Annotated in this window: 108 protein-coding genes, 6 tRNA genes and 1 pseudogene (2 of these 115 running past the window's edge); 49 read left to right on the top strand and 66 right to left on the bottom strand. The window is 56.8% G+C overall.

Annotated features, from left to right (window positions below; all coding sequences use genetic code 11):
- Positions 1 to 194, bottom strand: partial view of a hypothetical protein gene (locus tag L350_RS24445; protein WP_050595067.1) — the beginning only. 295 nt of this gene lie to the left of the window's left edge; only the first 194 of its 489 coding nucleotides appear in the window; its start codon is at positions 192 to 194; the stop codon falls past the left edge of the window.
- Positions 195 to 610: 416 nt separating this feature from the next.
- On the opposite strand from L350_RS24445, the gene L350_RS23225 reads away from it, so the two are divergent.
- The gene (locus L350_RS23225) at positions 611 to 763 is read left to right on the top strand and encodes a DUF3927 family protein (RefSeq protein ID WP_032624714.1); all 153 of its coding nucleotides are present in this window, start codon (positions 611 to 613) and stop codon (positions 761 to 763) included.
- 98 nt (positions 764 to 861) lie between these two features.
- On the top strand, positions 862 to 1,110 hold the full coding sequence (locus L350_RS12085) for a phage holin family protein (RefSeq protein ID WP_032624713.1): 249 nt from the start codon (positions 862 to 864) through the stop codon (positions 1,108 to 1,110).
- 33 nt (positions 1,111 to 1,143) lie between these two features.
- Here L350_RS12085 and L350_RS12090 read toward each other — a convergent pair whose 3' ends face one another.
- The gene (locus L350_RS12090) at positions 1,144 to 1,434 is read right to left on the bottom strand and encodes a hypothetical protein (protein ID WP_022647314.1); all 291 of its coding nucleotides are present in this window, start codon (positions 1,432 to 1,434) and stop codon (positions 1,144 to 1,146) included.
- A gap of 308 nt (positions 1,435 to 1,742) precedes the next feature.
- Here L350_RS12090 and L350_RS12095 point away from each other — a divergent pair, with 308 nt between their 5' ends.
- The 6 genes and pseudogenes from L350_RS12095 to pheP all read left to right on the top strand — a co-directional run bounded on the left by L350_RS12095 (position 1,743) and on the right by pheP (position 9,301).
- Positions 1,743 to 2,171 carry a glycine zipper 2TM domain-containing protein gene (locus L350_RS12095; protein WP_032624712.1) on the top strand — a complete coding sequence of 143 codons (429 nt, stop codon included), beginning with the start codon at positions 1,743 to 1,745 and terminating at the stop codon, positions 2,169 to 2,171.
- A gap of 10 nt (positions 2,172 to 2,181) precedes the next feature.
- A complete protein-coding gene (locus tag L350_RS12100) occupies positions 2,182 to 2,901 on the top strand; it encodes a lipopolysaccharide core heptose(II) kinase RfaY (RefSeq protein WP_023305620.1) in 720 nt (239 codons plus the stop codon).
- 149 nt (positions 2,902 to 3,050) lie between these two features.
- Positions 3,051 to 3,326, top strand: a complete 276-nt coding sequence (gene yahO / locus L350_RS12105) for a DUF1471 family periplasmic protein YahO (protein WP_022647318.1) — start codon at positions 3,051 to 3,053, stop codon at positions 3,324 to 3,326.
- Between the two features lie 199 nt (positions 3,327 to 3,525).
- A pseudogene (locus L350_RS0122365) lies at positions 3,526 to 5,709 on the top strand (TonB-dependent receptor).
- 127 nt (positions 5,710 to 5,836) lie between these two features.
- Complete coding sequence (locus tag L350_RS12110) at positions 5,837 to 7,810, top strand: PhoX family protein (RefSeq protein ID WP_032624711.1); 1,974 nt, start codon at positions 5,837 to 5,839, stop codon at positions 7,808 to 7,810.
- A 102-nt stretch (positions 7,811 to 7,912) separates the two neighbouring features.
- A complete protein-coding gene (gene pheP / locus L350_RS12115; protein WP_032624710.1) occupies positions 7,913 to 9,301 on the top strand; it encodes a phenylalanine transporter in 1,389 nt (462 codons plus the stop codon).
- Positions 9,302 to 9,610: 309 nt separating this feature from the next.
- On the opposite strand, the gene betA is transcribed toward pheP, so the two are convergent.
- From betA to betI, 3 genes are read right to left on the bottom strand one after another with little or no spacing between them, the layout of a single operon-like run.
- Positions 9,611 to 11,275 carry a choline dehydrogenase gene (gene betA / locus L350_RS12120; RefSeq protein WP_032624708.1) on the bottom strand — a complete coding sequence of 555 codons (1,665 nt, stop codon included), beginning with the start codon at positions 11,273 to 11,275 and terminating at the stop codon, positions 9,611 to 9,613.
- 13 nt (positions 11,276 to 11,288) lie between these two features.
- Positions 11,289 to 12,761, bottom strand: coding sequence for a betaine-aldehyde dehydrogenase (gene betB / locus L350_RS12125; protein ID WP_032624707.1), 1,473 nt, complete (start codon positions 12,759 to 12,761; stop codon positions 11,289 to 11,291).
- A gap of 13 nt (positions 12,762 to 12,774) precedes the next feature.
- The gene (betI, locus tag L350_RS12130; RefSeq protein WP_022647364.1) at positions 12,775 to 13,362 is read right to left on the bottom strand and encodes a transcriptional regulator BetI; all 588 of its coding nucleotides are present in this window, start codon (positions 13,360 to 13,362) and stop codon (positions 12,775 to 12,777) included.
- 128 nt (positions 13,363 to 13,490) lie between these two features.
- Between betI and betT the strand changes: the two genes are divergently transcribed.
- The 7 genes from betT (at position 13,491) to L350_RS12165 (ending at position 19,949) form a co-directional block, all read left to right on the top strand.
- Positions 13,491 to 15,524 carry a choline BCCT transporter BetT gene (betT, locus tag L350_RS12135; protein ID WP_032624706.1) on the top strand — a complete coding sequence of 678 codons (2,034 nt, stop codon included), beginning with the start codon at positions 13,491 to 13,493 and terminating at the stop codon, positions 15,522 to 15,524.
- A gap of 138 nt (positions 15,525 to 15,662) precedes the next feature.
- Positions 15,663 to 16,049, top strand: coding sequence for a type II toxin-antitoxin system RelE/ParE family toxin (locus L350_RS12140; protein ID WP_032610190.1), 387 nt, complete (start codon positions 15,663 to 15,665; stop codon positions 16,047 to 16,049).
- Positions 16,050 to 16,051: 2 nt separating this feature from the next.
- Positions 16,052 to 16,336 (top strand): NadS family protein, encoded by a 285-nt coding sequence (gene nadS / locus L350_RS12145; RefSeq protein WP_003858821.1) that lies wholly within the window; start codon positions 16,052 to 16,054, stop codon positions 16,334 to 16,336.
- Between the two features lie 211 nt (positions 16,337 to 16,547).
- Positions 16,548 to 17,459: an iron/manganese ABC transporter substrate-binding protein SitA gene (gene sitA, locus L350_RS12150; RefSeq protein WP_032624705.1), complete on the top strand. Its 912-nt coding sequence runs from the start codon at positions 16,548 to 16,550 to the stop codon at positions 17,457 to 17,459.
- A gap of 2 nt (positions 17,460 to 17,461) precedes the next feature.
- Positions 17,462 to 18,268, top strand: a complete 807-nt coding sequence (gene sitB / locus L350_RS12155) for an iron/manganese ABC transporter ATP-binding protein SitB (protein ID WP_023299548.1) — start codon at positions 17,462 to 17,464, stop codon at positions 18,266 to 18,268.
- The gene (sitC, locus tag L350_RS12160) at positions 18,265 to 19,113 is read left to right on the top strand and encodes an iron/manganese ABC transporter permease subunit SitC (RefSeq protein WP_032624704.1); all 849 of its coding nucleotides are present in this window, start codon (positions 18,265 to 18,267) and stop codon (positions 19,111 to 19,113) included. The genes sitB and sitC overlap by 4 nt, the downstream gene beginning before the upstream one ends.
- Positions 19,110 to 19,949 (top strand): metal ABC transporter permease, encoded by an 840-nt coding sequence (locus L350_RS12165; RefSeq protein ID WP_032624703.1) that lies wholly within the window; start codon positions 19,110 to 19,112, stop codon positions 19,947 to 19,949. Before sitC ends, L350_RS12165 begins: the two co-directional genes overlap by 4 nt.
- On the opposite strand, the gene entD is transcribed toward L350_RS12165, so the two are convergent.
- A complete protein-coding gene (gene entD / locus L350_RS12170; protein WP_032624702.1) occupies positions 19,885 to 20,574 on the bottom strand; it encodes an enterobactin synthase subunit EntD in 690 nt (229 codons plus the stop codon). The two genes, L350_RS12165 and entD, sit on opposite strands and share 65 nt — an antisense overlap.
- 519 nt (positions 20,575 to 21,093) lie before the next feature.
- Positions 21,094 to 23,334: a TonB-dependent siderophore receptor gene (locus L350_RS12175; RefSeq protein ID WP_023299551.1), complete on the bottom strand. Its 2,241-nt coding sequence runs from the start codon at positions 23,332 to 23,334 to the stop codon at positions 21,094 to 21,096.
- A 145-nt stretch (positions 23,335 to 23,479) separates the two neighbouring features.
- Between L350_RS12175 and fes the strand changes: the two genes are divergently transcribed.
- Genes fes through entF form a run of 3 tightly spaced genes read left to right on the top strand, consistent with a single transcriptional unit; the run spans position 23,480 to position 28,756 of the window.
- On the top strand, positions 23,480 to 24,679 hold the full coding sequence (gene fes, locus L350_RS12180; RefSeq protein WP_032624701.1) for an enterochelin esterase: 1,200 nt from the start codon (positions 23,480 to 23,482) through the stop codon (positions 24,677 to 24,679).
- 10 nt (positions 24,680 to 24,689) lie between these two features.
- The gene (locus L350_RS12185; RefSeq protein WP_032624700.1) at positions 24,690 to 24,902 is read left to right on the top strand and encodes an MbtH family protein; all 213 of its coding nucleotides are present in this window, start codon (positions 24,690 to 24,692) and stop codon (positions 24,900 to 24,902) included.
- Positions 24,899 to 28,756, top strand: coding sequence for an enterobactin non-ribosomal peptide synthetase EntF (entF, locus tag L350_RS12190; RefSeq protein ID WP_032624699.1), 3,858 nt, complete (start codon positions 24,899 to 24,901; stop codon positions 28,754 to 28,756). The genes L350_RS12185 and entF overlap by 4 nt, the downstream gene beginning before the upstream one ends.
- Before the next feature lie 88 nt (positions 28,757 to 28,844).
- Here the strand turns inward: entF and fepC are convergent, their stop codons facing one another.
- From fepC to fepD, 3 genes are read right to left on the bottom strand one after another with little or no spacing between them, the layout of a single operon-like run.
- On the bottom strand, positions 28,845 to 29,645 hold the full coding sequence (gene fepC / locus L350_RS12195; protein WP_023299555.1) for an iron-enterobactin ABC transporter ATP-binding protein: 801 nt from the start codon (positions 29,643 to 29,645) through the stop codon (positions 28,845 to 28,847).
- The gene (gene fepG, locus L350_RS12200) at positions 29,642 to 30,631 is read right to left on the bottom strand and encodes an iron-enterobactin ABC transporter permease (RefSeq protein ID WP_072200994.1); all 990 of its coding nucleotides are present in this window, start codon (positions 30,629 to 30,631) and stop codon (positions 29,642 to 29,644) included. The genes fepC and fepG overlap by 4 nt, the downstream gene beginning before the upstream one ends.
- Positions 30,631 to 31,635, bottom strand: a complete 1,005-nt coding sequence (gene fepD / locus L350_RS12205) for a Fe(3+)-siderophore ABC transporter permease (RefSeq protein WP_032624697.1) — start codon at positions 31,633 to 31,635, stop codon at positions 30,631 to 30,633. Before fepD ends, fepG begins: the two co-directional genes overlap by 1 nt.
- Before the next feature lie 108 nt (positions 31,636 to 31,743).
- Between fepD and entS the strand changes: the two genes are divergently transcribed.
- On the top strand, positions 31,744 to 32,970 hold the full coding sequence (gene entS, locus L350_RS12210; protein ID WP_032624696.1) for an enterobactin transporter EntS: 1,227 nt from the start codon (positions 31,744 to 31,746) through the stop codon (positions 32,968 to 32,970).
- Between the two features lie 77 nt (positions 32,971 to 33,047).
- Here entS and fepB read toward each other — a convergent pair whose 3' ends face one another.
- Positions 33,048 to 34,007 carry a Fe2+-enterobactin ABC transporter substrate-binding protein gene (gene fepB, locus L350_RS12215; RefSeq protein ID WP_032624694.1) on the bottom strand — a complete coding sequence of 320 codons (960 nt, stop codon included), beginning with the start codon at positions 34,005 to 34,007 and terminating at the stop codon, positions 33,048 to 33,050.
- Between the two features lie 188 nt (positions 34,008 to 34,195).
- Here fepB and entC point away from each other — a divergent pair, with 188 nt between their 5' ends.
- Genes entC through entH form a run of 5 tightly spaced genes read left to right on the top strand, consistent with a single transcriptional unit; the run spans position 34,196 to position 39,021 of the window.
- Positions 34,196 to 35,371, top strand: coding sequence for an isochorismate synthase EntC (gene entC / locus L350_RS12220; protein WP_023299559.1), 1,176 nt, complete (start codon positions 34,196 to 34,198; stop codon positions 35,369 to 35,371).
- Positions 35,372 to 35,380: 9 nt separating this feature from the next.
- Entirely contained in the window at positions 35,381 to 36,991 is a 1,611-nt protein-coding gene (gene entE, locus L350_RS12225; protein ID WP_032624693.1) for a (2,3-dihydroxybenzoyl)adenylate synthase EntE, read from the top strand.
- A 10-nt stretch (positions 36,992 to 37,001) separates the two neighbouring features.
- Positions 37,002 to 37,856, top strand: coding sequence for an isochorismatase (locus L350_RS12230; protein ID WP_022647383.1), 855 nt, complete (start codon positions 37,002 to 37,004; stop codon positions 37,854 to 37,856).
- Positions 37,856 to 38,608, top strand: coding sequence for a 2,3-dihydro-2,3-dihydroxybenzoate dehydrogenase EntA (entA, locus tag L350_RS12235; RefSeq protein WP_015571174.1), 753 nt, complete (start codon positions 37,856 to 37,858; stop codon positions 38,606 to 38,608). Before L350_RS12230 ends, entA begins: the two co-directional genes overlap by 1 nt.
- On the top strand, positions 38,608 to 39,021 hold the full coding sequence (gene entH, locus L350_RS12240; RefSeq protein WP_022647384.1) for a proofreading thioesterase EntH: 414 nt from the start codon (positions 38,608 to 38,610) through the stop codon (positions 39,019 to 39,021). The genes entA and entH overlap by 1 nt, the downstream gene beginning before the upstream one ends.
- A gap of 90 nt (positions 39,022 to 39,111) precedes the next feature.
- On the opposite strand, the gene L350_RS12245 is transcribed toward entH, so the two are convergent.
- The 3 genes from L350_RS12245 to L350_RS12255 are packed head-to-tail and all read right to left on the bottom strand — an operon-like array spanning position 39,112 to position 41,394.
- Positions 39,112 to 40,224 carry a M20 family metallopeptidase gene (locus L350_RS12245; protein WP_032624692.1) on the bottom strand — a complete coding sequence of 371 codons (1,113 nt, stop codon included), beginning with the start codon at positions 40,222 to 40,224 and terminating at the stop codon, positions 39,112 to 39,114.
- A gap of 13 nt (positions 40,225 to 40,237) precedes the next feature.
- The gene (locus L350_RS12250) at positions 40,238 to 40,702 is read right to left on the bottom strand and encodes a YjiG family protein (RefSeq protein WP_023305665.1); all 465 of its coding nucleotides are present in this window, start codon (positions 40,700 to 40,702) and stop codon (positions 40,238 to 40,240) included.
- Positions 40,699 to 41,394, bottom strand: a complete 696-nt coding sequence (locus tag L350_RS12255) for a nucleoside recognition domain-containing protein (protein ID WP_032624691.1) — start codon at positions 41,392 to 41,394, stop codon at positions 40,699 to 40,701. The genes L350_RS12250 and L350_RS12255 overlap by 4 nt, the downstream gene beginning before the upstream one ends.
- Positions 41,395 to 41,662: 268 nt before the next feature.
- On the opposite strand from L350_RS12255, the gene cstA reads away from it, so the two are divergent.
- On the top strand, positions 41,663 to 43,768 hold the full coding sequence (gene cstA, locus L350_RS12260; protein ID WP_022647390.1) for a pyruvate/proton symporter CstA: 2,106 nt from the start codon (positions 41,663 to 41,665) through the stop codon (positions 43,766 to 43,768).
- Between the two features lie 60 nt (positions 43,769 to 43,828).
- Positions 43,829 to 44,026, top strand: coding sequence for a YbdD/YjiX family protein (locus tag L350_RS12265; protein ID WP_006809671.1), 198 nt, complete (start codon positions 43,829 to 43,831; stop codon positions 44,024 to 44,026).
- Here L350_RS12265 and L350_RS12270 read toward each other — a convergent pair.
- The 4 genes from L350_RS12270 to L350_RS12285 all read right to left on the bottom strand — a co-directional run bounded on the left by L350_RS12270 (position 44,023) and on the right by L350_RS12285 (position 46,777).
- On the bottom strand, positions 44,023 to 44,427 hold the full coding sequence (locus L350_RS12270; protein WP_032624690.1) for a helix-turn-helix domain-containing protein: 405 nt from the start codon (positions 44,425 to 44,427) through the stop codon (positions 44,023 to 44,025). The two genes, L350_RS12265 and L350_RS12270, sit on opposite strands and share 4 nt — an antisense overlap.
- Positions 44,402 to 44,704, bottom strand: a complete 303-nt coding sequence (locus tag L350_RS12275) for a type II toxin-antitoxin system RelE family toxin (protein ID WP_032624689.1) — start codon at positions 44,702 to 44,704, stop codon at positions 44,402 to 44,404. Before L350_RS12275 ends, L350_RS12270 begins: the two co-directional genes overlap by 26 nt.
- Positions 44,705 to 44,887: 183 nt before the next feature.
- A complete protein-coding gene (locus L350_RS12280; protein ID WP_006809669.1) occupies positions 44,888 to 45,631 on the bottom strand; it encodes an SDR family NAD(P)-dependent oxidoreductase in 744 nt (247 codons plus the stop codon).
- A 57-nt stretch (positions 45,632 to 45,688) separates the two neighbouring features.
- Entirely contained in the window at positions 45,689 to 46,777 is a 1,089-nt protein-coding gene (locus tag L350_RS12285; RefSeq protein ID WP_032624688.1) for an oxidoreductase, read from the bottom strand.
- Positions 46,778 to 46,936: 159 nt separating this feature from the next.
- Here L350_RS12285 and L350_RS12290 point away from each other — a divergent pair, with 159 nt between their 5' ends.
- From L350_RS12290 to L350_RS12305, 4 genes are all read left to right on the top strand, one after another.
- Positions 46,937 to 48,439, top strand: a complete 1,503-nt coding sequence (locus tag L350_RS12290) for a sugar ABC transporter ATP-binding protein (RefSeq protein ID WP_032624687.1) — start codon at positions 46,937 to 46,939, stop codon at positions 48,437 to 48,439.
- Positions 48,436 to 49,431: an ABC transporter permease gene (locus tag L350_RS12295; protein ID WP_032624686.1), complete on the top strand. Its 996-nt coding sequence runs from the start codon at positions 48,436 to 48,438 to the stop codon at positions 49,429 to 49,431. The genes L350_RS12290 and L350_RS12295 overlap by 4 nt, the downstream gene beginning before the upstream one ends.
- A gap of 19 nt (positions 49,432 to 49,450) precedes the next feature.
- Positions 49,451 to 50,515 (top strand): sugar ABC transporter substrate-binding protein, encoded by a 1,065-nt coding sequence (locus L350_RS12300; RefSeq protein ID WP_023299568.1) that lies wholly within the window; start codon positions 49,451 to 49,453, stop codon positions 50,513 to 50,515.
- Positions 50,516 to 50,598: 83 nt separating this feature from the next.
- Positions 50,599 to 51,840, top strand: coding sequence for an LVIVD repeat-containing protein (locus L350_RS12305; protein ID WP_023299569.1), 1,242 nt, complete (start codon positions 50,599 to 50,601; stop codon positions 51,838 to 51,840).
- Between the two features lie 87 nt (positions 51,841 to 51,927).
- On the opposite strand, the gene mtnK is transcribed toward L350_RS12305, so the two are convergent.
- Positions 51,928 to 53,127, bottom strand: a complete 1,200-nt coding sequence (gene mtnK, locus L350_RS12310; RefSeq protein ID WP_032624685.1) for an S-methyl-5-thioribose kinase — start codon at positions 53,125 to 53,127, stop codon at positions 51,928 to 51,930.
- Between the two features lie 102 nt (positions 53,128 to 53,229).
- Between mtnK and mtnA the strand changes: the two genes are divergently transcribed.
- On the top strand, positions 53,230 to 54,246 hold the full coding sequence (gene mtnA, locus L350_RS12315; protein WP_032624684.1) for an S-methyl-5-thioribose-1-phosphate isomerase: 1,017 nt from the start codon (positions 53,230 to 53,232) through the stop codon (positions 54,244 to 54,246).
- A gap of 43 nt (positions 54,247 to 54,289) precedes the next feature.
- Positions 54,290 to 54,760, top strand: coding sequence for an SRPBCC family protein (locus L350_RS12320; RefSeq protein ID WP_032624683.1), 471 nt, complete (start codon positions 54,290 to 54,292; stop codon positions 54,758 to 54,760).
- Positions 54,761 to 54,821: 61 nt separating this feature from the next.
- On the opposite strand, the gene L350_RS12325 is transcribed toward L350_RS12320, so the two are convergent.
- Positions 54,822 to 55,094, bottom strand: a complete 273-nt coding sequence (locus L350_RS12325) for a helix-turn-helix domain-containing protein (protein WP_032624682.1) — start codon at positions 55,092 to 55,094, stop codon at positions 54,822 to 54,824.
- 106 nt (positions 55,095 to 55,200) lie between these two features.
- Here L350_RS12325 and L350_RS12330 point away from each other — a divergent pair, with 106 nt between their 5' ends.
- Entirely contained in the window at positions 55,201 to 55,425 is a 225-nt protein-coding gene (locus tag L350_RS12330) for a helix-turn-helix transcriptional regulator (protein ID WP_023299573.1), read from the top strand.
- Positions 55,426 to 55,546: 121 nt separating this feature from the next.
- On the opposite strand, the gene L350_RS12335 is transcribed toward L350_RS12330, so the two are convergent.
- Genes L350_RS12335 through L350_RS12345 form a run of 3 tightly spaced genes read right to left on the bottom strand, consistent with a single transcriptional unit; the run spans position 55,547 to position 57,389 of the window.
- Positions 55,547 to 56,089: a 1,2-dihydroxy-3-keto-5-methylthiopentene dioxygenase gene (locus tag L350_RS12335; protein ID WP_032624681.1), complete on the bottom strand. Its 543-nt coding sequence runs from the start codon at positions 56,087 to 56,089 to the stop codon at positions 55,547 to 55,549.
- On the bottom strand, positions 56,086 to 56,778 hold the full coding sequence (gene mtnC, locus L350_RS12340; protein ID WP_032624680.1) for an acireductone synthase: 693 nt from the start codon (positions 56,776 to 56,778) through the stop codon (positions 56,086 to 56,088). Before mtnC ends, L350_RS12335 begins: the two co-directional genes overlap by 4 nt.
- Positions 56,775 to 57,389 carry a methylthioribulose 1-phosphate dehydratase gene (locus L350_RS12345; protein ID WP_022647407.1) on the bottom strand — a complete coding sequence of 205 codons (615 nt, stop codon included), beginning with the start codon at positions 57,387 to 57,389 and terminating at the stop codon, positions 56,775 to 56,777. Before L350_RS12345 ends, mtnC begins: the two co-directional genes overlap by 4 nt.
- A 122-nt stretch (positions 57,390 to 57,511) precedes the next feature.
- Between L350_RS12345 and L350_RS12350 the strand changes: the two genes are divergently transcribed.
- Entirely contained in the window at positions 57,512 to 58,672 is a 1,161-nt protein-coding gene (locus L350_RS12350; RefSeq protein WP_032624679.1) for a pyridoxal phosphate-dependent aminotransferase, read from the top strand.
- Here L350_RS12350 and L350_RS12355 read toward each other — a convergent pair whose 3' ends face one another.
- The 3 genes from L350_RS12355 to citR form a co-directional block, all read right to left on the bottom strand.
- Positions 58,673 to 59,299: an IbrB-like domain-containing protein gene (locus tag L350_RS12355; RefSeq protein WP_032624678.1), complete on the bottom strand. Its 627-nt coding sequence runs from the start codon at positions 59,297 to 59,299 to the stop codon at positions 58,673 to 58,675.
- A complete protein-coding gene (locus L350_RS12360) occupies positions 59,284 to 60,507 on the bottom strand; it encodes a phosphoadenosine phosphosulfate reductase (protein ID WP_032624677.1) in 1,224 nt (407 codons plus the stop codon). Before L350_RS12360 ends, L350_RS12355 begins: the two co-directional genes overlap by 16 nt.
- A 128-nt stretch (positions 60,508 to 60,635) precedes the next feature.
- Positions 60,636 to 61,556, bottom strand: coding sequence for a DNA-binding transcriptional repressor CitR (citR, locus tag L350_RS12365; protein ID WP_022647411.1), 921 nt, complete (start codon positions 61,554 to 61,556; stop codon positions 60,636 to 60,638).
- Positions 61,557 to 62,177: 621 nt separating this feature from the next.
- Here citR and ahpC point away from each other — a divergent pair.
- Positions 62,178 to 62,741: an alkyl hydroperoxide reductase subunit C gene (gene ahpC, locus L350_RS12370; protein WP_014882974.1), complete on the top strand. Its 564-nt coding sequence runs from the start codon at positions 62,178 to 62,180 to the stop codon at positions 62,739 to 62,741.
- Between the two features lie 241 nt (positions 62,742 to 62,982).
- Positions 62,983 to 64,548, top strand: coding sequence for an alkyl hydroperoxide reductase subunit F (gene ahpF / locus L350_RS12375; protein ID WP_032624676.1), 1,566 nt, complete (start codon positions 62,983 to 62,985; stop codon positions 64,546 to 64,548).
- A 59-nt stretch (positions 64,549 to 64,607) separates the two neighbouring features.
- Here the strand turns inward: ahpF and uspG are convergent, their stop codons facing one another.
- Positions 64,608 to 65,036, bottom strand: a complete 429-nt coding sequence (uspG, locus tag L350_RS12380; protein WP_006809652.1) for a universal stress protein UspG — start codon at positions 65,034 to 65,036, stop codon at positions 64,608 to 64,610.
- Positions 65,037 to 65,217: 181 nt separating this feature from the next.
- Here uspG and L350_RS12385 point away from each other — a divergent pair, with 181 nt between their 5' ends.
- Positions 65,218 to 66,456, top strand: a complete 1,239-nt coding sequence (locus tag L350_RS12385) for a zinc-dependent alcohol dehydrogenase (protein ID WP_015571156.1) — start codon at positions 65,218 to 65,220, stop codon at positions 66,454 to 66,456.
- 139 nt (positions 66,457 to 66,595) lie between these two features.
- Here L350_RS12385 and rnk read toward each other — a convergent pair whose 3' ends face one another.
- Positions 66,596 to 67,006 (bottom strand): nucleoside diphosphate kinase regulator, encoded by a 411-nt coding sequence (gene rnk, locus L350_RS12390; protein WP_022647414.1) that lies wholly within the window; start codon positions 67,004 to 67,006, stop codon positions 66,596 to 66,598.
- Between the two features lie 262 nt (positions 67,007 to 67,268).
- Between rnk and L350_RS12395 the strand changes: the two genes are divergently transcribed.
- Positions 67,269 to 67,895, top strand: coding sequence for a flavin reductase family protein (locus L350_RS12395; protein WP_023299579.1), 627 nt, complete (start codon positions 67,269 to 67,271; stop codon positions 67,893 to 67,895).
- On the opposite strand, the gene rna is transcribed toward L350_RS12395, so the two are convergent.
- Both rna and dcuC read right to left on the bottom strand, forming a co-directional pair.
- Complete coding sequence (gene rna / locus L350_RS12400; RefSeq protein WP_032624674.1) at positions 67,889 to 68,698, bottom strand: ribonuclease I; 810 nt, start codon at positions 68,696 to 68,698, stop codon at positions 67,889 to 67,891. The genes L350_RS12395 and rna overlap by 7 nt on opposite strands.
- Positions 68,699 to 68,792: 94 nt before the next feature.
- Positions 68,793 to 70,160, bottom strand: coding sequence for an anaerobic C4-dicarboxylate transporter DcuC (gene dcuC / locus L350_RS12405; RefSeq protein WP_017382481.1), 1,368 nt, complete (start codon positions 70,158 to 70,160; stop codon positions 68,793 to 68,795).
- A gap of 342 nt (positions 70,161 to 70,502) precedes the next feature.
- Between dcuC and L350_RS12410 the strand changes: the two genes are divergently transcribed.
- The 7 genes from L350_RS12410 to cspE all read left to right on the top strand — a co-directional run bounded on the left by L350_RS12410 (position 70,503) and on the right by cspE (position 77,965).
- Entirely contained in the window at positions 70,503 to 70,904 is a 402-nt protein-coding gene (locus L350_RS12410) for a hypothetical protein (RefSeq protein WP_032624673.1), read from the top strand.
- Positions 70,905 to 70,957: 53 nt separating this feature from the next.
- The gene (locus L350_RS12415; RefSeq protein ID WP_022647418.1) at positions 70,958 to 71,251 is read left to right on the top strand and encodes a copper-binding protein; all 294 of its coding nucleotides are present in this window, start codon (positions 70,958 to 70,960) and stop codon (positions 71,249 to 71,251) included.
- An 11-nt stretch (positions 71,252 to 71,262) separates the two neighbouring features.
- Positions 71,263 to 72,519 carry a TolC family protein gene (locus L350_RS12420; RefSeq protein WP_032624672.1) on the top strand — a complete coding sequence of 419 codons (1,257 nt, stop codon included), beginning with the start codon at positions 71,263 to 71,265 and terminating at the stop codon, positions 72,517 to 72,519.
- The gene (locus tag L350_RS12425; RefSeq protein ID WP_032624671.1) at positions 72,516 to 73,715 is read left to right on the top strand and encodes an efflux RND transporter periplasmic adaptor subunit; all 1,200 of its coding nucleotides are present in this window, start codon (positions 72,516 to 72,518) and stop codon (positions 73,713 to 73,715) included. Before L350_RS12420 ends, L350_RS12425 begins: the two co-directional genes overlap by 4 nt.
- Positions 73,712 to 76,828 (top strand): efflux RND transporter permease subunit, encoded by a 3,117-nt coding sequence (locus tag L350_RS12430; protein ID WP_032624670.1) that lies wholly within the window; start codon positions 73,712 to 73,714, stop codon positions 76,826 to 76,828. Before L350_RS12425 ends, L350_RS12430 begins: the two co-directional genes overlap by 4 nt.
- A 161-nt stretch (positions 76,829 to 76,989) precedes the next feature.
- Positions 76,990 to 77,565, top strand: a complete 576-nt coding sequence (pagP, locus tag L350_RS12435; protein ID WP_032621658.1) for a lipid IV(A) palmitoyltransferase PagP — start codon at positions 76,990 to 76,992, stop codon at positions 77,563 to 77,565.
- Between the two features lie 190 nt (positions 77,566 to 77,755).
- Positions 77,756 to 77,965: a transcription antiterminator/RNA stability regulator CspE gene (cspE, locus tag L350_RS12440; protein WP_002439184.1), complete on the top strand. Its 210-nt coding sequence runs from the start codon at positions 77,756 to 77,758 to the stop codon at positions 77,963 to 77,965.
- A 219-nt stretch (positions 77,966 to 78,184) separates the two neighbouring features.
- On the opposite strand, the gene crcB is transcribed toward cspE, so the two are convergent.
- Positions 78,185 to 78,568, bottom strand: coding sequence for a fluoride efflux transporter CrcB (gene crcB, locus L350_RS12445; RefSeq protein WP_017382474.1), 384 nt, complete (start codon positions 78,566 to 78,568; stop codon positions 78,185 to 78,187).
- 67 nt (positions 78,569 to 78,635) lie between these two features.
- Here crcB and L350_RS12450 point away from each other — a divergent pair, with 67 nt between their 5' ends.
- Both L350_RS12450 and tatE read left to right on the top strand, forming a co-directional pair.
- On the top strand, positions 78,636 to 79,424 hold the full coding sequence (locus tag L350_RS12450) for a deaminated glutathione amidase (protein ID WP_032624668.1): 789 nt from the start codon (positions 78,636 to 78,638) through the stop codon (positions 79,422 to 79,424).
- 128 nt (positions 79,425 to 79,552) lie between these two features.
- On the top strand, positions 79,553 to 79,756 hold the full coding sequence (gene tatE, locus L350_RS12455; RefSeq protein ID WP_022647424.1) for a twin-arginine translocase subunit TatE: 204 nt from the start codon (positions 79,553 to 79,555) through the stop codon (positions 79,754 to 79,756).
- Between the two features lie 80 nt (positions 79,757 to 79,836).
- On the opposite strand, the gene lipA is transcribed toward tatE, so the two are convergent.
- From lipA to leuS, 14 genes are all read right to left on the bottom strand, one after another.
- Positions 79,837 to 80,802, bottom strand: coding sequence for a lipoyl synthase (lipA, locus tag L350_RS12460; RefSeq protein ID WP_006809637.1), 966 nt, complete (start codon positions 80,800 to 80,802; stop codon positions 79,837 to 79,839).
- Between the two features lie 206 nt (positions 80,803 to 81,008).
- Complete coding sequence (locus tag L350_RS12465; RefSeq protein WP_022647425.1) at positions 81,009 to 81,962, bottom strand: YbeF family transcriptional regulator; 954 nt, start codon at positions 81,960 to 81,962, stop codon at positions 81,009 to 81,011.
- Between the two features lie 291 nt (positions 81,963 to 82,253).
- Complete coding sequence (lipB, locus tag L350_RS12470) at positions 82,254 to 82,895, bottom strand: lipoyl(octanoyl) transferase LipB (RefSeq protein ID WP_032624667.1); 642 nt, start codon at positions 82,893 to 82,895, stop codon at positions 82,254 to 82,256.
- Between the two features lie 94 nt (positions 82,896 to 82,989).
- Positions 82,990 to 83,253: a DUF493 family protein YbeD gene (ybeD, locus tag L350_RS12475; RefSeq protein ID WP_003858718.1), complete on the bottom strand. Its 264-nt coding sequence runs from the start codon at positions 83,251 to 83,253 to the stop codon at positions 82,990 to 82,992.
- Between the two features lie 107 nt (positions 83,254 to 83,360).
- Entirely contained in the window at positions 83,361 to 84,572 is a 1,212-nt protein-coding gene (gene dacA, locus L350_RS12480; RefSeq protein WP_032624666.1) for a D-alanyl-D-alanine carboxypeptidase DacA, read from the bottom strand.
- Positions 84,573 to 84,711: 139 nt separating this feature from the next.
- A complete protein-coding gene (gene rlpA / locus L350_RS12485) occupies positions 84,712 to 85,818 on the bottom strand; it encodes an endolytic peptidoglycan transglycosylase RlpA (RefSeq protein WP_023305687.1) in 1,107 nt (368 codons plus the stop codon).
- A gap of 16 nt (positions 85,819 to 85,834) precedes the next feature.
- Positions 85,835 to 86,947 (bottom strand): peptidoglycan glycosyltransferase MrdB, encoded by a 1,113-nt coding sequence (gene mrdB / locus L350_RS12490; RefSeq protein WP_022647428.1) that lies wholly within the window; start codon positions 86,945 to 86,947, stop codon positions 85,835 to 85,837.
- Between the two features lie 2 nt (positions 86,948 to 86,949).
- Complete coding sequence (gene mrdA / locus L350_RS12495) at positions 86,950 to 88,851, bottom strand: peptidoglycan DD-transpeptidase MrdA (RefSeq protein WP_015571138.1); 1,902 nt, start codon at positions 88,849 to 88,851, stop codon at positions 86,950 to 86,952.
- A gap of 28 nt (positions 88,852 to 88,879) precedes the next feature.
- Positions 88,880 to 89,347 (bottom strand): 23S rRNA (pseudouridine(1915)-N(3))-methyltransferase RlmH, encoded by a 468-nt coding sequence (gene rlmH, locus L350_RS12500; protein WP_003858701.1) that lies wholly within the window; start codon positions 89,345 to 89,347, stop codon positions 88,880 to 88,882.
- A gap of 3 nt (positions 89,348 to 89,350) precedes the next feature.
- Positions 89,351 to 89,668 carry a ribosome silencing factor gene (gene rsfS / locus L350_RS12505; RefSeq protein WP_003858696.1) on the bottom strand — a complete coding sequence of 106 codons (318 nt, stop codon included), beginning with the start codon at positions 89,666 to 89,668 and terminating at the stop codon, positions 89,351 to 89,353.
- A 268-nt stretch (positions 89,669 to 89,936) separates the two neighbouring features.
- Positions 89,937 to 90,602 carry a nicotinate-nucleotide adenylyltransferase gene (nadD, locus tag L350_RS12510; RefSeq protein WP_032624665.1) on the bottom strand — a complete coding sequence of 222 codons (666 nt, stop codon included), beginning with the start codon at positions 90,600 to 90,602 and terminating at the stop codon, positions 89,937 to 89,939.
- Positions 90,595 to 91,626 carry a DNA polymerase III subunit delta gene (holA, locus tag L350_RS12515; RefSeq protein WP_032624664.1) on the bottom strand — a complete coding sequence of 344 codons (1,032 nt, stop codon included), beginning with the start codon at positions 91,624 to 91,626 and terminating at the stop codon, positions 90,595 to 90,597. Before holA ends, nadD begins: the two co-directional genes overlap by 8 nt.
- On the bottom strand, positions 91,626 to 92,195 hold the full coding sequence (gene lptE, locus L350_RS12520; protein WP_022647432.1) for an LPS assembly lipoprotein LptE: 570 nt from the start codon (positions 92,193 to 92,195) through the stop codon (positions 91,626 to 91,628). Before lptE ends, holA begins: the two co-directional genes overlap by 1 nt.
- Before the next feature lie 14 nt (positions 92,196 to 92,209).
- The gene (gene leuS, locus L350_RS12525) at positions 92,210 to 94,792 is read right to left on the bottom strand and encodes a leucine--tRNA ligase (protein ID WP_015571136.1); all 2,583 of its coding nucleotides are present in this window, start codon (positions 94,790 to 94,792) and stop codon (positions 92,210 to 92,212) included.
- Positions 94,793 to 95,006: 214 nt separating this feature from the next.
- Here leuS and L350_RS12530 point away from each other — a divergent pair, with 214 nt between their 5' ends.
- On the top strand, positions 95,007 to 95,489 hold the full coding sequence (locus L350_RS12530; RefSeq protein ID WP_032621827.1) for a zinc ribbon-containing protein: 483 nt from the start codon (positions 95,007 to 95,009) through the stop codon (positions 95,487 to 95,489).
- A 67-nt stretch (positions 95,490 to 95,556) separates the two neighbouring features.
- Here the strand turns inward: L350_RS12530 and rihA are convergent, their stop codons facing one another.
- From rihA to miaB, 10 genes are all read right to left on the bottom strand, one after another.
- Positions 95,557 to 96,498 carry a pyrimidine-specific ribonucleoside hydrolase RihA gene (rihA, locus tag L350_RS12535; RefSeq protein WP_032624662.1) on the bottom strand — a complete coding sequence of 314 codons (942 nt, stop codon included), beginning with the start codon at positions 96,496 to 96,498 and terminating at the stop codon, positions 95,557 to 95,559.
- 119 nt (positions 96,499 to 96,617) lie between these two features.
- The gene (locus tag L350_RS12540; RefSeq protein WP_006809622.1) at positions 96,618 to 97,343 is read right to left on the bottom strand and encodes an amino acid ABC transporter ATP-binding protein; all 726 of its coding nucleotides are present in this window, start codon (positions 97,341 to 97,343) and stop codon (positions 96,618 to 96,620) included.
- On the bottom strand, positions 97,343 to 98,017 hold the full coding sequence (gene gltK / locus L350_RS12545; protein WP_022647437.1) for a glutamate/aspartate ABC transporter permease GltK: 675 nt from the start codon (positions 98,015 to 98,017) through the stop codon (positions 97,343 to 97,345). The genes L350_RS12540 and gltK overlap by 1 nt, the downstream gene beginning before the upstream one ends.
- A complete protein-coding gene (gene gltJ, locus L350_RS12550; protein ID WP_015571133.1) occupies positions 98,017 to 98,757 on the bottom strand; it encodes a glutamate/aspartate ABC transporter permease GltJ in 741 nt (246 codons plus the stop codon). Before gltJ ends, gltK begins: the two co-directional genes overlap by 1 nt.
- A gap of 155 nt (positions 98,758 to 98,912) precedes the next feature.
- Entirely contained in the window at positions 98,913 to 99,818 is a 906-nt protein-coding gene (locus L350_RS12555) for an amino acid ABC transporter substrate-binding protein (RefSeq protein WP_032624661.1), read from the bottom strand.
- A 383-nt stretch (positions 99,819 to 100,201) separates the two neighbouring features.
- Positions 100,202 to 101,740 carry an apolipoprotein N-acyltransferase gene (gene lnt, locus L350_RS12560; RefSeq protein WP_032624660.1) on the bottom strand — a complete coding sequence of 513 codons (1,539 nt, stop codon included), beginning with the start codon at positions 101,738 to 101,740 and terminating at the stop codon, positions 100,202 to 100,204.
- A 5-nt stretch (positions 101,741 to 101,745) separates the two neighbouring features.
- The gene (gene corC, locus L350_RS12565) at positions 101,746 to 102,624 is read right to left on the bottom strand and encodes a CNNM family magnesium/cobalt transport protein CorC (RefSeq protein WP_003858679.1); all 879 of its coding nucleotides are present in this window, start codon (positions 102,622 to 102,624) and stop codon (positions 101,746 to 101,748) included.
- A gap of 84 nt (positions 102,625 to 102,708) precedes the next feature.
- Positions 102,709 to 103,176 carry an rRNA maturation RNase YbeY gene (gene ybeY / locus L350_RS12570; RefSeq protein WP_003858677.1) on the bottom strand — a complete coding sequence of 156 codons (468 nt, stop codon included), beginning with the start codon at positions 103,174 to 103,176 and terminating at the stop codon, positions 102,709 to 102,711.
- Entirely contained in the window at positions 103,173 to 104,219 is a 1,047-nt protein-coding gene (locus tag L350_RS12575; RefSeq protein ID WP_003858674.1) for a PhoH family protein, read from the bottom strand. Before L350_RS12575 ends, ybeY begins: the two co-directional genes overlap by 4 nt.
- A 163-nt stretch (positions 104,220 to 104,382) precedes the next feature.
- Positions 104,383 to 105,807: a tRNA (N6-isopentenyl adenosine(37)-C2)-methylthiotransferase MiaB gene (gene miaB, locus L350_RS12580; RefSeq protein ID WP_003858672.1), complete on the bottom strand. Its 1,425-nt coding sequence runs from the start codon at positions 105,805 to 105,807 to the stop codon at positions 104,383 to 104,385.
- Positions 105,808 to 105,942: 135 nt separating this feature from the next.
- Between miaB and ubiF the strand changes: the two genes are divergently transcribed.
- A complete protein-coding gene (gene ubiF / locus L350_RS12585) occupies positions 105,943 to 107,118 on the top strand; it encodes a 3-demethoxyubiquinol 3-hydroxylase (RefSeq protein WP_032624659.1) in 1,176 nt (391 codons plus the stop codon).
- Between the two features lie 545 nt (positions 107,119 to 107,663).
- Here ubiF and L350_RS12590 read toward each other — a convergent pair.
- From L350_RS12590 to nagB, 11 genes are all read right to left on the bottom strand, one after another.
- Positions 107,664 to 107,738 (bottom strand) — tRNA-Gln (locus tag L350_RS12590).
- Between the two features lie 34 nt (positions 107,739 to 107,772).
- Positions 107,773 to 107,847, bottom strand: a tRNA-Gln gene (locus tag L350_RS12595).
- Positions 107,848 to 107,888: 41 nt separating this feature from the next.
- Positions 107,889 to 107,965, bottom strand: a tRNA-Met gene (locus L350_RS12600).
- 17 nt (positions 107,966 to 107,982) lie between these two features.
- A tRNA-Gln gene (locus L350_RS12605) sits at positions 107,983 to 108,057 on the bottom strand.
- 23 nt (positions 108,058 to 108,080) lie between these two features.
- Positions 108,081 to 108,165 (bottom strand) — tRNA-Leu (locus L350_RS12610).
- Between the two features lie 8 nt (positions 108,166 to 108,173).
- Positions 108,174 to 108,250, bottom strand: a tRNA-Met gene (locus L350_RS12615).
- A gap of 225 nt (positions 108,251 to 108,475) precedes the next feature.
- Positions 108,476 to 110,140, bottom strand: coding sequence for an asparagine synthase B (gene asnB, locus L350_RS12620; protein WP_015571128.1), 1,665 nt, complete (start codon positions 110,138 to 110,140; stop codon positions 108,476 to 108,478).
- Positions 110,141 to 110,390: 250 nt separating this feature from the next.
- Complete coding sequence (nagD, locus tag L350_RS12625) at positions 110,391 to 111,143, bottom strand: ribonucleotide monophosphatase NagD (RefSeq protein WP_003858667.1); 753 nt, start codon at positions 111,141 to 111,143, stop codon at positions 110,391 to 110,393.
- A 45-nt stretch (positions 111,144 to 111,188) separates the two neighbouring features.
- Positions 111,189 to 112,409 carry a DNA-binding transcriptional regulator NagC gene (locus L350_RS12630; RefSeq protein WP_022647442.1) on the bottom strand — a complete coding sequence of 407 codons (1,221 nt, stop codon included), beginning with the start codon at positions 112,407 to 112,409 and terminating at the stop codon, positions 111,189 to 111,191.
- 8 nt (positions 112,410 to 112,417) lie between these two features.
- A complete protein-coding gene (gene nagA / locus L350_RS12635; RefSeq protein ID WP_023299598.1) occupies positions 112,418 to 113,566 on the bottom strand; it encodes an N-acetylglucosamine-6-phosphate deacetylase in 1,149 nt (382 codons plus the stop codon).
- 54 nt (positions 113,567 to 113,620) lie between these two features.
- Positions 113,621 to 113,854: the 3' end of a glucosamine-6-phosphate deaminase gene (nagB, locus tag L350_RS12640; RefSeq protein WP_003858663.1), read on the bottom strand. The gene runs 567 nt beyond the window's last position; only the last 234 of its 801 coding nucleotides appear in the window; the start codon falls outside the window, past its right edge — the gene reads right to left on this strand; the stop codon is at positions 113,621 to 113,623.

The following is a 113,854-nucleotide window of genomic DNA, read 5'->3' as shown; positions in this document are numbered from 1 at the left end:
GCGCGGGCTGATGCGTTTTTTTCGGCTACGTACTCAGCGGATGGAAGATTAAACCAATTTCCGGCTCCGTCCTGAATTTCGCGAAAGTAATTTCTGGACTCCATTGCTTCATGAAGGCGATCGTAGTCATCGGATGATGCACCGCCAGGTCGGCGATCTTTTCCGTTTACGTGCCATATGGCTTGCTTTTTCAATATTGTGTTTCTCAGTCGGTTAGAATGAGTATTTTGCATTTAAAGAAAATGACTCGTTAATTTGGGTTTTTGCAAAAAAGAATTTTATTCATATTGTTTGTATCGTGCAGGATGCAGAAGTAATGTCACGGTATCAATTAGCTTTAGGATTCATTTCTTTTCTAATAATCGGTGTTATTAGTGTCCGGAGCTAAATGACAGCTGTTAAACATAAAGCTTCGGTTTTTTACCGGAGCTTTTTTATATCTGCTTAATGTGCACCGGTTCTAGGTAGCGATGAATCGATATCAACTTAAGAGCATGAGCGCAGCCACATCCTTAGATGTGGCAAAGAATTTACAGAGCCTTACATGCATGGGGCTTTTTTCCTCAAATTCCTGAGCGCAGGCTCTTCAGCTCTCTCTGGATCAGTACCTGTGAAAAATGCACGTCTTGCGCTGGCTGCCGCCCCGCTTTTCCTGGTCATGGCGGTAGATTTTACCGGGCGGATGATGTCGTTCCTGGCTGATGATGTGCTGGTGGTCTGCTTTATTGCCGTCGCACTGCCGCTTATCCGCCAGAAAGAATAGCGCCCTTATCATGCGTCCTGCGGGGCGCATTATTAAGCACATTGATCCCCGTCACCCGACGGAATAATTCCTTCTTTTATTAATATCAGGAGATTCCCATGTTTGAAAAAGCCCCCGACGTATGGGGATGGTTTTCTTTGTCTGTTACCTGGGTGAAGTCCAACTCCTATCTGTACTGGGGGAGCTTCACGGCCTGCCTGGCGGCACTGTGGTCAGGGCTCTGCGACAAACATGGCTGGTGCTCCTCGTTGTTTGGTGGGCTACTGGCGACCATCATCACCCTGAGTATTCTGGCGGTAATGAAAAAGACCGGGTTACACGAAGAGTGGATGCCCAGGTTGGGCTGATACCCCCAGCTTCCTTGCCGGGGGAGAGCGCCATTAGTGCCCTGTAACGGCCGCGGCGGCGACCGGATGGTCAGCGTTAGCGACCACAGTTGCGCGGGCGACGGGATGATAACTACCGTCTGTTGCGGCTGCGACGGCGACAGGGTGATCGGCAGAAACCACCGCCGTGGTGCGGGCGACAGGATGGTTACCTTCACCGGTGGCCGCCGCAACGGCAACAGGATGATCGGCGGAGGCGACGGCAGTCGCACGGGCTACCGGATGATTTGCAAATGCAGAAAATGATGCCGCAGTGAAAGCCAGAGCGAGAATGACTTTTTTCATAATATAACTCCTGATGTTTTCCCTGTATGGACAGGGACCATTATTTTAATAACGATGATTGGTAATTATTGAGAATTGTGCAATGGATATTGCTTCGTCTGAATCAAATACTCTGACAATGTATCTGGAAAACACGTTATTGATAATTGAAGTCAATATACCTTTCCAGTTTTAAATTGTTTATTTTTAAATTTATGGTCGTTTTGTGTAAAAATAAATTATTTGCCTGGTAAAGCATATTTAGCTAAAGGAGAGGGTTTTTCGCCGGGCAGAATAGTGTCACCTTCAATGTATAAGAAAGGCTTAAAATGAAAAAATATTTACTCATCGCGTTGAGCTTTCTGGCTATCACCAGTCCGGCGAGTTACGCTGGCATCCGATCGCTGGTGGAGGATGGCACGGTTCTGCAGAGCCAAATTATTACGCATACCCGAGAAGGGTATCATCCGCTGCGTACCTTAACCGCGGGCACGATTGGTGGCGTAGTGGGTCACCAGTTCGGTAACGGCAAAGGGAAAACCGCCATGACGGTAGCCGGTGCAACAGTTGGGGCGGCGGCTTCTCATAACCGGCAGTCTAACGAATTGGCAGCACAGGAAGTGAAGTTACTTATCAAGACCCAATCCGGGCAGACTATTCAGGTGGTGCAGCACAATAATGGTTTGACATTTAACCCTGGCGACAAAGTTCGTATCATCACAACGGGTTCTAATACCACCGTGGAAAAATCATACTAAGCACATTATTATGATTACAAAAATGAAATACCGTGGTTTTCACGTCTGTTATAAAAATAACGATACACGATACCTGGAAATACTGGACGATATATTGTCCTGTAATGTAAAACGACTCAGCGTTCAGATGGTATTTAAAAGCCTTCCGCATACCCACGTCTCTTTACTGAATACCCCCTACGGACAGTTTGTATTAAAGATTTACTCCCCCAGGAAAAAAAGGATAGAAAAATTTTTCAAATCGTTTTTTACGCCCAACCCCAACGAAAATTTGATTGAGCGGATCGACTATGCTGGCAGGCAAGGTCATACCTTCCCGAATGATTTTTATCTCCTGGCTGAACGCCGGATTTTCAGATTCGCAAAAATCTCGCTCATGTTGTTTGAGTATGTCCCCGGTCCGGAGTTACGCGTTCTTCCCGCGATCACGCCGGACATAAAGCGTGAAATCCGACACAGTATGCAGAAAATGCACAATCTGAAAATCATTTCCGGCGATGCGCACGGCGGGAACTTCATCCTGAGTGAAAAAGGAATAAGGATCATCGATCTGTCCGGAAAGCGTTGTAACGCGAAAAGGATTGTTGAAGACAACGTGACGGCCAGCCTGCGCATTGGTATTCCCATTGAATCCCACCGGCGTTGGGAAAAACGCCTGATCGCAAAAAAAATCAGACGACACCATAAAATCGTCCAGAGGAAGTATCTGGCGCGTTCAAATACCGCTTAAACCCTTTATTCATGCAGGACAACAGCCTGTTATAAAAGAATTTTCCCTGGTATATGGCATTTTCGCCAATCCTCTACCATGCTCATTACACCTCACCGTTTCGCGTGGGGGCTTTTCGTAGTTGCTCATTAATCTTAAGGAAAAAGTTTATGAAAAAAACGACTGCTATTTTGTTGGGCACCGCGTTTCTGTTTACCACCAACGCCTTTGCGGCTGAAATGATGACAAAAAACGAATTCGAAAAAGTTGAGTCTCAGTACGAAAAAATCGGTACCGTGAGCACGGCTAACGAAGTCTCTGTCGACGATGCGAAAAAAGAGCTGGTCGAAAAGGCTGATAAAGAAGGTGCTGATGTACTGGTGCTGACTTCCGGTAATACAAACAACAAAATTCACGGCACCGCCGATATTTACAAGAAAAAATAATGCTTTAGCAACCACCCCTGTCTGGGGTGGTTGTACGCCGTACTTCTCCCCCACATCGTTTTTAACCTCTTCTCGCGCAGTGCTCCTCGTTGACGCTTGATTACGTATATATAATGCGTATAGTTCTCATTTGCATTTCATTTGATAAACACTAAGGCCCGACAACGGGCCATTTTTGCGCGCACGTTAAGAGCTCATTATGAACAACACCACAATGCACAAAACGCTGCTGGCGATTGCCATCGGCGCGGTTACACACTCCGCCTTTGCGGCGGAAGAGAAAAAAGAGGACACCATCGTGGTCCAGTCCACGGCGGGGAGTGATTTCAAACCCGGCGGTGACCAGCTGCTTCCGGCCTTTCTCGACGGCCAGGTGGCTAACGGCGGACGTATGGGGATGCTCGGGCAGCAGAACGCCATGGACGTGCCGTTCAACATCATTAGCTACACCTCGAAGCTGGTGGAAGATCAGCAGGCGAAAACCATTGCTGACGTGGTCGCTAACGACGCGGGCGTGCAGTTCGTTCAGGGGTACGGCAACAGCGCGGAAACCTTCCGTATCCGCGGCCTGAAGTTTGACGGCGACGATATGACCTTTGGCGGATTGTCTGGCGTACTGCCGCGCCAGGTGGTGGATGCCCAGATGGTTGACCGCATCGAGATCTTTAAAGGGGCCAATTCCCTGATGAACGGCGCGGCCAGCTCGGGCGTGGGCGGGATGATCAACCTTGAGCCAAAACACGCGGGCGACATCCCGCAGGCGAAAGTGGGCGTCGACTACACCTCGGATTCCCAGATTGGCACCACGCTGGATGCGGGGCGTCGCTTTGGCGATAACGACCAGTTCGGCGCGCGGGTGAACCTTGTGCATCGTGAAGGCGAAACCGGCGTGCCGAACGACCGCCGCCGCACCACGCTGCTCTCCACCGGTCTGGATTACAAAGGTGACCGTTTCCGCACCTCGCTGGACCTGGGCTATCAGAAAAAAAACTTCCACGGCAGCCCGACCAGCGTCAACATCTCGGCGGTGGACTTCGTGCCTGAACCACCGAAGAACGATCGCAACTTCTCGCAGAAGTGGGCCTACAGCGATATCGAAAACGAATTCGGCATGTGGCGCAGCGAGTACGACATCACCGATAGCTGGACGGCCTATACCGGCCTCGGCGCACAGCACGCGCACGAAGAGGGGATCTACAGCGCCCCGAAGTTGATGGATAAAAGCGGTAATGCGACGGTCAGCCGCCTTGATACCAACCGCATCAGTGATTCCGTCAGCGGCATGGCGGGCATTCGCGGTAACTTCATGACCGGCTTCGTCTCGCACAAGGTGAATGTCGGGTATTCGGCGATGACCAAAAACGAAAAAATCGCGTGGAAAATGTCTGCCGCGGCGGATAACCCGACCACCAACATCTACCACAACACCGGCGTTGCTATGCCGGACAGCAGCAACTTCAGCGGCTAAGGCGGCAAATACAGCGATCCGCTGACCAGTGGGCGCACCCGCACGCAGGGCTGGCTGTTGAGCGATACCCTGGGCGTGCTGGACGACAAACTGCTGTTTACCGCAGGCGCACGCCATCAGAAAGTGGTGATTCGCGGGTACAACAAAATTACCGGTGCGGAAAACGACGCGGACGGTTTTGACGGTAGCCGCTGGATGCCAACCTACGGCGTGGTCTATAAGCCGTGGGAGGAAATTTCCCTCTACGCCAACCACACCGAGGCGTTACAGCCCGGTGAAACTGCGCCTCGCTCAGCAAACAACTACGGCCAGAGCACCGGTATCGTGCACTCTAAGCAGAACGAAGTGGGTGTAAAGGCGGACTTTGGCCGCGTGGGCGGCTCCCTGGCACTGTTTGAGATCAAAATGCCGTCGGCCATCCTCGACGACAGCGGCCACTACGGCCTGGACGCTGAACAGCGTAACCGTGGCGTGGAGCTGAACGTTTTCGGCGAGCCAATGCTTGGGATGCGTCTGAACGCCAGCGCCACCTGGCTTCAGGCCGAGCTGACCAAAACTAAAAACGGCGTGAACCAGGGGAACGACGCGATCGGTATTCCAAGCTTCTACGCCGTGCTGGGCGCAGAATACGATATCAAGCCGATTGAGGGTCTGACGGCGACCGCGCGCGTTAACCACTCCGGCACGCAGTATGCTGACCTGGCGAATACCAAAAAGCTGGACAGCTACACCACGCTGGATCTGGGCATGCGCTATCGCTTCGCGGTGAACCACAATGAAAACCAGATGACCGTGCGCGCAGGCATCGACAACGTGACCAACGAGAACTACTGGTCAAGCGTGGATGATTCCGGTACTTACATCACTCAGGGCGAGCCGCGTACCTTTAAGGTCTCGGTTGGCTACGAGTTCTAAGCGTTCCACCTCGTTATCCGGGGCAGGGACGCCCTAATCCCTTCGTTGTTGTGTTATAAAATTGTAATAAAAGCTTCTTACACTGGTCGCCACATCCTTACCTCTTGGCCAATGACAGGAAGCCGCTATGGGCAGACCCCTCAAATCCGTATTTAAAAAAGAACATCGCGACGATATCAGTAACCGCAGCGCTAACCCGGTATTCTCCGAGGTGGCAGAGGTGTTCCTCTCCCGCCGCCGTTTTCTCCAGATGGGGGCCGTAGCGGGGGCCGCCGTATCATTCCCGTATCTGATCACACCCGAAAATGCGATTGCCGCGGTCTCAAAACCGTCCGCGCTGGCAAAAGCGGTTTCCCTGGGCTTTACCAGCATCGACGTCTCCACGGAAGATACGGTCAGGGTGCCGGAAGGTTATATTGCCCGCCCGTTCTATCGCTGGGGCGATCCGACAGGCATCAAAAACAACATGCCGGCGTTTAAACCGGACGCCAGCAATACCACAGACGAACAGGCCGTGCAGGCGGGCATGCACCACGACGGCATGGCGTGGTTTAGCCTGCCGCAGGGGGGGCAAAGCCCGGAGCATGGCCTGCTGGCGCTGAACCATGAATACATCGACAACGGAATGCTGTTTACGGACGGTACGGCGAACTGGAGCCTCGACAAAGCCCGCAAGGGGCAGAACGCGATGGGCGTGTCGGTGGTGGAAGTGAAAAAAACGGGCAGCGGCTGGGAGGTGGTGCGTCCGTCTTCGTTCGCCCGCCGTATTACCGTCAATACGCCGATGCAGCTTACCGGCCCGGCGCGGCATCAGGACTTAATGAAAACCGCCGCCGATCCGCAGGGGGAACGCGTTCTGGGCACCATGCAGAACTGCGCCAACGGCCACACGCCGTGGGGGACCTATCTCACCTGCGAGGAGAACTGGTCGGACATATTTGTGAAAAAAGCCGATCTCAACCCGCTGGAAAAACGCTACGGCATTAGCGACAGCGATGAATCGTACCGCTGGAACGAGGTGGATGAGCGGTTCAGCGTCGATAAAACCCCTAACGAACCCAACCGTTTTGGCTGGGTCGTGGAAATCGATCCCTACAACCCGACCTCCACCCCGCGCAAGCACACCGCGCTGGGCCGCTTCAAGCATGAGGGGGCAGCCGTCACGCTCGCCGCCGATAATCGCGTGGTGGTTTATATGGGTGACGACCAAAAGTTTGAGTACATCTATAAATTTGTTTCGGATAAAAAATACGATCCCGCGAACCGCGAAGCCAATATGCAGCTGCTGACGTCCGGCACGCTGTACGTCGCCAGGTTCAACGAAAACGGCAGCGGCGACTGGCTGCCGCTTGTCTTCGGGCAAAATGGCCTGGATAAAAGCAACGGTTTTGCAAGCCAGGGCGATCTGCTGATTAAAACCCGTCTGGCGGCCGACGTGGTGGGGGCAACGAAGATGGATCGCCCCGAGTGGATAGCCGTCGATCCGCACGCCAGCGGCAGCGTCTACTGTACGCTCACCAACAACAGCGATCGCGGGAAAGAGGGCAAGGCACCGGTCGATGCTGCTAACCCGCGCGCCAACAACGTGTACGGGCATATTATGCACTGGCTCGAAGAGGGGGCCGATCCTGCCGCCTCACGCTTTAAGTGGGATATTCTGGTCATGGCCGGGCGCACCGACGGCGACGATCCGAAGGCCAAAGGCTCGATGCAGGGCGCGGAATTTGGCAGCCCGGACGGCCTGTCGTTTGACCACCAGGGCGTCCTGTGGATCCAGACCGATGTCTCCTCCAGCACCATCAATAAGAAAGCGTACGAGGGGATGGGCAATAACCAGATGGTGGCTACCATTCCAGGCACCAACGAGTATCGCCGATTCCTGACCGGGCCGCGCGGGTGCGAAATCACCGGCATTGCATTTACGCCAGACAACCGGACGCTGTTTATCAACATTCAGCATCCGGGGGAGGGTGGGGATGATATTACCGACCCGGCCAACCCTCGCGCTGTTTCCAGCTGGCCAGACGCGAGCCCGAACGGGCGTCCGCGATCGTCAACGGTGGTGATAGTCAAAGCAGACGGCGGGATCATCGGGTCGTGACGTTTATCCGCCGGGCGCATGCGCTGGCCCGGCGTTAAGCTTGCTACCACCAGCATGAAGTGTTAAAACGTGCCCCTTCTAAAAAAGAGACAGGGGTAGGGCGTGAAAGACGCGTCATCCGCTTCAGGCCATGGTAGCGCTGAAGCTTCGTCGGATCAGAGTCCGACGCTGCAACGTGGTTTGCAAAATCGACATATTCAGTTAATTGCCCTTGGCGGCGCGATCGGTACCGGGCTGTTTCTCGGCATCGGCCCCGCCATTCAAATGGCGGGCCCGGCGGTTCTGCTGGGTTACGCTCTCGCGGGGATTATCGCCTTCCTGATCATGCGCCAGCTCGGCGAGATGGTTGTTGAAGAGCCGGTGTCCGGCTCCTTCGCGCATTTTGCCTATAAATACTGGGGTCCGTTCGCAGGCTTCCTCTCCGGCTGGAACTACTGGGTGATGTTTGTGCTGGTGGGCATGGCGGAGCTGACCGCCGCAGGCATCTATATGCAGTACTGGCTGCCGGATGTCCCGACGTGGATCTGGGCGGCGGCCTTCTTCATCATCATTAACGCCGTTAACCTTGTGAACGTGCGCCTGTATGGTGAGACCGAGTTCTGGTTTGCGCTGATCAAGGTGCTGGCGATTATCGGCATGATCGGCTTTGGCCTGTGGCTGCTGTTCTCCGGCCACGGCGGCGAGCGTGCATCGATCGACAACCTGTGGCAGCACGGCGGCTTCCTGGCGACTGGCTGGAAAGGGCTGATCCTCTCGCTGGCGGTCATTATGTTCTCCTTCGGCGGTCTGGAGCTGATTGGCATCACCGCTGCTGAAGCGCGCGATCCGCACAAAAGCATTCCGAAAGCGGTCAACCAGGTGGTGTACCGTATCCTGCTGTTCTATATCGGCTCGCTGGTGGTGCTGCTGGCGCTCTATCCGTGGGTGGAAGTAAAATCTGACAGCAGCCCGTTCGTGATGATCTTCCATGACCTGAACAGCAACGTGGTGGCTTCCGCGCTGAACTTCGTCATTCTGGTGGCGTCTTTGTCGGTGTACAACAGCGGGGTTTACTCCAACAGCCGCATGCTGTTTGGCCTCTCCGTACAGGGCAACGCGCCGAAGTTCCTCACCCGCGTCAGCCGTCGCGGCGTGCCGATCAATTCGCTGTTCCTTTCCGGCGCTATCACCTCGCTGGTGGTGCTGATCAACTATCTGCTGCCGAAAGAGGCGTTTGGCCTGCTGATGGCGATGGTTGTCGCCACGCTGCTGCTGAACTGGATCATGATCTGCCTGGCGCACCTGCGCTTTCGCGCCGCGATGCGCCGCAAGGGGCGCGAGACGCAGTTCAAGGCGCTGCTCTATCCGGCGGGGAACTACATCTGTATCGCCTTCCTCGGCCTGATTCTGATGCTGATGTGCACCATGGATGAGATGCGCCTGTCAGCGATGCTGCTGCCGGTGTGGGTGGTGTTCCTGTTTGTTGCCTTTAAACTCTCACGTAAAAAGTAGCGCGCTTTTCTCCCTCTCCCTGTGGGCTGAGGGATCCCCAGTAATTTTTTTATGCAGAAGCAATAAAGTTGCTTTCTAAATGACTGAGGGCTGTCAGCGATGCCCTGAGCCACCCTGGCACGTTCACCGGTCATGTCGTTACAGAGTAGCAAGGAACATAAAGTGAACGGAATGACCACCACCGCCGTATGTTCCCCTCACCCTAACCCTCTCCCCGGAGGGGCGAGGGGATTGCTCAGTGCTCGCATTAATTTGTGGGGAACCCTCAGCCCAAAGGGAGAGGGCCGGGGTGAGAGGAGAAGTTCGCACTCAGCGGCGAACCGGCGCCCCATCCGCCACATAATACGCCGCCGTGCTCTTCGCCAGCGGCTCGCGCCCGCGAATGGCGTCGGCAATCTTCTCACCAATCATGATGGTGGTGGCGTTCAGGTTGCCAGTGATAATTTGCGGCATAATCGACGCATCTACCACGCGTAACCCTTCCAGCCCGTGAACGCGGCCTTCGCCATCGACCACCGCCATGTCGTCGTAGCCCATCTTGCAGGTGCCGCACGGATGGAAGGCGGTTTCGGCGTGGTTACGCACGAACTCGTCCAGCTGTTCGTCGGTCTGGCATTCGACGCTCGGGCTGATTTCGCGCCCACGGTATTTGTCCAGCGCCGGCTGGTGCATGATCTCACGGGTGATGCGGATCGCGTCGCGGAACTCCTGCCAGTCCTGCTCGTGGGACATATAGTTGAACAGGATCGCCGGATGCTGGTGCGGATCGCGCGACTGAATGCGCACGTGTCCACGGCTCGGGGAGCGCATGGAGCCGACGTGGCACTGGAAGCCGTGTTCTTTCACCGCGTTCGAGCCGTTGTAGTTAATCGCTACCGGCAGGAAGTGATACTGAATATTCGGCCACTCGAACTCCTCGCGGCTGCGGATAAACCCGCCCGCTTCGAAGTGGTTGCTCGCACCCACGCCGGTGCCGCCAAACAGCCACTCCGCGCCAATCTTCGGCTGATTCCACCACTGCAGGGCAGGGTAGAGGGAAACGGGCTCTTTGCATTCATACTGAAGGTACATCTCCAGGTGATCCTGCAAGTTTTCCCCCACGCCGGGTAAATCATGTACCAGCGGGATATCAAACTGCTTCAGCAGTTCAGCGTTGCCCACGCCGGAGCGCTGGAGGATCTGCGGTGACGCAATAGCGCCCGCGCACAGCAGTACCTCTTTCTTCGCTGTCGCTTTTGACGGAATGGTGCTTTCGCCTTCCAGCCACTCGACGCCCACCGCGCGCTTGCCGTCAAAGATAATGTGATCGGTCATGGCGTGGGTGCGGATGGTCAGATTCGGGCGCGGTTTGGCCTGATCCAGATAGCCGCGCGCGGTGCTGGCGCGTCGGCCCTGCGGCGTGACCGTGCGATCCATCGGGCCAAAGCCTTCCTGCTGATAGCCGTTGAGATCGTCGGTGCGCGGGTAGCCCGCCTGCACGCCTGCCTCCACCATCGCTTCAAACAGCGGGTTCACGCCCGGCTTAGAGGTGGTGACGCTCACCGGACCGTCGCCGCCGTGGTAGTCGTTCGGCCCCACGTCGCGGGTCTCTGCCTTGCGGTAGTAGGGCAGGCAGTTGAGATAGCTCCAGTGCTCCAGACCCGGTTCTTTCGCCCAGTTGTCCAGATCCATTGCGTTGCCGCGCACGTAGCACATGCCGTTGATCAGCGACGAGCCGCCCAGCCCTTTTCCGCGTCCGCACTCCATGCGGCGGTTGTTCATGAAAGGCTCTGGCTCGGTTTCATACGCCCAGTTGTAGCGCTTGCCCTGCAACGGGAAGGCCAGCGCGGCAGGCATCTGGGTGCGGAAGTCAAAGCGGTAGTCCGGCCCGCCCGCCTCAAGCAGCAGGACGGTGGTGTTCGGATCTTCAGTCAGTCGTGTTGCCAGAACGTTGCCGGCAGAGCCGGCCCCGATAATGATGTAGTCAAATTGCAAATAAACCTCCCGGTTAAAATATGGACTGGAATTTACCCATCTCAACCTGGATGGACTTCACCTGGGTGTAACTCTGAAGCGTCATGACGCCGTTCTCGCGGCCAATGCCGGAGTGTTTGTATCCGCCCACCGGCATCTCCGCGGCGGATTCGCCCCAGGTGTTGATCCAGCAGATGCCCGCTTCGAGCTGATGAATAGCGCCGTGGGCGCGGTTCAGATCGGCGGTGACAATGCCCGCCGCCAGACCGTAGTCGGTGTCATTGGCGCGACGAATGGCCTCTTCGTCAGTGTCATAGGAAAGAATGGACATCACCGGGCCGAAGATCTCTTCGCGCACGATGGTCATTTCGTCGGTGCAGTCGGTGAACACGGTCGGGGCAACCCACGCGCCGTTATCAAAGCCGTCACCCTTCAGCACGTCACCGCCGCACAGCACGCGCGCGCCTTCCTCTTTGCCTTTGGCGATGTAGCGCATCACGCTGTCGCGGTGCGGGAAGCTGACCATCGGGCCGAAGTTAGTGTTTTCATCGAACAGGTCGCCCGCGCGGATGCGGCCCACGCGCTCAACGATTTTTTGCTCAAACGCGGCTTTAAACTTCGCGGGCACGAACACGCGGGTGCCGTTGGTGCACACCTGACCGGAGCTGAAGAAGTTGGCCATCATGGCGATATCTGCCGCGAGATCCAGATCCGCATCGTCAAACACTATCAGCGGGGATTTACCGCCCAGCTCCATCGTCACCTCTTTCAGGGACGAGGCCGCCGAGTTTGCCATCACCTTTTTGCCGCTGGCGACGCCGCCGGTAAAGGAGACTTTGGCGATGCCCGGATGCTCGGTCAGGTACTGGCCGGTTTCCGCGCCCACACCCGGCAGAACGTTAAACACGCCGTCCGGCACGCCCGCTTCGGTGTAGATTTCCGCCAGTTTCAGGGCGGTAAGCGGCGTTACTTCGCTCGGCTTGAAGATCATCGCGTTGCCCGCCGCCAGCGCCGGGGCGGATTTCCACAGGGCGATCTGGATCGGATAGTTCCACGCGCCGATGCCCGCCACCACGCCCAGCGGCTCGCGGCGGGTGTAGACGAAGGAGGTCTCGCGCAGCGGGATCTGGCTGCCTTCCAGTGCCGGGATCAGCCCCGCGTAGTACTCCAGCACGTCCGCGCCGGTGACGATGTCGACGGTCGAGGTTTCAGAAAACGCTTTACCGGTGTCGAGGGTTTCCAGCTTTGCCAGCTCGTCGTTGCGCTCGCGCAGGATATCGACGGCGCGACGCAGGATGCGCGAGCGCTCCATGGCGGTCATCGCCGCCCAGATTTTTTGCCCGCGCTTTGCGCTCTCTACGGCGCGGTCCACGTCTTCGCGCCCGGCGGCCTGCACGGTTGCCAGAACTTCACCGTTCGCCGGGTTGATGGTCTCGAAGGTGCGACCGCTGGTGGCCGATGTGTAACCACCATTGATATAAAGCTGCTGTTCTGCCATTCGGGACATGCTTCCTCCTCGGTTATTCGGTCGGTAAATGCTGGCTGATAAAGTGGCTGGTGAGCGACTGGGCCAGGGTTTTATCCAGCGGTTTGCCGCTGAGCGCGGCGCGCAGCCACAGCCCGTCAATCAGTGCGGCGAGCCCGTAGCCCGCCTCTTCAGCCTGTTCACGCGGCAGTTCGCGGCGGAATTCGTACACCAGATTTGAGAGCAACCGGCGGCTGCTGACCTGCTGCAAACGATAGAGCATCGGCTGATGCATGCTGCTGGCCCAGAAGGCCAGCCAGGCCTTCATCGCCGCGCCGCTGACCTGGGTTTCATCAAAATTGCCGCCGACAATCGCCTGCAAACGCTGCTCTGCACTGCCGTCCGGCAGGGCGCGTAAACGGCTTAATACCGCATCGCGTAACTGACCGGTGATGTCGCGCATGGTTGCTTCCAGCAGACCGTTTTTATCTTTGAAATAGTGGCTGATGATACCCGTGGACACGCCCGCCCGACGGGCGATTTGCGCGATGGTTGCGTCATGCATTCCCACTTCATTAATTGCTTCCAGCGTGGCATTGATGAGCTGCCTGCGCCGGATCGGCTGCATCCCCACTTTGGGCATTTTTGCCACTCCATTCATCAGCGTTGGTACTCTATTAAAGCGGTTTTTGATTGGACGTTCAATATAAAATGTGTCTTAATTGTTGCGATTTTGGATTTTAATAGTTACAAAAACAGTGGGGATACTGGATGACAGACCTTTCACAAGACAGAGAAAAAGACAAAATCAACCCGGTCGTTTTTTTTACGTCCGCCGGGCTGATTTTGTTGTTTTCCCTGACGACCATCTTCTTTCGTGATTTTTCTGCCGAGTGGATTGGGCGCACCCTGAACTGGGTGTCGAAGACCTTCGGCTGGTACTACCTTCTGGCGGCGACGCTCTATATCGTCTTCGTCGTCTGCATTGCCTGCTCGCGCTTCGGTTCGGTGAAGCTTGGGCCGGAGCAGTCCAAGCCCGAGTTCAGCCTGCTGAGTTGGGCCGCGATGCTGTTTGCCGCGGGCATTGGCATCGACCTGATGTTCTTCTCCGTGGCGGAACCGGTCACGCAATATATGCAGCCGCCGGAAGGGGCAGGGCAGACGATGGAGGCCGCGCGTCAGGCGATGGTCTGGACGCTGTTCCACTACGGCCTGACGGGCTGGTCAATGTATGCCCTGATGGGCATGGCGCTCGGATACTTTAGCTATCGTTATAATTTGCCCCTTACCATCCGCTCCGCGCTGTACCCGATTTTCGGGAAAAAGATCAACGGCCCGATTGGCCACAGCGTCGATATCGCGGCGGTGATCGGCACCATCTTCGGCATCGCCACCACGCTCGGGATTGGCGTAGTGCAGCTTAACTACGGGCTGAGCGTGCTGTTTGACATCCCGGATTCGATGGCGGCGAAGGCGGTGCTAATTGCGCTGTCGGTGATCATCGCTACCATCTCGGTGACCTCCGGCGTGGATAAAGGTATTCGCGTGCTCTCCGAGCTGAACGTCGCGCTGGCGCTGGGGCTGATCCTGTTCGTGCTGTTTATGGGCGACACCTCATTCCTGCTCAACGCCTTAGTGCTCAACGTAGGTGATTACGTGAACCGCTTTATGGGCATGACGCTGAACAGCTTCGCCTTTGACCGCCCGGTGGAGTGGATGAACAACTGGACCCTGTTCTTCTGGGCGTGGTGGGTGGCCTGGTCGCCGTTTGTCGGCCTGTTCCTGGCGCGCATTTCGCGTGGCCGCACCATCCGTCAGTTCGTGATGGGCACGCTGATCATCCCGTTCACCTTCACCCTGCTGTGGCTGTCGATTTTCGGCAACAGCGCGCTGCACGAAATTATCCACGGCAATGCGACCTTCGCGCAGGAAGCGATGGTGCACCCGGAGCGCGGCTTCTACAGCCTGCTGGCGCAGTATCCGGCGTTTACCTTTAGCGCGTCCGTAGCAACCATTACCGGCCTGCTGTTCTACGTCACCTCGGCGGACTCCGGCGCGCTGGTGCTGGGCAACTTCACTTCGAAGCTCAAAGACATCAACAGCGATGCGCCGAACTGGCTGCGCATCTTCTGGTCCGTCGCCATCGGCCTGCTGACGCTCGGCATGCTGATGACCAACGGCATTTCGGCGTTGCAGAACACCACGGTGATCATGGGCCTGCCGTTCAGCTTCGTGATCTTCTTCGTGATGGCCGGGCTGTATAAATCGCTTAAGGTGGAAGACTACCGCCGCGTCAGCGCCAGCCGCGACACCGCGCCGCGGCCGATGGGCGCGCAGGACAGGTTGAGCTGGAAGAAACGCCTGTCGCGCCTGATGAACTACCCGGGCACGCGCTACACCAGCCAGATGATGGAGACGGTCTGCTTCCCGGCGATGGAAGAGGTGGCGCAGGAGCTGAAGCTGCGTGGCGCCTACGTGGAACTGAAAAACCTGCCGCCGGAAGAGGGCGAAACCCTGGGGCACCTGGATCTGCTGGTGCACATGGGCGACGAGCAGAACTTTGTTTATCAGATCTGGCCGCAGCAGTATTCGGTTCCCGGCTTTACCTACCGGGCGCGCAGCGGGAAATCGACCTACTACCGGCTGGAGACCTTCCTGCTGGAAGGGAGCCAAGGGAATGATTTGATGGATTACAGCAAGGAGCAGGTAATTACGGATATTCTGGACCAGTATGAACGGCACCTGAACTTTATCCATCTCCACAGGGAAGCGCCGGGGAATAGCGTGATGTTCCCGGATGTCTAAACGGATTCTTAAAATACCTTCAGACTGTATATAAATACAGTTATTTGGCGCAGCATTACTCAAGGAAGAGTAACCATGCAGCAAGAGCCTGATGCTGAAGCATTCGGGCTTTTGCTGCGTTTAGGGAAGGAACTATGGATGAGTCATGCGATAGAGTTTATCGAAACATCACTCTTTACCCGACAGATTAAAAGCATTGCTACGGATGATGAATTAAAGGATCTGCAAAAGGAACTTATTGCCTGGCCTGATAAAGGTGACCTGATCCAGCAGACGGGGGGTTTACGTAAAATAAGGATGGCGGCAGGCTCAAAGGGAAAGAGAGGGGGGATCAGAGTGATTTACTTTCTTGCCACAGAGGAGGTGATCTATTTCATTATGGCCTATCCAAAATGCATAAAGGACAGCCTGACAGAGACAGAGAAAGCAGAACTTAAAAAGCTGACTTCCATTCTGAAAAATACTGCTTCCAGTGCCGTAAATTTGAGGTGTACTATGTACCCTAATCAGGCAGGTGGAGGCTGATAATGAGTATTTTCAATGAATTAAAATCTTCGCTTGAAGAGGCCGTTGAGATCCATAACGGAAGAAAAGCCGCTTCCCGGGTAACCCGCTATGAAGTTGCTGATGTGCGCGCCATCAGAGAGCAGCTCAATATCACGCAAAGCGAAATGGCGAAGGCGCTTGGCACGAGCGTCGATACGATAAAGAGCTGGGAGTCTAAACGTCGCAACCCAACCGGGCTGGCGGCGAAGGTACTTAATGTGATTCGGGAGAATCCTGCATTTTATAAGGCACTTGCCGGGCAGTGAGTCGCCCTTATGCCGGGTGGCGCTGCGCTTACCCGGCCTACAAAACTCCAAAACTGCTTTACCGTAGGCCTGATAAGCGAAGCGCCATCAGGCTCTCCCTCCGTTGACATAACTTTAATGATAACTATTTTCATTTAAATATAGCCTGTGCTATACCTTATAGCACGGGCTAATTTTGCTTTTAATTTAATCACCTCAGGAGACTTCTGCGATGCATCCACGGCAAGGATTGAAGCGTCTGTTGCTCGGCGCGCTGCTTATGACCGCGACCACAACCGGCGCGCTGGCGGCTGAAAAGTTCCAGGTCATCACCACTTTTACCGTTATCGCTGATATGGCGAAAAACGTAGCGGGGGATGCCGCAGAGGTCACCTCCATCACCAAACCGGGCGCGGAAATTCATGAGTATCAACCCACCCCGGGCGATATCAAACGCGCGCAGAAGGCGCAGCTGATCCTGGCGAACGGCATGAATCTGGAGCTGTGGTTCCAGCGCTTTTATCAGCATCTGAACGGCGTGCCGGAGGTGATTGTTACCAAAGGCATCACCCCGATGGGCATCAGCGAAGGGCCCTATAACGGCAAGCCCAACCCGCACGCGTGGATGTCGCCGGACAACGCCCTGATTTACGTCGATAACATCCGCGACGCGCTGGTGAAGTACGATCCGGCCAACGCGCAGACCTATCAGCGTAACGCCGACGCCTACAAGCAGAAGATCACCGCCACTCTCGAACCGCTGCGTAAGCAGGTCACGGCGATCCCGGAAGACAAGCGATGGATGGTGACCAGCGAAGGGGCGTTCTCCTATCTGGCGCGGGATTTGGGCCTGAAAGAGCTGTACCTGTGGCCGATCAACGCCGATCAGCAGGGCACGCCGCAGCAGGTGCGCAAGGTTATCGATCTGGTGAAAAAACATCACATTCCGGCGGTGTTCAGCGAAAGCACCGTCTCGGATAAGCCCGCTCGTCAGGTGGCGCGGGAAACCGGCGCCCATTACGGCGGCGTGCTGTACGTTGACTCCCTGAGTGCAGAAAACGGCCCGGTGCCGACCTATATCGATCTGCTGAACGTCACCACCCGCACGCTGGTGCAGGGCATCCGCGACGGGATGAAGGAGTAACCATGCAGAAGGGGATTGTTGTAACCGACGTGACCGTGACCTACCGCAACGGCCACACGGCGCTGCGCGACGCGTCGTTCAGCGTGCCGGGCGGATCGATTGCCGCCCTGGTGGGGGTGAACGGTTCCGGCAAGTCCACGCTGTTTAAGGCGGTGATGGGCTTTGTGCGGGCGGCGAGCGGCACTATCTCCATTCTCGGGCTTCCGCCTCACCGGGCGCTGCGCCTGAACCTGGTCGCCTACGTGCCGCAGTCGGAAGAGGTCGACTGGTCATTTCCGGTGCTGGTCGAGGACGTGGTGATGATGGGCCGCTACGGGCATATGGGGTTTCTGCGTCGGCCTAAAGAGCGCGACAGGCAGATTGTAACCGACGCCCTGAAGCGCGTGGATATGCTTGAGCTGCGTCATCGGCAGATTGGCGAGCTCTCCGGCGGCCAAAAGAAGCGCGTGTTTCTGGCGCGGGCGATTGCCCAGCAGGGCGAGGTGATCCTGCTCGACGAGCCGTTTACCGGCGTGGACGTCAAAACCGAAGCCAGGATCATCAGCCTGCTGCGGGAGCTGCGCGACGAGGGTAAAACGATGCTGGTCTCGACCCACAATCTGGGCTCGGTCACGGAATTCTGCGATTACACGGTGATGGTCAAAGGCACCGTGCTGGCGAGCGGCCCGACGGATATCACCTTTACCGCTGAGAATCTTGAGCGCGCCTTCAGCGGCGTGCTGCGCCACGTGGTGCTCAGCGGCTCGGAAGATCGCATTATTACCGACGACGAACGCCCCTTCGTCACGCACCGACAGGAGGCCAAATGAACGTGCTTCTCGAACCCTTCGGCTACGAGTACATGCTCAACGCGATGTGGGTCTCGGCGATGGTGGGCGGGCTGTGCGCGTTTCTCTCCTGCTATCTGATGCTCAAAGGCTGGTCGCTGATCGGCGATGCGCTGTCGCACTCCATCGTGCCGGGCGTAGCGGGCGCTTACATGCTCGGGCTGCCGTTCTCGCTGGGGGCGTTTTTATCGGGCGGGCTGGCGGCGGGCAGCATGCTGTTTCTCAACCAGCGCAGCCGCCTGAAGGAGGACGCCATTATCGGGCTGATCTTCTCCTCGTTTTTCGGGCTGGGGCTGTTTATGGTCTCACTCAACCCGACCTCGGTGAACATTCAGACCATCGTCCTCGGCAATATTCTGGCTATCGCCCCGGAAGATATCGTCCAGCTGGCGATTATCGGCGTGGTGTCGATAGTTATCCTGCTGTTCAAATGGAAAGATCTGATGGTGACCTTTTTTGATGAGAACCACGCCCGCGCCATCGGTCTGCGCCCGGAACGTCTGAAAATTCTCTTCTTTACGCTACTGGCGGTCTCTACCGTGGCGGCGCTGCAAACCGTCGGCGCATTTCTGGTGATCTGTCTGGTGGTTACGCCCGGTGCGACCGCCTGGCTGCTGACCGATCGCTTCCCGCGCCTGTTGATGATTGCCGTCGCCATTGGCAGCATCACCAGCTTCCTCGGTGCGTGGGCCAGCTATTACCTGGACGGCGCCACCGGCGGCATTATCGTGGTCGCCCAGACGCTGCTGTTCCTGCTGGCGTTCGTCTTTGCGCCGAAGCACGGGCTGCTTGCCAGCCGCCGTCGGGCGCGGGAGGCACATCCATGATGACGCTGATCCTCGAACCGTTCCAGTTTGCGTTTATGAACAACGCGCTGCTGATTTCACTCCTGGTGGCCGTGCCCTGCGCGCTGCTGTCGGTTTTTCTGGTGCTGAAAGGCTGGGCGCTGATGGGCGACGCCATGAGCCACGCGGTGTTTCCCGGCGTCGTGCTGGCCTGGATGATGGGCCTGCCGCTGGCGCTGGGCGCATTCGTGGCCGGTCTGTTCTGCGCGGTCGCCACCGGATACCTGAAGGATAACAGCCGAATCAAGCAAGATACGGTTATGGGGATCGTCTTTTCCGGCATGTTCGGCGCCGGGCTGATCCTCTATATCGCCGTCAAACCTGAGGTGCATCTCGACCACATTCTGTTCGGCGATATGCTGGGCATTAACGGGATGGACATTTTGCAAAGCGGTCTCGTCGCGGGGTTGATTGCGCTGGTGATTGGCCTGAAGTGGCGCGATTTTCTGCTGTTCTGCTTTGACTATCAGCAGGCGCAGGCGAGCGGCCTGCGCACCCGCTGGCTGCACTACGGCTTACTGTGCATGGTTTCGCTGACCATCGTGGCGACGCTGAAAGCGGTGGGTATAATTCTGTCGATTTCGCTGCTGATTGCCCCCGGCGCGGTGGCGGTGCTGATTACCCGACGCTTTCACATGGCGCTGCTGGTGGCGGTCGCCGTTTCAGCGCTGGTGTCGGTAAGCGGCGTGTATGCCTCGTTTTATCTCGACAGCGCGCCCGCGCCGACCATTGTGGTCCTGTTCGCGATGGTGTTTATCGTGACGTTTGTGTTGACCAGCGTGAAGGCACGTCGGCAGGAGCGTGTGACAGCAGGGTGATGACCTGTTCGCCGTGCTGCTGCCAGTGAAGGGTGAAGGCAGTGCCTTCCTCAAAGCCTGCAAGTTGACGGGTCAATGCCAGCGTAAGCGTCCTGTCGTCGAGCAGGGTAATGCGGGCGCTGTCAAAACCCATCCAGGCCTGCACCTGCGGAAAGAGGGCCTTGAACAGGCTCTCTTTGGCGCTGAACGCCAGCGTCAGGGCAAGGGCGAACGGGTATCCCGAGCGGGAAAGCACAGGTTCTTCCTGCGTATCAATAATGCCGTCTTTGATTTCCCAAGCTTCGTTTTCGGAAAGGATCGTTTCACAATCGATGCCGATAAGCGCAGGGTATTGCGTGACGACGGCCATCGCCTGCGTGCCGCTGTGGGTGATGCTGCCGGAAATACCTTGCGGCCAGAGCGGTTCGCCGCTGGGTCCGATGCCGGGGATTACGCGCTCGTTTAGCGCATGCGCCGCGGCGATGCGGCCTGCCAGGTGGTCGGATTTGCGCTTGCGTCCGGCGTCAGCCAGCTGTGCGTGATGGGGCAGCCAGAGGAGATCGGCGTCGGTGAAGGTGGTGGGGTCGAAAGTGATGCGGTGAAGGGTGTGGCCGGCGAGAGAAAATGTGCTGTGGGTTGTGTGCATGGTTTTCCCTTCAGTATTGTGCGGCCTGATGCCCTCACCCCGGCCCTCTCCCAAAGGGCTGAGGGTTCCCCACAAATTAATGCGAGCACTGAGCAATCCCCTCGCCCCTCCGGGGAGAGGGTTAGGGTGAGGGGAATATACGGCGGTGGTGGTCATTCCGTTCACTTTATGTTCCTTGCTACTCTGTAACGACATGACCGGTGAACGTGCCAGGATGGCTCAGTCGCCACCACCCTGGCGACCCGGGCTCCCGGCGGTAAATCGCCGTTTCGCGGTGCCCTTGGCTTATTCCTTCCGGCTTATCGGGTACGGGCGGAGGCAACGTCCCTGTAAAGCCGCCCTCTCGGCGCATCCCTGCGCCTCGCCCCGGCCGGAAGGCAAACGCCTCAGCGATTTACAGCCGGACCAGGGCATCGCTGACAGCCCTCAGTCATTTAGAAAGCAACTTTATTGCTTCTGCATAAAAAAATTACTGGGGATCCCTCAGCCCACAGGGAGAGGGGGAAGTCACTGCCTGTATCAGAACCTTGTATTCACGCTCATGTACCAGGTGCGACCCGGTTCATTATACGTATACGCACCCGCACCGTACATATACGCACCCGTCGTGGTATTACCCGTGGTCTGGGCGTTACCGGCGCGCCACTGGCGCTTGTCGAAGACGTTGTCCACGCCGCCGGTCAGGCTGACGTTTTTGGTCACGTCCCAGGTCGCGCTCAGGCCAACGATGCTGTACGGGCTGACTTCGTCTTTCTCAGACCCGGTCACCGGCTGACCTTTGTAGTTGTACTTCTTCGGCTGCTGCTTGCCGTACCAGGTGAAGGTCGACTGCAATGAGACATCCTGACGTACCTGCCAGCTCAGGGTAGAGTTCAGCGTATACTCCGGGATGATCGACAGACGATCGCCGGTCTCCTTGTTCTTGCTTTGCAGCATGTAAGTGATGTTGTTGGTCCAGTTGATGGTGTCGCTGACCGGCACGTTCAGGGAGCCTTCCAGACCTTCTACTACCGCCTTCGGCACGTTTTCCCACTGGTAGATATCGGTGGTGACTTTGCCGGTGGACGTCTGGCCAATCGGCGCATAGCCCGCTTCAATCTTGTTGCGGTAGTCGTTGCGGAACCAGGTCACGCCCGCCAGCCAGCCGTCGCGTTTCCACTCCAGGCCAATCTCTTTGTTGATGCTGGTTTCCGCTTTCAGATCGTCGTTACCCATCATGTAGCAGCCCACGCCGTCGGAACTGGCGTAGCAGCCCTGGCCTTTACTGTACAGCAGGTAGTTCGGGTTGGTCTGATACAGGCTTGGCGCTTTATAGGCGCGCGCGATGCCCATCTTCAGGGTGAAGTCATCCCCCAGACCTTGCGACAGGTTCAGGGACGGGCTCCAGTTATTGCCGACAATAGTGTGGTGATCGAAGCGCAGGGCAGGGGTCAGCATGGTGCTGTCGGTCAGCTCCATGTTGTTTTCGGCGAACAGGGAGAAGATCTCCGCTGACGTGTAGGGGCTACGGTCTTCGCTCATGCCCGGGATGGTGCCGCCCTGCTGGGTTTGCGTGAAGGAGGTAGAGTCCTTCATGCGCTGCTGGTTCCACTCGGTGCCGAGCGTCAGGTTCTGGTTCACAATGAAATCAATCGGCAGGTTGATTTCGCTGTGCAGCATCACGTCGGACAGATCGGTGTCGGTGAATTTATTGCTGTTGAACAGACCTTCAGTACCGCCCGCCAGTCCTTCACCCAGACGGGAGTTGCGGGTGTGCTCGTACTGCGCCCAGTTGCTGGTGGTAATGCCGTTATCCCAGCCGCCGTTCCAGGTCACGGCGAAGTTCTGGCGATAAATACGGTTCGTCTCTTTACCGTAGTTCTTCTTCACCAGCGCGTTGTCGTTGTTGGTGTTCTGCGTGTCGCCCGCATACAGGTTGTTCTGGCGGCTGTAGCCCGCTTCAAACTCCAGCGACTGCATCGGTGCGAAGTCCCAGCGCACCACGCCGTTGATGTCTTTGTTTTCCACACCTTCACGGCCTGCGGGCAGGGTGTTGGCGTAGGCACCGGTACGTTCAGACTGGTGACCCTGGTTGATGTCCCACGCATCGGCCTGGGTTTTGTCCAGGTTACCGAACATGCGGAAGCTGAAGTCGCCGCCCAGCGGGCCGCTCAGGCTGAAGTTGGTGCGTTTAGTCGAACCTTCGTCCTTATGTTCTGGCGCGTTCAGGTAGGTGTTCCAGGAGCCGTGCCACTGGTCGTCGAATTTTTTGGTGATGATGTTCACCACGCCGCCCGCCGCGCCGTTACCGTAGCGTGCAGCGGCCGGGCCACGGATCACTTCGATGCGCTCGATCATCTCTGGCGGTACCCAGCCGGTATCGCCGCGGGTGTCACGCTCGCCGCGCCAGCCCAGACGGATGGAGTTGCGGCTGGTGACCGGCTTGCCGTCAATCAGGATCAGGGTGTTTTCCGGGCCCATGCCGCGAATGTCAATCTGACGGTTGTTCCCGCGCTGGCCGCTGGTGGAGTTGCCGGTCAGGTTAACGCCCGGCATGGTGCGGATGATTTCCGCCACGTCGCGCGCGGGCGGGTTTTTGCGGATCTCGTCGGCGGTGATGGTCGACACGCCCGGCGCCTGCAAATTCTGCTCGGCGGCGGTGATCACCATGGTGTCTTCGTGCTGCGCGGAGGCGGTGTTGTCGTCTGCCATGGCGGGCAGCGCGACACCATAAATCCCTAAATTGACCAGCAAGGCCAGAGAGTGAATCTTCTTATTCATTGTACGTCCCGCTTTTATGGTTATTTAATGAGCGCGCTCCCACAGCGCGGGCATTACGCTATTGCAAATGCAAATAGTTATCAATAATATTATCAATAAAATTTGCTCTGAAACAAAAAAGACTGTTAAACATGGGGTTATAAGGGTGACGGCGTTAACAACCGGAAGTGAAGCGTGGTGGCAGGCGAAAAACGGGCCGGAACGGGAACGTCATCAGGAAAACTATCGCGTGACATTCTGGTGGCGGGACCCGGCGGGAACGCAGAAAACGTCGACGATTAAACGCGTCTGGCTCTACGTCACCGGCGTGACCGATCACCATCAAAATGCCCGTCCGCAGTCCCTTGAACGTATCCCGGATACCGACGTCTGGCAGTGGCAGGGCGAGTTCAGCCCCGAATGGCGCGGCAGCTACTGTTTTATCCCCTCCGACAATGAAGATGATTTTGCCAGCGCAGTGTTTGAAGGCGAGCAGCCGGACCGCATGGCGCTGCGCGAAGGCTGGCGCAAACTACTGCCGCACGCGGTTTCCGATCCGCTGAATGCGCAGAGCTGGCGCGGCGGACGCGGGCACGCCATCTCGGCGCTGGAGATGCCGGAGGCGCCCGTACAGCCCGGCTGGAATCATCCCGATACGCCCTATAAAAAGCCAGTCTGCATTGAGTGGCACAGCGCGCGTCTGAGGAACCATCGCCGCGTGTGGATTTTTACCACCGGGGATGAAAGCCCCGAGCGCCCGCTGGCGGTACTGCTTGACGGGCAGTTCTGGGCCGAAAGCATGCCCGTCTGGCCTGCGCTGGCGTCGCTCACCCATGAAGGCAAACTGCCGCCTGCGGTTTATGTCTTAATCGACGTCATTGACACCGCACACCGCAGCCGCGAGCTGCCGTGCAACCCTGATTTCTGGCTGGCGGTGCAGGACGAACTCCTCCCGCAGGTGAAAAGCATGGCCCCGTTCAGCGACCGCGCCGACCATACCGTGGTGGCGGGCCAAAGCTTCGGCGGGCTCTCTTCCCTCTATGCGGGCCTCAGCTGGCCGCAGCGTTTTGGCTGCATCCTCAGCCAGTCCGGATCCTACTGGTGGCCGCACCGCGGCGCGCAGCAGGACGGGCTGCTCATTGAACAACTCAAAGCGGGTGAAAAAACCGCTCGCGGGCTGCGCATCGTCCTTGAGGCCGGGCGCAACGAGCCGCTTATCTTACGCGCAAACCAGGCGATCCTCGCCGAACTACACACTCAGCAACCGGTTTTCTGGCGTCAGGTTGACGGCGGACACGATGCGCTTTGCTGGCGCGGTGGGCTGACACAGGGGCTGATGACCCTCTGGCAGCCGCTTATTCAATAACGGAGTCTGTATGGAATTCAGCAATCCTTTCGATAATCCGCAGGGACAGTTCGCCATTTTGCAAAATGACCAGGGGCAGTACAGCCTGTGGCCGCAGGAGTGCGAGTTGCCCGCGGGCTGGCGCGTGGTGTGCGAACCGCAATCTCAGGAGGCGTGCCAGCAGTGGCTGGCGGAACAGTGGCAGACGCTTGAGCCGTCTTATTTTGCGGGGGAGCGCGCATGAACCGTCTCCCTCTTGTCGCCGCCCAGCCGGGGATCTGGATGGCAGAGCAGCTTTCCTCCCTGCCAAACGCCTGGAGCGTGGCGCACTACACCGAACTGAAAGGCGCTATCGACGCGCCGTTGCTGGCAAAAGCCATCGCTGAAGGCATGATGCAGGCCGACACCCTGCGGATGCGTTTCACCGAGGATAACGGCGAGGTGTGGCAGTGGGTCGATGAGGCCATGATCCTGCCGGAGCCGTCCATTGTGCGCGTTAACTCCCACGACGACGCCGTGGCGCTGATGGAGGCCGATCTCAACCAGAACCTGCGCGTCGACAGCGGTCAGCCGCTGGCGTTTCACCAGCTGATTCAGGTGGGAGAAAACCACTGGTACTGGTATCAGCGGTATCATCATCTGGTGGTAGATGGCTTCAGTTTCCCGGCCATTACCCGTCAAATCGCCGCCATTTACGCTGCGTGGCAGAAAGGTGAACCTGCGCCCGCCTCCCCGTTTACTCCGTTCGCCGAGGTGGTGGAGGAGTATCAGCGCTATCGCGACAGCGAGGCGTATCAGCGCGACGGTGCTTTCTGGGCCGAACAGCGCCAACAGCTTCCTTCTCCGGTCTCGCTCTCTTCCGCGCCCCTGCCGGGACGTGCCGCCACCACCGACATCCTGCGCCTGAAAATGGCGATGGACGGCCGTGCGTTCAGCCAGCTTGCACAGGCGGCCGGACAAACGCAGCGAACCGATCTGGCGCTTGCGCTGGTGGCGCTGTGGCTGGGCCGCCTGACCGGACGGCTGGACTACGCCGCCGGGTTTATCTTTATGCGCCGTATGGGCTCCGCCGCGCTGACCGCGACCGGCCCGGTGCTCAACGTCCTGCCGCTGGCGGTGAATATTCGCCCGCACGAGAGCTTGCCAGCGCTGGCGCTGCGCCTGGCGAACCAGCTGAAAAAGATGCGCCGCCATCAGCGCTACGATGCCGAGCAGATCGTGCGCGACAGCGGGCAGGCAGCAGGGGACGAACCCTTGTTTGGTCCGGTGCTGAACGTCAAGGTGTTCGATTATCAGCTGGATATCGACGGCGTGGAGGCCATTACCCACACGCTGGCGACCGGCCCGGTGAACGATCTGGAGCTGGCGCTATTTCCGGACGAGCAGGGCGGACTAAGCATTGAGATCCTCGCCAACAGGCAGCGTTACGACGAGGCGACGCTGAAGGGGCACGCGGCGCGGCTGAACGCAATGCTGACGCAGTTTGCCGCCAACCCGGACCTGCGCTGTGGCGACGTGGAAACCGTATCAGAGCAGGAATACGCCCGGCTGGCGCGAATCAACGATACCGGGCTGGCGCTGCCGTCCACCACGCTGGCGGATCTGGTCGCGGAGCAGGCGAGCAAAACGCCGGACGCCCCGGCGCTGGCGGATGCCCATACTGAGCTGAACTACCGCCAGATGCGCGAGCAGGTGGTCGCGCTGGCAAATCTGCTGCGCGCGCGCGGCGTGAAGCCGGGCGACAGCGTGGCGGTGGCGCTCCCGCGCTCGGTGTTCCTGACCCTGGCGCTGCACGGGATTGTTGAAGCTGGCGCCGCCTGGCTGCCGCTGGATACCGGTTACCCGGACGACCGTCTGCGGATGATGCTGGAGGACGCGAAGCCGTCGCTGCTCATTACCACCGACGAGCAGCTCCCGCGCTTTAACGATCTGCCGATCGCCACCTTTAGTTACAACACACTATTACCGGCCACCGATGCTGAACCTCTGCGCCTGGCGAAGCCGGAGCAGACCGCGTACATCATCTTTACCTCCGGTTCGACGGGACGACCAAAAGGCGTGATGGTGGGCCATACCGCCATCGTTAACCGCCTGAAGTGGATGCAGGATCATTATCCACTGGCGGCGCATGACGTGGTGGCGCAGAAAACGCCGTGCAGCTTTGACGTGTCGGTGTGGGAGTTCTGGTGGCCGTTTATTGCCGGGGCGAAGCTGGTGATAGCCGAGCCGGACGCGCACCGCGATCCGCAGGCGATGCAGAGCTTCTTCGCACAATATGGCGTAACCACCACCCACTTCGTGCCGTCGATGCTGGCGGCGTTCGTCGCCTCGCTGACGCCGGAAAACGTCGACTGTTGCAGGACGCTGAAGCAGGTGTTCTGTAGCGGCGAGGCGTTGCCGACTGCGCTGTGCCGCGAGTGGGAACAGCTCACCCATGCGCCGCTGCACAACCTCTATGGCCCGACCGAAGCGGCGGTGGACGTCAGCTGGTATCCGGCGTACGGCCCCGAGCTGGCGGCGGTGGAAGGGAACAGCGTGCCGATCGGCTTCCCGGTGTGGAATACGGGGCTGCGCATTCTGGACGCGATGATGCGCCCGGTGCCGTTCGGCGTGGCGGGGGATCTGTATCTCACCGGCATCCAGCTGGCGCAGGGGTATCTGGGACGCCCCGATCTTACCGCCAGCCGCTTTATCGCCGATCCGTTTGCCCCCGGCGAGCGGATGTACCGCACCGGGGACGTTGCCCGCTGGCTGGACAACGGCGCGGTAGAATATCTGGGCCGCAGCGATGACCAGTTAAAAATCCGCGGACAGCGCATTGAGCTGGGCGAAATCGACCGGGCGATGCTCGCGCTGCCGGATGTGGCCCAGGCCGTGGCGCACGCCTGCGTGTTCAACCAGGCAGCGGCGACAGGTGGCGATGCCCGCCAGCTGGTGGGGTACGTTGTCTCCGAATCCGGCTTACCGCTGGATCGCGACGCGCTGCTAGCATCACTCAAAGCCCAGCTGCCGCCACATATGGTGCCGGTGGTGCTGCTGCAAATCAGCGCGCTGCCGTTAAGCGCCAACGGCAAGCTGGATCGCAAGGCGTTGCCGCTGCCGGAGCTGACCAGCAAAACCTCTGGTCGCGCCCCTGAGACACAAACCGAAGTCGCCGTGGCGCAGGCGTTTTCTGCCCTGCTGGGCTGCGCAGTGAACGATATCGAAGCCGATTTCTTTGCCCTCGGCGGCCACTCGCTGCTGGCGATGCGCCTCGCGGCTCAGCTCAGCCGTGCGTTCAGCCGTAAGGTTACGCCGGGCCAGATTATGGTCGCCTCGACGGTGAGTAAGCTTAGCGGCCTGCTGGACTCGCAGATGAGCGACGAGCAGGCGCAGCGTCTGGGGTATGAAACTGTTCTCCCGCTGCGTGAAAGCAACGGCCCGACGCTGTTCTGCTTCCATCCGGCATCCGGCTTTGCCTGGCAGTTTAGCGTCCTGGCGCGCTACCTCAGCCCGCGCTGGTCAATCGTCGGCATTCAGTCTCCCCGACCTGACGGACCGATGCAGCAGTGTGCGGATCTCGATGCGGTGATCGAACATCATCTGAACACGTTGCGTAAGCAGCAGCCGCAGGGGCCGTATTATCTGTTCGGCTATTCCCTCGGCGGCACGCTGGCGCAGGGCATTGCGGCGCGTCTGCGCGAGCAGGGTGAAGCGGTGGCGTTCCTCGGCCTGCTGGATACCTGGCCGCCGGAAACCCAGAACTGGGCGGAGAAAGAGGCTAATGGCCTCGATCCGGAGGTGCTGGCGGAAATTGAGCGCGAGCGTCAGGCGTTTATCGCCGCCCAGCAGGGGCAAGGTTCCAGCGAGCTGTTTAACGCTATTGAAGGCAACTACGCCGATGCGGTGCGGCTGCTCACCACCGCGCATAGTTCACGGTTCGACGGTAAAGCGACGCTGTTTGTCGCCGAACGCACGCGAACCATGGATCCGCAGGCCGCATGGGCGCCGTGGGTGAGTGCGCTGGAGGTGTACAGCCAGGACTGCGCCCACGTGGATATTATTTCACCGCAGGCGTTTGAAAAGATTGGGCCGGTACTGAAGGAAATTTTAGGATAGTGCAAATGCCCCTCACCCTAACCCTCTCCCACGGGGAGAGGGGATGGTTTGCTCCCTCTCCCTGTGGGAGAGGGCCGGGGTGAGGGCATCAGACCGCACGCTTGCCCAACGGCACCACCAGCGGCGTACCCGCCACCGGGTCGTCAATAATCATACAGCGCATGCCGTAGATCCGCGCGATCAGATCCGGCGTCACAATCTCCTTCGGCGCGCCCTGCGCCACAATCTCGCCGTCGCGCAGCGCAATCAGATGCGTCGCGTAGCGGCACGCCTGATTTAAGTCGTGCAGCACTGCCGCCAGGGTGTACCCCTGCGTGCGGTTCAGTTCGCTCAGCAGCTCCAGCAGATCAATCTGATGGCTGATATCGAGCCAGGTTGTCGGCTCGTCCAGCAGCATAATCGAGGTTTCCTGCGCCAGTACCATTGCAATCCAGGCGCGCTGGCGCTGTCCGCCGGAGAGAGTATCGACGCTTTGCTGGGCCAGATTGGTGATGCCCGTAGCCTGCATCGCGCGCTTCACCGCCTCGTCGTCCTCCTTGCGCCAGCGGGTAAACAGCGGCTGGTGCGGGTAGCGCCCGCGGGAGACCAGCTCCTGCACGGTGATATCCCCCGGCGTGGTGGCGTTTTGCGCCAGCAGGCCAATTCGGCGCGCCACCTCTTTGCTGGCGAAGCGCTGGATCTGCTCCCCGTCGAGGAACACGCTACCCTCAACCGGCGACATCAGGCGGCTCAGCGTGCGCAGCAGGGTCGATTTGCCGCAACCGTTCGGGCCGATAATGGCGGTGAAGTGGCCGTCCGGAATGGACACGGATAAATCCCGGGCAATGATTTTTTTGCCGTAGCCGAGGGTCAAGTTTTCGCCGCGCAAGCGGAATGTTGAATCTGTCATTTCTTGCGTGACTCCTGAACGAGCAAGACGATGAGGTAAATCCCGCCGAGGCTGACGGTCACCACGCCCACCGGCAGTTGATAAGGCATAAACAGCTGCTGAGCGCAGAGATCGGCGGCCAGCAGTAACAATGCGCCGCACAGCGCCGCCTGGGTTAATCCCCAGCGCGCGGTACCGCTAAGACGCCGCGCGATATGCGGGGCTACGAGGGCAATAAACGAGATCGGCCCGGCGATGGCGGTAGACGCTGCGGTCAGCAAGACCGCCACCAGCATCAGCATCAGGCGCGAGCGCTCTACGCTCACGCCCAGCGCGCAGGCGCTGTCGTCGCCCATCTCCAGCAGCCGCATGCGCCTGACCAGCAGCAACGCGCCAATAAACATCAGCAAAATCAGCGGCGCGGCGGGCCAGGTTTTTCCCCACGTCAGACCGTTGAGGGAGCCGGCGTACCACAGCCCGGCGGAGAGCGCGGTTTCCAGCGATGCCTGTAGCAGAAGCCAGGTGTTGAACGCCATCAGCATCGCACGGATGCCGATCCCGATGATGATCAGACGGAAGGTGTCGATGCCGTTGCGCCAGGCCAGGGCCCAGATAAGCAGGGAGGTGAGAATGCCGCCCGCCATCGCCGTAAAGGTAATGGCCGTAAGATGCTGCCCGAACAGCACCATCGCCACCAGCACGCCGCTCCACGCGCCGGTATTCAGGCCCATCACGTCCGGGCTCCCGAGGGGGTTACGCATCAGCGACTGGAATATCGCGCCGCTGACGCCAAGCGCCGCGCCCACCAGGATCGCCATCGCCACGCGCGGCAGTCGCCATTCGGTGACCACCATGGTGATGTTACGCGGCGCGCTGCCGGTGAGAGCGTGAAAGACCTGCGCGAAATCAAGCGTTACGGCACCGCTTTGCAGGCTCCAGACCGCCAGCAGCAGACTGGCGACGACCAGCAGGGCGACGCTGGTAAGTAAACGACGGGACGGGGCCATCATGCGCCACCCCCGCGTCTGCGTCGAACCAGGAAGATCAGCACCGGCGCGCCGATAAAGGCGCTGACCACCGAGACGCGAAGTTCACCCGGCACCAGCAGGCGGCCCAGTACGTCGGCAAAGAGCAGCAGGGCAGGGGTCGCCAGCAGCGTGACCGGCAGCGACCAGCGGTGATCCGCCCCCACCAGCCAGCGCGCCATGTGCGGCATCATCAGGCCGATAAAGGCAATCGGCCCGACCACGGCGGTCGCGCTGCCGCAGAGCACGGTAATGGCGAGTAGCCCCGTCAGCTGCGTGCGCGCCACACGGTTGCCGAGGGCGGTCGCGGTATCGCTGCCGAGGCTCAGGCTGTTCAGCGCCCGGCTTAAACAGAGCGCCACGGCGGCAGCGACGATCGTCGGGATCACCACCACCTTTAAGGTTTCAAGGGTACGAATATCCAGCGAACCCGCCTGCCAGAAGCGCAGCTGGTCATACACGTCCGGGTTGAGCAGGGCGATGCCGTTGGACAAACCTTCCAGTACCGCCGCGAGCGCTACGCCCGCCAGCGTTAAGCGTACCGGGCTGAGCTGTCCACCGCCCTGGCTGCCGGTAAACGCCACCACCAGCGAGGCCGCCAGCGCGCCGCAAAAGGCCATCACCAGCTGTTCAGAGGGGGACGTAAATCCAAACAGCGCTGCGCCGAGCACGATGGCAAAGCTGGCGCCGGAGTTAACGCCGAGAATGCCGGGGTCCGCCAGCGGGTTGCGGGTGAGGGTTTGCATCAGGGCACCGGCAAGGCCGAGCGCACCGCCAGCCAGCAATCCGGCAAGGGTGCGGGGCAGGCGAGCGTCGAGCACGATGGTGCAGTCGGCGCTCTGACAGGTACCGGATAGCGCATCGACAATAACGGACGCGGGCAGCGGTTTTGCGCCGACCAGCAGGCTGAGTGCAATCGCAAGGATTAGCAGTAGCAATAAAACGGGCACGGCAAGGGCGCGCACCGCAGAAGAGGAAAACGACATAGCAACATCCATGATTTGATAATGATAGTGATTATCGTTATCTATCTTATTTGGCTATGTTAGCATGTGCGCCCATGGAATGGGTAGAAATAGACTCAAGGCTTTGTCATGAATCAAAAATCCTGGCTGCTTAACCTCAGCCTGCTCAAAACACACCCGGCGTATCGCGCCGTTTTTATCGCTCGCTTTATCTCCATTTTGTCCCTCGGTCTGCTTGGTGTGGCCGTACCGGTGCAAATCCAGACCATGACTCACTCCAGCTGGCTGGTAGGGTTATCCGTCACCTTAACCGGCGGGGCGATGTTTATCGGCCTGATGGTGGGCGGCGTGCTGGCGGACCGCTACGAGCGTAAAAAGCTGATCCTGCTGGCGCGCGGCACCTGCGGGGTGGGCTTTGTCGGGCTGTGTCTGAACGCCATGCTGCCGGAGCCGTCGCTGGTGGCCATTTACGTGCTGGGATTGTGGGACGGCTTTTTTGCTTCGTTAGGCGTGACGGCGCTGCTGGCGGCCACGCCCGCGCTGGTCGGGCGCGAGAACCTGATGCAGGCGGGGGCGATCACCATGCTCACCGTACGTCTCGGCTCGGTGATTTCGCCGATGGTGGGCGGTCTGTTGCTGGCGACCGGCAACGTGGCGTGGAACTACGGCCTTGCCGCGGCGGGAACGTTTATTACCACCCTGACGCTACTGCGTCTGCCGCTCCTGCCACCCCCGCCGCAGCCGCGCGAGCATCCGCTGAAGTCCCTGATGGCCGCGATTCGTTTCCTGTTCAGCAACCCATTGATTGGCGGCATTGCGCTGCTCGGCGGCCTGCTGACGATGGCGAGCGCCGTGCGCGTGCTGTATCCGGCGCTGGCGGGTGAGTGGCAGATGAGCGCCTCAGAGATTGGCGTGCTGTACGCCGCCATTCCGCTCGGTGCGGCCTTCGGGGCGCTGACCAGCGGCAACCTGGCGCAGAGCGCGAGACCGGGGTTGATCATGCTGGTGGCGACGCTGGCCTCGTTTATCGCCATTGGTTTCTTTAGCGTGATGCCGGTGTGGGCGCTGGGGGTGATGTGTCTGGTGATTTTCGGCTGGCTGAGCGCGGTCAGCTCTCTTTTACAGTACACCCTGATCCAGACCCAGACGCCGGAAGGGATGCTCGGGCGCATTAACGGCCTGTGGACGGCGCAGAACGTCACGGGCGATGCGATTGGCGCGGCGATCCTCGGCGGGCTGGGGGCGATAATGACCCCGGTGGCGTCGGCGAGCAGCAGCGGGTTTGTGTTAGCCGTTGTTGGCGTGATTTTACTGGCGGTTCTGGTGGAGTTGCGTCGGTTCAGGCAAACCCTGTAGGTCGGGTAAGGTGTAGCCGCCACCCGACAAAACGCCCGGTGGCGCTGCGCTTACCGGGCCTACGGGGAACGTGCCACTTATTTAAAAATTGAATTCAAACGCTGCAACACCAACATCGCGCTGTAATAATCCAGGCGGAACGTCTCGGTTCCTAATGCCCAGACGCGCTTGTTCTTCACCGACGGCAGATGCGCCAGCAGCGGGTTGGCGTAAATCGCGTCCACGTCTTTCTGATCGCCGGCAAACACGAACAGCCCTTCGCCGTTCAGCCCCGTAGCCAGGTTTTCACCCCCTAACTGGATAATGTCGTGGCGTTTGCCCTGACTTTTTGAGGTGTGCAACCCGGCAGGCACGTCGGCCAGCGTAAAGCCCAACTGGTGCAAAAGCTTGCCCTGCGCGGAGTCTGTCGTCCACAGGTTCGCCGTGTGCGCCGCGGCGGTGTAGACGATGGCGTTCACCGGCTGTGGCGGCAGCTTCATCTGCTGTTTCACCTTGGCGAGCTGTTTGTCGAAGGCAGCGATGCGCTCTGCGGCCTGTGTCTCCTGCCCGGTGATCGTCCCCAGTTGGGTCAGCAGTTCCTGCCAGCTTTTGTCGTCGTAGTTAATGATAAGCGTCGGCGCGATGGCGGAAAGCTGATCGTAGAGCGCCAGCGCGGAATCCCCGCCGGTGGCGCTGATCAAAATCAGGTCCGGCATCTGGGCCGCGACGGCTTCGGCGCTCGGCTCGCCGATGTACAGCCGGGCAACCTTACGCTGTTTGGCGATATCGCCCCACTGACTTAAAAAGCCCTGCGCATCCGCCACGCGGTTGTTTGGCGTGGTCGCGCCGCTGGCAATGACCGGCGCGTCAATGGCCAGCAGGGAGCCGGTTAAGGTCACGCTGGTGGAGACAATGCGCGTCGGTTTGCTCTCAAGCGTGTGAACGCCGCGGCTGTCGGTGACCTGGCGCGGCCAGTCGGCGGCGACGGCTGAGGTTAGTCCTAAAACAAAAAGTCCTGTTAAAAGAAGGGCATTGCGGCAAACGGCAGCGATTTTCACAGAGCGGCATCCTGATTTTATTGAAGATAATGCTTCTCATTTTCAGGGCTGTAGGGAAGGGATGCAAGCGTTTGTCGCACAAGTTATTTGCCCGACGGTTGACAGCGGGGCGATGTGGGATTAGGTTAGCCGACGAAAATATAAATGATAATCATTATTGCTTCTTTTATCATTTTAAGGAGGATGATATGGACACGTCCCTGGCTGAGGAAGTTCAGCACACCGCGACAACGCTGCAATCAGACAGCTTTTTCTTTATGTCGCCTTACCGCAGTTTTACCACGTCCGGCTGTTTCGCCCGTTTTTCTGAACCCGCCGTCGGCGGTGACGATCCGGCGGGTCCCTTTCAGCAGAAATTAGCTCAGGCTTTCCGGAATGCGAAAAACAGCGGCATTGCCCATCCGGTGATGGTAGGGGCGATCCCCTTCGATACCCGCAAACCGTCATCGCTGTTTATTCCGCAACGCTGGCAAACCTTCTCCCGCCCGGCGCGTCAGCAGTCCGCACGTTATGCCTCCGGCGCGCAGACGCTGAACGTGCAACAGCGCACCGAGATCCCGTCGCAGCCGGTTTTCGAGGAGATGGTTGCTCGCGCCGCGTCGCTCACCGCTACGCCGCAGGTGAATAAGGTGGTGCTGTCGCGCCTGATTGATATCGCTACCGACAAACAGATCGATAGCAGCGCGCTGATGGAGCGTCTTATCGCCCAGAACCCGGCGAGCTTTAACTTCCACGTACCGCTGGAAGACGGCGGCGTGCTGCTGGGCGCCAGCCCGGAACTGCTGCTGCGCAAAGAGGGCGCGCACTTTAGCTCGCTGCCGCTGGCAGGCTCTGCGCGCCGTCAGCCGGACGATGTGCTGGATCGCGAAGCGGGCACTAAGCTGCTGGCCTCCGAAAAAGACCGCCACGAGCACGATCTGGTCACGCAGGCGATGAAAACCATTCTGGAACCGCGTAGCCATCATCTGAGCATGCCGGCTTCCCCGCAGCTCATCACCACCCCGACGCTGTGGCATCTGGCCACGCCGGTAGAAGGTGAGGCACGTGAAAACGAGAACGCCCTGACGCTGGCTTGCCTGCTGCACCCGACGCCCGCGCTGAGCGGCTTCCCACATCAGGCGGCAAAAGAGCTGATTGCCGAGCTGGAGCCGTTTGACCGCGAGCTGTTCGGCGGCATCGTCGGCTGGTGCGACAGCGAAGGTAACGGCGAGTGGGTGGTAACTATCCGCTGCGCGCGGCTGCATCAAAATACCGTTCGCCTGTTTGCCGGCGCGGGCATTGTGCCTGCCTCCTCCCCGGTCGGCGAGTGGCGCGAGACGGGCGTGAAGCTCTCCACCATGCTCAACGTGTTTGGTTTGCACTAAGGAATACTCATGACCATCCCTTTTACCCGCTGGCCTGAGGAGTTTGCCCGCCGCTACCGTGAAAAAGGCTACTGGCAGGATCTGCCGCTGACCCACATCCTGACGGACCATGCGGACAGCGATACGGTCGCGATAATTGACGGCGATCGCCGCATCACCTACCGCGCGTTTAATCAGGCGGTGACGAATCTGGCGTCCTCCCTTCAGGCACAGGGGCTGCATCGCGGTGAGACCGCGCTGGTACAGCTTGGCAACGTGGCCGAGTTCTACATCACCTTCTTCGCGCTACTGCAAATCGGCGTCGCGCCGGTCAACGCGCTATTTAGCCATCAGCGCAGTGAACTCAACGCCTACGCGGAGCAGATCAAACCCGCCGTGCTGATTGCCGATCGCGACCACGCGCTGTTCTCGGGCGATGATTTTCTCAACACCGTTGTGGATGCGCATCGCTCGGTACGCGTTGTGCTGCTGCGCGGCGATAAGGGCGAACATGCGCTGGAGGCGGCGATTGCGCGCCCGGCGGACAATTTCATCCCGAACCCGACGCCCGCCGACGAAGTGGCGTTCTTCCAGCTCTCCGGCGGCAGCACCGGCACGCCGAAGCTGATCCCGCGCACGCATAACGATTACGACTACAGCATCCGTCGCAGCAACGAAATCTGCGGTATCACTGCGCACACCCGCTATCTGAACGCCCTTCCCGCGGCGCATAACTACGCCATGAGCTCGCCAGGATCGTTAGGCGTTTTCACGGCGGGTGGCTGCGTGGTGCTGGCGAACGATCCGAGCGCCACGCTCTGCTTCCCGCTGATTGAGCAGCATCAGATAAACGTCACCTCGCTGGTGCCGCCCGCGGTCAGCCTGTGGTTGCAGGCGATTGCCGACGGCGCGGGGAACGCCCAGCTGAAATCCCTCAGGCTGCTCCAGGTGGGCGGCGCGCGCCTCTCCGCCACGCTTGCGGCGCGCATTCCGGCGGAAATTGGCTGCCAGCTTCAGCAGGTATTTGGCATGGCGGAAGGGCTGGTGAACTATACCGCCCTCGACGATGCGCCGGAGCGCATCATCAATACCCAGGGCCGCCCGATGTGCCCGGACGATGAAGTGTGGGTGGCGGACGTGGACGGTAACCCGCTGCCGCGCGGGGAGGTCGGGCGTCTGATGACGCGCGGCCCTTACACCTTCCGCGGCTATTTCAACAGCCCGGACCACAACGCCAGCGCCTTCGATGCCAACGGCTTCTACTGCTCGGGCGATCTGATCGCCATCGATGAGCAGGGTTACATCACCGTGCAGGGGCGCGAGAAAGATCAGATCAACCGCGGTGGCGAGAAGATCGCCGCCGAAGAGATCGAAAACCTGCTGCTGCGCCACGACGCGGTGATCCACGCCGCGCTGGTGAGCATGGAGGACAGCCTGCTGGGCGAAAAAAGCTGCGCGTACCTGGTGGTGAAACAGCCGCTGCGCGCGGTGGAGGTGCGCCGCTTCCTGCGCGAGCAGGGCGTTGCCGAATTTAAGCTGCCGGACCGCGTGGAGAGCGTGGATGCGCTTCCGCTCACGCCGGTCGGCAAAGTTGATAAGAAACAGTTGCGCCTGTGGCTTGCTGAACGCGCCCGGGGCTGAGGAACAGAGAATGGCTATTCCAAAATTAACCGCATATGCGCTGCCAACCGCCGCCGAACTGCCGACCAGTAAAGTAAGCTGGGCGTTTGAACCGGAGCGCGCCGCGCTGCTGATCCACGATATGCAGGAGTACTTCCTGAATTTCTGGGGCGAAAATAGCGACATGATGCAGCAGGTGGTGGCGAACATCGCTAAACTGCGCGCGTACTGCAAAGAGCACAATATTCCGGTGTACTACACCGCGCAGCCGAAAGATCAGAGCGATGAAGACCGCGCCCTGCTGAACGATATGTGGGGGCCGGGTCTGACTCGCTCACCGGAGCAGCAGCGCATCGTCGCTGAGCTGACCCCGGACGAAGCGGACACCGTGCTGGTGAAGTGGCGCTACAGCGCGTTTCACCGCTCCCCGCTGGAGCAGATGCTGAAAGAGACCGGCCGCAACCAGCTTTTGATCACCGGCGTGTACGCCCACATCGGCTGCATGACCACCGCCACCGACGCCTTTATGCGCGACATCAAACCGTTCTTTATCGCCGACGCGCTGGCGGATTTCACCCGCGACGAGCACCTGATGTCGCTGAAATACGTGGCCGGACGTTCGGGCCGCGTGGTGATGACCGACGAGCTGCTGCCGTCTGTTCCGGCAACGAAAGCCGCGCTGCGTGAGCTGATCCTGCCGCTGCTGGACGAGTCCGACGAGCCGATGGATGACGAAAACCTGATCGACTACGGTCTGGATTCAGTACGGATGATGGCGCTGGCCGCCCGCTGGCGCAAAGTGCACGGCGACATTGATTTCGTGATGCTGGCAAAAAATCCGACCCTCGATGCCTGGTGGGCGCTGCTCTCCCGCGAGGTGAAGTGATGGCTTTTGATTTTACCGGTAAAACCGTCTGGGTGACGGGCGCGGGTAAGGGCATTGGCTATGCGACCGCGCTGGCATTTGTGGAGGCCGGGGCGCAGGTGACCGGGTTCGATCTGGCTTTCCCTCACGGCGAATATCCGTTTGCCACCGAAACACTGGACGTGGCGGATGCGGCGCAGGCGAGTGATGTCTGCGGGCGTTTGCTCAGCAGCCTTGAGCGGCTCGACGTGCTGGTTAACGCGGCGGGCATTCTGCGTATGGGCGCGACGGATCAGCTTTCGCAGGAGGACTGGCAGCAGACCTTTGCGGTCAACGTCGGCGGCGCGTTCAACCTGTTCCAGCAGACGATGGGCCAGTTCCGTCATCAGCAGGGCGGGGCGATTGTGACCGTAGCCTCTGACGCGGCGCACACGCCGCGCATCGGCATGAGCGCCTACGGCGCGTCGAAAGCGGCGCTGAAAAGCCTGGCGCTGACCGTCGGGCTGGAGCTGGCGGGCAGCGGCGTACGCTGTAACCTGGTGTCGCCGGGTTCTACGGATACCGACATGCAGCGCACGTTGTGGACCAGCGATGATGCGGAACAGCGGCGCATTCGCGGCTTCGGCGAGCAGTTCAAACTCGGCATTCCGCTCGGTAAAATTGCCCGTCCGCAGGAGATTGCCGCGACCGTGCTGTTCCTGGCATCCGATGCCGCCAGCCATATCACCTTGCAGGATATCGTGGTGGACGGCGGCTCCACGCTGGGGGCGTAATGATCTGGAAACGTCATTTATCCCTCGACGAACTGAATGCCACTAGTCAGAACACGATGGTGGAACACCTTGGCATCGTCTATACCCGCCTCGGGGACGATACGCTGGAAGCGGAGATGCCGGTGGATGCGCGCACCCACCAGCCGTTTGGCCTGCTGCACGGCGGTGCGTCGGCGGCGCTGGCGGAAACGCTGGGGTCGATGGCCGGTTTTCTGATGACCCGCGACGGGCAGAATGTGGTGGGCACGGAACTGAACGCTACGCACCACCGCGCGGTCTCTCACGGTAAGGTGCGCGGCGTATGTCAGCCGCTGCATCTGGGCCGCTCCAGTCAGAGCTGGGAGATTGTGGTGTTCGACGAGCAGGGGCGGCGGTGCTGTACGTGTCGGTTGAGTACGATGGTGCTGGGTTAGATTGTGCGGCGGGAGTGCCGGGTGGCGGCTTCGCCTTACCCGGCCTACGAAACATGCAGGCCCGGTAAGCGAAGCGCCACCGGGCGGTTGTTACAACATCGATACCACCCGCTTCAACAGCCGAATTCGCGGCGCAATGGACGCTTTATCCAGCCATTCCGCCGGGCTGTGGAATCCGGCGCCAACCGGCCCGAAGCCGTCAAGCGTGGGGATGCCGAGCGCGGCGGTGTGGTTGGCGTCGCTGCCACCGCCGACTGCCTGCCAGGTAATGTCGATGCCTTCCGCTTTACCCGCCGCTTCAACCTGCTGCATCAGCGCCTGCGTCGCGTCGCTCGCGGCCATCGCCGGTTTGTGATTAACCCGCGTCAGCGTGGTGGTCACGCCGTCTAAAAAGCCTTGTTCACATAACAACTCCAGCGCCTGGTTCACCCGGTCATACTCGTCGTTTTCCCAGAAGCGAACGTCCAGTTCTGCCACAGCGCTGTCCGCGACCACGTTCGCCGCGCTGCCGCCCTGAATCACGCCGACGTTAAGTGTAGTGCCGCGATCCCAGTCCGTCAGCGCATTGATGGCGATAACGCTCTTTGCCAGCGCGGTGATCGCCGAGCGGCCTTTTTCCGGGTCATTGCCCGCGTGTGCCGCCACGCCGCTAAAGGTGAGGTGATAGCCCGCCATCCCTTTACGCGCTTTCACCAGCGAACCGTCGGCGCGGGCGGCTTCGCACACCAGCACGCAGCGGGAACGCTTAGCCAGCTCGCCAATCCACTCATGGGAATGGACAGATCCGGTCTCTTCGTCCGGGTTCATCGCAACGGCAATCGCGAGACGATCGTTGTCTGCGGCGTCAAGCGCGCGCATTGCCCACAAAATATTCAGAAGTCCGCTCTTCATATCCGAGACGCCGGGGCCGTACAGGCGGGTTTCATCCTCGCTCAGCGGACGCGCGGCCACGGTGCCGGCGGGAAATACGGTACCCAGATGCCCGACCAGCAGCACGTCGAACCGTTCCGCCTGCGGCTTGTTACTGACGAAGACGCCGGGGCCCACCTTGTCGCCCAGGTTCACCTGCTCCGTATGCCAGCCTTCGCGCTGCCACAGTTGCTGCATGATGCCTGCAACAGCGGCGACGCCGTCAATCGTCTGGGTGCCGCAGTCTACGTTCACCAGGGTTTTCAGCTCTTCGATATAATGGTCAAGGTTCATGTTGACGTCCTGTTCAGAGAATAATGCGCATCAGCAGCATGGCTAAGAAAGCGTTGACCACCGAGAGGGCGATCATCAGCGGAATACGTTTGGCGCGGGTGCCAATCACCCCCAGAATGCGGCCCAGGTACTGCACCTGCGAGCCCATCAGGTAGATGGCGGGCGCCAGGATCGCCAGGTGCTCGCCGGTGAGGATGCCTTTATCAAACAGGCCGATGGCAACGCCGATCCCGCCGCCCATCGACATCCAGCCGCCAATCAGCACGGCGGCCGCTTCGCCCGGCAGGCCAAACAGGCCCATCAGCGGAGAGAAGATCGTGCCCAGCCCTTTCAGCGCGCCGGTAATTTCCAGCGCCTTGATGATGATAAAGGCCATCACCACGTTGGGCAGCGTGCTGCTGGTGGCAATGCTCCAGCCTTTGCGCGCGCCTTCGATAAACACATCGGTAATGACGGGATTGGACTGTGGGGCACTCATGCGGCGTCTCCTTTATGGGTAAACGTCAGGATCAGGCGCAGCAGATTGGCGCCGACAATTTTCATGATAAACATCACCGCGATACAGGCCCCGATGGAGGTGGGCACCGCCGCCGTGCCGTCAACGGCGAGCAGCGTGAAGAGGATCGCCCCGGAAGAGAAAAAGTTGGTGATCATCGCCCCGGCGGAGAACTGGAACATGGCGAAAACGTCTTTCTCTTTTTCGCTGATTTGCCCTTCATCAGAGAGATTACGGGTAAGCGACGCGCCCACGTCGGTACTTTGCAGGCTGCCAATCAGCGCCAGCCCGGTGGTGCCAGGGATCCCCAATAGCGGGCTCAGCAGAGGAGTTAAGAGTTTTCGCGCGGCACGCAGGGCGCCATAGTGCTCCAGCACGTTGATCATCCCCAGGGCGAACATCACCGCGGGAATTAAACCGAGCGCGAAGAGAAACCCGTCCATCGCGCCGCTGCCGCCGGTGCCGCGAAAGGCGCTGCTGGCTGTGGTTAACGTACCGTCATCCAGACTGGCTTTGCTGACCACTTTGCCAAATGCGCCGTTGAGGGTTGTGAAATCAAAGACGCCGTACCACTCTTGTCCGCCTAACAGACCCGAGAAGAAAACGGCTGCAAACGCCAGCGCGAAGTACGCGCCCGGCCCGACCTGACTATCCTGAGGTACTGAACTGTTCATATCCTTTTCCTTGTATGCACGCGATTGCGCAGGATCATTCTGGCGAGGTTATGGCCAAAAAAAATGATACAAATCATTCCGTAAGGCGGTGTCTGGCCGAAAAAGGTAAAAGTGTGAACGGTGACGCTACGAAAGTGATCGGCTTAACAATGTGGTGTAAATGTCTGGTTTGACCACACATTATTGCGTTTCAAAGTTGTTAAATTTTATCCGTTGTTCTAGAAACAAAATGTAACATCTCACTGTTTCACAACAACGGATAACCATTATGAACAACTCAGGGAAATACCTTATATGGGCAGGGCTCTCCGTTGTGGGAGCCTTTGCCCTGGGCTACATCGCCCTCAACCGGGGGGAGCAGATCAATGCGCTCTGGATCGTGGTCGCCTCCGTCTGCATTTATCTGATCGCATACCGTTTTTATGGCCGCTATATCGCGAAGACGGTACTGGGCGTAGACGGCACGCGCATGACGCCGGCCGTGCGTCATAACGATGGTCTGGACTACGTGCCGACCGATAAAAAAGTGCTGTTCGGTCACCATTTCGCGGCGATTGCCGGGGCAGGCCCGCTGGTGGGGCCGGTACTGGCCGCGCAGATGGGCTACCTGCCGGGGATGATCTGGATCCTCGCGGGGGTGGTGCTGGCGGGCGCGGTGCAGGACTTCATGGTGCTGTTCGTCTCCACCCGTCGCGACGGTCGTTCGCTGGGTGAGCTGGTGAAAGAGGAGATGGGGGCAACTGCCGGGGTGATTGCGCTGGTGGCGACCTTTATGATCATGGTCATCATCCTCGCGGTACTGGCGATGATCGTGGTGAAAGCCTTGACCCACAGCCCGTGGGGAACCTATACCGTCGCCTTCACCATTCCGCTGGCACTGTTCATGGGGATCTACATTCGCTATCTGCGTCCGGGACGCATTGGTGAAGTTTCAGTCATTGGCCTGGTGTTCCTGGTGTTTGCTATTATCTCCGGCGGCTGGGTGGCGGAAAGCCCGACCTGGGCACCGTTCTTCGACTTCACCGGCGTGCAGCTGACCTGGATGCTGGTGGGCTACGGCTTCGTGGCGGCGGTGCTGCCGGTATGGCTCCTGCTGGCCCCGCGTGACTACCTCTCTACGTTCCTGAAAATTGGTACCATCGTCGGGCTGGCGATCGGCATTCTGATTATGCGCCCGACCCTGACCATGCCTGCCCTGACCAAATTCATTGACGGTACCGGCCCGGTCTGGACCGGTAACCTGTTCCCGTTCCTGTTTATCACCATCGCCTGTGGGGCAGTGTCTGGCTTCCACGCGCTTATCGCCTCCGGGACCACGCCGAAGATGCTGGCGAATGAAAATCAGGCCTGCCTGATTGGCTATGGCGGCATGCTGATGGAATCCTTCGTGGCGATTATGGCGCTGGTCTCGGCCTGTATTATCGACCCGGGCGTGTACTTCGCGATGAACAGCCCGATGGCGGTACTGGCCCCGGCCGGCACTGTTGACGTGGTCGCCTCTGCTGCGCAGGTGGTGAGCGGCTGGGGCTTTGCGATCACCCCTGATACGTTGACGCATATCGCTAACGAGGTCGGCGAGCAGTCGATTATCTCCCGTGCGGGCGGGGCGCCGACGCTGGCGGTGGGTATGGCCTACATCCTGCACGGTGCGCTGGGCGGGCTGATGGATGTCTCGTTCTGGTATCACTTCGCCATTCTGTTCGAGGCGCTGTTTATCCTGACGGCGGTGGATGCCGGTACGCGCGCGGCGCGCTTTATGTTGCAGGATCTGCTGGGGGTGATCTCCCCGAATCTGAAACGTACCGATTCACTCCCGGCTAACCTGCTGGCGACGGCACTGTGCGTGCTGGCGTGGGGCTACTTCCTGCATCAGGGCGTGGTCGATCCGCTGGGCGGGATTAACACCCTGTGGCCGCTGTTCGGTATCGCCAACCAGATGCTGGCGGGCATGGCGCTGATGCTTTGTGCCGTAGTCCTGTTCAAGATGAAGCGCCAGCGTTACGCATGGGTGGCGCTGGTGCCAACGGCGTGGCTGCTGATCTGTACCCTGACAGCAGGCTGGCAGAAAGCTTTCAGCCCGGACAACAAGGTGGGCTTCCTGGCCATTGCCAACAAGTTCCAGGCGATGATCGACAGCGGCAAGATCCCGGCGCAGTACACCGAATCTCAGCTGTCCCAGCTGGTGTTTAACAACCGTCTGGACGCCGGGCTGACCATCTTCTTTATGGTGGTGGTTGTGGTGCTGGCGTTGTATTCTCTGAAAACCGCGCTGGCGGCGTTGAAAGTCGACACGCCAACGGCGAAAGAGACGCCGTATGAGCCAATGCCTGAGAACCTGGACGAGATTGTCACCCAGGCGAAAGGGGCGCATTAACCCGTGTGCCGGGTGGCGGCTTCGCCTTACCCGGCCTACATTTCCTGTGAGATCAGAACTATGTTCGACACCCTTTCCAAAGCAGGTAAATACTTGGGCCAGGCCGCTAAAATGATGATTGGCGTGCCGGATTACGACAACTACGTCGAGCATATGCGCGTCAACCACCCGGATCAGACGCCAATGACCTACGAAGAATTTTTCCGCGACCGCCAGGACGCCCGTTACGGCGGTAAGGGCGGGGCGAAGTGCTGTTAACCCTCTTTCGGTAAATAGAGGCTGATTTGCTCCTGCTTGCAGCCATAAATTGCCGCCAGCTTTTCGCGGGTGCGCTTTTGCGGACGGGAGTCCAGCGCTTCCAGCTGTGATACGGCGGACTGGCTGATGCCGAGTTTTTCCGCCACCTCCTGCTGGGATAGCCCGCGCAGGATACGCCACGCGGCCTGCAGGCTGACGTTCTCGCTATGCATGATGTCGCACACTTCACCCGGTAAACCTACGTTATCGTAGATATCTGATTCGTAAGGGATGTCTTCCCAGTCGTTTTCATCATCGTCATCACACTCAAGCATGGCTAAACGCATGCGAAAATATTCATCGTAGGGAATGACAACATACTGTTTTTTTCCTTCTTCATCCTTGATGAACTGAACAGTCATATTCCGTATGCTCCTCATGAAGGTAGGTGGTGGTTGTCCGGCGTTTTACCGCCACTACGTAGCAGATATCACCCGGCGGATCCCCGAAGGTGTAAATGACCCTGTAATCACCTAATCGCAACCTGTAGTGGTTTTCGGGAGAAGATAATTTCTTGATATCCGCGACAGGTGATGTTTTATCATCCATCTTCTCCAGCCTGAATTTAATGCGGTTCTGATATCGCGTATCGATTTTAGAAAATTGCTTCTCTGCTGTTTTTGACCACACGATCTTCATCCGTACCTCCACTGTACTCCCACACAAAATATAAGGAAATAATAAGACTATTAGATAAATTCCGAATTTCTTATGGGGTACTGTAGAGCGGAAAAAAAGCGCAGGTAAGAGGCAAAACGCAAACCGTCGAGGCGGCTCGAAAAGGCCTCTGCTGGGCGACAGAGGCTTGCAGGAAAATTGCGATCAGGCGTTCAAACCGCCATCCACGTCCAGACCGGTGCCTGAGATCTGCCCGGCTGCCGGGCTGGCAAGGAAGGTGACCGCCGCCGCGACGTCTTCCGGCTGGCCGTAATGGCCCAGGGCAATAAGCTGACGCTGTGAGTCAGCCTGTTCACCGTCTTCCGGGTTCATATCGCTGTTGGTCGGGCCGGGATGAACCAGGTTGACGGTAATGCCGCGCGGGCCTAAATCGCGGGCCAGACCCCGGGTAAGGGAGTTTAGGGCCGATTTGGTCATCGAGTAGACGGCGATCCCCGGCTGTGCCACGCGGTTCGCCAGACAGCTGCCGATGTTGATGATGCGTCCGCCGTCAGACATATGCACCAGCGCTTCCTGAATGGCGATCACCACGCCGCGGATATTGACGTTGATCAGAGCGTCGATGTCCGCCAGGGTCATGGACTCCAGCGGGCCGCCGCGTGCAATCCCGGCGTTATTGACCAGAATATCCAGCCCGCCGAGGGAGCGCGCCGCCTGCGTGACCGCATCCTGAATCGCCTGCGCGCTGGCGCTGTCGGCCTGAATCGCCTCGCCGTGTCGCCCCAGCGCGTTGATTTCATCGACGACCTGCTGGGCTTTATCGACGGATTTTTCGTAGGTGATAACCACATCGGCACCGGCACGTGCCAGCGACAGCGCAATCGCCCGACCCAGCCCACGACTGGCGCCGGTGACCAGCGCCTTTTTACCTGTTAAATCGATCTGCATGATGACCTCGTTGCAAGAGTGGAGAGAATCATCATTAGGTATAGCCCGTCGGCGCGATTAACGGCTGAAGGATTCCACCTTCTCAAACGCGGCGCGCAGAACGTCAGGGCTTAACGTAATCGGTAAAAAGTGAATCGACTCCACCGGGCGCAGGGTGTGGGCAATGACCTTGTCCAGCTCGTCGCGGTTATGGATATCGACCTCCAGCGCGCGAAGCGTGGTCGGCAGGTTAAAACGCTGGTATGCCGCCACCAGCTGCGTCAGCACGTCCTCCTGACCGAGCAGGGCGCTTTGCACCAGAATGCCGTAGGCCACCTTGGTGCCGTGGAGGTATTTTTCCGTCTGCGGCAGCACGGTTAAGCCGTTGTGCACCGCATGTGCCGCCGCCACGCGGGTATAGCGTTCGCCCAGACCGCCGACCATACCGCCACCGGCGATAACGGCGTCCACCACGTCCCGAAACGCCTGCGTCTGGTCGCCGCGCTGCTGGTCGGCCAGCGCCTCTTCGCTGCGCTCCAGCAGCACGTCGCGGATCGCCAGCGCACCGTTCAGGCCAAGACGCACGGTCAGCGGCAGGTTTTCCGGTTCAGGGGCGAGTACCGCCGCTTCGTACCACTTCGCCAGCGTATCGCCGATGCCTGCCAACAGGTATTCCGCCGGGGCGTTAAGGATGATTTGCGGCTCCACCAGCACCAGATAGTTGGCGTCGTCAAAAATCTCAAACTGTAGCGCCTGCCCGGCATCGTTGTACCACACGGAGAGCGGGGTCCACGCCGCGCAGGTGGCGGCGATGGTGGGAATGCCCACGAACGGCACGCCCAGACGACGCGCCACGGCCTTGACGGTATCCATTACCGCACCGCCGCCCACGCCAATCACCACGCTGGCTTCACCACCCGACGCGTTCACCAGATGAGTGACGTCACGCTCGCTGCAATGGCCCTTAAACAGCAGATGTTTTGCCCCCGTCGCGTTAAAACTCTCCGGCAGATAAGGGCGTGCGCCCTCGATAGCCCGCTCGCCGTAGATCCACACCGCGCGGGAAAGCTGTTCCGGAGTAAAGAAATCATCCAGGTGCGCAAGGCTTCCCGGATGAGAGAAGTAGTTCGCCGGACCGGGCACGACGCGGATATCGGTGTTGCTCATGAAGTTGTCCTTTTTTAGCAAGCGCTAACCCGATGTTATGTCTGGACATCCGGATGGCTAATAATATTTCGCTTTATCTTATGCCTTTTCCGTCGTTGTCAGTCAACCGGAGCTGTGAAAAATTCGCTAAATCAGAAGAGTAATGAAGGATTTACGCGGATGGTTTCCAGTCGCCTTGAGATGCGCGGTATCAGCCTGGCCTTTTCCGGCTTTCAGGCCCTGTCGCGCGTGGATTTCACCCTGAATGGCGGGTCGGTGCATGCGCTGACCGGCGCCAACGGCGCGGGAAAATCGACGCTGATGGCGGTGCTGTGTGGGACGCACGATCGTTATGAAGGCGAAATCTGCATTAACAACCAGCCGGTAAGCATCCGCGAGCCGCTGGACGCCAAACGGCTCGGTATCCACCTTGTGCAGCAGGAGGTGGACGTGGCGCTGATCCCCGGGCTGAGCATTGCGGAGAACATTATGCTCGACCAGCTGGCGCAGCCGGGACACCGCTACAGCTGGCGCGCGATTCGTCAGCAGGCGCGGCAGGCGCTGGCGCAGCTGGATGTTTCGCTGGACGTTCGCCGTTCCATCGACAACTGCACGCTGGCTGAAAAGCAGCAGATTTTGCTGGCGCGGGCGCTCTCGCACCACTGCCGTTTTCTCATTCTTGATGAGCCCACCGCGCCGCTGGACGCGCACGAAAGCGAGCGTCTGTTTGCGGTAGTAAGACGTCTGCAACAGCAGGGCATTGGCGTGGTGTTTATTTCTCACCGCATTCACGAGCTGAAGGCCATCTGCGACACCCTGACGGTGCTGCGCGACGGCAGGCTGATTGAGTCCGGCCCGATGGCGGATCTGAGCGGAGAGGAGATCGTCGAGAAGATGCTCGGCCACGAGCTGAGCGATATCTATCCGCCCCCGCGACCGCCGCACGGCGAAGAGACGCTGCTGCGCGTCGACGGGCTTCACGACGATGTCCTGTTGAAAGACATCTCCCTGCATCTGCGCAAAGGTGAAATCCTCGGCATTGCCGGGCTGGTGGGGGCGGGGAAAACCGAACTCTGCAAGGCGCTGTTTGGCGCCAGCAAAAGCCGCGTGGCGCGCGGCGAGCTGAACCATCAGGCCTGGAAACCGCGCGATCCGGCAGACTCGGTGCTACGCGGTCTGGCGCTGGTGCCGGAGGAGCGGCGCAAAGAGGGCATTTTTATCGACGAGCCGGTGAGCATGAACCTTGCCGTGTGTGCCGATAACAGCTTCTCGCGCTGGAGCCTGTTTGGTCATCGTCAGGCGTGGCGCTGGGCGGAAGAGGTGATTGCCCGCGTCGGCGTGCGCACGCGCGGGCCGGGGCAGGTGCTGCGTCGGCTTTCCGGCGGTAACCAGCAGAAGGTCGCCATCGGGAAATGGCTGCGCAATGACGCCAGCGTGCTGATATTTGACGAGCCGACCAAAGGCGTGGACGTGAAGGCCAAAACCGATCTGTTTCAGCTGATCGACGGCCTGGCGCGCGAGGGCAAAGGGGTGATTTACGCCTCGGGTGAATTTGCCGAGCTGGTCGGTCTGTGCGACCGCATCTGCGTGCTGTGGGACGGGCGCATCGTGGCGGAAATCGCCGGGGCAGAGGCCCGGGAAGAAACACTACTTTATTATTCAACCGGAGGAACGGCGTCGTGAGCAAGGCCCTTTCAGTGACCACGGCGGCGTCTGGCCGTCAGCAGATTTTCGATTTTCTTTATAAGTGGGGCATGCTGCTGACCGTCGTCGCGCTGGTGGCGGTGTTTGGCCTGGCGTCGGACAACTTCCTCGACCCGAACAACATCATCAACATTCTGCGCTCGATTGCCATCGTGACGGTGATTGCCGTTGGCGTCTCTATTTCGCTGACCGTCGGCGGGTTCGACCTCTCCGTAGGATCTACCGCGTCGCTGGCGAACGCGCTGGTGATTTCGCTTTTCGTCTGGCACGGCTTCGGCACCACCGAGTCGATTCTGCTGACCCTCGCGCTCTGTACGCTGGTCGGCCTGTTTAACGCCTTTCTGATCGTCATCCTGCGCATTCCGGACATGCTCGCGACCCTTGCCAGCCTGTTTGTCATTCAGGGTGTGGCGATGACCTACAGCTACGGCGGGTCGATTACCGAGAACATGGTACTGCCGAGCGGCGACATGGCGGAAGGGACCATTCCGGCGGCGTTTGGCCTGCTCGGGCAGGTGCCGACCATTGTGATCGTCATGCTGGTGGTGACGATTCTGGCACAGCTGGGCCTGTCGCTGACCACCCATGGACGCCGGATGTACGCCATTGGCGGCAACCCCGAAGCCGCGCGCCTCTCCGGCATTCGCACCACCCGCTACAAAGTGGCAGCCTACGTGATTGCCTCCCTGCTGGCGGGGCTGGGCGGCATTCTGCTGGCCTCGCGTATTGGTTCATCGCAGGTGAATGCGGGCGGCGGCTACCTGATGGACGCGGTGGCGGCGGCGTGGATCGGCTTCTCGCTGGCCGGATCCGGCAAGCCGAACGCGCTGGGTACGCTGGTGGGGGCGGTGATCCTCGGCGTGCTGTCGAACGGGCTGGTGATGCTCTCCGTGCCGTATTACGCCATGGACATTATAAAAGGGCTGGTGCTCGCGGTAGCGCTGGCGATTACCTACATACAAAAACGCTGACAACACAACGGGATAATAAATGAAAAAGATTGCGCTCTCTTTGGTAGCTCTTGGGTTACTCACTTCTCTGCCGGGCCTGGCGGCTACCCCCGCGCCGGTTCCGACCGCCATTGCCAGCCATGACGGCCCGATCCGCATCGCGGTGATCCGCAACCTGGGCTCGGACGACAACACCACGCAGTTTGTTGCCGGGGCGATTCAGGAAGGGAAAAAGCTCGGCTTTAAGGTCAGCACCTTTTTAAGTAACGGGGACGACGCCAAATTCCAGGATTTCGTTAACCAGGCCATCAGCCAGAAATACGACGGGATTATTCTCTCTCAGGGGCGCGATCCGTACTCCACCGCGCTGGTGAAGAAGGCGGTGGATGCCGGGATCAAAGTTTCGGTGTTTGATACCGCTGTGAACGGCGAGATCCCGGGCGTAACCGTTACCCAGCAGGACGATGCCTCCCTGACCAACCTCTCTTTCGGCCAGCTGGCGAAAGATTTCAACGGCAAGGCCAATATCGTCAAGCTATGGGTCGCGGGCTTCCCGCCGATGGAGCGCCGTCAGGCGGCCTACAAAGAACTGCAAAAGCAGTACCCGGAGATTAAAGAGCTGGAGTCCATCGGCGCGGTCTCTTCTGACGTGCAGGGCGACACTGCCAACAAGGTGGGCGCGATCCTCGCGAAATACCCGAAAGGTAAAATCGATGCCATCTGGGGTACCTGGGATGCCTTCAGCCAGGGCGCGTATAAGGCGCTGAAAGAGAACGGCCGAACCGAGATCAAACTCTACAGCATCGACATCTCCAACCAGGATTTACAGCTGATGCGCGAGCCGGGTAGCCCATGGGCAGTGAGCGTGGCGGTGGATCCGAAGCTGATTGGCGCGACCAACGTACGCCTGATTGCCAATAAGATTGCCGGAGAAGCGACGCCTGCCACTTACGATTTCAAGGCGGCGGCCATTCCGCAGGCGCTGCTGACCGCCCAGCCGGGCGCGGTGAACGTGGCGTCTCTGGGGAAAATCATTCCGGGCTGGGGCCAGACGGAAGATTTTGTTGCGCCGTGGTTTGCGACGCTGGAAGCCAGGTCAAAATAATGGCCGGTGGCGCTTCGCTTACCGGATCTACGGTGTTGTAGGCCGGATAAGGCGCAGCCGCCATCCGGCGAAAGGACTTATACATGTCTGCATTACCTCAACCCGAATACAGCCGCAATATGCGGCTGATTGGCCATAGCGATCAGGGCGGTCGCCCGGACGGCGTGCAGCTGATGGTACACCGCGGTTTCGCCTATATCGGCCATATGGTGTCGCAGGGCTTTTCGATAGTGGATGTGCGCGACCCGAAAAAACCAAAAGCCGCAGGATACGTGCCTGCGCCGCCGGGTACCTGGAATGTGCATCTCCAGGCGCATGACGACCTGCTGCTGGTGATCAACGCCCGGGATCTGTTTGCCGATGCGCGTTTTGCCGACGAGAAGGTCTACTACACCCGCCAGGTGGGGGAGACCGTCAGCGATGTGCAGGATAAAGGCTGGAGCGCCGGGCTTCGCGTCTTTGATATCTCCACACCGGACAGGCCACGCGAGATAGGCTTTTTATCGCTGAGCGGCATCGGCATTCACCGCATCTGGTACGTCGGTGGCCGCTGGGCGTATGTCTCAGCGCTGATAGACGGCTTTACCGACTACATCTTTCTGACCATCGATCTGGCGGACCCGCGCAAGCCTGAAGTGGCGGGACGCTGGTGGCTGCCGGGGATGAATCAGGCCGAAGGCGAACAGCCGAACTGGCCGGAAGGCAAACGCTACGCCCTGCACCATGCGATTATTGCAGGCGATACCGCGTACGGCAGCTGGCGCGACGGTGGCCTGACGCTGCTGGACGTGAAGGACCGCACCCGGCCTAAGCTCATTAGCCACCGTAACTGGAGCCCGCCGTTTGGCGGCGGGACGCACACCGCGCTTCCGCTGCCGGATCGCGACCTGCTGGTGGTGCTGGACGAGGCGGTGCTGGATAACCAGCAGGACGGCGAGAAGCTGATCTGGCTGTTTGATATCCGCGAGCCGTCGAACCCGGTGAGCATTTCTACCTTCCCGCAGCCGGATGAAACCGACTACGTGGCGAAAGGGGCGCATTTCGGCCCGCACAACCTGCACGAAAACCGGCCGGGGAGCTTTGTCAGCTCAACGCTGATCTTCGCGACGTACCAGAACGCGGGCGTGCGCGCGTATGACATTTCCAATCCGTATCGCCCGGTGGAAACGGGGGCGCTGGTGCCCGCGGCGCCGGAAAAGATGATGGATACGCGGCCCAATCGCCCGCAGGTGATCCAGTCGTGCGACGTGTTTGTGGATGCGCAGGGGATTATTTACAGCACGGATTATAACGGTGGGATGTCGGTGATTGAGTATCTGGGGTGAGTTTTTGCCGGGTGGCGGCTTCGCCTTACCGGGCCTACATTTTGCACCCGTAGGCCCGGTAAGCGCAGCGCCACCGGGCAAACGTTCTCAACTGTACTGCCGCACTCGCGCTACCAGCTCTTCCGCGCTGTCGATGCGGTCAGCAATCACAATCAGCGCCTTGCCGAGGGATATCGCGTGGCGCAGGCATTCGTGACGCATCGCTTCATCCTGAATGGTGTCGATATCCGCCACATGGGAAAGCCCGACGCTGCGGCGAATCAGCTCGGTGCCGCAGAATCCGATGGCATCGTGCCAGACCTTTTTCAGGAACGCAGAGGCATAGCCCGGCGCGCTGAGCGCGGCGTCGCGCGTTTTCTCGTTCGCCAGCGCCTGGAAGCGCTCCGCGAAGGTGTTCCACAGTTCCTGAATATCGGTCAGGCGCTGCTCGCGCGCGGCGGCGGCATCGCGAATGCCCAGATGCCCCGGCAGGCCGCAGAAGTTCAGCAGCAGGTTGCCGATGGCGGTGCCAACGTCAAAGCCAATCGGGCCAAAGTAGCCGAACTCGGCGTCGATGGCCTTCAGGCTGCCGTCGGCCACAAAAATTGAGCCGCTGTGAATGTCCCCGTGCAGCAGGGCTTCGGCATGCGAAAAGAAGCGGTGCTTCAGGGAGGCCACGGCGATTTTAAGCTGGGCGTCGTCGCGCAGGGCGGCAACATCGTTCTCCAGATCGGCCGGGTAGCTGTTGCGCGCGTGGATCTGGTACGGATCGTTAAAGAACAGATCTTCGGTGATCTCGCACATCTCCGGGTTGATGAATTTTGCCACCTGCGCTTTTTTCTCGTGCGGATGCAGATAAAAATCGCTGGTGTGGAACAGGGTGTGAGCCAGATATTCACCCAGCTGCCGCGCCGCCTGCGGGTAGTAAATGTTGTTAATCAGCTCGCCGCGCCAGATGCGATGGCTGGAGAGATCTTCCATCACCATCACCGCCAGTTTCGGGTCAAAGTGGTGGATTTTCACCGTGTGCTCAGGGCTGTGCTTGTAATGCTCGACCAGGGTTTGCGCCTCCAGGCGAGCGCGATCCAGCGTCAGCGGCCAGGACTCGCCGACGCAGCGCACATAGGGCAGCGCCTGCTTAACGACGATGCGGCTCACCCCCGCGCTATCGAATATTTTAAAGACCAGGTTGAGGTTGCCGTCGCCGATTTCCTGCGCCTCCACCAGCGATGACGGATCGTCAAGTCCGCCAAACTGCCTGGCATACTCCACGGCGTCCTGAGCGGTAAAGGTACGGTATTGCGACATGGCCTGCTCCTCAGTTTTGCTAATTAAGACATGTAGACGTCTATACATCTGGATTTCATCCTGACACAATGTGCTACAACAACGCAACAGGAAATTAACGACATGCAGACATTACAGACGACCAGCCTGCGGGTGGCGAATAATCAGCTCTTTATTCTCGACCAGCAGGCGCTTCCGCAGGAGAAACGCTGGCTGGATGCCTCGACGGTGGAGGCGCTGGTTGGGCATATCCACGCTCTGCGCGTGCGTGGCGCGCCGTTGATTGGTCTCTCTGCAAGCCTGCTGCTGGCGCTGTTAGCGGAAAGCGGTAAAGGCCGCGACGAGCTGGCGGCGGCGCTGGAGACCCTGCGTGCCTCCCGCCCGACGGCGGTGAACCTGATGAACAATCTCGACCGCATGAAGATTGCGCTGTGGCAGGAAGCGTTCGTTCAGGCGCTGGTGGCTGAAGCGCTGCGCCTGATTAATGAAGACAAACGGCTTTGCGACGCGATTGCGAAAGCGGGTAGCGCGCTGGTGAAGCCCGGCAGCCGCCTGCTGACCCACTGCAATACCGGCGGGCTGGCAACGGCGGGCGTCGGTACGGCGCTGGGTGTGATTGCCCGCGCGCATCAGGAAGGCAACGTCAGCAACGTCTGGGTGGATGAAACCCGTCCGCTGTTGCAGGGCGGCAGGCTGACCGCATGGGAGCTGGGCGAGCTGGGCGTGCCGTATCAGCTGATTACTGACTCCATGGCCGCCAGCCTGATGGCAAAAGGGCAGGTGGATGCCGTGTGGGTGGGGGCAGACCGCATTGCCGCCAACGGCGACGTGGCGAACAAAATCGGCACCTATTCCCTGGCGGTGCTGGCGAAGTTCCACGGTATTCCGTTCTACGTCGCCGCCCCGCAAACGACCCTCGACCGGGACTGCCCGAACGGTGACGCGATCCCGATTGAGCAGCGCGCGGCCAGCGAAGTGACGGGCGTGGCGGGAAGCTTTGGCGCGGTGCAGTGGGCGCCGCAAGAGGCGCAGGTCTATAACCCGGCGTTTGACGTTACCCCCGCCTCGCTGATTAGCGGCTGGGTGCTGGATACGGGCGTGGTCACCCCTGAAGAGGTAGCGAAAGGGAAATTCGCCTGAGTGGGACTATCCTTGTAAGGGGTTCCCTTTAGAGGACGTTATCGTGACGCTCGATCCTGAAACAGATTTAAAACTGGAACGCGTGGTGGACGCACCGCGCGACCTGCTGTGGCTCTGCTGGACCACACCGGAGCACATCAAAAACTTCTTCATTCCTGCTCCCCATAAGGTGACTGAATGCGACCTCGATCTGCGTGTGGGTGGGCGGTTCAATACCGTGTTTGAGGTGGACGGGCAGCGGATGGATAACCGGGGCGTATTTCTTGAAATCGATCCGGGGAACAAGCTGGTCTTTACCGATGGCTATACTGAGGGCTGGAAGCCGGCTGAAAAGCCGTTTATGACAGCGATCCTGCTGCTGGAAGATGTGGGGGAGGGCAAGACCCGCTACACGGCGATTGCGCGTCACCCAACGAAGGAAATCCGCGAGCAGCATGAACAGATGGGCTTCCACGAAGGGTGGGACGTGGTGTTGGATCAGCTGGTGGGGTATGTGAAAGGGCTGAAACGGTAGTGCCCTTAGACCCCCTCTCCCTTGAGGGAGAGGGCTGGGGTGAGGGGGGAGAATTCATTGATTATGTTGAAGACAGATTTCTCTTTTTGGTATTCCTCATCTGACGAAATACTCGCTCTCCCTTTTCATCAAAGTATCTTTCCGGCCATATCACATCGGGTGGAATGTCTGGCGCCTGAGCGATAAGCAGTTCACCTTTAGGCCATGGTCGGGTAAGCGCATTTGCCAGTGTGGATGAGGAAAGGCCAGCCTTTCTGGACAACGCAGCCAGGCTTGTTCCATGTTTCTTTAGTGCAGCGATAATGTCGGCCGGGTGCCAGTTCTGATGTTGCATTGTGTCCTCCTTACATGTGTTCGTTACGTGCTCAATTATCCTATTTTGGGATAAGAAGGCAGCGGGAGGATATTCGATTTCAGGATATTTGTATGGAATCGGAACAATGGCTTCAGTTTACTCGGATGAATACCAGCGTGTTATCAATGCGTTGAAGAAAGCGCGTAAAGAGAAGGGGATGACTCAGGCGCAGCTTGCGGAGGCACTGGGAAAACCACAATCGTTTATTGCTAAAGTGGAAAACGGTGAGCGTAGGTTGGACGTGGTGGAGTTTGTGCATCTGGCGAGGCTGGTTGGCGCAGATGTGCAGAGGATTATCGCCAGTATTTAATTAATGCCTGAGTATGGAACTGACCCCCTGAGCCGTATGTTCCCCTCACCCTAACCCTCTCCCCAGAGGGGCGAGGGGATAGCACGGTGCTCGCATTACTTTGCGGGGTAGGGAGAAAAGATCAGGCCAGGCGTGGATACGCATCCGCGATTGCATCGCCCGTAAACTGGGCAACCCAGCCTTCCGGATTGTCGAAAATACGAATGGCGGTAAAGTTCGGCTCTGAACCCATGTCAAACCAGTGCGGCGTGCCTGCGGGTACGGAAATCAGGTCGTTTTTCTCGCACAGCACCTGATACACCTCATCGCCGATGTGCAGGCAGAATAGTCCCGCCCCTTCCACGAAAAAGCGCACTTCGTCTTCGCCGTGGATGTGCTCGTTGAGAAACTTCGCGCGCAGCGCCTCTTTCTGCGGATTGTCGGCGCGAAGGCTAATCACGTCCCAGCTCTGATAACCTTTCTCTGCCACCAGCTTGTCGATTGCATGCTGATACGCCTCAATCACGGCTTCAGGCGCGGGATCCTGCCCTAAATCACGGTCTGCCGCCCAGCGTTCAAACCGCACGCCTTTGGCGTTGAGCTGTCGGGCGATCTCGACGGCGTCGGTGCTGTGCCACAGGTGCTTACTGGCGTCTTTATCGGAATAAATGGTCAATGCGCTCATGAAGGGATCTGCTCCGGCTTAATCTCGTCAAACTGGTGGATCTGATGGTGATGGCTTACGCCGTCATCTTCTTCACCGCGTATCAGTTGCAGGGTGCGAAAACCCGCCTGTTCAGCCGCGTCCAGCTCCTGATGAATATCCGACAGGAACAGGATCTGCGACGGGGCGATGCCCGTTTGCGCCGCAATATTTTGATAAGACTGCACCTCACGCTTGGCCCCGATGCGGGTATCAAAATAGCCGCTGAACAGATGAGTAATATCACCTTCGTCGCTGTAGCCAAATAACAGTTTCTGCGCGGCGACGGAGCCAGAGGAATAAACATAGAGATCAATCCCTTGTGCCTTCCATTTTTCCAGCGCGGGCAGTACATCAGGGTAGAGATGGCCGGTAAAGCCACCGTTGACGTAACCGTCCTGCCAGATGATGCCTTGCAGGGCTTTGAGCGCCGTCGATTTGCGGTCTTCATCCATAAAGGTAAACAGCACGTTGATGAGATCGCTGACGCTGGCATGCGGAGTGCTGATTTCATCGCGCAGGTTGTCCAGAATCGATTTGACCGGCTCGGCGTACTGCTGCGCGGTCACAAAGGCCGCCAGCCGCTCACGCGCGTAAGGGAACAAAACATCATGGACAAAACGGATATCGCTGGTGGTCCCTTCAATATCCGTCACAATCGCGCGAATCATACTCTCTCCCATTGTCGTAAACGCATTTCGCATTCAAATAAGAATTCTAAACCTTCCAGATGACGGCGGGCTTCGGCCACGTCGCGTCCCCAGCAGGTTAAGCCATGACCGCGCAGAAGAAAACCATAATTAAGCGGGCGTTCCTGCGCGTAATGGGCGATGCGAGAGGCGAGGGCGTCGATGTCCTGGTCGTTGTCAAACACCGGGATGGCCACCGTATCCCGATGCGTGGTCTGCCCGGTAAGGGATTTTTGCATCTCGAAGCCGGAGATCTTCAGCTCGGTCTCGTTGACCAGCCGCGACAGCACCGTGGCATTGACGGTGTGAACGTGCAGGACGGCGTTAGCCTCCGGGAACAGGCGATAGATGAGGGTATGCAGCCCGGTCTCTGCCGACGGTTTACGGCCAGAAGGCGCACGGTTGGTGGCGATTTCAACCTGTAGAAAATCGGCGGTGGTCAGGCTGCCTTTGTCTTTTCCGGATTCGCTCAGCCAGCACAGATGTTCATCCTGACGCACGGACATATTGCCGCCGGTAGCGGGCGCCCAGCCTTTAGCGCCAATCCAGCGGCAGGCCTCGACCAGGTGTGTGAGTTGCAGGTTGTCTGTCATTTCCTTTTACCCTCTCGGTCAGGAATATTTATATCATTTAGACGTCTAAGCGTCTTGATTGCCAAAGACTAACATCGTGTTATAGTGTCAGCAACATAAGTATTACAGGCAGGCACACTACAATGAGCAATAACCCGTTGATCCCGCAGAGTAAACTTCCGAATCTCGGCACGACGATTTTTACGCAGATGAGCGCCCTGGCGCAGCAGCACAACGCCATTAACCTCTCACAAGGTTTCCCGGATTTTGACGGGCCGAAATATTTGCAGGAGCGTCTGGCGTACTACGTTGCGCAGGGAGCCAACCAGTATGCGCCGATGACCGGCGTGCAGGCGTTGCGTGAAGCCATTGCGGATAAAACGGCGGAGTTATACGGCCATAAGCCTGACGCGAACAGCGATATCACGGTAACCGCAGGGGCCACCGAAGCGCTGTATGCGGCGATAACCGCCCTGGTGCGTACGGGCGATGAGGTGATTTGTTTTGACCCGAGCTACGATAGCTACGCCCCGGCGATTGAACTGGCCGGTGGCGTGGTGAAACGCGTGGCGCTCCAGCCGCCGCATTTTCGTCCGGACTGGCAGGCGTTTGCCGCGCTGCTGAGCGATAAAACCCGGCTGGTGATCCTGAATACGCCACACAACCCATCGGCGACGGTGTGGCAGAAAAGCGATTTTGCCGCCCTGTGGCAGGCCATCGCCGAACGTGAAATCTATGTTCTGAGCGACGAGGTGTATGAGCACATCTGCTTTGCCGAAGAGGGTCATGCCAGCGTGCTGGCGCATCCGCAGCTTCGCGAGCGCGCAATCGCGGTATCATCATTTGGGAAAACCTACCATATGACCGGCTGGAAGGTAGGGTACTGCGTGGCGCCCGCCGCCATCAGTGCTGAGCTGCGTAAAGTGCACCAGTATTTGACGTTTGCCGTAAACACACCCGCCCAGCTGGCGCTGGCGGATATGCTGCGCGCTGAACCTGAACATTACCGGGACCTGCCAGCTTTTTACCGTGCGCGGCGGGATCGGTTTGTGACTGCCTTGAGCGAGAGTCGGCTGGAGATCCTGCCATGCGAAGGCACCTACTTCCTGCTGGCGGACTACAGCGCGATTTCCGATCTGGATGATGTCAGTTTTTGCCAGTGGCTGACGAAAGAGGTGGGCGTGGCGGCCATTCCGCTGTCGGTGTTCTGCGCCGATCCCTTCCCGCATAAACTGATTCGTCTTTGCTTTGCGAAGCAGGAGTCGACGCTGCTGGCAGCGGCTGCGCGCTTAAATTCGCTCTGACTATTCAACCGTCCAGGCTTCTGAAAAACGACGGTCCGCGAAGAGTTCCAGCAGACCGTTGATTTGCTTCAGTCGCAGCACTTCATCGCTGTCCATACCCAACTCCAGGCCAATTTTCTGCTCACTCCAGCCCATAAGCACCAGTTCTCGCACGATTTCTGACATGGCATTGATCTGGTGGCGTCCACGCGCGCGGTTGTGACGAATGGTTGTAGCCATGCGATCGAACTTTTCCTGGCGTGCTTTACGCAGGCAGGTAACAGGGAGGTAACCTTTAAGTTGACGCTTCAGAATAGCCCGATGACTGCCAAGCTCATGGCGATGGAATCCATCGACAATTTCATAGCTCTCAGGCGCATTTTCCGTCACAACGATAGGTTGTGTGAATCCATCCAGCTCCAGTGATTTGCTGAGCAACCGCTTCTCCGCCGGAGCGACATTATTTGGGTTGTAGTCATTGGCGGTGATGTCAGTCTGTTTTATCCACAATACGCAGTCGACGGGTTGATTATTAAAAGGGCTGATTTCGTGTAATGCCTGGCGAAAGGCATTAATAGCGCCGATTTTCTCTTCTTCAGAAAGGGCCTGCAGGTACGTCTGCATTTCTCTGATTATTTGCTGCTGCATAAAATCCCCCATTCCTTGCGTTTGGCTTTCACTCTTTCGCTGTAGCGTTGATAGTGTTTAGGTTTGTTTGGACTAAATGAGAGAGCCCGGCACCAGTAGTCATTGTTGAGTAAAACCTTGCAAATGCGTCGCCAGGAAGGGATATCTTTTGCGCCAATGTCACCCTCCTGCGTATCGGGAATATCGTCCAGGCCTCGCTTTTGATACCAGTGGAGATAAATTGCGATTTTATTTCGGTAATGTTCCGCCGTATTTTGCGGCATGCTGTCGAGTAGCAGCATGGCGTATTCGCGCCAGCCGAGATGGTCAGGTTTCAGGATCTTCCGGTGGCCATAAAAATGGTTATCGTGCCCGGCATAAATACCTCCACTTCGCACGCCGCAGGCGCGTTCACACATAGCCGCCCAGCGTTCGGGTTCAATGACATGATAGAGCCATAAGCCCTGACGCTGTTCCGGACCAAACGGTTCGCAGATGCGCATATAACGCGGCGGCACCCCCGCCTTGTACATCAGGTCGTATAACGGGTTATAGCAACATTTTGATTTCGCGAACCACGTCCAGATGTCGGCGGTTTTCCAGTCGTACAGTGGGTAGATATACCAGGCGTGCCCACCCGGGGCGACGGTCGTCCAGGGTTTATCGTCAGAAAAGCGCTGCTTACGCGCCGACGCGATAGCCAGAAAGCGGTTGTAAGATTCATCGGCGCGGATCCCCACCATGACTGCGGCAGGACGTCTTTGCGCATACCATTCGGCAAACTCGCGCACGAAGGCTTCAAACGTCATTCCCTGCTGATAAAAATCGAAATAGTGATAATCGGTAATGGCATCTTCTGGTGGCTGGCGAACCCAGTTTGTTCCGGGTTCCCAGCACTGCCATTCAGGTTGAAACTGTGACAGGGCGTTCTGGGTCGTGAGCGGAAGCGCTACCCACCAGAACTGGTGGATAACATCCCGATAGAGCGTTTTCATAGCGTCAACATGCTGAATGGTCGACGAGAATTGCGCTTCCCAGTCCAGAAAGATGACGTCTATTTTTCGCTTTAATTGCCGTGCTTTCTGGGCAACAAGATGCAGCATCACGGTAGAATCTTTTCCACCGGAAAAGGAAACGCATACCCTGGGGAAATTGTTAAGCGTCCAGTGTATGCGTTCCGCAGAAGCGTCTAAAACATTTTCCTGTAAAGGGATTTTATAGTTCGACATGATTAATCGCGTCCTGCGTGTTAAATGTCTTGGGAAAATCAAAACGATATTATGGAATTATTTATCCTTAATTTCACGGAGTCATTTTTTTCGGTTCGCTTTAATTATATTCACCATGCAAATGTATTTTACGCAGACGGCGGAGAAACGCAGAGCTTATGCATTTTTTCAATGAATGTTGAAAAAACAGAGCTATTCAGTGATGAACGGCCGTAGAGCATATAGATCTTTAATTCAGGCAGCGCAAACGGTGGCTCAAGCCTTTTTAATTTCAAAGATTCTTTAAATGTTTCATAGATCGACACGGGGATATAGCCTAACAAATCAGATGAACTGACCATAGAGATGAGAGAGCTAAGGGAGTCGGTGCGAAAAGCAATATTTCTTTCCGGAAAAGCGTCATTGGCCCGACTCTGGAACTCTTTTACACCCGGATGAGCACTCTGGTAAAAAGTGAATTTCTCCTGGTATAGCGCGTCCACTGTGGCTGTGTCAGCGAGCCTTGGGTGGTCTGCTCTACAGATTAAGGCTATTGGCACCGTAGTGAAGTGGGTGCAGACCACAGAGCGATTGTGGATAGGTGCGATAGAGAAGATGAGATCGGCTTTACGATAGGCCAACAAATCTTCCGCTGATTCGGAGGAAATAAGCATATCTCTTTGTTCTATCTCATAATTCTCCTCAGATATTAAAAGCTTCAACGGTTCCAGCATCGAACCAGGAGACACCATTTGAGTGCAATAGATAACGAACTTTTTCTTGATGTCCGAGTGATGCATCATGTTGATCGTCTGCTCAAGCTGATTGAGATTTTTTTCCAGATGATGATGCAAGTTGGTACCTACCGTGGTGGGCGTAATTCCCTTCCCTGAACGGATAAACAGGGGGTCATCAAGCTGACCGCGCAGGCGTTGCAGCGACTGGCTGACGGCGGATGGTGTGATATAAAGCGTCTCGGCAGCCCTACTGATACTGAGATGTTGGTAAATGCATTCGAAGATAACTAACAGATTGAGATCGAATTTTTTTAGGTCGTAGAGGTTTGCCATGTTTCGTCCTGAGTGAGTTGAGTTTGCTGTCGTTATCACACCATGGAGTACGACAGAGTGTAGTTACCCTTTACAATCCGTGTGAATAACTCGCTTAATTTAAAATTTAAGTGATCTTAATATATCACGGCTTTGGATTATTGAAACATATCTTCAAGAGTTATTAAGATAATTTTATCTTTAAAGTGTGATTGAATTATTTGAATGACAAATGGCGTTTATATATAGCGTGAAACCCATAATGAAATTAAATTTATAATGTTTCAATGACCTGTTCGAATCTGCCTATCACAGCCATAGGCAGGACTATCCCTCTTATGCATTGCTCATTGCGCGCAGGGGTGCTGTAATCAAACCGCTGTTACGGCCTTGATACAAGGTATGTAGAGCGCAACGCAACGCCAGCTTCGGCTGGCACTGAATGTACCTGCGGGGAATTCAGGTATCAGGGCCGCCCGTTGAGGCGGCCTTTTTACTTTCAGGCTTTCCTGTAAAAGGTTCACCTTGCTGTCTTGTTGCTGTTGTAAGGTTTGGCTGATTGATTTGATAAAGCATACGCATTAGCCCCGATGAACAAAGTTGGTTACCTTACACCTCAACGAAAACACGGAGGAAGTACAGATGTCCTTGATTAACACCAAAATTAAACCTTTCAAAAACCAGGCGTTCAAAAACGGTGAGTTCATCGAAGTTACTGAGAAAGATACCGAAGGCCGCTGGAGCGTGTTCTTCTTCTATCCGGCTGACTTCACCTTCGTTTGCCCGACCGAACTGGGCGACGTTGCAGACCACTACGAAGAACTGCAAAAGCTGGGCGTAGACGTTTACTCTGTTTCTACCGATACCCACTTCACGCACAAAGCGTGGCACAGCAGCTCTGAAACTATCGCGAAAATCAAATACGCGATGATCGGCGACCCGACTGGCGCCCTGACCCGTAACTTCGACAACATGCGTGAAGATGAAGGCCTGGCTGACCGTGCGACCTTCGTTGTTGACCCGCAGGGCATTATCCAGGCTATCGAAGTTACCGCTGAAGGTATCGGCCGTGATGCATCTGACCTGCTGCGCAAAGTGAAGGCGGCTCAGTACGTTGCTTCTCACCCAGGCGAAGTGTGCCCGGCGAAATGGAAAGAAGGCGAAGCGACGCTGGCGCCATCTCTGGACCTGGTCGGCAAGATCTAAATTTCCGTCGTCTTTCACGCCATAGCTGCGTTGGCGTCGCCTGCTCACCCCGGTCACTTACTTCAGTAAGCTCCCGGGGATTCTCAGGCTAGCCGCCTTGCTCTGACGCGAAATACTCTGGAAATTGTTTCAGTCATGGGCGCACCCGCGCCCATTTCATTCCAGCACCATGATGCAAGTTGCATTCAGGCAGCCCGTATAAGGCGGCTTGCATGATGACGTTTTAAGAGAGGGAAGAATAATGCTCGACACTAACATGAAAACCCAGCTCAAGGCCTACCTTGAGAAACTGACCAAACCTGTTGAGCTGATTGCCACGCTGGACGACAGCGCGAAATCGGCAGAAATCAAAGCGCTGCTGACAGATATTGCTGAGCTGTCGCCGAAAGTGACCTTCAAAGAAGACAACACGCTGGCAGTCCGTAAGCCTTCTTTCCTGATCGCCAACCCAGGGTCTGACCAGGGGCCGCGTTTCGCGGGTTCTCCGCTGGGGCACGAATTTACGTCCCTGGTGCTGGCGCTGCTGTGGACCGGTGGTCATCCGTCAAAAGAAGCGCAGGCGCTGCTGGAGCAGATCCGCGATATCGACGGTGATTTTGAGTTTGAAACCTATTACTCGCTCTCCTGCCACAACTGCCCGGACGTGGTGCAGGCGCTGAACCTGATGTCAGTGCTCAACCCACGCATTAAGCACACGGCGATTGACGGCGGTACGTTCCAGAACGAAATCACCGAGCGCAACGTGATGGGCGTTCCAGCGGTTTACCTGAATGGTCAGGAGTTCGGCCAGGGGCGTATGACGCTGACCGAAATCGTCGCCAAAGTGGATACCGGCGCAGAAAAACGTGCGGCGGAAGAGTTGAACCAACGTGATGCGTACGACGTGCTGATTGTTGGCTCCGGCCCGGCGGGCGCGGCGGCAGCGGTTTACTCCGCACGTAAAGGGATCCGTACCGGTCTGATGGGCGAGCGTTTCGGTGGTCAGGTTCTGGATACCGTAGACATTGAAAACTACATTTCCGTGCCGAAAACCGAAGGCCAGAAGCTGGCCGGGGCGTTGAAAGCGCACGTCAGCGACTACGACGTGGATGTCATTGACAGCCAGAGCGCCAGCAAACTGGTTCCGGCCGCGGTCGAGGGTGGTTTGCACCAGATTGAAACGGCGTCCGGCGCGGTGCTGAAGGCGCGCAGCGTGATCATTGCCACTGGCGCGAAATGGCGCAACATGAACGTGCCGGGCGAAGATCAGTATCGCACCAAAGGCGTGACCTATTGCCCGCACTGTGACGGCCCGCTGTTCAAAGGTAAACGCGTAGCGGTGATCGGCGGCGGTAACTCCGGCGTGGAAGCGGCTATCGACCTGGCGGGGATTGTTGAACACGTTACCCTGCTGGAGTTCGCCCCTGAGATGAAAGCGGACCAGGTGTTGCAGGATAAAGTGCGTAGCCTGAATAACGTCGACATTGTGCTCAATGCCCAGACGACAGAAGTGAAAGGCGACGGCAGCAAAGTGACCGGTCTGGAATACCGTGACCGCGTGAGTGGCGATATTCACAGCGTACCGCTGGCGGGGATCTTCGTTCAGATTGGCCTGCTGCCAAACACCACCTGGCTGGAAGGCGCAATTGAGCGCAACCGCATGGGCGAGATCATCATCGATGCGAAATGCGAAACCAGCGTGAAGGGCGTATTTGCGGCGGGCGACTGCACCACCGTGCCGTACAAGCAGATCATCATCGCTACCGGTGAAGGTGCGAAAGCCTCGCTGAGCTCGTTTGATTACCTGATCCGCACCAAAACTGCATAATAAAAGAAAGCAAGACGACACCTGCAATACAAGAGGCCACCAAAAGGTGGCCTCTTTTTTTATCTGACGACCATCACCGGAATGTGGGTGTGGCGGATCACGCTGGAGGCGTTCGACCCCAGCAGGTGCGTGGTAATAGACGGGTTGCGCGAACCAATCACTACCACGTCGGCATTTAATTCCCCGGCAAGCTCATTTACGGCGTCACGCACGCTACCGAACCGGACGTGGGTTTTTATGCGGGAAGGATCGATGCTGAAGTGCCCGACCATGGTTTGCAGGCGCGTCTCGGCTTCATGCTGTAAATGCTCTTCAAAACGACGCACATCAGCAGCGAAACGATGCAGGCTCAGGCTGGCAGAGCCCGGTAAAACATGCAGAAGATGAATAACTCCGTCCTGCTGCGCGAGAAATTCCGCGTGACGTACAGCCTTATCACTCAGTTCCATTTCGAAAACATCAACCGGCATAATGATTGTTTGATACATACCCGTTTCTCCTTGTTTATAAACGCTGAAATCATTCAACCACAAAATATAAAAGGTTTCTGTAATCCCGACAGCACTTTTTTATCTCGCCAGGATAAATCTCAAAACAGCCGGATTCCGGGGCAGATCCCGAGAGGTAGCTACCCTTTTATAAGCTTACCCACACCCTTTCGGAGGTTGCATGAAAGCTCTCACCTATCACGGTCCACATCATGTTCGGGTCGATAATGTCCCCGATCCGGGCATCGAACAGCCTGACGATATCATCCTGCGCGTAACGGCCACGGCGATCTGTGGTTCTGATTTGCATCTTTATCGCGGAAAAATTCCCAAGGTCCAGCACGGCGATATCTTTGGTCATGAATTTATGGGCGAGGTGGTGGAGTGCGGGAGCGAAGTGAAAAACGTGCAGAAAGGTGACCGGGTGGTGATCCCATTTGTGATTGCCTGCGGTGACTGCTTCTTTTGCCAGATGCAACAGTACGCGGCCTGCGAAAACACGAACCGCGGGCAGGGCGCGGCGCTGAACAAAAAGCAAATTCCCGCCCCTGCCGCGCTGTTTGGCTACAGCCATCTTTACGGCGGCGTGCCGGGCGGACAGGCGGAGTATGTGCGCGTGCCGAAAGGCAACGTGGGGCCGTTTAAAGTGCCTCAGCTGCTGTCAGACGACAAAGCGCTTTTCCTGTCAGATATTCTGCCTACCGCCTGGCAGGCGGCGAAAAATGCGCAGATCCAGAAAGGCTCCAGCGTCGCCGTATTCGGGGCCGGGCCGGTGGGGTTGCTGACCATTGCCTGCGCGCGGCTTCTCGGCGCAGAGCAGATTTTTGTGGTTGACCATCATCCCTATCGACTGCGGTTTGCCCAGGAGCGCTACGGCGCGATCCCGATTAACTTTGATGACGATAACGACGCGGCGGAGAAAATCATTGAGCAAACGGCCGGGCAGCGCGGGGTGGATGCGGTGATTGATGCCGTCGGGTTTGAGGCCAAAGGCAGCACGACGGAAACGATCCTCAGTAACCTGAAAATTGAAGGCAGCAGCGGCAAAGCCCTGCGCCAGTGCATTGCTGCGGTGCGACGCGGCGGCGTGGTCAGCGTGCCGGGCGTGTACGCCGGTTTCATCCATGGCTTCCTGTTTGGCGATGCCTTCGATAAAGGGCTGAGCTTTAAGATGGGGCAGACGCACGTCCACGCCTGGCTGGGAGAGCTGCTGCCGCTTATCGAAAAAGGGTTGCTTACACCGGAAGATATTGTGACCCACTATCTTCCGCTGGCTGATGCGGAGCGCGCCTATAAGATCTTCGAAAAACGGGAGGAGGAGTGCCGCAAGGTGATCCTGGTGCCTGGCGCGGACACCCCGGAGGCTGCGCAGCAGAAAGTGAAGGGACTGGTGAATGCCTTCCCCGGCGGCGTTGTGTGAGGTTTCGTCCCCACGGCACTACGACAGAGTAAACATGGATTAAGCGGTTTTTGTCCGATATAACACAATCGGGTGAATTTGCGGAAAGAGGATGCAGGTGCATCCTCTGTGCAAAGCGGGGTCGCTTGTTCAGAAGGGATTAACGCAGGTAATCGCCAGCGGCTTCGGGCTGGTAGAGCAGCTCAAGCACTTCCAGATGGGCTGAGGCGCCGCCCGGGAGTTCCCAGTGGATAGTATCGCCCGTGCGCAGTCCAAGCAGCGCCGCGCCCACGGGTGCCAGCACCGAAAGCTGCATGCTGCTGTCGGTCATCTGCGCCGGATAGACCAGCGTACGGGTGAGTTCCTCCCCGGTGGTCAGGTTGCGGAACTTCACCTGGCTGTTCATGGTGACCACATCATGCGGCATGGTCTCAGGCGTACACATCTGCGCCCGGTCTAGCTCTTCGTTCAGCGCATCGGCTACCGGCAGCGAGGCGAATTCTGGTTTCTCCAACAGTCGGTCAATACGTTCTGCGTCGAGTTCATTGATGATAATCGTAGGTCTGGACATTTTTACTCCATGTCGTTAATGCTGCGTGTAACGCAGAAACCAATCCAAAAGAAAACCCTCGCCGTCTGGCAGCGAGGGTTTAACTTATCTGATGATACTGTCTGAAACCCTAAGTTTGAAGTGATGAAGGTCACATTCGTGCGCCATATGAATTTTTGGCAATAAACCCGGCATCCCGATTCACGCTTAACGGAAATTTCGTTACGCTGGTAAAACTTAAACCGGGCAATGCGCGTTGCAGCCCCAGCGTAGAGAGAGCGATATGTACTTTTACCAACCGTCTCAGGGGCACGGCCTGCCGCACGACCCGCTGAACGCCATTATCGGTCCACGTCCGATTGGCTGGATTTCATCCTGTGATAAGGCCGGTCAACTGAACCTTGCCCCGTACAGCTTCTTTAACTGCTTTAACTATCGCCCACCGATCATTGGTTTTTCCAGCAACGGCTGGAAGGATAGCGTGCGGAATATTACCGAAACGGAAGAGTTTGTCTGGAACCTCGCAACGCGCGATCTGGCTGAGGCGATGAATGAAACCTCCGCCACACTCCCTCATGGCGAGGATGAATTTACCTTTGCCGGCCTGACGCCCGTAGCCAGCCAGCTTGTGAGCTCGCCGCGCGTGGCGGAAAGCCCGGTGAATTTCGAGTGTCGATTGTCACAGTGCATTCAGTTGACCGGCGCGGATGGGACACCGATTGATACCTGGCTGGTGCTCGGCGAAGTGGTGGGCGTCCATATCGCTGAGAGTTTGCTGGAAGAGGGGATTTACCAGACCGCGAAAGCGCAGCCCATTCTGCGTGCGGGTGGACCGTCCGCCTACTACGGCATCAGCGACAGCCATCGCTTCGATCTGGTACGCCCGGATGCGCGCAGGAACAATCAGTAACCAGCTTTATCGATAACAAACTGTTTGCCGCAGTTGCCCGGATGCGGCTGTGGCGCAAAGGTGCTGGCTGAGAGCGAGTTGTTAATGGTGCTGGATTTTAGCGAGATCTGCATCTCGGTCAGATAAGCCGGATTGCCATGGCAGGTAAGCTTGAACGCTTTTACGTTCTGTTTCCCCCAGCTTTTGGCCACGGCTGCATCAAAATCGCTACGGCGGACGGTCTTGCCATAGTTTTCCGCCAGAAATTCCCCAACCGCACTATTTTTCACTTCCTGGTTCATGCGCACCATGGTGCCGAAGTAAGCGTCGGGATCAAAACCAAAGCAGACGCCGTGTTTCGCGTATTCATAACGTTCAAGGCAGGAGTTGCCGCCCGCGCCGGGCATCACGCTGTTCAGCTTCGCCGCGCCCGTTAGCGATAGTCCGGTCTCTGCGGCGTCACATTTGCGGCTGGCTTTTGCTTCCGGCATATTCGGAACCGGACGAGTGGCACAGCCGAAGCGCATCCAGCGGCGTTCATCCACTCCGCGAGCGGCAATAGATTTCGGCAGCGCTGGCCATAAGCCGTGGACGGTCAGAAAATCGGTTTTGTTGCTGCTCTCTTTTTGCAGGCGACACTCTTCCGGTTCGTCACGGTTGCGTTCGACCATACTCTGGCAAAATCCCGTTTGCCAGGAAAGCGCCAGAACGTAGCGATCGAAATCGCCGTACTGGGTTGGCTTAAGCGGATCTGCCTGAATTGAGAAGACACAGAGTGCAAGCGCTACTGCGCCAGACGGGATAACGATATCCTTCCTGAACATTTGCTTTCCTGATTGGTTGGGCGCGATTAATTTCTGGGGGTTATTAAAGCACAAAAAGCGCCCGCAGGCGCTTTTTGGAAAGCAGGAATTTCGCTTAGGCAGCGCCGGGAACCAGCACTTCGGTGGCGATAATAACGATAATCAGGCCAACCAGCACCGGCACTGACGTGCGTTTTACCACTTCAAACGGAGAGATTTTTGCCATCCCCGCCACCGCAACCACCACGCCCGATACCGGAGAAATGGTACGACCCAGGTTGGAGGCCTGGAGCATCGGAATGGACAGGTAAGCCGGGTTGATGCCGGAGGAGTGTGCCAGCTTAGGGATCATCTCAACAAACGCATAGAACGGCGCGTTACCGGAGCCGGTAGTCATCGCCGCCAGCATGGTCAGTACCACCAGCACCAGCATCAGGATAATGCTGGCCGAGCCGAACGAGGTGGCGATAGAGATCAGGCTCTGGATAAAGCCGATTGTGCTCAGCCCCTGAGCAAACACCCCTGCGGCAACCAGCAGCATCACCACGCCCGCGAAGGCATCCGCCATGCCGCGGAAGGCGACTTCAAGACCCGTGAACACCTTCTGGGTATTAAAGCCACGAACAAATTCCAGGATGGCCGCCAGCAGCATACAGATCACCAGGATAGTGATGATGTGCAGCTGAGGGCCCCATTTGCCGTCAAAAATAAGCACGCCAATAATCGGCGTGAAGGGCAGGATGGAATAAAACGCCGGGGCGGTAGTGGTGATTTCACTGACGTCCATCATCTCATGGCTGACGTTCTCTTTCTTATCGAGGTAGCGTTGCCAGAAGAAATGCGCCACGCCCATGCCGAGAATAGCGGTGATGGAGATTGGCAGTGTGGTTTTGAAGGCGAAGTCAATCAGCGACATTTCCGCGGCTTTCGCGGCCAGCACCACGTCACCGGAAGTAGGGGAGAGAATAATCGCCGCCGGAGAGGCGCAAATAGCCGCCGCTGCGCCACGGCTGATCCCGACGTTAACCATTACCGGGAATAACGTCGCCATTAACAGCACGCCAAGGCCCGTTGCTGAGGAAACGGCTAATGACATCAGACAGGCCAGGAAATAAGCCGCGACCATCAGCAGATAGGGGGAGTTAATATATTGCAGCGGCTTAGAAGCCAGCTTCACCACCATATCATTCGCACCGATATGGGTCATATAGGCAGCAAATCCGCAGAGCATCATGATCATCATGCCCAGGTCGCCGCCGCGGCTCATCAGCAGAATTTTTATATATTCCACAATATCGGTAGCGGTATATCCGGTGCTGGCTTCGCTGGCGGGTAAAACCTGATGACCCATTAGCGCGCTAATGATCAGCAGCGTCAGGCCGCCGACAAATAGCACGCCAGTGGCTGAGTAACCTTTAATGATGTAGCGTGCTACACCGACAATGACCACGACTCCAATGAGGAGTTCGAGAAAAGTAAGCATGATTTCCCCTGTATCCTTGCTGCCCGAGAGACAAATAATCAATAAAAAAGAAGCCTGAAATGTGCCGAATAAATGGCCAGTCCTTGCTGATTAAAATCAAGAAAGAGACTACTAAAGGCAATGATGACGATATTTTTGCTAACCCTGCGTCATTTATATTAAGACGTTATTGACCTGATGAATAGATATTATATGTCATTAAATTGATGGTGAAGTGTTAAGGTTTTGAGTATTACTTGCCGACAATCGATTTAAAAACGTAAATCTCTTTAAAACTACTTCTCTTTCATTCTTTTGCCTGCTTATACTCGGTTCACTTTTACCCTATCCGACGATCTGAATATGCACGCCAGCTGGACGTATCGCCTGCGCTTTATCAAAAAACATCTGCTGATGTTTTTGCTGGCGTTTGGCTGGCTGTTAATCCAGAGTCAGGTGGCCGTCGCCTCCCATCAATGTTCAATGGATTTGCGCGGTGAGGTGGCCACCATCCAGCATATGGATATGATGGCGGGACCGGGGCTGCATTATGCTGCCGGTGCTTCACCGCTGTGTGAAAAACATTGTGTGCCGGATCAGGTACAAAAAGAACCTGCCCAGCCGCATCTGGTGGCGCTGCCTGCCGCCATGACGCTGACCTTAACGACGCCAGAGTGTTCATCTGCAAGCCATTCTGCGTGGTCTATTACCCCTCCTGCTGTGGGGCCGCCGGCAACGATCCGCTATTGCCGGTTTCGGGAGTAAAAACCTGTTAATTCGTTGATTTTATTTACTTAACGTTTAACAGGAGTTTTATCATGCGTACCCTATTCCTTTCCGCGCTGGTTGGCGCGTCCATCTCTTTCGCTTCTTATACCGTTCAGGCAAACCAGACCTGGCAGGGCCGCGGCGTGGTTCAGTCGATCTCTGACAATGCCGTCATGCTCCGTCACGAGGCCATACCGGAACTAAAATGGCCAGCGATGACCATGCCGTTTACTTTATCTGCCGGCACCACGCTGAATGGCGCCAAACCGGGGGATGAGGTGACCTTCACGCTTGAGCGTGCGGGTGACGGTTTCCAGATTATCTCGCTGACGCCAGCGCGCTAAGCGAGGTCACCATGAAACAACACACACTGAGTCTGTGGCTCGGTGGGGTGTTGTTCGGCTTGTTAACCTCCGCCGCGCAGGCGGAGCCGTGGACGCTCGAACACACCCTGACCGAAGCCCAGCGCTACTCGGCAGAACTCTCCGCCAGCCGTAACGAAGCGCAGGCGCTGGATGCGATGGCGGATTCCGCCACGCAATTACCTGATCCAAAACTGAAATTCGGTATTGAAAACGTGCCGGTACAGGGCAGCAACGATCGGCGGCTTACGCGCGAAGGGATGACCATGCAGAAGGTTGGCATCATGCAAAGCTACGTCAGCTCAGAGAAGCGGGAACGTAAAGCACAGACTTTTCAGGCGCAGGCGCGAAGCGTGCTGGCAAAATCCGAGGCCGTACGTGCCGCGCTTCAGCGTGATACCGCCCAGGCTTGGCTGGATCTGGCGCTGGCACAGCAGGCGCTGAAAACGGCCAGAACGCTGGTCCGTGAAACGGAACGCCAGCGGGGTGTGCAGAAGGCGAGCGTCGGGGCGGGAGGCGCAACGCCGGACAGCGTACTGGCCCTGCAAATGATCCTCAGCGCCATGCGCGACAAAGAGACGCTGGCGCAGCGGGATGTGCAGCTGGCGCAAAGCCGTCTGCTGGAGCTAACAGGGCACGCTATTACGGCGGTTCGCGGTCCGCTGCCGCGCTATCAGCGCCTTCCTGCCGATGAAAAAACGTTGCAGGAGGGGATTGCCAGACACCCGGAAGTGGAGGCCGCGCGACGTGAAGCAGAGACCGCGAAAGCGCGTTCAGCGCAATCTGCCGTGGCAGCGCTACCCGATGTGGATGTGGAGGTCTATTACGCCCACCGCGCCGAAGGCTATGACGATATGGCTGGCGTGATGTTCAGCGTGGATCTGCCTTTGTTCCAGTCAAAACGTCAGGACAAGGATTACGCCGCCGATGTTTCCCGCTCAATGCAGGCGGTGGATCAACTGACGCTGCTCAAACGCGAACACATTGCCCAGGTGCAAACGCTGGTGGCGCAGTATCAGGCTGCGCAAACGGTGTGGCAGCGTCAGCGGGACGAGGTACTACCGTTGCAGCGACAACGGCTGGCGGTGCTGACGGCGCAATATCGTTCTGGACAGTCGGCGCTTCCGGCCCTGCTGGAGGCGCGTCGTGGCGTACTGGATACGGAACTGGCGGTGAACCAGGCGGAGCGCGAAATGGCGCGAACCTGGGCTGCCGTGAACTGGCTGATCCCGCAGGAGCTGGCGCAATGAAAAAAACAACGTTAATGGCGATTGCCATCGCGATAGCTGCCGTTGGCGGCTATTTTGTCGGACAGAAGCAGACGCATCAGCCGGATGCGGCTTCACAACCCTCAGAACGCAAGGTGCTTTACTGGTACGACCCCATGGTGCCCGGTCAGCGCTTCGATAAGCCGGGTAAATCCCCCTTTATGGATATGGATCTGGTCCCACGCTACGCCGATGAAGCGCAGACGGCGTCAGGCGTGGCCATCAGCACTCAACAGCAGCAAAACCTGGGGATGAAAACCGCCAACGTTGAGATGCGCCAGCTGGTTTCGCCGTTCTCGGCCTTTGCCACGGTTGCAACGGATGAACGTAACGTCTCGGTGTTGTCAGCCCCGGCCAATGGCGTGGTGTCAAAATTGTTTGTTAATGCGCCGCAGCAGCAGGTAAAAGCCGGAGAGGCGCTGGCGCAACTGTGGATCCCGCAGTGGACCGCCGCCCAGCAGGAGTATCTCGCGGTTCGTCAGCTTGGCGATGCCGCATTGACCCGCGCCGCTCGCGAGCGGCTGGCGTTGCAGTTTATGCCAGAAGAGGTCATTCGTTTGCTGGAGCGTAGCGGTAAGCCGCAGACCACGCTCATTCTGCGCACCGACCGGGCGGGCTATGTGGTGAAGCTGGACGTGCGGGAAGGGGCGCAAATCACCGCAACGGCGCCGCTGTTTGAGATCGCCAGCCTCGATCCGGTCTGGCTGGTGGTCGACTACCCGCAAACGCAGGCGCAGTCTCTGGCGGTGGGCAGCAAGGTGGTAGCAACCTCAGAAAGCTGGCCGGGGGAGCAGTTCCACGGCACGGTCAGCGAATTGCTGCCGCAGATGGAGGCGGCCACGCGAACCCTGAAAGCCCGTATCGTGCTGGAAAATTCCGCACATAAGCTGAAGCCGGGCATGTACCTCTCCGTCAGGCGTGCGGAAGAGCTGAAAGGCCCGCCGGTGCTGGCGGTGCCGGAAGAAGCGGTGATTAACAGCGGAGAGTCTGCGCGTCTGCTGCTGGCTACCGGGGACGGTTATTTCCAGCCTGTGACGGTGAAAACCGGCCTGACGGCGCAGGGCTGGACGGCGATCCTGTCCGGGGTCAAAGAGGGCGATAAGGTGGTGACGTCCGGGCAATTCCTGATTGATTCCGAAGCCAGCCTGCGTAGCGTGATGCCGGAGGTGACGCCATGATTGCCGCTGTGATTCGCGCCTCGTTGCGTAACCGCCTGCTGGTGATCCTGGCCGCGCTGATGATGGCCAGCTGGGGCTGGTGGGCGGTGCAGCGCGCGCCGCTGGACGCGTTGCCCGATCTGTCTGATGTGCAGGTCATTATCAAAGCGAGTTACCCCGGGAAAGCGCCGCAGGTGATTGAAGATCAGGTGACCTGGCCGCTGACAACCTCCATGTTGTCTGTGCCGGGCGCCAAAACCGTGCGCGGTTTTTCAATGTTTGGTGACGCTTATGTGTATGTGCTGTTTGAGGATGGCACCGATCTCTACTGGGCGCGATCCCGGGTGCTGGAATATTTAAGCCAGGTACAGGCGCAGTTTCCGCCGGGCGTGAAGGTGTCGCTGGGGCCGGATGCGACGGGCGTCGGCTGGATCTACGAATATGCGCTGATCGACCGTAGTGGAAAACACAGCCTGGCAGATCTGCGGGCCCTTCAGGACTGGACGCTTAAGTTCGAGCTTAAGACGGTACCGAATGTATCTGAAGTGGCAAGCATTGGCGGAATGGTGCGTCAGTATCAGATCGTGGCGGACCCGGCGAAAATGCGCGCGCTGAATATTACCCACAGCCAGCTATCCGGCGCGGTGCAGGCCGCCAATAAAGAGAGCGGCGGCGCCCTGCTGGAGATGGGCGAAGCGGAGTATATGGTGCGGACAACGGGCTATTTGCGCTCGCTGGAGGATTTTCGCAATGTGGTGATCGCCACCCGCGATGGCGTACCTGTCCTGCTGAAAGATGTCGCCACCATTGGCATTGGCCCGGAGATCCGCCGGGGCGTGGCGGAGCTTAACGGTGAAGGGGAGGTTGCTGGCGGCGTAATCGTGATGCGCTACGGGCAGAACGCGCTGGAAACCCTTCGCGCGGTAAAAGCGAAACTGAGCGAGCTGCAAAAAACGCTGCCGCAGGGCGTCGAGATTGTTCCGGTCTACGATCGCTCCACGCTGATTGAGGAGTCGGTCAAAACGCTGACGCACAAGCTGCTCGAAGAGTTTGCCGTGGTGGTACTGGTGTGCGCGCTGTTCCTGTTCCACCTGCGTTCCGCGCTGGTGGCGATGGTTTCTCTGCCGCTGGGGATCCTCGGGGCTTTTGTGGTGATGCACTATCAGGGCATTAACGCGAATATGATGTCGCTCGGCGGGATCGCCATTGCCATCGGAGCGATGGTGGATGCGGCAATTGTCATGATTGAAAACATGCACAAGGTGCTGGAGCAGTGGCGGCATGATAATCCGGGCAAGGAGCCTGCGTCGGGAGAGTACTGGCGTCTGGCGGAAAAGGCGGCGGTTGAAGTGGGACCGGCGCTGTTTTGCAGCCTGTTAATCATCACGCTGTCATTTATACCGGTATTTTCGCTGGAAGCGCAGGAGGGGCGAATGTTCTCGCCGCTGGCGTTCACCAAAACCTGGTCGATGGCCGTGGCCGCCGGGCTTGGGATCACTCTGGTGCCGGTGCTAATGGGCTTCTTTATTCGCGGGAAAATCCCGGATGAGAAGGCAAACCCGATAAACCGCCTCCTGATCCGCCTGTATGAGCCGCTGCTTGATAAGGTACTGACCTTCCCGAAAACGACGCTGGCACTGGCATGTCTGCTGCTGATCGCCACGCTCTGGCCGCTGAGCCGCCTGGGCAGTGAGTTTATGCCGCCGCTGGATGAAGGGGATTTACTCTATATGCCCTCCACGCTGCCGGGGATCTCTGCTCGCGAGGCATCGCGGCTGCTTCAGCAGACGGACCGCTTGATCAAAAGCGTACCGGAGGTGGCGAGCGTGTTTGGCAAAGCTGGTCGGGCGGAGTCGGCAACCGATCCCGCGCCATTAACCATGCTGGAAACAACTATCCACTTTAAGCCCCGCGAGCAGTGGCGGCCTGGAATGACGCCGCAAAAGCTGGTGGAGGAGCTCGATAAAACCGTGTCGCTGCCGGGCATTGCCAATGTGTGGGTGCCCCCTGTCCGTAACCGTCTGGACATGCTGGCAACCGGGATCAAAAGCCCGGTCGGCATTAAGGTGAACGGCAATAATATTGCCGACATTGAGCGCGTGGCCCGGCAGATTGAGCAGGTGGTGAAGGACGTTCCTGGCGTCTCCTCGGCGCTGGCGGAGCGACTGGAAGGCGGGCGCTACGTGGATATTCGTATCGACCGGCAAAAAGCCGCGCGCTACGGCGTTTCCGTCGATGAACTGCAAAGCCTGGTCTCCACGCTGGTCGGGGGCGATAACATTGGTGAGGTGATCCAGGGACGCGAGCGGTACCCCATCAACCTGCGTTATCCCCGCGATTTGCGTGATAACGTCGACACGTTGCGGGTGTTGCCGGTAGTAACCGCCAGCGGTAGCCAGGTGGCGCTGGGGGAACTGGCCGATATCGTCGTGACGGAAGGCCCACCGATGCTAAAAAGTGAAAACGCGCGCCTTTCCAGCTGGATCTACGTGGACTTACGCGGGCGCGATCTGAAGTCCGCCGTAGATGAAATGCAAAAACGGGTGGAGGGGAAGGTGGTATTGCCGCAGGGCGTATCTCTCTCCTGGTCCGGGCAGTTTGAATATCTGGAACGGGCGACCGCGACGCTTAAAATAGTCTTACCTGTCACGCTGATGATTATATTCATCCTTTTATGGTTAACCTTCAGGCGGATATCAAATGTCCTGATAATAATGGGGGCATTGCCTTTCGCGCTTATTGGTGGGGTGTGGTTATTATGGCTGCTTGAATATAATTTGTCTGTGGCGGGGGCCGTTGGCTTTATCGCCCTTTCCGGGGTGGCAGCAGAATTCGGCGTAATTATGGTTCTATATTTGAATCATGCGCTTGATAAATATCACAGGCTTGAGCCAGAAGGGGGAAATACGGTGCTATTGCGGGCGATCCACGAAGGTGCCGTGCTGCGCGTGCGTCCGAAGGTGATGACGGTCGCCACGATTATGGCGGGACTGCTGCCAATCATGTGGGGCAATGGGAGTGGCTCGGAGGTGATGCAACGTATTGCTGCACCGATGATTGGTGGCATGGTTACTGCACCGTTATTGTCGATGTTAGTTATTCCCGCACTCTACAAATTGTTACATCAACGTTAAAAATGTCAACTGCATGTGCTTATTCAGGCATGCAGTTTATGTATCGTCAGACTATTCTCAGGAACGGGATGGTAATTAGGAATAACACCCATGCTGTTAAGCGTTCATTCAAGTATTCTGTGCTAAGGTCTGCACCGAATACTAAATATGGTAATGGCATTGTGATTGTACGAATTAAATTCCCCCTGATTTTATTGTTTATTATTGCACAGTTATCATTTGCGTCTGCTGTTAATGCACAGAGCAATACAGCGGATAAAAGCTGGTTCACCACCTTCACGGATAACGTCGCGCAAACATGGAACGAACCTGAACATTACGATCTCTATATTCCGGCCATTACGTGGCATGCACGTTTTGCCTACGATAAAGAAAAAACAGACCGTTATAACGAGCGTCCGTGGGGGGCTGGTTTCGGTCAGTCTCGCTGGGATGAAAAAGGTAACTGGCATGGCCTGTACCTGATGGCGTTTAAGGACTCCTACAATAAATGGGAGCCTATTGGTGGCTACGGCTGGGAAAAAACCTGGCGTCCGTTATCAGACGACAACTTCCGTCTTGGGCTGGGCTATACGGCAGGGTTTACGGCGCGTGATAACTGGAAGTACATTCCTGTTCCGGTACTGTTGCCGCTTGCCTCCATCGGCTATGGTCCGGCAACGTTTCAGATGACCTACATACCGGGTACGTATAACAACGGTAACGTTTACTTTGCCTGGATGCGGTTTCAGTTTTAACTGAATTTGTCTGGTAAATCGGCCAAAAAACGCACAGACATTGAAATGTAAAGGATAAAAATCGGACAGCGAAAATTAACGCGACTTTTGTCACTTTTTATCAAAGATCCGCTGGACAAAACGCCTCACAATTGTTGTACTGATACCCGACACAGCATTTGTGTCGTTTTTTAATGTAAAGGTAATTTTGATGTCTAAGATTAAAGGTAACGTTAAGTGGTTTAATGAGTCCAAAGGATTCGGTTTCATTACTCCTGAAGATGGCAGCAAAGACGTGTTCGTACACTTCTCTGCAATCCAGTCTAATGGTTTCAAAACTCTGGCTGAAGGTCAGCGCGTAGAGTTCGAAATCACTAACGGTGCCAAAGGCCCTTCTGCTGCTAACGTAATCGCTCTGTAATTCAGACGCGTCAGCAAGAATTTCAAAACCCGCTCAATGAGCGGGTTTTTTTCGTTATGAATCAACCAAAAAGATAGATCTTCAGAAAGCTGGCGACGATCGCGACGCTTAGCAATACCATACCCACGCCTGACAGATTCTCTCTCATGCTATCACCCTCGTTCAATATTGAGCCAAGAATGACAGAGAAAAATTAAGCCAACATTAAGGTTGTCGCGCTTAATGTCCGCTGGCGGAGGAAAATAACCAGAATGCGATCGCAGTCATCGCAAACGAGCCAAGCATGTTAACGGCAATGTTCGTCAGCGCCCAGCCCATCCGGCCTTCCTGAAACAGAAACACCACCTCCGCAGAGAAGGTAGAAAACGTCGTTAAACCGCCGCAGAAACCGGTGGTAATCAGTACCTTCCACATAGGGTCGATGTTGGTCATGCGATTAAACCACGCCAGCCCCATCCCGATAATAAATGCCCCGATCAGGTTTGCCGCCAGTGTCCCCATCGGAATGGCCTGATGCAGCGGGTTAAACCGCATGCTTAAGAGCCAGCGCGCAACGCTACCCGTGCCCCCACCAATAAAAACGGCTATAAGTAGTTGTAACACTGTCAATACCTGCTATTTGCTGTGTAAGTGCGTCGAGTGTAACGCTGTTTTTAACCGGGAGACAATTATGTATGTTGCAGTAGGGCAGTTTGCGGTGACGCCGGACTGGAATGAAAACGCGGACAAGTGCATCTCCCTGATGAACCAGGCGAAGCAAAAAGGGGCGGCGCTGCTGGTGCTTCCTGAAGCGTTACTGGCGCGCGATGATGGCGATCCGGACCTGTCGGTAAAGTCTGCGCAAATGCTGGAAGGGGCGTTTCTGAAACGACTGCTGGCCGAAAGCGTCGGAAACGCGCTCACCACCATTTTGACTATCCATGTTCCCTCCACGCCGGGGCGGGCGGTGAACACGCTGGTGGCGATACATGAAGGCACAATTGTCGCAAGCTACGCCAAACTTCATCTGTATGATGCGTTCAGCGTCCAGGAGTCGCGACTGGTCGATCCGGGGAGTGTAATTCCGCCGCTGATTGAGGTGGAGGGTTTTAAGGTTGGCCTGATGACCTGCTACGATATCCGTTTTCCGGAGCTGGCGCTGAACCTGGCACTACAGGGGGCCGAGGTGCTGGTTCTGCCCGCCGCGTGGGTCAGAGGACCGCTTAAGGAGCATCACTGGGTAACGCTACTGGCCGCACGCGCGCTGGACACCACCTGCTATGTAGTGGCTGCGGGTGAATGTGGCAATAAAAATATCGGGCAGAGCAGGGTTGTCGATCCGCTAGGAGTGACCGTAGCCGCGGCGGCGGAAGCGCCTGCTTTACTGCTGACAGAGATAACGTCAGCACGAATAACGCTTGCGCGTCAGCAATTACCTGTTCTGCGCAACCGCAGGTTTGCGCCACCGCAATTAATATGATGTTTTTTTCAACAATGCTTGATTCACCTTGTTACAGATTGCTATTGTGTGCGCGCGCCTGATGACCGTTAATACGTTCAGGTTTCTTTGGCGCTGAATGCAGCCTGTTTCATGTAAAGAAGGTATTTATGGGTGAGATTAGTATTACCAAACTGCTGGTGGTTGCCGCACTGGTCGTCCTGCTGTTCGGTACCAAGAAGTTACGCACGCTGGGTGGAGACCTGGGTGCTGCCATTAAAGGCTTTAAGAAAGCAATGAACGATGACGACGCGGCAGCGAAGAAAAGTGCCGAAGATGACATCGCAGCACAGAAGCTTTCACACAAAGAGTAATGGCAATGCTGCAAGGCTTGCATAAAAAAACCGGCTCACGAGGCCGGTTTTTTGTTTTACTGTAAATAAGTTTTACAGCTTTATTTCACTTCTTCGCCCTTCGCCTGCATATCGGCGTGATAAGAGGAGCGAACAAACGGACCGCACGCAGCGTGGGTAAAGCCCATCGCCATCGCTTCGGCTTTCATTTCATCGAACTCATCCGGACTCACGTAACGCTGTACAGGCAGATGGTGACGGCTTGGCTGTAGATACTGCCCCAGCGTCAGCATGGTGACGCCGTGGCGGCGCAGATCGCGCATCACTTCAATGATCTCAGCGTTGGTTTCACCCAGTCCCACCATCAGGCCAGACTTGGTAGGAATATGCGGATGGGCTTCTTTAAAGCGCTCCAGCAGCTTCAGCGACCAGTTGTAATCTGCACCTGGACGCACCTGACGGTAGATACGCGGTACGTTCTCCAGGTTGTGGTTGAACACGTCTGGTGGCGTCGCGGTCAGGATATCGAGCGCGCGGTCCATACGGCCACGGAAGTCCGGCACCAGCGTCTCAATCTTAATGTTCGGGCTTTTTTCGCGGATGGCGGTAATGCAGTCAGCGAAATGCTGAGCACCGCCATCGCGCAGATCGTCACGGTCAACGGAGGTGATAACAACATAACGCAGCGCCATATCGGCAATGGTCTGCGCCAGTTTTTGCGGTTCGTTAGCGTCAGGCGCAACAGGACGGCCATGAGCAACGTCACAGAACGGACAGCGGCGGGTGCAGATGGCACCCAGAATCATAAACGTCGCGGTACCGTGATTGAAACATTCAGCAAGGTTAGGGCAGGAGGCCTCTTCACAGACAGAGTGGAGGCCATTTTTGCGCATCGCCGCTTTGATCCCCTGAATACGCGAAGAGTCAGCCGGAAGTTTAATTTTCATCCATTCCGGTTTTCTTAACAGCGCCTCGCGCTCTGTAGCCACGTTTTTAACCGGGATAAGGGCCATTTTATCGGCATCGCGGTATTTAACACCGCGTTCCATCACAATGGGTTTACTCATAGCGTGCGTGTTCCAGTTGCGAATATCGAAGGAAAGCGTTTCAATTCAAGGGAATGTTGTAATTATCAACTATTTTTGAACGAACGACAGGCAGTATATCATTTAAAGGGGCGGTAAAGCAGCCTGCCAGGTCGCCAATTTGTAAAATAGTTGTTGTTTTGTGCCTTTTGCCCCGCATGTGGCAGGGCCTTACGCTGAAAGGCGGATCAAAAAGTCTGGCGGATCACATTGATGACGTTTTCCAGCACCGGATCACGCAGGCTTAGCTTGTTGTAATGCAGTGAGATTTCAATAGATTCCGTCGTAAGTTGACTTAATGGAATGCTCTCCAGTGGCCAGCACTTTTGAAGCAAAGTGAAGAGACGCACAGGCATGATACAGAGCAAGTCGCTGCTGCCAATCAGGGCCGCGAGGGTAAACATATTGTAACTGCTAAAGCTGATCGGACGGTCCGGGAAGAGTTCGTCAATACGTTGTCGCAGCGGATCCTGACCCTGTCCTTCGGACATAAATGTCGCATGTTCGTAATGGCGCAAATTTTCTGGCGTCAAAGGTGCGCTCAACGCAGGGTGAGCCTGACGACAAACGAGCGCCAGAGTGTCGGTATAAAGTACGTTATGCCCTAACGCTCTGGCCGTAAAGCTATTGCCGTCGATGATCAGGTCCGTCTGGAATTGCGCCAGCTGTGTTTCCGGATCGGTGACGGGCACGTTGCGGATAAGCAACTGTGGCGCATGCTGTTTCACCGCCTGATAGATGGCCGGCATGACCAGAACGCCCACTGAGGGAGAGGTGCCTATGGTGATAGTTCGTTGCTTATCATAACTGCCGGTGAGATCCAGCGCGCCCAGTATTGATTCCAGACCCTGGCTGATGTACTCATGCAGATGGGTGGCGTACGCGGTTGGGGTTACGCCCTGGCCTTTACGAATAAATAACGGATCGGGAAATATCGCGCGCAATTTTTGAATTGACTGGCTAATAGCAGATGGCGTGAGATTAAGAATTTTCGCAGCATTAACGATACCTTTATGGACATATACCGCCTCAAAAATAGTCAATAAATTGAGATCAATATTACGTAAAGTCCGAAAAATTTGCGGCTTATCTTCGCCGCTGGTTTCATTCAGGCGTTTGGCTGGTAAATTAGTAGGCTCCACGCTCTTACTCCGTATCCATTCACAATATGAATGATAGTTGAATTTATTTATTATGCTTGCAGAGATTCGTAAAGTGTTTAGTAAGTTTCCATTATTTATCGAAAACAAGCAGTTGGGTGATTGTCACGCACGTTACACGAAACCCGGTGATGGTTCTATTAAGGTTCTAATTAATATGTGACGCTAATATATGGGCGACTCGAAAATATAGAATATGCGGTTTATTGTAAAGCGTAAATGCGGTAATTAAGCAGTGGCTGGTCAAATAACTGAGCCACTGCCCGAGGTAAGTTAAGTAGCAATATATTCGTAGGAGGGATTGTTAAGCAGTGCTAAAAAGTTCTTCAGAAGCACGGGCCGGATATTGTCAGGCGTGGCGGTATCGACCCACTGGCGCATTTGCGTCATTTCCATACCGGCGTACCCACATGGGTTGATGCGCTGGAAGGGGGCCAAATCCATATTGATATTCAGCGCCAGCCCGTGGAACGAGCAGCCTTTGCGGATACGCAGCCCCAGCGAACAGATCTTCATCTCTCCCACATAAACGCCCGGGGCATCGGCGCGAGGGTGAGCGTCAATATCGTACTCAGCCAGCGTATTGACCACGGTTTGCTCCAGTAAGGTCACGAGCTCACGCACGCCCAGCTTTCTGCGTTTCAGGTTAAGCAGAACATACATCACCTGCTGGCCCGGGCCGTGGTAGGTCACCTGTCCACCGCGATCGCTCTGGATCACCGGGATATCGCCCGTCATCAATAAATGTTCGGCTTTTCCTGCCTGGCCTTGAGTGAACACCGGCAGGTGTTCAACCAGCCAGATTTCATCAGGCGTGGTGTCATCGCGCCTGTCGGTAAAGTCATGCATAGCCTGAGAGACAGGCTCATAAGGCTGTAGCCCAAGATGGCGGACAAGAATTTTATCCTGGTACAAAAGGATGTCTCCGAAGACAAGGGAGAATAGGTAACGGGGAGTATATCACAGCGGGGAAGTGGGTTACCCGGCAAACCGGGTAACCGCAGAAGGACTACAGCACCATACGAACAATTTCAATATTGCCGAGCTCTTCGTACAGCGTCTCAACCTGCTCAATGTGTGTCGCAGTGATGGTGATTGAGACCGAGTGGTAGTTACCTTTGCTGCTCGGTTTGACTGATGGAGAGTAGTCGCCCGGCGCATGGCGTTGTACCACTTCAACCACCTGATCAACCAGCTCAGGTTTCGCCAGACCCATTACTTTGTAAGTAAAAGGGGTAGGGAATTCAAGCAGTTCGTTAAGTTTGGTTTTCATGTCAGCTCCGGCGTGTGTATAAAAAATAATAACTCCCGCCACGGGGCGGGAGTTTTACTGATACGTAGTATATGGGGATCAAAATCACACTTTCAAGTGTTCAATTTTTAACCAAACCAGTGATGGAACATCAGCTTAATGTAATCAATGATTTTGCCGAAGAAATTGCCTTCAGGAATTTCCTCCAGCACCACCAGCGGGCGCTGATCGATGGTTTTGCCATCCAGCTGGAAGTTGATGGTACCCACGACCTGATTCTTTTGCAGCGGGGCGTGCAGCTCGGTGGTATTCAGCACGTAGCTGGCTTTCAGATCTTTCATACGACCGCGTGGGATCGTCAGATAGAGATTTTTGTCCACACCCAGGGAAGCACGGTCGTTATCGCCAAACCAGACAGGTTCAGAGGCAAATTCTTTACCGGCTTTCAGCGGATTCACGGTTTCGAAGAAGCGGAAGCCCCAGGTCAGCAGTTTTTTACTTTCCGTTTCGCGTCCTTTAAACGTGCGGCCTCCCATCACGGCAGAGATCAGACGCATCTGGCCTTCAGTGGCAGAAGCCACCAGGTTATAGCCGGCTTTGTCGGTGTGACCAGTTTTGATGCCGTCGACGTTCAGGCTATTGTCCCACAGCAGGCCGTTACGGTTGGTCTGACGAATGCCGTTGAAGGTGAACTCTTTCTCTTTATAGATAGAGTACTCGTTTGGTACATCGCGGATCAGCGCCTGACCAATCAACGCCATGTCACGCGCGGAGCTGTACTGACCTTCGGCGTCCAGGCCGTGAACGGTCTGGAAGTGGCTGTTTTTCAGGCCCAGCGCAGAGACGTAGCTGTTCATCAGGCCCACAAACGCGTCCTGGCTGCCCGCTGCAAAATCGGCCATTGCCACGCAGGCGTCGTTACCGGACTGCAAGTTGATGCCACGGATAAGCTGAGAGACCGGAACCTGCATGCCTGGCTTCAGGAACATCAGCGATGAACCTTTGAACACCGGGTTGCCGGTTGCCCACGCATCGTTACCGATAGTCACCAGATCGGTTTCTTTAAATTTACCCGCTTTCATGGCCTGGCCGATAACATAGCTGGTCATCATTTTGGTCAGGCTGGCCGGGTCGCGGCGGGCATCGGCGTTCTGTTCTGCCAGAACTTTGCCGGAGTTGTAATCAATCAGGATGTAGGATTCCGCGTCGATCTGCGGAACGCCAGGGATCATGGTCTTGATGTTCAGGTCATCCGCGTGAGCTGCGGAGAACGCAGCAGCGCAAAGGGCCGTGGTCAGCGCCATGCGCTGCACAAAACGAGCAGAAAAAGTGGTCTTCATGGTCAGAACTACGACATCCGTGATGGAATTAAAAAAAGTGCCTTACTATAGCAAATGCTATACGGGCAGGCATCCGACTTTCATCATGAGAGTGTTAACGTGGTTTACACAAACTGACATTTCGGATACGACCGATTAATTACTTCGCAACAGCGATAAACGACTGGAGCTGCGCCTCGCTCTGCAAACGCTGTTGCAGGGACGCTGCCTGCGATTTGCTGGCAAATGGACCCATCTGGATACGCCATACCGCACCGTTTTGCTCAACGCGGCCTGGCACGCCAAACTGCTGGCTTAAACGCTGCTGATACTGCTCTGCACGGGCCCGATCGCTGACGGCGCCAACCTGAACCACGTAGCTGCCGCTCGCCGTCGCAGGCGCCGCAGTCTGCGTAGCAGCCGGTGCGGTCACCGGGGCGGGTTGTGTAGCGGGTGCAGCAACAACGGGCGCAGGCGCTGGGGCAGGTTCATTTGATTCAATCACGCCCGGCGCTAACGTGGTGGGTGCACCAAGGAAACCACTGCTTTTCACCGGGGCGCCTGTCGCATCTTCACTTTGTAGCGTATCGTTGCTGATGGCGTGCACTTCACCCTGCGGCTGCGCGGGCTCTGCTGGCATTGAAGCGCCCCCCATACCACCGCTTAGATCCGGGCGCGCGGGCAGGGCGTAGGTCTGTTTCGCGACCGTGGTACAGGCCGTGCCCGGGCCAGACAGCGAACCATCCTGCGCCACGATAATCGGGTCGATACGCACTTTTGTATTATTTGAGGTATTCAGACGGTCGGCTGCCGCGCGTGACAGGGAGATCACGCGATCGTTGCCGTAAGGGCCACGATCGTTGATACGTACCACGATCATCCGGCCATTCGCCAGGTTAGTGATGCGCGCATAGCTTGGAATAGGCAGTGTCGGGTGTGCCGCCGTGATCTGCATCGGATCGAAGGTTTCACCTGACGCGGTCAGATTGCTGCCTGGCTCAGCGTCATAGATGGCAGCAAAGCCGGCCTGGCTGAAACGGGAAGGATCCTGAACGATTTTATAGCTTTTACCGTCGCGCTGATAATCCTGATTCACGCTGGCGTTCAGCGGTTCATAAACGGGATCGGCACCGCTAATTTCAACAATCGGGCCATTACAGACCGCAGGCTGCGGCGGCGCGACGGTTGCCTGTTGCTGACCATCATCACTTGTACAGGCGGCAAGTAAACTTGCTGCGATGCAGATCCCCAGCCACTGCTTACGCATTGCGATCCCCTTATTTTTATACGCTTTTGGACAACATTTTCCTGTGGGTATGGATCGACATGACGATACCAAACCCGGCCATCAACACGATCAGTGCCGAGCCCCCGTAACTTACCAGCGGCAGCGGTACGCCAACAACCGGCAGAATACCACTCACCATACCAATATTTACGAAGACATAAACGAACAAAATCAACATTAATCCACCCGCCATAACCCGGCCAAAGGTGGTCTGTGCGCGTGCGGCAATGTAGAGCCCACGCATGATCAACAGCACGTAGAGTGCAAGCAGCACCAGAATGCCAACCAGCCCTAACTCCTCAGCCAGAACGGCAAAGATAAAGTCGGTGTGGCGTTCCGGTAAAAATTCGAGCTGCGACTGTGTCCCGTGCAGCCAGCCTTTTCCGCGCAGGCCGCCGGAGCCAATCGCAATCTTCGACTGAATAATATGATAGCCTGCGCCCAGCGGATCGGTCTCGGGATCGAGCAGCATCATCACGCGCTGGCGCTGGTAATCATGCATCAGGAAGAACCAGAGAATAGGAATAAAGGCAGCCAGCAGGACCACCGCGATGCCGATCAGACGCCAGCTCAGGCCGGACAGGAACAGGACGAACAGGCCGGAGAGGGCGATGAGAATCGAGGTACCGAGGTCAGGCTGTGCGGCCACGAGCAGCGTCGGCAGGAAAATTAGCACCAGCGCAATGGCGGTATTCTTCAACGACGGCGGGCAGACGTCGCGGTTAATGAAGCGCGCCACCATCAGCGGAACGGCGATTTTGGCGATTTCTGACGGCTGGAAGCGGACAATCCCCAGATCCAGCCAGCGTTGCGCCCCCTTCGAGATAGCACCGAACGCATCTACTGCCACCAGCAAAATGATACAGAAAATATAGAGATAGGGCGCCCAGCCCTCATACACGCGCGGTGGTATTTGCGCCATCACCACCATAATGACCAGACCCATGGCGATTTGGCCAACTTTACGCTCCATCATGCCGATATCCTGGCCGCTGGCGCTCCAGATAACGAGGGCGCTGTACACCAGCAGAGCCAGCAGGATCAGCAGCATGGCAGGGTCGATGTGGATCTTGTCCCACAGCGATTTTTTATTCGGATTATCCGTCATGATTATTGGTCCTCCGCCGCAGCGGCTGCCGGGTTTTCAGCTGGCAGTTCGGTGTTGTTATCACCCAGCATGATGTGGTCGAGGATTTGACGCATGATGGTACCCACCGCCGGGCCTGCGCCGCCGTTCTCAAGAATCATCGCCACCGCAACTTGCGGGTTATCATAAGGGGCAAACGCCGTCATGAGCTTGTGGTCACGCAGACGTTCAGCAATTTTATGTGCGTTATAGGTTTCATTCGCTTTCAGACCGAAGACCTGAGCCGTACCTGATTTCGCGGCAACCTTATACGGTGCGCCAGCGAAATATTTGTGCGCCGTCCCGTTAGGGCGGTTGGCTACGCCATACATGCCGTCTTTCGCGATTTCCCAGTACCCGGAATGAATGTCACCCACCGGCGGCTCGTGCGGCTGTATCCACGGCACTTTTTTGCCGTCTTCTACGGTGCTTTGCAGCAGGTGCGGTACTTTCACAACGCCATCGTTGATGAGGATCATCATCGCCTTGTTCATTTGCAGCGGCGTTGCCGTCCAGTAGCCCTGGCCGATCCCCACCGGAATGGTATCACCCTGATACCAGGGTTTTTTAAAGCGCTTCAGCTTCCATTCGCGGGTTGGCATGTTGCCGGAACGTTCTTCCGCCAAATCTATACCGGTGTAATGTCCGTAGCCGAATTTGCTCATCCATTCAGACAGACGATCAATACCCATGTCGTAGGCCACCTGATAGAAGAAGGTATCCGCCGACTCCTCCAGTGATTTGGTCACGTTCAGATGGCCGTGACCCCATTTTTTCCAGTCACGGTAGCGTTTTTCAGAGCCAGGCAACTGCCACCAGCCAGGGTCAAACAGACTGGTATTACGAGTAATGACGCCCGCGCTCAGCGCAGAAACGGCGACATACGGTTTTACCGTTGAGGCTGGAGGATAAACCCCCTGCGTGGCGCGGTTCACCAGCGGGGTGTTTGGATCGTTGAGCAGGCCGGAGTAATCCTTGCTGGAGATGCCATCCACGAAGAGGTTCGGATCGTAGCTTGGCATAGAAACCATCGCCAGAATACCGCCGGTACGCGGGTCGGTCACGATCACGGCGGCCCGGCTACCCGCCAGCAGCGTTTCGATATACTGCTGTAGCTTCAGGTCGAGCGTCAGATAAACGTCATGTCCCGCCTGTGGGGGAACCTCTTTGAGCTGACGGATCACGCGGCCACGGTTGTTAACTTCAACCTCTTCATACCCGGTCTGACCGTGCAGGACATCTTCGTAATAACGTTCAATCCCAAGCTTGCCAATATCATGGGTTGCGGCGTAGTTAGCCAGCTTGCCGTCTTTATCAAGGCGTTCGACGTCTTTATCGTTAATTTTGGAGACGTAGCCTATGACGTGCGTCAGCGCGGAGCCGTAAGGATAGTAGCGGCGTTTATAGCCTTTGACTTCCACACCGGGGAAACGGTACTGGTTAACGGCAAAACGGGCGACCTGCACTTCCGTCAGGTTGGTTTTTACCGGAATAGAGGTGAAGCGGTGAGAACGTGCGCGCTCTTTTTTGAACGCAGCGATGTCGTCATCAGTCAGGTCGACAACGCTTCTCAGCGCGTTCAGCGTATCCTGCACGTTATCCACTTTCTCCGGCATCATCTCTATCTGGTAGATGGTGCGGTTTAGCGCCAGCGGGGTGCCGTTACGATCGTAGATAATGCCGCGGCTGGGCGCGATGGGTACCAGCTTGATACGGTTTTCGTTTGAGCGGGTCTGGTAATCGGTATAGCGGACAATTTGCAGATTATAGAGGTTGGCGATCAGCACGCCGGTAAGCAGCAAAATCCCCGTAAAGGCGACCAGCGCCCGGCGCACAAACAGCGCGGACTCAGCCGTATAGTCGCGAAAAGAATTCTGTAGTTTCATCCGCTGCTTAAATTACCCTGGTCTGTCATTACTCGCGGTGATAAGGGTGGTTGGTAGTGATGCTCCATGCGCGATACAAACTTTCTGCCACGAGAACCCGCACAAGCGGGTGGGGCAACGTCAGCGCCGAGAGTGACCAACTTTGTTCTGCTGCCGCTTTGCAGGCGGGAGATAACCCCTCTGGTCCGCCAATCAACAGACTGACGTCACGACCATCCTGCTTCCAGCGCTCCAGTTCGTGCGCCAGCTGCGGCGTATCCCAGGGTTTTCCCGGGATATCGAGGGTCACGATGCGGTTTTTGCCTGCGGCAGCCAGCATCAGCTCTCCCTCTTTATCGAGAATACGTTTGATATCTGCGTTCTTGCCGCGCTTTCCTGCTGGGATCTCCACCAGTTCGAACGGCATATCTTTTGGGAAACGACGCAGATACTCAGTAAAACCGGTTTGTACCCAGTCCGGCATTTTGGTGCCGACGGCGACCAGTTGCAACTTCACGCATTAACCCCAGAGTTTTTCCAGCTCATACAGGCGACGGCTCTCTTCCTGCATGACGTGGACAATCACATCGCCGAGATCGACAACCACCCAGTCAGCGGTCGCTTCACCTTCAACGCCCAGCGGAAGCAGCCCTGCCGCGCGCGATTCCTGAACAACATGGTCAGCAATCGAAACAACGTGACGAGTTGAGGTCCCGGTGCAGATGATCATGCAGTCGGTGATGCTGGATTTACCCTTAACGTCGATAGCGATGATGTCCTGACCTTTCAGGTCATCAATTTTGTCGATAACAAAATCCTGGAGTGCTTTACCCTGCAAGTTTTCCCCCTGGGTGAATGAGATTGTACAACTATGAATTCGTGGCCAGTCAGTATACCTGAACTGACGCCAGTCGCGGGACAAATGTCACCGCCCGGCTTTTGAAGGCGGGTATCATCCCACCCTCCGCCTGAGATTGCATCGCCATTTTTGTAAAACAATTTCTGTAAAGCAGCGATCGGCGGGAAAGTCTGGCAGCGGAGGATATCAGTATGGCTTAGCCTGTCAAGGCAGGATAAACATTAACAGACAATTTCGCCGGTGATGATCAGGCATCTGTACTTTTCTGATACAAACCGTGTGCGTGGATATAGGCCAGCACGGGCGAGGGCAGGAGATCGTCACAGTCTAAACCCTGCTGGAGACGCTCGCGGATGAGGGTCGCGGAAATATCAAACCACGGCGTTTCAGCGAGGTAAATTTTCCCGGCGGGTAGACTGTGCAGGTCTTCTATATTGTCCGTCAGATGCGCGTCAAGCCACTGCTGATGCTGCGCGTCGCGCATGGTCAACGGGTAGCCCGGACGGCGGCAGACCAGCAGATGACTGTTTTCCAGAATGGTTTCGTACTGGTACCAGCTGGGAAAGTTGAGCAAGGAATCCTGGCCGATGATAAACGCCAGCGGTTGCATGGGCCCCTGCTCAGCGCGCCACTCCCGCAGCGTTTGCGATGTCCAGGAAGGGGTATCCCTGCGCAATTCGCGCTCATCCAGCGTGAAGAGAGGCTTATCTGCGATAGCCAGCGCGAGCATCGCTTTGCGCTGCTCGCTGGCTGCTTCTGGCTGAGGACGATGCGGAGGAACATTGTTGGGCATGATGATTACCCGCTGCAACCCAATCAAATTCGCGAGGATTTCTACCGGTTTAAGATGCCCATAGTGTACCGGGTCGAAGGTCCCGCCATACATTGCCTGTAAAGAATGCATATCACCCATCGATAAATACGTCTGCCAGCGCCTTATGGCAGAGCAGCAAAGAGAGGCTCTCCAGCTCCGCCCAGACAGACTGGCCGTAGTCCTGTTTTAACGTCAGTTCGGCGCGCATCAAAAGTTGCACTGCCTGACGCAACTGCTCCTGGCTCAGGCGGTTTATCGCCTCCGTGGTCATCGCCCGACGGTTCTGCCAGACGCGATGTTTATCGAATAAGGCGCGCAGGGGCGTATGTGCCGACTGACGTTTAAGGTTGTTCAGCAGCAGTAATTCGCGCTGGAGCGTGCGGAGCAGAATGACCGGCTCACTCCCTTCCAGGCGCAGCTGTTGCAGTATGTGCAGGGCTCGCTTACTTTTCGCCGACAGCAGCGCATCAACCCAGTGGAAGGGAGTAAAGTGCGCGGCATCATTCACCGCCTGTTCCACGCGCGGTAGCGTCAGCTTGCCATCGGGCCACAGCAGGGCGAGCCTGTCCAGCGCCTGCGCCAGTGCCAGAAGGTTGCCTTCATAGCAATAGCAAAGGAGCTGGCTGGCGGCATCATCCAGTTGCAGATTGTGCAGCTTTGCGCGCGCGGCAACCCATTTTGGCAGATGCGCCTGTTCTGGCGTCTGGCAGGTGACCAGTACCGCATTGGTGGCAAGCTGGGTAAACCAGGCCGCGTTTTCCTGCGCTTTCGTGAACTTGTTACCGCGTACGATAAGCAGCAGATCGCCGTGTAATAAACTCACCAGCATGGTCAGCTGTTCATTGATGGCCGAGTTAGGACCATTCTCTGGCAGCACGATTTGGATTGTCTGACGAGAGGCAAACAGGCTCATGGCCTGACAAAGCGAGAAGATAGCGTTCCAGTCGGTACTGTTATCGATCTGGAACGTATGATGCTCATCGAAACCCTGCGCGGCTGCCGCATGGCGAACCGCATCAAGGCTTTCCTGAAGTAACAGGGGGTCATTGCCGAGTAGCAGATAGGCCGCGCGCAGCCCTTCGTTGAGCTGCGCGCGGAGTTGTTCAGGATACAACCTGATCATCAGTTACCCAGCGACGTTGGCATATCCGGCGTGCTCGCATCCGGTGTTTCGATAACGTCAGCGCCTTTTTTCGTCGACGCGGCAATGGCAGGCAGTCTGCGGATCAGTTGCTCCGCGGCCTTATCATACATTTCCTTGATGATAATCTGCTGTTCGGCGTCTTTTGCCAGGGCCGTCTGCGGGTTATCGAAGAACGAGCGGTAGACTTTGGTATTGATAGGGTAAATATCTTTACCTGGCATTAAAACGGCCGCATCAACGGTAAGCACCATTTGATATTCCGCGGTTCGTCCATCCTGGAAGATCGATGCCGTGTCTTGTGACAGCGTTGATTTCAGGACGCGGAGCGAAGGAACATCCTGACGCAGGGTTCCCTTCTCGATCAGCTCAACATCGTTCAAACGCAGCTGGTTACGAATGGCCCGGCTCAGCGGTCCATTCGGATCGGATGAGTCGAAGATCATTGTTTTCATCTGAGCCGGCACTGCCGTGGTATTGCGCAGGTGCCAGCCGCAGCCAGCGGTGACCAGCACCGCCAGAGATAAGAGTATTGTTGCCAGGTGTCGCACGTTTCCTCCCGCGCTTAGCCAACGACCAGATTCAGCAGTTTACCGGGTACGTAGATCACTTTACGTACGGTAACGCCCTCAAGGTATTTCGCGACCAGATGCTCCTGGCCTGCGCGCTCGCGAACCTGTTCTTCGGTTGCGTCGACCGCGACGGTAATTTTACCGCGCACTTTACCGTTAACCTGCACCACAACCAGCGTGGTGTTTTCCACCATAGCGGATTCATCCGCCACTGGCCACGGCGCGTTGTCGATATCCCCTTCGCCTTTCAGCTCCTGCCACAGGGTGAAGCTAACGTGCGGCGTGAACGGGTTCAGCATGCGAACGACCGCCAGCAGCGCTTCGCGCATTAACGCGCGATCCTGCTCGCCGTCCTGCGGGGCTTTTGCCAGCTTGTTCATCAGTTCCATAATAGCCGCAATTGCGGTATTGAAGGTCTGACGACGACCAATATCATCGGTGACTTTCGCAATGGTTTTATGAACATCACGACGCAGCGCCTGCTGATCTTCGCTCAGTGCAGCCACGTTCAGCGCTGGCGCATCACCTTGTGAGGTGTGCTCGTAAACCAGTTTCCAGACGCGTTTCAGGAAGCGGTTTGCCCCTTCAACGCCGGATTCCTGCCATTCCAGCGTCATATCTGCCGGGGAGGCGAACATCATGAACAGACGCACGGTGTCAGCGCCGTAACGCTCAACCATCACCTGCGGGTCGATACCGTTATTTTTAGACTTGGACATCTTGCTCATGCCGGTATAAACCAGTTCATGACCTTCGGCGTCTTTCGCCTTCACGATACGGCCTTTCTCGTCGCGCTCCACAATCGCATCAACCGGAGAAACCCAGTTACGTTCACCGTTCGCGCCAACGTAGTAGAACGCATCTGCCAGCACCATACCCTGACACAGCAGCTGTTTTGCCGGTTCGTCGGAGTTGACCAGGCCTGCGTCACGCATCAGTTTGTGGAAGAAGCGGAAGTAGAGCAGGTGCATGATGGCGTGTTCAATGCCACCGATATAGATGTCTACCGGCAGCCAGTAGTTTGCAGCATCGGAATCCAGCATGCCTTCTTTGTACTGCGGGCAGGTGTAGCGCGCATAGTACCAGGAGGATTCCATAAAGGTGTCAAAGGTGTCGGTTTCACGCAGCGCTGGCTGACCGTTGACGGTGGTTTTTGCCCACTCAGGATCGGCTTTGATCGGGCTGGTGATGCCGTCCATGACCACGTCTTCCGGCAGGATCACCGGCAGTTGATCTTCCGGCGTTGGCATCACGGTGCCGTCTTCCAGGGTCACCATTGGGATTGGCGCACCCCAGTAACGCTGACGGGAAACGCCCCAGTCGCGCAGACGGTAGTTGACTTTACGCTCGCCCACGCCCAGGGAGGCCAGTTTGTCGGCGATGGCGTTGAAGCCCTCTTCGAAGCTCAGGCCGCTGAACTCACCGGAGTTAAACAGGGTGCCTTTTTCAGTCAGCGCTTGCTCAGAGAGATCGGGTTCAGAGCCGTCAGCAGCAAGAATAACAGGCTTGATGGTCAGGCCGTATTTGGTGGCAAATTCGTAGTCGCGCTGATCGTGACCCGGCACGGCCATCACGGCGCCTGTGCCGTATTCCATCAGTACGAAGTTGGCGGCCCAGACAGGGATCGCTTCGCCCGTCAGCGGGTGGATCGCTTTGAAGCCGGTATCAACGCCTTTTTTCTCCATCGTCGCCATGTCGGCTTCGGCCACTTTCGTGTTGCGGCATTCGTCGATAAAGGTCGCCAGCTCCGGATTGTTTTCCGCCGCTTTTTGCGCCAGCGGGTGACCTGCGGCCACGGCCAGGTAGGTCGCGCCCATGAAGGTGTCCGGACGGGTGGTGTAGACGGTCAGCGTCTGGTCGTAGTTTTCTACGTTAAAGGTAATTTCCACACCTTCGGAACGGCCGATCCAGTTGCGCTGCATGGTCTTAACGGTGTCAGGCCAGTGATCCAGATTATCCAGATCGTTCAGCAGTTCGTCAGCGTAGGCGGTGATTTTGATAAACCACTGCGGGATCTCTTTACGCTCAACTTTGGTGTCGCAGCGCCAGCAGCAGCCATCGATAACCTGCTCGTTCGCGAGAACGGTCTGGTCGTTCGGGCACCAGTTAACGGCGGACGTTTTCTTGTAGACCAGGCCTTTTTTATACAGCTCGGTGAAGAACTTCTGCTCCCAGCGGTAGTATTCCGGGGTACAGGTTGCCAGCTCGCGGCTCCAGTCATAGCCAAAGCCCAGCATTTTCAGCTGGTTTTTCATGTACGCGATGTTGTCGTACGTCCACGGAGCCGGTGCCGTGTTGTTTTTCACCGCCGCGCCTTCAGCAGGCAGGCCGAACGCATCCCAGCCGATAGGCTGAAGTACGTTTTTGCCCAGCATACGCTGGTAGCGTGCAATCACGTCACCGATGGTGTAGTTACGCACGTGGCCCATGTGTAGTCGACCAGAAGGATAGGGAAGCATCGACAGGCAGTAATACTTCTCTTTGCTCTCGTCTTCGGTTACTTCAAAGGTGCGCTTCTCGTCCCAGTGTTGCTGGACTTTTGATTCTATCTCTTCCGGGCGGTATTGCTCTTGCATGGCAGCCAGTGGTCCTGTGTTCAATACAGCTACAAATGTAGCCAATGGATGTGGTAATTCAGATCCGCATAGCATAGCCCAAACGCCCGCGTCAAAACAGCCTTTCACGCAAATGCACTTTGCAGGAATTTACCGGGTCTGTGCTTCACCTGACAAAGCGGCGACGAAATAAGGTCTATTATTAGAGACAGTTACTTACCCGGGAGGCAAAATGATGAACAAGGTTGCTCAATTTTACCGTGAACTGGTAGCGACTCTGACGGAAAGGCTGCGTAACGGCGAGCGTGATATCGACGCGTTGGTCGAACAGGCACGCGCACGCGTGACGCAAACGGGTGAGTTATCGCGAACCGAAGTGGAAGAGGTGACGCGCGCCGTGCGCCGCGACCTGGAAGAGTTTGCGCGAAGCTATGAAGAGAGCCAGGACGAAATCGCCGACAGTGTTTTTATGCGGGTAATTAAAGAGAGCCTGTGGCAGGAGCTGGCGGATATTACCGATAAAACCCAACTGGAGTGGCGCGAGGTATTCCAGGATTTAAACCACCACGGTGTCTATCACAGCGGCGAAGTGGTGGGGCTGGGGAACCTGGTGTGTGAGAAGTGCCACCACCATATCGCCGTTTATACGCCGGAGGTGCTGTCGCTGTGTCCGAAATGCGGGCACGACCAGTTCCAGCGTCGGCCGTTTGAGCCGTAGGTAAAAGCAAAACGGCAACGTCGTTGCCGTTTTTAGTGTCTGCTCCCTCTCCCTGTGGGTGAGGGCATCAGGCCGCAGAATAATAAGCCAGCCTCTCCGCCAGCAAATCCACAAACGCTTTCCGATCGATATCCACCATCACTGTGGTATTCGGCTTGTTTCCCGTCAGCGAGTAATAGTCCACCACCGTCATTCCCTGGGTATATTTCCCCTGTGTTTCCACACCAACCCAACGCTCGACCGTGGTAAACATTTCCGGCTTCAGTAGCCAGGCGATGGTGCATGGGTCATGCAGCGGGGCGCCGTGGAATCCCCACTTCTCGGCTTTGTGATACTCCATAAAGAAATCGAGCAGCTCTGCCACGGTTGTTGCAACCGGGTTACCCACAGTACGAAATCGTTCGATGTCCTGCGCCATAATTTGTGCGCGGTGGGTAACGTCCAGCCCCGCCATCACAATCGGCAGGCCCGACTGGAAGACGATTTCTGCGGCTTCCGGGTCAACAAAGATGTTGAACTCCGCGGCTGGCGTCCAGTTCCCCAGCCCCATTGCCCCGCCCATGATGACGATACGGGCGATATTGCTGTGCAGTTCAGGATGGCTGTTCAGCAGCAGCGCTACGTTGGTCTGTGGGCCGGTCGCCACCAGCGTCACGGGCTCTGCGCTTTCACGCAGAACTTTCGCCATGAGCTCGACGGCAGTGCAGTTTTGTGGTGCGAAACCCGGCTCCGGCAGCGCCGGGCCATCCAGCCCACTTTCACCGTGAACGTTATCCGCAATGATCAGCTCGCGCATTAGCGGCTTAATGGCGCCACCTGCGACCGGAATATCGGTGCGTTTTAGCAGCGTTAACATGCGCAACACGTTTCGCAGGGTTTTATCCGGCGTCTGGTTCCCTGCAGAGGAGGTGACAGCTTTTACGTCCAGTTCAGGGGAGGCAAGAGCAAGGACGAGTGCGATTGCGTCATCATGACCAGGATCGCAGTCGAGAATAATAGGCTGTGCCATGGCGTTCTCCATTCTTAGCATTATTTGTGACAAGGTTAACGCTGCGATGTGACGCCGAATAGAAAAAGAGATCTAAAGCGTGAAGCAGTGCGCAATCCACAGATTGCGCACTAAAAAGATTAATGCAGGATTTTGGCGAGGAAGTCTTTTGCACGTTCAGATTTAGGATTTGCGAAGAACTCTTCTTTCGGTGAGTCTTCAACAATTTTCCCTTCATCCATGAAGATCACACGGTTGGCCACTTTACGGGCGAAGCCCATTTCGTGCGTCACCACCATCATGGTCATCCCTTCGTGCGCCAGTTCCACCATAACGTCCAGCACTTCGTTGATCATCTCAGGATCGAGCGCGGACGTCGGCTCATCAAACAGCATCGCCACCGGATCCATGCACAGCGCACGCGCGATTGCCACGCGCTGCTGTTGGCCACCTGAAAGCTGCGCCGGGAACTTATCCGCATGTGCAGACAGCCCGACGCGTTCCAGCAACTTCAGTCCCTTTTCACGCGCCGCTTTTTTGTCGCGCTTCAGCACTTTCACCTGCGCCAGCGTCAGGTTCTCAATGATGGAGAGGTGAGGAAACAGCTCAAAATGCTGGAACACCATCCCAACGTGGGAGCGAAGCTGGGCAAGGTTGGTTTTGCGGTCATTCACTTTGGTGCCGTTAACGACAATCTCGCCCTGCTGGACAGGTTCCAGCCCATTAACGGTTTTGATAAGCGTCGACTTACCGGAGCCGGACGGGCCACATACCACCACCACATCGCCTTTTTTCACTTCTGTTGAGCAGTCGGTCAGCACCTGAAAGTGCCCATACCATTTAGAAACATTTTTCAGGGAAATCATTATACGGTCCTTTTCTTCAGCCAGCTGACCAACAGCGATGCGCTTAAACTAATCACAAAATAGACCCCGCCCGCGAAGAGGATCATCTCAACCTGCGTTCCGTCACGTTCGCCAATGGTGGAGGCGGTACGGAAGAAGTCTGCCAGGCTCAGCACGTAGACCAGGGAGGTATCCTGGAACAGGACGATGCCCTGCGTCAGCAACAGCGGAACCATGGCGCGAAACGCCTGCGGCAGAATAATGAGCTTCATGGACTGCCAGTGCGTCATACCGAGCGCCAGCGCAGCGCTGGACTGCCCGCGCGAGATACTCTGAATACCTGCGCGGATGATCTCGGAGTAGTAGGCGGCTTCAAACATGGAGAATGCCACCATGGCAGAGATCAGGCGGATATCGGTTTTCGGCGACAGTCCCAGCACGTTCTGTAAAAAGCCGGGAACAATCAGGTAAAACCACAACAGCACCATGACCAGTGGAATGGAGCGGAACACGTTAACGTAAGCCGTAGCAAACCAGGCGAGCGGCTTAAAGCTCGACAGGCGCATCACTGCCAGCAGGGTGCCCCAGACAATACCGACGATAATGGCGATTACGGTAATCTTTAAGGTGATCGCCAGGCCATCCAGCAGATAAGGCATGGAGGGAACAATGGAACTCCAGTCAAATTCGTACATTATTTGCCCCCCAGATTGCCCGGCAGGCGTACTTTGCGTTCAACCAGGTTCATCACCAGCATGATGAAAGCGTTAATCAGAACATAGGCGAGCGTGATTGCCGTGAAGGATTCCCATGCGTGAGCGGAGTAATCCAGCAGTTTGCCCGCCTGCGCCGCCATATCTACCAGACCAATGGTTGAGGCGATGGCCGAGTTTTTTACCAGGTTCATCATCTCGGAGGTCATCGGCGGAACGATGACGCGGTAAGCGTTAGGCAGCAGTACGTAACGGTAGGCTTGTGGCAGGGTCAGGCCCATCGCCAGCGCCGCATTCTTTTGTCCGCGTGGCAGTGACTGTATGGCGGCACGCACCTGCTCGCAGACGCGCGCAGCGGTGAACAGTCCCAGACACAGCATGGAGGAGACAAAGAATTGTACGTTAGGATCCAGCTCGGCCTTGAACCACATGCCGAGATCTTCCGGCAGCAGTTCCGGGATCACCAGATACCAGGTAAAGAACTGCACGATCAGCGGAACGTTACGGAACAGTTCCACATAGAGCGTGCCAATCGAAGAGAGAAAACGGTTAGGGACGGTACGCAGAATACCGAACAGCGAACCGACAAGAAACGCGATAATCCACGCCGTTATCGATAACGCAACGGTAACCTGAAAGCCGCTCCACAGCCAGCCGAGATAGGTGGTGTTGCCGAACGGGGCTTGTTGCAGAAAGATGCCCCAGTTCCAGTCAATTGACATAGTAAACTCCAGAAAAAAGAGGGTAGCAGCGCTACCCTCGAAGATTGGTGAGAAGCTCAATTTTTGCGCTGAGTGGGGAACGACCACTCAACGTATAGTCTGTCCATGCTTCCCGACAATCGAGAGGGCAGGAGATCCCGCCCCTGTCGTTCTAGTTAGTTAAGAGCTTTGTCGTTTGGTGATTTGAACAGCGCTTTCATGCCGTCAGACAGTTCAAAGTTCATGTTCAGGTTTTTTGGTGGAATTGGGTTCTTGAACCATTTGTCGAACCATTTTGCCGCTTCGCCAGAGGTTTGCGCCTGAGCGATGGTGTCATCGATCAGCTTTTTGAAGCCTTCATCGCCTTTACGCAGCATACAGCCGTATGCTTCTTTCGACTGCGCAGTCCCGACGATTTCCCAGTTGTCTGGTTTCTTCGCCTTGGCGCGCTCGCCTGCCAGCAGAGCGTCATCCATCATAAACGCAACGGCACGACCGCTTTCCAGGGTACGGAAGGAGTCGCCGTGATCTTTCGCGCTGATGATGCGCATGTCCATTTTCTTCTCGTCGTTCAGCTTGTGCAGCAGCACTTCGGACGTGGTACCGGAGGTCACGACAACCGCTTTGCCTTTCAGGTCAGCAAAATCTTTGATATCGCCGCCTTTCTTCGTCAGCAGGCGGGTGCCTACAACGAAGATGGTGTCCGAGAAAGCGGCCTGTTTCTGACGCTCAAGGTTGTTGGTGGTTGAGCCACATTCAAAATCAAATGTGCCGTTTTGCAGCAGAGGAATACGGTTCTGTGAAGTGATGGGGATCAGCTTCACTTGCAGGTCAGGTTTGTTCAGCTTTTTCTTCACGGCTTCAACGATGGCGTTGGAGTAATCCTGTGAATAGCCCACGACTTTTTGCGTGTTGTCGTAGTAAGAGAACGGGACAGAAGATTCACGGTGGCCGACCACGATCACGCCGTTTTTGGCAATCTTGTCGAGAGTGCTTCCTGCTGCCGGAGCGTCTTCAGCGTGAACGATGCCCGCAGACATTCCCATAACCAGCATTGCTGTGGCCAGTTTACGTAATTGCATACCCAACTCCTTTCTTATCAGCGCCAGTGACGCTTTGATACCCATTGTGATGTTGTTATATCTCGCGCAATGCGAGTGCAGTGTTATGCAAGCTTGTTAACATTTAGTCTGGCTTAATGTAAAGATTTTGCTGCGTTATTGTTTATTTTTGCGAAGCGCGCCGCACCATTCAGAGGCAATAATCTCTCGTTGCACCGTTTCGGTGCTACCGGAGATCCATGCTGGTGCGACAAGGTTGCACGTTAAGCCAGACAGCGTTTGCGTAATTAAACAAAGCAACAGGCGTGCCAGAATTGAAGTTTAGGAGGAAATTGTCGGGTGGCGGCTGCGCCGGAGAGTAGGCCGGGTAAGGCGTAGCCGCCACCCGGCAACAGAAGGCCAGGTTATCTACGACGCTGACGCAGGCTCATCACTACGGCGGCAAAACCGAACAGCGTGGTCAGGATCCACAGCGGCCAGTTCCCGGTGCGCGCATAAGGCGTCAGGCCCGTAGCTGGCGTCACTTTCGTGGTCAGCACCTCACGGGTGAACTGCGGGATCATGGCCTGGATTTCACCCTGCGGGCCAATCACGGCGGTGATGCCGTTATTGGTGCTGCGCAACAGCGGACGTGCCAGCTCCAGAGAACGCATTCGTGCCATCTGGAAGTGCTGCCACGGGCCGATCGATTTACCGAACCACGCATCGTTTGAGATGGTCAGCAGATAGTCGGTGTCCGGGCGGAAGTTATCGCGCACCTGCTCGCCGAGGATAATCTCGTAGCAAATAGCGGCCGTCAGGGCAAAACCGTGCGCATGCAGCTGCGGCTGAACGTAAGGGCCCCGGCTGAATGAGGACATCGGCAGGTCAAAGAACGGTGCCAGTGGGCGCAGAATAGACTCCAGCGGAACAAATTCGCCAAACGGTACAAGGTGATTTTTGTTGTAACGATTGGTGGAGGTATAGCTGTATTCGCTGTCCTTACCGAGCGTAATGATCGTGTTGTACGTGTCATAGCGGTTCTGCTGATTGAGACGCGCATCCACAATTCCGGTAATCAGCGTACTGCCGCGCGCGCGCAGCAGATCGTCCATCATCTTCAGGAAGGGCTGCTGATTGATCTCCAGATCCGGGATCGCAGACTCAGGCCAGATGATGAGCTGCGATTTGCCCATCACCTTTTCAGTGGCGTTGGCGTAGATTTTCAGCGTGTTCAGCAGCTGATTCTCATCCCATTTCAATGACTGCGGGATATCGCCCTGTATCAACGATACCTGCGTGGCGCGCGCGGGCTCCAGCGTGAACCACTGGATATAACGCAGTGGGAAAGGCAGGGCAAACAGGATTAACGCGGCAACCAGCGGCTTCCAGTTACGTGTCACCAGAGCCAGCACCAGCAGGCCGCTGACCGCCATGAGCAGGAAGTTAATCGCCTCTACGCCCATGACGGGAGCCAGACCTTTCAGCGGGCCGTCCACCTGGCTATAGCCGAACTGCAACCACGGGAAGCCGGTCAGTACCCAGCCGCGCAGAAATTCGGTGATTTGCCAGACAACGGGAGCCGCTATCGCGACGCGCAGCCAGGTCGTTTTAGGCCACAGACGAGATAGAATACCGGCGAACAGGCCAGTGTAGAGCGAAAGATAGGCGGCGAGCAGCACAACCAGGAAGACGTTAACCGGCCCCGGCATTCCGCCAAATTGCGCGATACTGACGTAGACCCAGTTGATACCAGAGCCAAACAGCCCCAGCCCCCAGAAGTAGCCTATGGCCGCGGCCTGTACCGGACGACGGTTCAGGGCAAGACCCTGTAGCCCCATCAGGGAGAGAATAGCGGCTGGCCAGATATCGTAAGGAGAAAAAGCCAGCGTACCGCTGGCTCCGAGTAACAGCGCCAGCAGCAAACGGACGCGCTGGCGTTCAAAGAGTGGGGCAAATGCCATTTACATTAATCTTCCAGTTTTGGCACCGGTGAGTCGTCCGGCATTCTGACATGAACCTGAATAATACGTCGGCTGTCAGCCATTGCGACCTTGAACTGGTAACCATCGATGTCAACGGTTTCACCGCGGGCCGGAAGATGGCCGAAGGCCTGCATCACCAGACCACCAATGGTGTCCACTTCTTCATCGCTGAAGCTGGTGCCAAAGGTGTCATTGAAGTCTTCAATGGAGGCCAGCGCGCGCACGGTCCAGGTGTGGCGGCTCAGCTGACGGAAGTCGATATCCTCTTCTTCGTCATACTCATCTTCGATTTCGCCCACGATCAGCTCAAGGATGTCTTCGATTGTGACCAGACCGGAAACGCCACCAAATTCATCAATAACAATCGCCATGTGATAGCGCTGGGAGCGAAACTCCTTCAGCATCCGATCCACACGTTTACTTTCCGGCACAACCACGGCCGGGCGTAACACTTTTTCCATACTGAAGGCTTCGGCATCGCTGCGCATAAACGGCAGCAGATCTTTCGCCATCAAAATCCCTTCGATGTGATCTTTGTCTTCGCTGATGACCGGGAAACGTGAGTGAGCCGATTCGATAATCACATCGAGGCACTCGTCCAGCGTCTGGTTGCGTTTCAGGGTAATCATCTGCGAGCGGGGGATCATGATGTCGCGGACGCGCTGGTCGGCGATGTCCATCACCCCTTCGAGCATTTCGCGCGTATCTTCGTCGATAAGGTCGTTCTGCCCGGAATCACGAATCAGCTCCAGCAGTTCGTCACGGTTTTTCGGTTCGCCGTGGAAAAGCTGGTTCAGGATGAGGGAGAAAAATCCCTTTTTAGTGGTTGTCGTGTCGCTACTGTGTGAATTGTCGTCGCTCATGGCGTTTGTTAAGGGTTCTCTTGTTAGTTCAACGTTAACCGCCGCGCTATGTCTCTGCGCGGCGGCATGGTAGTCAGTGACTGACTATTCTTTCTCGGCAATGTACGGATCCTCATAGCCCAGAGCAAGCATTATCTCTGTCTCGAGGGATTCCATCTCTTCCGCTTCGTCATCTTCAATATGGTCGTAACCCAGAAGATGCAGGCTACCGTGCACCACCATGTGTGCCCAGTGCGCTTCCAGCGGCTTTTGCTGCTCTTTGGCTTCCTGCTCAACCACCTGACGGCAGATGATCAGATCGCCCAGCAGCGGCATCTCAATGCCCGGAGGGGCTTCGAATGGGAAAGAGAGCACATTGGTCGGCTTATCTTTCCCGCGATAGGTCAGGTTGAGCTCATGGCTTTCTGCTTCATCCACCAGGCGAATCGTGACCTCTGATTCTTCCTGAAACTGGGGGATAACGGCATCCAGCCATTTCTGAAACTGTGCCTCTTCTGGCATGCCGGAATTATCTTCACAGGCCAGCTGTAAATCGAGGATCACCTGACTCATTTCTGTTCATGCTCCTGCGCTTCGCGCTTACGTTCTGCGGCCAGCTCGGCCCTGCGCTTCTGATCTGCCTCTTCCCAGGCCTCATAAGCGTTAACGATACGCGCGACCACCGGGTGGCGTACCACGTCTTCACTGTGGAAGAAGTTGAAGCTGATTTCCTCTACCTCGGCCAGCACTTCGATGGCGTGACGCAGACCCGATTTGGTGTTGCGCGGCAGGTCAATCTGGGTGACGTCACCGGTAATAACCGCTTTCGAGTTAAAGCCAATACGCGTCAGAAACATCTTCATCTGTTCAATGGTGGTGTTCTGGCTCTCATCCAGAATGATGAACGCGTCGTTAAGCGTACGCCCACGCATGTAGGCCAGCGGGGCCACTTCAATCACGTTACGTTCGATGAGCTTTTCAACTTTCTCGAAGCCGAGCATTTCGAACAGCGCGTCGTACAGCGGGCGCAGGTAGGGGTCCACTTTCTGACTTAAATCGCCCGGCAGGAAGCCGAGTTTCTCACCGGCTTCTACAGCAGGGCGGGTCAGCAGGATACGGCGGATCTCCTGACGCTCAAGTGCATCGACCGCAGCAGCAACGGCCAGATAGGTTTTACCCGTACCCGCCGGACCCACGCCAAAGGTGATGTCATGGTCGAGAATGTTGGCGATGTACTGTGCCTGGTTCGGGGTACGAGGCTTAATCACGCCGCGTTTGGTTTTAATGTTGATGGCTTTGCCATAGTCCGGCACGCTTTCCGCGCTCTGCTCAAGCACGCGCGCCTCTTTGATGGCCAGGTGGATCTGTTCAGGTTCAATATCCTGGATCTCACCGCGCATCGGGGCGGTATCAACATACAGGCTGCGGAGAATATCTGCCGCGGCGTTGACGCAGATTGGGCGTCCGGTGAGTTTGAAATGGTTATCGCGACGATTGATTTCGATACCCAGACGTCGCTCCAGTTGTTTGATGTTGTCATCAAACGGCCCGCACAGGCTCAGCAGGCGAGCGTTGTCTGCGGGCTCAAGGCTAATTTCACGCGTATCTATGTTCAAACTGTTCCTCTTTATTTGGTTAACTGACCTGTGGCCACACGGCGTAATAAAACGGTCATTACCGAAATTATTCACGCCATAGAATAAAGGCGCAAGCGTTGCGGTAGATATTGGGGGTGATGAGAGGAAATACAAGGCCTGCCGGACAGGCAGGCCAGAGGGATCAGGGCTGGTAAATACCTACGCCAGAATCGTTGACTTTACGGGTGCGAGAGATAACGGATTCCGGAGTCTGTGCAATACGCAGACCCATTTCGTCCTCAGTGCGTACCACCTTCCCGCGCAGCGAGTTCGTGAGCACTTCGACAATCTCGACGTCCACAAACTTACCAATCATGTCCGGGGTGCCTTCAAAATTCACCACGCGGTTATTTTCGGTTCGACCAGACAGTTCCATGATGCTCTTACGGGAAGTGCCTTCCACCAGAATACGCTGGACAGTGCCGAGCATACGACGGCTCCAGGCGTTGGCCTGCTGGTTGATACGCTCCTGCAAAATATAGAGACGCTGCTTTTTCTCTTCTTCCGGCACATCGTCAACCATATCGGCCGCTGGGGTGCCCGGGCGTGCTGAGAAGATGAAGCTGTAGCTGACGTCGAAATTCACCTCGCCGATGAGCTTCATGGTGCGCTCGAAGTCATCAGCGGTTTCGCCAGGGAAGCCGACGATAAAGTCGGAGCTAATCTGGATATCCGGGCGTGCTTCACGCAGCTTGCGGATGGTGGACTTATACTCCAGCACCGTATGTGGACGACCCATCAGGTTCAGCACGCGGTCAGAGCCGCACTGGATCGGCAGGTGCAGGAAGCTCACCAGCTCTGGCGTATCGCGATAGACGTCAATAATGTCGTCGGTAAATTCCATCGGATGGCTGGTGGTAAAGCGAATGCGGTCAATGCCGTCAATCGCCGCCACCAGACGCAGCAGTTCAGCAAAGCTGCCGGTGGTGCCGTCGTAGTTTTCCCCGCGCCAGGCGTTCACATTCTGGCCCAGCAGGTTCACTTCGCGAACGCCCTGCGCGGCAAGCTGCGCGATTTCAAACAGGATATCGTCTGCCGGGCGGCTCACTTCTTCACCACGGGTGTAAGGTACCACGCAGTAAGTACAGTATTTGTTGCAGCCTTCCATGATGGAGACGAAGGCGGTCGGGCCATCAGCGCGCGGCTCTGGCAGACGGTCAAATTTCTCGATCTCCGGGAAACTCACGTCAACCACCGGGCTACGGCTGCCGCGAACCTGATTAATCATCTCTGGCAGGCGGTGCAGGGTCTGAGGGCCAAAAACGATATCCACATAGGGGGCTCTCTGGCGGATCAGCTTACCTTCCTGCGATGCGACGCAGCCACCCACGCCAATGATCAGGTCCGGATTTTTCCGTTTGAGAAGCTTCCAGCGGCCTAACACATGAAAGACTTTTTCCTGTGCTTTTTCACGAATTGAACAGGTGTTCAGCAGCAGCACATCGGCTTCTTTCGCATTTTCAGTCAGCTGGTATCCGTGGGTGGTATCCAGCAGATCGGCCATCTTAGATGAATCGTATTCGTTCATCTGACAGCCCCAGGTTTTTATATGGAGTTTTTTAGTCATCGACTTGCTCAGCTCAGGATTGCAAGCCGCGTATTGTAATGCTTTGGTGCGGTTGTGACCAGTATGAAGGTTGTCAACCTCAGGGCCGCAAAAATCCGGTAAACTTAAGGTATTCTCCAATAAGGAATAGTGACCATGACACTCCTGAACACCGAAGTTGCCGTTGTTGGCGGCGGTATGGTCGGCGGCGCACTGGCGCTGGGGCTGGCGCAGCAGGGATTTGACGTAACCGTTATTGAACAGGCGGCTCCGCCGGCATTCGATCCTGCCAGCCAACCGGACGTGCGTATTTCCGCCATCAGCGCGTCCTCTGTTGATCTGCTTCGCGGGCTGGGCGTCTGGGAGGCGGTGCTGGCGATGCGCGCGCACCCTTACAGCCGTCTTGAAACCTGGGAGTGGGAAAATGCTCACGTCTCGTTTGACGCCGCCGAGCTGAAACTGCCGCGTCTGGGCTATATGGTGGAAAACAACGTGCTCCAGCAGGCGCTCTGGCAGGCGCTGGAGGCGCACCCGAAGGTGACGCTGCGTGTTCCGGACTCGCTGAAAGCCCTGCATCGTCATGAAGGTGGATATCTCCTGACGCTGGATAACGACGATGAGCTGGCCGTGAAGCTGGTGGTGGGGGCGGATGGCGCGAACTCGCAGGTCAGGCAGATGGCAGGCATTGGGATCCATGCCTGGCAGTATCAGCAATCCTGCATGCTGATCACCGTGCAGTCAGAAAACGCGCCGGGCGAAAGCACCTGGCAGCATTTTACGCCGAACGGCCCGCATGCATTCTTACCGTTGTTTGATAACTGGGCTTCGCTGGTATGGTACGACAAGCCGGCGCGCATTCGACAGTTGCAGGGGCTGTCCATGGATCAGTTGCAGCGCGAAATCCGCCAGCACTTCCCGCGCCGTCTGGGTAACGTGACCCCGGTTGCCGCTGGCGCATTCCCGCTGATGCGACGCCATGCGTTGCAGTATGCCCGTGAAGGGCTGGCCCTGGTGGGAGACGCGGCGCACACCATTCATCCGCTGGCGGGGCAGGGGGTTAACCTGGGATACCGTGACGTCGATGCGTTACTGGATGTGCTGGGTAACGCTCGCGCCCACGCGGAAGCCTGGGCCAGCCATGAGGTACTGAAGCGCTACCAGACGCGCCGTATGGCGGATAACTTCATTATGCAGTCGGGGATGGATCTGTTCTATGCCGGGTTCAGCAATGATGTTGGCCCGGTGCGGATATTGCGCAATATTGGACTGATGGCGGCGGAGCGCGCCGGTGGTCTGAAGCGTCAGGCACTGAAATACGCCCTCGGACTCTGATCTTTATTCCCTCTCCCCGTGGGCTGAGGGTTCCCCACAAATTAATGCGAGCACTGAGCAATCCCCTCGCCCCTCCGGGGAGAGGGTTAGGGTGAGGGGAATATACGGCGGTGGTGGTCATTCCGTTCACTTTATGTTCCTTGCTACTCTGTAACGACATGAGCGGTGAACGTGCCAGGGTGGCTCAGTCGCCACCACCCTGGCGACCCGGGCACCCGGCGGTAAATCGCCGCTTCGCGGTGCCCTCGGCTTATTCCTTCCGGCTTATCGGGTACGGGCGGAGGCAACGTCCCTGTAAAGCCGCCCTCTCGGCGCATCCCTGCGCCTCGCCCCGGCCTGCAGGAAACGCCTCAGCGATTTACAGCCGGACCAGGGCATCGCTGACAGCCCTCAGTCATTTAGAAAGCAACTTTATTGCTTCTGCATAAAAAAATTACTGGGGATCCCTCAGCCCCGTGGGAGAGGGTTAGGGTGAGGGCATCAGGCCGCACTATCCTGAGCAACAAAAACAAAAAAGCCCGCAGAGCGGGCTTGTTTGTTTTAAGTGGCTGGGGTGCAGGGATTCGAACCCCGGAATGCTGGTATCAGAAACCAGAGCCTTACCGCTTGGCGACACCCCAATTGCGTTAAACAAACTGCTTAACGACTTTAAAGTGGCTGGGGTACGAGGATTCGAACCTCGGAATGCCGGAATCAGAATCCGGTGCCTTACCGCTTGGCGATACCCCAACAATGTTCAGTTTACCGAATCGTATTCGATAACATAAATATGGTGGCTACGACGGGATTCGAACCTGTGACCCCATCATTATGAGTGATGTGCTCTAACCAACTGAGCTACGTAGCCAGTACTGCAATCTTCGATGGCTGGGGTACCTGGATTCGAACCAGGGAATGCCGGTATCAAAAACCGGTGCCTTACCGCTTGGCGATACCCCATCCGTGCAACGCTTACCTGGGAATGGTGCGGGAGGCGAGACTTGAACTCGCACACCTTGCGGCGCCAGAACCTAAATCTGGTGCGTCTACCAATTTCGCCACTCCCGCAAAAAAGATGGTGGCTACGACGGGATTCGAACCTGTGACCCCATCATTATGAGTGATGTGCTCTAACCAACTGAGCTACGTAGCCATCTTTTTTTCGCGTTACCTTATCGGCGTTGCGGGGCGCATTATGCGTATAGACCCTTGCAGCGTCAACACCTTTTTCAATGAAAATAGCCGGAATGTGACTGTTTGGTTAGGTTGCGAACAGCGAGGCCGAATATTCGACAATTATTGGTTATTAATCGATTTTATGCGGGGAAAAGAGAGGCAAAAAAATCAGGCCCCGGAGGGCCTGATGATACTCTGAACATTATTTATAGGCAGACTGGTGAACGCCCACTGCGCGTCCTGACGGATCGTTCATGGCTTTGAAGGATTCATCCCATTCAATGGCTTTAGCAGAAGAGCAGGCGACCGATGGACCACCCGGTACGCACTCGGCTGCACTTGGAACCGGGAACAGCTCCTCAAAGATCTCACGGTACAAATACGCTTCTTTCGAGGCTGGCGTGTTGTACGGGAAGCGGAAGCTCGCAGTTTCCAGTTGTTGATCAGAAACCTGTTTTGCCGCCACCTCTTTCAGAGTGTCGATCCAGCTGTAACCCACGCCATCCGAGAACTGCTCTTTCTGACGCCACGCCACGCTCGCCGGCAGGTAGGATTCAAAACATTCACGCAGGATATGTTTCTCCATTTTGCCGTTGCCGCACATTTTGTCCTGCGGGTTGATGCGCATCGCCACATCGAGGAATTTCTTATCGAGGAACGGCACGCGGGCTTCCACACCCCAGGCGGACATCGCTTTGTTGGCGCGCGCGCAGTCAAACATGTGCAGCGCCTGTAGCTTACGCACCGTTTCTTCATGCAGCTCTTTGGCGTTTGGCGCTTTGTGGAAATAGAGATAACCGCCAAACACTTCGTCAGAACCTTCGCCGGAGAGCACCATCTTGATGCCCATCGCTTTGATCTTCCGCGACATCAAATACATCGGCGTGGAGGCGCGAATGGTGGTCACATCATAGGTTTCAATGTGATAGATCACATCGCGGATCGCATCCAGACCTTCCTGTACGGTGAAGTGAATTTCATGGTGCACCGTGCCGAGATGGTTCGCCACTTCCTGGGCGGCTTTCAGGTCAGGTGCCCCTTCCAGACCCACGGCAAAGGAGTGCAGCTGCGGCCACCAGGCTTCAGAGCGCTCCTGATCTTCCACGCGACGTGCGGCGAATTTCTTGGTGATCGCGGAGATCACGGAGGAGTCCAGACCGCCGGAGAGCAGTACGCCGTAGGGTACGTCTGACATCAGGTGGCTTTTCACTGACTCCTCTAGTGCCTGACGCAGTTCGGCTTTGTCCGTCACGTTGTCTTTCACCGCCTCATAATCAAACCAGTCGCGCTGGTAGTACGGGCGGATCTCGCCGTCTTTACTCCACAGGTAGCTACCTGCCGGGAACTCTTTGATGGTGCGGCACACCGGTACCAGGGCTTTCATCTCTGAGGCAACGTAGAAGTTACCGTGTTCATCGTGTCCCATGTACAGCGGGATAATACCAATATGGTCGCGGCCAATCAGGTAAGCGTCTTTTTCGCTGTCGTACAGAGCGAAGGCGAACATACCTTGCAGGTCGTCGAGGAACTCCGGGCCTTTCTCCTGATACAGCGCCAGGATCACTTCGCAGTCTGAGCCGGTCTGAAACGCGTAGCGATCGCCGTACTCAGCGCGCAGCGCCTGATGGTTGTAAATTTCACCGTTAACAGCCAGCGCGTGCGTTTTTTTCTCGTTATACAGCGGCTGTGCGCCAGCGTTGACATCAACAATGGAAAGACGTTCGTGAGCCAGAATCGCTTTATCGCTGGCGTAAACGCCTGACCAGTCCGGACCGCGATGGCGCATCAGGCGGGACAATTCGAGTGCTTTTTTACGCAGTTCGCCCGCGTCAGTTTTAATATCCAGTACGCCAAAAATAGAACACATAACCTTCTCCGTTAACCCTGTTGCGTTGTGATGTTGCTTGCTTATGAAAATGCCGCAAAAAGGGGAGGGGGCGCAAGCGTTTTACCGATGAAAACGTAAAAAGTGCAATGGCAATTGCCGAATCTTAAAAAAAGAGTATGCATTAAGCCATTCTATTGATGATTTCTCAATGAAGAGCTGATTTCGTTAGATGAAGTGATATTTTCAGGCAGCAGAAATGAAAAACCACGCCCTGAGGCGTGGTTCTGAATCAAATAACGTCGATTTCGTCGACAGAGGGGTAAATCCAGCTTGGCCGGAACGGCATCGTATCAATGTCATCAAGCTGTGAAACGCCAGAAAGCACCAGGATGGTTTCAAGCCCGGCCTGGAAGCCGGCCAAAATATCGGTGCGCAGGTTGTCGCCAACAATGACGGTTTCTTCTGAGTGTGCTTGCATCGTATTCAGTGCAGCGCGGATGATCCACGGGCTCGGTTTGCCGACAACAAACGGCTTACGGCCTGAGATTTTTTCGATACCGGCGCACAGCGCACCGCAGGCGGGATAAAAACCACGACCATGCGTATCCGGGTTAGTGGCGATAAAACGTGCACCATTGGCGACAAAGTAGGCTGCTTTATGCATCATCTCCCAGTTAAAGGAGCGCGTTTCGCCCACGATGACAAAGTCCGGATTCACGTCGGTGATGGTGAAGCCCGCTTTATACAGCTCGTGGATCAGCGCGCCTTCGCCAACCACGTAGGCTTTTTTGCCTTCCTGACGCTTCAGGAAATCCGCGGTCGCCATCGCAGAGGTATAAAACACGCTGTCCGGGACATTGACGCCCGCGGTAGCAAAGCGATTTGCCAGATCCTGACCAGTCTGTGAAGGGTAGTTCGTGAGAAGAACCAGTGGCATTCCTTTGTCGATGATGCGGTGAAGAAACTCCGCAGCACCTGGCACGGCAACGTTGTCGTGCATCAGCACGCCGTCGATATCACAAATTACATTCTTAATGGTCATGGACTATCCGACATCAAAAAAAGAAGGCGTTACTATAAGGTCCGATCAGGATTCCAGCAAATGTTGCAGCAGGATCCCGTTGAGCATGGCACGTTTTACCAGGGCGAATGCGCCAATTGCCGAGCGGTGATCGAGCGTAGATCGCACCACCGGCAAATTCTGGCGAAATGCCTTCAGCGCCTGGGTATTGATGCAGCCTTCAATGGCAGGCAGTAATACTTTTTCGGCTTCAACGATCTCGCCGGCAATCACCACTTTTTGCGGATTAAACAGGTTGATGGCAATGGCGATGGTCTTACCCAGGTGGCGTCCTACCTGTTCGATCACTTCGCAGGCCAGCGCATCGCCTTTGTTTGCCGCTTTGCAGATGGCACCGATCTTACAGTCGCCCAGCGTGACGCGGCTCTGATAACCCTGCTCCAGCAGGTGGCGGACGCGATGTTCAATGGCGGCATTGGCGGCAACGGTTTCAAGACAGCCAAAGTTACCGCAGTGGCAGCGCTCGCCAAGCGGTTCCACCTGGATATGACCGATCTCACCTACGTTACCGTTACGACCAATAAAAATGCGGCCATTCGAGATGATACCCGCACCTGTACCACGGTGAACGCGCACCAGAATAGAGTCTTCGCAGTCCTGGCTCGCACCAAAGTAGTGCTCCGCCAGCGCCAGCGAGCGGATATCGTGACCAACAAAGCAGGTCAGCTTGAAGCGCTTTTCCAGCGCCTCAACCAGCCCCCAGTTCTCTACCTTAATGTGCGGCATGTAGCGAATAACGCCGCTTTCCGGGTCAACCAGGCCGGGTAAAATCACCGAGATGGCGATGAGTTCACGGATCTTGCGCTGACAGCTTTCGATAAACTGCGCGATGGTATTCAGTAACGCGTGTTCGAGCGTCTCCTGCGTGCGCTCAGGAAGGGGGTAGTGCTCTTCGGCAATGGCCTTGCTGCTCAGATCGTAGAGCGTAAGCGTGGTGTCATGACGGCCTAAGCGAACGCCAATGGCCTGAAAATTGCGGGTTTCAGTGACGATGGAAATCGCGCGGCGGCCGCCGGTGGAGGCCTGCTGATCCACTTCTTTGATCAGGCCGCGCTCAATAAGCTGACGTGTAATTTTTGTCACGCTGGCGGGAGCAAGCTGGCTTTGTTCGGCTATCTGAATGCGTGAGATTGGCCCGTGCTGGTCAATCAGGCGATAAACTGCCGCGCTGTTAAGTTGTTTAACGAGATCGACATTACCGATTTGAGCTTGTCCGCCTGGTGTCATACTTTTACTTACTCAGTGACGACCTCGTTACCATTAACGATGGTCTTAATAATTTTATAATCGTGTGTGAACGCCGTCAGGTTTGCAACCATACCTGGCGCAATACCACCGAGCTGTTTATCGACGCCAATGGCGCGCGCCGGATAAAGCGTGGCCATGCGCAGCACTTCCTCAAGCGCGATGCCGCAATGTTCAACGAGGTTACGTACCCCTTCGATCATCGTCAGAGAAGAACCGCTCAGCGTGCCGTTCTCATCCACACACAGTCCATTCCGGTAGTATATTGTTTTACCAGCAAAAATGAACTGGTCAATATTCGCTCCTGCCGGAGCGGTTGCATCCGTGACCAGGCAGAGCTTGTCGCCTTTAAGGCGCTTGGCGTTGCGGATGTTGGTGTAATCGACATGCAAGCCGTCGGCGATAATGCCGCAGTAGACGTCTGGTTCATCCAGAATTGCGCCAACCAGTCCCGGTTCGCGACCGGTAATATACGGCATCGCGTTATAAAGGTGTGTGGCAAATGTAATACCTGCGCGGAAACCGGCCTTCGCCTCTTTCAGCGTCGCGTTCGAATGGCCCGCAGATACCACAATCCCGGCGGCGGCCAGTTTGCTGATAACGTCCGTGCCGGTCATTTCCGGTGCCAGCGTCACTTTGGTGATCACATCGGCATTGGCGCACATGTAATCCACCAGTTCGGCATCCGGTTTGCGCACGTAGTTCGGGTTATGGGTGCCTTTCTTGACCATATTCAGCCATGGTCCTTCCAGGTGCAGACCCAGCGCCTGATTCGGATGTTTTGCCAGGTATTCGCGCATGACGCGGATACCCTGTTTCATCAGGTCATCGCTGCTGGTAATCAGCGTTGGCAGATAGCTAGTGCAGCCCGATTTCTCGTTGGCGTTTTGCATGATTTCCAGCGTTTCAACCGTTACCGCCTCTGCGGTATCGTTAAACTGGACACCGCCGCAGCCGTTAAGCTGTACGTCGATGAAACCGGGGGAGATTACTGCTCCATTGAGGGAACGTTGTTCGATCTCCGGCGGCAGTTCCGCCAGCGGGCAAACACGTTCAATCAGGCCATTGGCGATTACAATCGCATGGTCATCCAGAATTTCATGGCCGGTATAAATCCGACCGTGGGTTAAAGCGTACATATCGACCCCCGGTTAAAAAAGCGACCGCCTCTGATAAAAGAGGCGGTTATTCAATTACAGACCTTTAATGTTCTCAGCTTCCAGCTCGTTGAAGTATTTCAGCGTTTTCACTTTCAGCTCCATGGTGGACGGTTCGTCACACACGACAACCGCTTTTGGATGCAGCTGTAAGCAGCTGATCGTCCACATATGGTTCACGTTGCCTTCAACGGCAGCCTGAAGCGCTTGCGCTTTCACCGCGCCCAGCACCAGAATCATCACTTCTTCGGCATCCAGCAGCGTGCCCAC

It is taken from the genome of Enterobacter sp. MGH 4 (assembly GCF_000534735.1).
Taxonomy (GTDB): Bacteria; Pseudomonadota; Gammaproteobacteria; order Enterobacterales; family Enterobacteriaceae; genus Enterobacter; species Enterobacter intestinihominis.
Note: the sequence above shows the minus strand (reverse complement) of the source record. Positions and strands in the feature narration are given on the sequence as shown.

What these genes read in the sequence shown, in the direction of transcription:
- L350_RS12085 (WP_032624713.1), top strand. Translation starts at nt 862, where the DNA reads ATGTTTGAAAAAGCCCCCGACGTATGGGGATGGTTTTCTTTGTCTGTT.
- L350_RS12090 (WP_022647314.1), bottom strand. Translation starts at nt 1,434, where the DNA reads ATGAAAAAAGTCATTCTCGCTCTGGCTTTCACTGCGGCATCATTTTCT.
- L350_RS12095 (WP_032624712.1), top strand. Translation starts at nt 1,743, where the DNA reads ATGAAAAAATATTTACTCATCGCGTTGAGCTTTCTGGCTATCACCAGT.
- L350_RS12100 (WP_023305620.1), top strand. Translation starts at nt 2,182, where the DNA reads ATGATTACAAAAATGAAATACCGTGGTTTTCACGTCTGTTATAAAAAT.
- yahO (WP_022647318.1), top strand. Translation starts at nt 3,051, where the DNA reads ATGAAAAAAACGACTGCTATTTTGTTGGGCACCGCGTTTCTGTTTACC.
- L350_RS12110 (WP_032624711.1), top strand. Translation starts at nt 5,837, where the DNA reads ATGGGCAGACCCCTCAAATCCGTATTTAAAAAAGAACATCGCGACGAT.
- betB (WP_032624707.1), bottom strand. Translation starts at nt 12,761, where the DNA reads ATGTCCCGAATGGCAGAACAGCAGCTTTATATCAATGGTGGTTACACA.
- betI (WP_022647364.1), bottom strand. Translation starts at nt 13,362, where the DNA reads ATGCCCAAAGTGGGGATGCAGCCGATCCGGCGCAGGCAGCTCATCAAT.
- betT (WP_032624706.1), top strand. Translation starts at nt 13,491, where the DNA reads ATGACAGACCTTTCACAAGACAGAGAAAAAGACAAAATCAACCCGGTC.
- L350_RS12140 (WP_032610190.1), top strand. Translation starts at nt 15,663, where the DNA reads ATGAGTCATGCGATAGAGTTTATCGAAACATCACTCTTTACCCGACAG.
- nadS (WP_003858821.1), top strand. Translation starts at nt 16,052, where the DNA reads ATGAGTATTTTCAATGAATTAAAATCTTCGCTTGAAGAGGCCGTTGAG.
- sitA (WP_032624705.1), top strand. Translation starts at nt 16,548, where the DNA reads ATGCATCCACGGCAAGGATTGAAGCGTCTGTTGCTCGGCGCGCTGCTT.
- sitB (WP_023299548.1), top strand. Translation starts at nt 17,462, where the DNA reads ATGCAGAAGGGGATTGTTGTAACCGACGTGACCGTGACCTACCGCAAC.
- sitC (WP_032624704.1), top strand. Translation starts at nt 18,265, where the DNA reads ATGAACGTGCTTCTCGAACCCTTCGGCTACGAGTACATGCTCAACGCG.
- L350_RS12165 (WP_032624703.1), top strand. Translation starts at nt 19,110, where the DNA reads ATGATGACGCTGATCCTCGAACCGTTCCAGTTTGCGTTTATGAACAAC.
- entD (WP_032624702.1), bottom strand. Translation starts at nt 20,574, where the DNA reads ATGCACACAACCCACAGCACATTTTCTCTCGCCGGCCACACCCTTCAC.
- L350_RS12175 (WP_023299551.1), bottom strand. Translation starts at nt 23,334, where the DNA reads ATGAATAAGAAGATTCACTCTCTGGCCTTGCTGGTCAATTTAGGGATT.
- L350_RS12185 (WP_032624700.1), top strand. Translation starts at nt 24,690, where the DNA reads ATGGAATTCAGCAATCCTTTCGATAATCCGCAGGGACAGTTCGCCATT.
- entF (WP_032624699.1), top strand. Translation starts at nt 24,899, where the DNA reads ATGAACCGTCTCCCTCTTGTCGCCGCCCAGCCGGGGATCTGGATGGCA.
- fepC (WP_023299555.1), bottom strand. Translation starts at nt 29,645, where the DNA reads ATGACAGATTCAACATTCCGCTTGCGCGGCGAAAACTTGACCCTCGGC.
- fepG (WP_072200994.1), bottom strand. Translation starts at nt 30,631, where the DNA reads ATGGCCCCGTCCCGTCGTTTACTTACCAGCGTCGCCCTGCTGGTCGTC.
- fepD (WP_032624697.1), bottom strand. Translation starts at nt 31,635, where the DNA reads ATGTCGTTTTCCTCTTCTGCGGTGCGCGCCCTTGCCGTGCCCGTTTTA.
- entS (WP_032624696.1), top strand. Translation starts at nt 31,744, where the DNA reads ATGAATCAAAAATCCTGGCTGCTTAACCTCAGCCTGCTCAAAACACAC.
- entC (WP_023299559.1), top strand. Translation starts at nt 34,196, where the DNA reads ATGGACACGTCCCTGGCTGAGGAAGTTCAGCACACCGCGACAACGCTG.
- entE (WP_032624693.1), top strand. Translation starts at nt 35,381, where the DNA reads ATGACCATCCCTTTTACCCGCTGGCCTGAGGAGTTTGCCCGCCGCTAC.
- L350_RS12230 (WP_022647383.1), top strand. Translation starts at nt 37,002, where the DNA reads ATGGCTATTCCAAAATTAACCGCATATGCGCTGCCAACCGCCGCCGAA.
- entA (WP_015571174.1), top strand. Translation starts at nt 37,856, where the DNA reads ATGGCTTTTGATTTTACCGGTAAAACCGTCTGGGTGACGGGCGCGGGT.
- entH (WP_022647384.1), top strand. Translation starts at nt 38,608, where the DNA reads ATGATCTGGAAACGTCATTTATCCCTCGACGAACTGAATGCCACTAGT.
- L350_RS12245 (WP_032624692.1), bottom strand. Translation starts at nt 40,224, where the DNA reads ATGAACCTTGACCATTATATCGAAGAGCTGAAAACCCTGGTGAACGTA.
- L350_RS12250 (WP_023305665.1), bottom strand. Translation starts at nt 40,702, where the DNA reads ATGAGTGCCCCACAGTCCAATCCCGTCATTACCGATGTGTTTATCGAA.
- L350_RS12255 (WP_032624691.1), bottom strand. Translation starts at nt 41,394, where the DNA reads ATGAACAGTTCAGTACCTCAGGATAGTCAGGTCGGGCCGGGCGCGTAC.
- cstA (WP_022647390.1), top strand. Translation starts at nt 41,663, where the DNA reads ATGAACAACTCAGGGAAATACCTTATATGGGCAGGGCTCTCCGTTGTG.
- L350_RS12265 (WP_006809671.1), top strand. Translation starts at nt 43,829, where the DNA reads ATGTTCGACACCCTTTCCAAAGCAGGTAAATACTTGGGCCAGGCCGCT.
- L350_RS12270 (WP_032624690.1), bottom strand. Translation starts at nt 44,427, where the DNA reads ATGACTGTTCAGTTCATCAAGGATGAAGAAGGAAAAAAACAGTATGTT.
- L350_RS12275 (WP_032624689.1), bottom strand. Translation starts at nt 44,704, where the DNA reads ATGAAGATCGTGTGGTCAAAAACAGCAGAGAAGCAATTTTCTAAAATC.
- L350_RS12280 (WP_006809669.1), bottom strand. Translation starts at nt 45,631, where the DNA reads ATGCAGATCGATTTAACAGGTAAAAAGGCGCTGGTCACCGGCGCCAGT.
- L350_RS12285 (WP_032624688.1), bottom strand. Translation starts at nt 46,777, where the DNA reads ATGAGCAACACCGATATCCGCGTCGTGCCCGGTCCGGCGAACTACTTC.
- L350_RS12290 (WP_032624687.1), top strand. Translation starts at nt 46,937, where the DNA reads ATGGTTTCCAGTCGCCTTGAGATGCGCGGTATCAGCCTGGCCTTTTCC.
- L350_RS12300 (WP_023299568.1), top strand. Translation starts at nt 49,451, where the DNA reads ATGAAAAAGATTGCGCTCTCTTTGGTAGCTCTTGGGTTACTCACTTCT.
- L350_RS12305 (WP_023299569.1), top strand. Translation starts at nt 50,599, where the DNA reads ATGTCTGCATTACCTCAACCCGAATACAGCCGCAATATGCGGCTGATT.
- mtnK (WP_032624685.1), bottom strand. Translation starts at nt 53,127, where the DNA reads ATGTCGCAATACCGTACCTTTACCGCTCAGGACGCCGTGGAGTATGCC.
- mtnA (WP_032624684.1), top strand. Translation starts at nt 53,230, where the DNA reads ATGCAGACATTACAGACGACCAGCCTGCGGGTGGCGAATAATCAGCTC.
- L350_RS12325 (WP_032624682.1), bottom strand. Translation starts at nt 55,094, where the DNA reads ATGCAACATCAGAACTGGCACCCGGCCGACATTATCGCTGCACTAAAG.
- L350_RS12330 (WP_023299573.1), top strand. Translation starts at nt 55,201, where the DNA reads ATGGCTTCAGTTTACTCGGATGAATACCAGCGTGTTATCAATGCGTTG.
- L350_RS12335 (WP_032624681.1), bottom strand. Translation starts at nt 56,089, where the DNA reads ATGAGCGCATTGACCATTTATTCCGATAAAGACGCCAGTAAGCACCTG.
- mtnC (WP_032624680.1), bottom strand. Translation starts at nt 56,778, where the DNA reads ATGATTCGCGCGATTGTGACGGATATTGAAGGGACCACCAGCGATATC.
- L350_RS12345 (WP_022647407.1), bottom strand. Translation starts at nt 57,389, where the DNA reads ATGACAGACAACCTGCAACTCACACACCTGGTCGAGGCCTGCCGCTGG.
- L350_RS12350 (WP_032624679.1), top strand. Translation starts at nt 57,512, where the DNA reads ATGAGCAATAACCCGTTGATCCCGCAGAGTAAACTTCCGAATCTCGGC.
- L350_RS12355 (WP_032624678.1), bottom strand. Translation starts at nt 59,299, where the DNA reads ATGCAGCAGCAAATAATCAGAGAAATGCAGACGTACCTGCAGGCCCTT.
- L350_RS12360 (WP_032624677.1), bottom strand. Translation starts at nt 60,507, where the DNA reads ATGTCGAACTATAAAATCCCTTTACAGGAAAATGTTTTAGACGCTTCT.
- citR (WP_022647411.1), bottom strand. Translation starts at nt 61,556, where the DNA reads ATGGCAAACCTCTACGACCTAAAAAAATTCGATCTCAATCTGTTAGTT.
- ahpC (WP_014882974.1), top strand. Translation starts at nt 62,178, where the DNA reads ATGTCCTTGATTAACACCAAAATTAAACCTTTCAAAAACCAGGCGTTC.
- ahpF (WP_032624676.1), top strand. Translation starts at nt 62,983, where the DNA reads ATGCTCGACACTAACATGAAAACCCAGCTCAAGGCCTACCTTGAGAAA.
- uspG (WP_006809652.1), bottom strand. Translation starts at nt 65,036, where the DNA reads ATGTATCAAACAATCATTATGCCGGTTGATGTTTTCGAAATGGAACTG.
- L350_RS12385 (WP_015571156.1), top strand. Translation starts at nt 65,218, where the DNA reads ATGAAAGCTCTCACCTATCACGGTCCACATCATGTTCGGGTCGATAAT.
- rnk (WP_022647414.1), bottom strand. Translation starts at nt 67,006, where the DNA reads ATGTCCAGACCTACGATTATCATCAATGAACTCGACGCAGAACGTATT.
- L350_RS12395 (WP_023299579.1), top strand. Translation starts at nt 67,269, where the DNA reads ATGTACTTTTACCAACCGTCTCAGGGGCACGGCCTGCCGCACGACCCG.
- rna (WP_032624674.1), bottom strand. Translation starts at nt 68,698, where the DNA reads ATGTTCAGGAAGGATATCGTTATCCCGTCTGGCGCAGTAGCGCTTGCA.
- dcuC (WP_017382481.1), bottom strand. Translation starts at nt 70,160, where the DNA reads ATGCTTACTTTTCTCGAACTCCTCATTGGAGTCGTGGTCATTGTCGGT.
- L350_RS12410 (WP_032624673.1), top strand. Translation starts at nt 70,503, where the DNA reads ATGCACGCCAGCTGGACGTATCGCCTGCGCTTTATCAAAAAACATCTG.
- L350_RS12415 (WP_022647418.1), top strand. Translation starts at nt 70,958, where the DNA reads ATGCGTACCCTATTCCTTTCCGCGCTGGTTGGCGCGTCCATCTCTTTC.
- L350_RS12420 (WP_032624672.1), top strand. Translation starts at nt 71,263, where the DNA reads ATGAAACAACACACACTGAGTCTGTGGCTCGGTGGGGTGTTGTTCGGC.
- L350_RS12425 (WP_032624671.1), top strand. Translation starts at nt 72,516, where the DNA reads ATGAAAAAAACAACGTTAATGGCGATTGCCATCGCGATAGCTGCCGTT.
- L350_RS12430 (WP_032624670.1), top strand. Translation starts at nt 73,712, where the DNA reads ATGATTGCCGCTGTGATTCGCGCCTCGTTGCGTAACCGCCTGCTGGTG.
- cspE (WP_002439184.1), top strand. Translation starts at nt 77,756, where the DNA reads ATGTCTAAGATTAAAGGTAACGTTAAGTGGTTTAATGAGTCCAAAGGA.
- L350_RS12450 (WP_032624668.1), top strand. Translation starts at nt 78,636, where the DNA reads ATGTATGTTGCAGTAGGGCAGTTTGCGGTGACGCCGGACTGGAATGAA.
- tatE (WP_022647424.1), top strand. Translation starts at nt 79,553, where the DNA reads ATGGGTGAGATTAGTATTACCAAACTGCTGGTGGTTGCCGCACTGGTC.
- lipA (WP_006809637.1), bottom strand. Translation starts at nt 80,802, where the DNA reads ATGAGTAAACCCATTGTGATGGAACGCGGTGTTAAATACCGCGATGCC.
- ybeD (WP_003858718.1), bottom strand. Translation starts at nt 83,253, where the DNA reads ATGAAAACCAAACTTAACGAACTGCTTGAATTCCCTACCCCTTTTACT.
- dacA (WP_032624666.1), bottom strand. Translation starts at nt 84,572, where the DNA reads ATGAAGACCACTTTTTCTGCTCGTTTTGTGCAGCGCATGGCGCTGACC.
- rlpA (WP_023305687.1), bottom strand. Translation starts at nt 85,818, where the DNA reads ATGCGTAAGCAGTGGCTGGGGATCTGCATCGCAGCAAGTTTACTTGCC.
- mrdB (WP_022647428.1), bottom strand. Translation starts at nt 86,947, where the DNA reads ATGACGGATAATCCGAATAAAAAATCGCTGTGGGACAAGATCCACATC.
- mrdA (WP_015571138.1), bottom strand. Translation starts at nt 88,851, where the DNA reads ATGAAACTACAGAATTCTTTTCGCGACTATACGGCTGAGTCCGCGCTG.
- nadD (WP_032624665.1), bottom strand. Translation starts at nt 90,602, where the DNA reads ATGGGTGATATGCATTCTTTACAGGCAATGTATGGCGGGACCTTCGAC.
- holA (WP_032624664.1), bottom strand. Translation starts at nt 91,626, where the DNA reads ATGATCAGGTTGTATCCTGAACAACTCCGCGCGCAGCTCAACGAAGGG.
- leuS (WP_015571136.1), bottom strand. Translation starts at nt 94,792, where the DNA reads ATGCAAGAGCAATACCGCCCGGAAGAGATAGAATCAAAAGTCCAGCAA.
- L350_RS12530 (WP_032621827.1), top strand. Translation starts at nt 95,007, where the DNA reads ATGAACAAGGTTGCTCAATTTTACCGTGAACTGGTAGCGACTCTGACG.
- rihA (WP_032624662.1), bottom strand. Translation starts at nt 96,498, where the DNA reads ATGGCACAGCCTATTATTCTCGACTGCGATCCTGGTCATGATGACGCA.
- L350_RS12540 (WP_006809622.1), bottom strand. Translation starts at nt 97,343, where the DNA reads ATGATTTCCCTGAAAAATGTTTCTAAATGGTATGGGCACTTTCAGGTG.
- gltK (WP_022647437.1), bottom strand. Translation starts at nt 98,017, where the DNA reads ATGTACGAATTTGACTGGAGTTCCATTGTTCCCTCCATGCCTTATCTG.
- gltJ (WP_015571133.1), bottom strand. Translation starts at nt 98,757, where the DNA reads ATGTCAATTGACTGGAACTGGGGCATCTTTCTGCAACAAGCCCCGTTC.
- L350_RS12555 (WP_032624661.1), bottom strand. Translation starts at nt 99,818, where the DNA reads ATGCAATTACGTAAACTGGCCACAGCAATGCTGGTTATGGGAATGTCT.
- lnt (WP_032624660.1), bottom strand. Translation starts at nt 101,740, where the DNA reads ATGGCATTTGCCCCACTCTTTGAACGCCAGCGCGTCCGTTTGCTGCTG.
- corC (WP_003858679.1), bottom strand. Translation starts at nt 102,624, where the DNA reads ATGAGCGACGACAATTCACACAGTAGCGACACGACAACCACTAAAAAG.
- ybeY (WP_003858677.1), bottom strand. Translation starts at nt 103,176, where the DNA reads ATGAGTCAGGTGATCCTCGATTTACAGCTGGCCTGTGAAGATAATTCC.
- miaB (WP_003858672.1), bottom strand. Translation starts at nt 105,807, where the DNA reads ATGACTAAAAAACTCCATATAAAAACCTGGGGCTGTCAGATGAACGAA.
- ubiF (WP_032624659.1), top strand. Translation starts at nt 105,943, where the DNA reads ATGACACTCCTGAACACCGAAGTTGCCGTTGTTGGCGGCGGTATGGTC.
- asnB (WP_015571128.1), bottom strand. Translation starts at nt 110,140, where the DNA reads ATGTGTTCTATTTTTGGCGTACTGGATATTAAAACTGACGCGGGCGAA.
- nagD (WP_003858667.1), bottom strand. Translation starts at nt 111,143, where the DNA reads ATGACCATTAAGAATGTAATTTGTGATATCGACGGCGTGCTGATGCAC.
- L350_RS12630 (WP_022647442.1), bottom strand. Translation starts at nt 112,409, where the DNA reads ATGACACCAGGCGGACAAGCTCAAATCGGTAATGTCGATCTCGTTAAA.
- nagA (WP_023299598.1), bottom strand. Translation starts at nt 113,566, where the DNA reads ATGTACGCTTTAACCCACGGTCGGATTTATACCGGCCATGAAATTCTG.